110 protein-coding genes and 1 pseudogene (1 of these 111 only partly in view) are annotated in these 111,942 nt (G+C 69.7%); 55 read left to right on the forward strand and 56 right to left on the reverse strand.

What is annotated here, in order from left to right; translation table 11 throughout:
- Positions 1–98: pseudogene (locus DVK07_RS06930) on the forward strand (IS5/IS1182 family transposase); the annotation flags it as partial.
- Between the two features lie 18 nt (positions 99–116).
- On the opposite strand, the gene DVK07_RS06935 reads toward DVK07_RS06930, so the two are convergent.
- Positions 117–1,319 (reverse strand): restriction endonuclease subunit S, encoded by a 1,203-nt coding sequence (locus DVK07_RS06935; RefSeq protein WP_121596377.1) that lies wholly within the window; start codon positions 1,317–1,319, stop codon positions 117–119.
- The gene (locus DVK07_RS06940; RefSeq protein WP_121596378.1) at positions 1,319–3,313 is read right to left on the reverse strand and encodes a class I SAM-dependent DNA methyltransferase; all 1,995 of its coding nucleotides are present in this window, start codon (positions 3,311–3,313) and stop codon (positions 1,319–1,321) included. The genes DVK07_RS06935 and DVK07_RS06940 overlap by 1 nt, the downstream gene beginning before the upstream one ends.
- 204 nt (positions 3,314–3,517) lie before the next feature.
- Here DVK07_RS06940 and DVK07_RS06945 point away from each other — a divergent pair, with 204 nt between their 5' ends.
- Entirely contained in the window at positions 3,518–4,225 is a 708-nt protein-coding gene (locus tag DVK07_RS06945) for a universal stress protein (RefSeq protein ID WP_121596379.1), read from the forward strand.
- A 36-nt stretch (positions 4,226–4,261) separates the two neighbouring features.
- Here the strand turns inward: DVK07_RS06945 and DVK07_RS06950 are convergent, their stop codons facing one another.
- On the reverse strand, positions 4,262–5,644 hold the full coding sequence (locus DVK07_RS06950) for an APC family permease (RefSeq protein ID WP_121596380.1): 1,383 nt from the start codon (positions 5,642–5,644) through the stop codon (positions 4,262–4,264).
- Positions 5,645–5,773: 129 nt separating this feature from the next.
- The gene (locus DVK07_RS06955) at positions 5,774–6,676 is read right to left on the reverse strand and encodes a hypothetical protein (protein ID WP_121596381.1); all 903 of its coding nucleotides are present in this window, start codon (positions 6,674–6,676) and stop codon (positions 5,774–5,776) included.
- Positions 6,677–6,868: 192 nt separating this feature from the next.
- Between DVK07_RS06955 and DVK07_RS06960 the strand changes: the two genes are divergently transcribed.
- The 3 genes from DVK07_RS06960 (at position 6,869) to DVK07_RS06970 (ending at position 10,435) form a co-directional block, all read left to right on the forward strand.
- Complete coding sequence (locus tag DVK07_RS06960) at positions 6,869–7,999, forward strand: tRNA (guanine(26)-N(2))-dimethyltransferase (RefSeq protein WP_121596382.1); 1,131 nt, start codon at positions 6,869–6,871, stop codon at positions 7,997–7,999.
- Positions 8,000–8,092: 93 nt separating this feature from the next.
- Positions 8,093–9,406, forward strand: a complete 1,314-nt coding sequence (locus tag DVK07_RS06965; RefSeq protein ID WP_121596383.1) for a YihY/virulence factor BrkB family protein — start codon at positions 8,093–8,095, stop codon at positions 9,404–9,406.
- Between the two features lie 42 nt (positions 9,407–9,448).
- On the forward strand, positions 9,449–10,435 hold the full coding sequence (locus DVK07_RS06970; RefSeq protein WP_121596384.1) for a phosphatase PAP2 family protein: 987 nt from the start codon (positions 9,449–9,451) through the stop codon (positions 10,433–10,435).
- Between the two features lie 121 nt (positions 10,436–10,556).
- On the opposite strand, the gene DVK07_RS06975 is transcribed toward DVK07_RS06970, so the two are convergent.
- From DVK07_RS06975 to DVK07_RS06985, 3 genes are all read right to left on the reverse strand, one after another.
- Positions 10,557–11,003, reverse strand: coding sequence for a hypothetical protein (locus tag DVK07_RS06975; protein WP_121596385.1), 447 nt, complete (start codon positions 11,001–11,003; stop codon positions 10,557–10,559).
- Positions 11,004–11,141: 138 nt separating this feature from the next.
- Positions 11,142–12,119, reverse strand: coding sequence for an aldo/keto reductase (locus DVK07_RS06980; RefSeq protein WP_121596386.1), 978 nt, complete (start codon positions 12,117–12,119; stop codon positions 11,142–11,144).
- Between the two features lie 81 nt (positions 12,120–12,200).
- Positions 12,201–12,398: a hypothetical protein gene (locus DVK07_RS06985; protein ID WP_121596387.1), complete on the reverse strand. Its 198-nt coding sequence runs from the start codon at positions 12,396–12,398 to the stop codon at positions 12,201–12,203.
- Positions 12,399–12,518: 120 nt separating this feature from the next.
- On the opposite strand from DVK07_RS06985, the gene DVK07_RS06990 reads away from it, so the two are divergent.
- Complete coding sequence (locus DVK07_RS06990) at positions 12,519–14,306, forward strand: cryptochrome/photolyase family protein (protein ID WP_121596563.1); 1,788 nt, start codon at positions 12,519–12,521, stop codon at positions 14,304–14,306.
- A gap of 3 nt (positions 14,307–14,309) precedes the next feature.
- On the opposite strand, the gene DVK07_RS06995 is transcribed toward DVK07_RS06990, so the two are convergent.
- The gene (locus DVK07_RS06995) at positions 14,310–14,555 is read right to left on the reverse strand and encodes a hypothetical protein (RefSeq protein ID WP_121596388.1); all 246 of its coding nucleotides are present in this window, start codon (positions 14,553–14,555) and stop codon (positions 14,310–14,312) included.
- 96 nt (positions 14,556–14,651) lie between these two features.
- Entirely contained in the window at positions 14,652–14,831 is a 180-nt protein-coding gene (locus DVK07_RS07000; protein WP_017343838.1) for a hypothetical protein, read from the reverse strand.
- 94 nt (positions 14,832–14,925) lie between these two features.
- Between DVK07_RS07000 and eif1A the strand changes: the two genes are divergently transcribed.
- Both eif1A and DVK07_RS07015 read left to right on the forward strand, forming a co-directional pair.
- Entirely contained in the window at positions 14,926–15,216 is a 291-nt protein-coding gene (gene eif1A, locus DVK07_RS07005; protein WP_004597376.1) for a translation initiation factor eIF-1A, read from the forward strand.
- 471 nt (positions 15,217–15,687) lie between these two features.
- Complete coding sequence (locus DVK07_RS07015; protein ID WP_121596390.1) at positions 15,688–16,599, forward strand: RimK family alpha-L-glutamate ligase; 912 nt, start codon at positions 15,688–15,690, stop codon at positions 16,597–16,599.
- Positions 16,600–16,614: 15 nt separating this feature from the next.
- Here DVK07_RS07015 and DVK07_RS07020 read toward each other — a convergent pair whose 3' ends face one another.
- The gene (locus tag DVK07_RS07020) at positions 16,615–16,995 is read right to left on the reverse strand and encodes an Hsp20/alpha crystallin family protein (RefSeq protein WP_121596391.1); all 381 of its coding nucleotides are present in this window, start codon (positions 16,993–16,995) and stop codon (positions 16,615–16,617) included.
- 218 nt (positions 16,996–17,213) lie between these two features.
- Here DVK07_RS07020 and gap point away from each other — a divergent pair, with 218 nt between their 5' ends.
- A complete protein-coding gene (gene gap, locus DVK07_RS07025) occupies positions 17,214–18,266 on the forward strand; it encodes a type I glyceraldehyde-3-phosphate dehydrogenase (RefSeq protein ID WP_121596392.1) in 1,053 nt (350 codons plus the stop codon).
- A 93-nt stretch (positions 18,267–18,359) separates the two neighbouring features.
- The gene (locus DVK07_RS07030; RefSeq protein WP_121596393.1) at positions 18,360–19,583 is read left to right on the forward strand and encodes a phosphoglycerate kinase; all 1,224 of its coding nucleotides are present in this window, start codon (positions 18,360–18,362) and stop codon (positions 19,581–19,583) included.
- A gap of 58 nt (positions 19,584–19,641) precedes the next feature.
- On the opposite strand, the gene lrp is transcribed toward DVK07_RS07030, so the two are convergent.
- Positions 19,642–20,100, reverse strand: a complete 459-nt coding sequence (gene lrp / locus DVK07_RS07035) for an HTH-type transcriptional regulator Lrp (RefSeq protein WP_004597351.1) — start codon at positions 20,098–20,100, stop codon at positions 19,642–19,644.
- Between the two features lie 126 nt (positions 20,101–20,226).
- Here lrp and glnA point away from each other — a divergent pair, with 126 nt between their 5' ends.
- Complete coding sequence (glnA, locus tag DVK07_RS07040) at positions 20,227–21,597, forward strand: type I glutamate--ammonia ligase (RefSeq protein ID WP_121596394.1); 1,371 nt, start codon at positions 20,227–20,229, stop codon at positions 21,595–21,597.
- Between the two features lie 653 nt (positions 21,598–22,250).
- On the opposite strand, the gene DVK07_RS07045 is transcribed toward glnA, so the two are convergent.
- The gene (locus tag DVK07_RS07045; RefSeq protein WP_121596395.1) at positions 22,251–25,412 is read right to left on the reverse strand and encodes an adenosylcobalamin-dependent ribonucleoside-diphosphate reductase; all 3,162 of its coding nucleotides are present in this window, start codon (positions 25,410–25,412) and stop codon (positions 22,251–22,253) included.
- Positions 25,413–25,835: 423 nt separating this feature from the next.
- On the opposite strand from DVK07_RS07045, the gene DVK07_RS07050 reads away from it, so the two are divergent.
- On the forward strand, positions 25,836–26,078 hold the full coding sequence (locus tag DVK07_RS07050) for a hypothetical protein (RefSeq protein ID WP_121596396.1): 243 nt from the start codon (positions 25,836–25,838) through the stop codon (positions 26,076–26,078).
- A gap of 51 nt (positions 26,079–26,129) precedes the next feature.
- Here DVK07_RS07050 and DVK07_RS07055 read toward each other — a convergent pair whose 3' ends face one another.
- Both DVK07_RS07055 and DVK07_RS07060 read right to left on the reverse strand, forming a co-directional pair.
- Positions 26,130–28,397 carry a CDC48 family AAA ATPase gene (locus tag DVK07_RS07055; RefSeq protein ID WP_121596397.1) on the reverse strand — a complete coding sequence of 756 codons (2,268 nt, stop codon included), beginning with the start codon at positions 28,395–28,397 and terminating at the stop codon, positions 26,130–26,132.
- The gene (locus tag DVK07_RS07060) at positions 28,394–28,645 is read right to left on the reverse strand and encodes an Hsp20/alpha crystallin family protein (protein ID WP_121596398.1); all 252 of its coding nucleotides are present in this window, start codon (positions 28,643–28,645) and stop codon (positions 28,394–28,396) included. The genes DVK07_RS07055 and DVK07_RS07060 overlap by 4 nt, the downstream gene beginning before the upstream one ends.
- 251 nt (positions 28,646–28,896) lie before the next feature.
- Here DVK07_RS07060 and DVK07_RS07065 point away from each other — a divergent pair, with 251 nt between their 5' ends.
- The 4 genes from DVK07_RS07065 to DVK07_RS07080 all read left to right on the forward strand — a co-directional run bounded on the left by DVK07_RS07065 (position 28,897) and on the right by DVK07_RS07080 (position 32,584).
- Entirely contained in the window at positions 28,897–29,667 is a 771-nt protein-coding gene (locus DVK07_RS07065) for an alpha/beta fold hydrolase (protein WP_121596399.1), read from the forward strand.
- Between the two features lie 90 nt (positions 29,668–29,757).
- A complete protein-coding gene (locus DVK07_RS07070) occupies positions 29,758–30,450 on the forward strand; it encodes a DUF2391 domain-containing protein (RefSeq protein ID WP_121596400.1) in 693 nt (230 codons plus the stop codon).
- A gap of 82 nt (positions 30,451–30,532) precedes the next feature.
- Positions 30,533–30,907: an Hsp20/alpha crystallin family protein gene (locus tag DVK07_RS07075; RefSeq protein WP_121596401.1), complete on the forward strand. Its 375-nt coding sequence runs from the start codon at positions 30,533–30,535 to the stop codon at positions 30,905–30,907.
- 3 nt (positions 30,908–30,910) lie between these two features.
- Positions 30,911–32,584: an AarF/ABC1/UbiB kinase family protein gene (locus DVK07_RS07080; RefSeq protein WP_121596402.1), complete on the forward strand. Its 1,674-nt coding sequence runs from the start codon at positions 30,911–30,913 to the stop codon at positions 32,582–32,584.
- A 9-nt stretch (positions 32,585–32,593) separates the two neighbouring features.
- Here DVK07_RS07080 and DVK07_RS07085 read toward each other — a convergent pair whose 3' ends face one another.
- The 3 genes from DVK07_RS07085 to DVK07_RS07095 form a co-directional block, all read right to left on the reverse strand.
- Complete coding sequence (locus DVK07_RS07085; protein WP_121596403.1) at positions 32,594–33,742, reverse strand: site-2 protease family protein; 1,149 nt, start codon at positions 33,740–33,742, stop codon at positions 32,594–32,596.
- Between the two features lie 204 nt (positions 33,743–33,946).
- Entirely contained in the window at positions 33,947–34,207 is a 261-nt protein-coding gene (locus DVK07_RS07090) for a hypothetical protein (RefSeq protein ID WP_004597322.1), read from the reverse strand.
- A gap of 369 nt (positions 34,208–34,576) precedes the next feature.
- Positions 34,577–35,464: a molybdopterin synthase gene (locus tag DVK07_RS07095; RefSeq protein ID WP_121596404.1), complete on the reverse strand. Its 888-nt coding sequence runs from the start codon at positions 35,462–35,464 to the stop codon at positions 34,577–34,579.
- A gap of 132 nt (positions 35,465–35,596) precedes the next feature.
- On the opposite strand from DVK07_RS07095, the gene pyrH reads away from it, so the two are divergent.
- The 4 genes from pyrH to DVK07_RS07115 all read left to right on the forward strand — a co-directional run bounded on the left by pyrH (position 35,597) and on the right by DVK07_RS07115 (position 39,377).
- On the forward strand, positions 35,597–36,316 hold the full coding sequence (pyrH, locus tag DVK07_RS07100; protein WP_121596405.1) for a UMP kinase: 720 nt from the start codon (positions 35,597–35,599) through the stop codon (positions 36,314–36,316).
- Positions 36,313–38,025, forward strand: coding sequence for a lysine--tRNA ligase (lysS, locus tag DVK07_RS07105; RefSeq protein ID WP_121596406.1), 1,713 nt, complete (start codon positions 36,313–36,315; stop codon positions 38,023–38,025). The genes pyrH and lysS overlap by 4 nt, the downstream gene beginning before the upstream one ends.
- Positions 38,026–38,370: a hypothetical protein gene (locus tag DVK07_RS07110; protein WP_121596407.1), complete on the forward strand. Its 345-nt coding sequence runs from the start codon at positions 38,026–38,028 to the stop codon at positions 38,368–38,370. It begins immediately after the preceding gene.
- A 98-nt stretch (positions 38,371–38,468) separates the two neighbouring features.
- Positions 38,469–39,377, forward strand: a complete 909-nt coding sequence (locus tag DVK07_RS07115; RefSeq protein ID WP_121596408.1) for a sensor histidine kinase KdpD — start codon at positions 38,469–38,471, stop codon at positions 39,375–39,377.
- Here DVK07_RS07115 and DVK07_RS24185 read toward each other — a convergent pair.
- From DVK07_RS24185 to DVK07_RS07130, 4 genes are all read right to left on the reverse strand, one after another.
- Positions 39,361–39,495, reverse strand: a complete 135-nt coding sequence (locus tag DVK07_RS24185) for a hypothetical protein (protein ID WP_008847522.1) — start codon at positions 39,493–39,495, stop codon at positions 39,361–39,363. The two genes, DVK07_RS07115 and DVK07_RS24185, sit on opposite strands and share 17 nt — an antisense overlap.
- A 117-nt stretch (positions 39,496–39,612) precedes the next feature.
- On the reverse strand, positions 39,613–39,915 hold the full coding sequence (locus DVK07_RS07120) for a DUF5808 domain-containing protein (RefSeq protein ID WP_121596409.1): 303 nt from the start codon (positions 39,913–39,915) through the stop codon (positions 39,613–39,615).
- A 106-nt stretch (positions 39,916–40,021) separates the two neighbouring features.
- Positions 40,022–41,743, reverse strand: a complete 1,722-nt coding sequence (locus tag DVK07_RS07125; protein ID WP_121596410.1) for a bifunctional N(6)-L-threonylcarbamoyladenine synthase/serine/threonine protein kinase — start codon at positions 41,741–41,743, stop codon at positions 40,022–40,024.
- A 9-nt stretch (positions 41,744–41,752) separates the two neighbouring features.
- On the reverse strand, positions 41,753–42,058 hold the full coding sequence (locus tag DVK07_RS07130) for a 30S ribosomal protein S24e (protein ID WP_004597313.1): 306 nt from the start codon (positions 42,056–42,058) through the stop codon (positions 41,753–41,755).
- A 149-nt stretch (positions 42,059–42,207) separates the two neighbouring features.
- Between DVK07_RS07130 and DVK07_RS07135 the strand changes: the two genes are divergently transcribed.
- Entirely contained in the window at positions 42,208–42,789 is a 582-nt protein-coding gene (locus DVK07_RS07135; protein ID WP_121596411.1) for a hypothetical protein, read from the forward strand.
- 21 nt (positions 42,790–42,810) lie between these two features.
- Here DVK07_RS07135 and DVK07_RS07140 read toward each other — a convergent pair whose 3' ends face one another.
- From DVK07_RS07140 to DVK07_RS07160, 5 genes are read right to left on the reverse strand one after another with little or no spacing between them, the layout of a single operon-like run.
- Positions 42,811–43,446, reverse strand: coding sequence for a GTP-dependent dephospho-CoA kinase family protein (locus DVK07_RS07140; RefSeq protein WP_121596412.1), 636 nt, complete (start codon positions 43,444–43,446; stop codon positions 42,811–42,813).
- A 28-nt stretch (positions 43,447–43,474) separates the two neighbouring features.
- Positions 43,475–43,672 (reverse strand): transcription elongation factor subunit Spt4, encoded by a 198-nt coding sequence (gene spt4 / locus DVK07_RS07145; protein ID WP_017343864.1) that lies wholly within the window; start codon positions 43,670–43,672, stop codon positions 43,475–43,477.
- Positions 43,672–44,247 (reverse strand): DNA-directed RNA polymerase, encoded by a 576-nt coding sequence (locus DVK07_RS07150; protein WP_004597309.1) that lies wholly within the window; start codon positions 44,245–44,247, stop codon positions 43,672–43,674. Before DVK07_RS07150 ends, spt4 begins: the two co-directional genes overlap by 1 nt.
- A 21-nt stretch (positions 44,248–44,268) precedes the next feature.
- Positions 44,269–44,739 carry a PIN domain-containing protein gene (locus tag DVK07_RS07155; protein ID WP_121596413.1) on the reverse strand — a complete coding sequence of 157 codons (471 nt, stop codon included), beginning with the start codon at positions 44,737–44,739 and terminating at the stop codon, positions 44,269–44,271.
- Between the two features lies 1 nt (position 44,740).
- Positions 44,741–45,985, reverse strand: a complete 1,245-nt coding sequence (locus DVK07_RS07160) for a translation initiation factor IF-2 subunit gamma (RefSeq protein WP_121596414.1) — start codon at positions 45,983–45,985, stop codon at positions 44,741–44,743.
- Between the two features lie 515 nt (positions 45,986–46,500).
- On the opposite strand from DVK07_RS07160, the gene DVK07_RS07165 reads away from it, so the two are divergent.
- Both DVK07_RS07165 and DVK07_RS07170 read left to right on the forward strand, forming a co-directional pair.
- A complete protein-coding gene (locus DVK07_RS07165) occupies positions 46,501–46,965 on the forward strand; it encodes a DUF5810 domain-containing protein (protein ID WP_121596415.1) in 465 nt (154 codons plus the stop codon).
- A gap of 36 nt (positions 46,966–47,001) precedes the next feature.
- Positions 47,002–47,439: a DUF5809 family protein gene (locus DVK07_RS07170; RefSeq protein ID WP_121596416.1), complete on the forward strand. Its 438-nt coding sequence runs from the start codon at positions 47,002–47,004 to the stop codon at positions 47,437–47,439.
- Between the two features lie 125 nt (positions 47,440–47,564).
- On the opposite strand, the gene DVK07_RS07175 is transcribed toward DVK07_RS07170, so the two are convergent.
- From DVK07_RS07175 to DVK07_RS07220, 10 genes are all read right to left on the reverse strand, one after another.
- Positions 47,565–47,831, reverse strand: coding sequence for an elongation factor 1-beta (locus DVK07_RS07175; RefSeq protein WP_004597304.1), 267 nt, complete (start codon positions 47,829–47,831; stop codon positions 47,565–47,567).
- A 1-nt stretch (position 47,832) separates the two neighbouring features.
- A complete protein-coding gene (locus DVK07_RS07180) occupies positions 47,833–48,012 on the reverse strand; it encodes an HVO_2753 family zinc finger protein (protein WP_004597303.1) in 180 nt (59 codons plus the stop codon).
- Positions 48,013–48,157: 145 nt separating this feature from the next.
- Complete coding sequence (locus DVK07_RS07185; protein WP_121596417.1) at positions 48,158–49,393, reverse strand: tripartite tricarboxylate transporter permease; 1,236 nt, start codon at positions 49,391–49,393, stop codon at positions 48,158–48,160.
- Between the two features lie 84 nt (positions 49,394–49,477).
- Positions 49,478–49,672 (reverse strand): 30S ribosomal protein S17e, encoded by a 195-nt coding sequence (locus DVK07_RS07190; RefSeq protein ID WP_004597301.1) that lies wholly within the window; start codon positions 49,670–49,672, stop codon positions 49,478–49,480.
- 90 nt (positions 49,673–49,762) lie between these two features.
- Positions 49,763–50,422, reverse strand: coding sequence for a DUF447 domain-containing protein (locus tag DVK07_RS07195; RefSeq protein WP_121596564.1), 660 nt, complete (start codon positions 50,420–50,422; stop codon positions 49,763–49,765).
- Between the two features lie 26 nt (positions 50,423–50,448).
- On the reverse strand, positions 50,449–51,474 hold the full coding sequence (locus DVK07_RS07200; RefSeq protein ID WP_121596418.1) for a triphosphoribosyl-dephospho-CoA synthase: 1,026 nt from the start codon (positions 51,472–51,474) through the stop codon (positions 50,449–50,451).
- Complete coding sequence (locus tag DVK07_RS07205; RefSeq protein WP_121596419.1) at positions 51,471–52,298, reverse strand: tRNA-dihydrouridine synthase; 828 nt, start codon at positions 52,296–52,298, stop codon at positions 51,471–51,473. Before DVK07_RS07205 ends, DVK07_RS07200 begins: the two co-directional genes overlap by 4 nt.
- Positions 52,295–53,362 carry a 2-phospho-L-lactate transferase gene (gene cofD / locus DVK07_RS07210; protein ID WP_121596420.1) on the reverse strand — a complete coding sequence of 356 codons (1,068 nt, stop codon included), beginning with the start codon at positions 53,360–53,362 and terminating at the stop codon, positions 52,295–52,297. The genes DVK07_RS07205 and cofD overlap by 4 nt, the downstream gene beginning before the upstream one ends.
- A gap of 653 nt (positions 53,363–54,015) precedes the next feature.
- Entirely contained in the window at positions 54,016–55,278 is a 1,263-nt protein-coding gene (gene icd, locus DVK07_RS07215) for an isocitrate dehydrogenase (NADP(+)) (protein WP_121596421.1), read from the reverse strand.
- 97 nt (positions 55,279–55,375) lie between these two features.
- Positions 55,376–56,398, reverse strand: a complete 1,023-nt coding sequence (locus tag DVK07_RS07220; RefSeq protein WP_121596422.1) for a glycosyltransferase family 2 protein — start codon at positions 56,396–56,398, stop codon at positions 55,376–55,378.
- A gap of 149 nt (positions 56,399–56,547) precedes the next feature.
- On the opposite strand from DVK07_RS07220, the gene DVK07_RS07225 reads away from it, so the two are divergent.
- Positions 56,548–57,441 carry an isoaspartyl peptidase/L-asparaginase gene (locus DVK07_RS07225; protein ID WP_121596423.1) on the forward strand — a complete coding sequence of 298 codons (894 nt, stop codon included), beginning with the start codon at positions 56,548–56,550 and terminating at the stop codon, positions 57,439–57,441.
- A gap of 70 nt (positions 57,442–57,511) precedes the next feature.
- Here the strand turns inward: DVK07_RS07225 and DVK07_RS07230 are convergent, their stop codons facing one another.
- Entirely contained in the window at positions 57,512–58,027 is a 516-nt protein-coding gene (locus DVK07_RS07230; protein ID WP_121596424.1) for a hypothetical protein, read from the reverse strand.
- A 79-nt stretch (positions 58,028–58,106) separates the two neighbouring features.
- Positions 58,107–58,520, reverse strand: coding sequence for an Lrp/AsnC family transcriptional regulator (locus DVK07_RS07235; protein WP_121596425.1), 414 nt, complete (start codon positions 58,518–58,520; stop codon positions 58,107–58,109).
- A gap of 97 nt (positions 58,521–58,617) precedes the next feature.
- Here DVK07_RS07235 and carA point away from each other — a divergent pair, with 97 nt between their 5' ends.
- Both carA and surE read left to right on the forward strand, forming a co-directional pair.
- Positions 58,618–59,685: a glutamine-hydrolyzing carbamoyl-phosphate synthase small subunit gene (gene carA, locus DVK07_RS07240; RefSeq protein ID WP_121596426.1), complete on the forward strand. Its 1,068-nt coding sequence runs from the start codon at positions 58,618–58,620 to the stop codon at positions 59,683–59,685.
- Positions 59,686–59,863: 178 nt separating this feature from the next.
- Positions 59,864–60,769, forward strand: coding sequence for a 5'/3'-nucleotidase SurE (gene surE, locus DVK07_RS07245; protein ID WP_121596427.1), 906 nt, complete (start codon positions 59,864–59,866; stop codon positions 60,767–60,769).
- Between the two features lie 56 nt (positions 60,770–60,825).
- Here the strand turns inward: surE and DVK07_RS07250 are convergent, their stop codons facing one another.
- Positions 60,826–61,062, reverse strand: a complete 237-nt coding sequence (locus tag DVK07_RS07250) for a hypothetical protein (RefSeq protein ID WP_121596428.1) — start codon at positions 61,060–61,062, stop codon at positions 60,826–60,828.
- A gap of 395 nt (positions 61,063–61,457) precedes the next feature.
- Between DVK07_RS07250 and DVK07_RS07255 the strand changes: the two genes are divergently transcribed.
- Together DVK07_RS07255 and DVK07_RS07260 are read left to right on the forward strand one after the other, a co-directional pair.
- Entirely contained in the window at positions 61,458–63,230 is a 1,773-nt protein-coding gene (locus DVK07_RS07255; RefSeq protein WP_121596429.1) for a glutamate--tRNA ligase, read from the forward strand.
- Positions 63,231–63,308: 78 nt separating this feature from the next.
- Positions 63,309–63,638: a ferredoxin family protein gene (locus DVK07_RS07260; protein WP_121596430.1), complete on the forward strand. Its 330-nt coding sequence runs from the start codon at positions 63,309–63,311 to the stop codon at positions 63,636–63,638.
- Positions 63,639–64,070: 432 nt separating this feature from the next.
- Here the strand turns inward: DVK07_RS07260 and tmcA are convergent, their stop codons facing one another.
- Positions 64,071–66,374 (reverse strand): tRNA(Met) cytidine acetyltransferase TmcA, encoded by a 2,304-nt coding sequence (gene tmcA / locus DVK07_RS07265; protein WP_121596431.1) that lies wholly within the window; start codon positions 66,372–66,374, stop codon positions 64,071–64,073.
- Between the two features lie 131 nt (positions 66,375–66,505).
- On the opposite strand from tmcA, the gene DVK07_RS07270 reads away from it, so the two are divergent.
- Positions 66,506–66,952, forward strand: coding sequence for a UPF0179 family protein (locus DVK07_RS07270; protein ID WP_121596432.1), 447 nt, complete (start codon positions 66,506–66,508; stop codon positions 66,950–66,952).
- Positions 66,953–66,976: 24 nt separating this feature from the next.
- On the opposite strand, the gene DVK07_RS07275 is transcribed toward DVK07_RS07270, so the two are convergent.
- The gene (locus tag DVK07_RS07275; protein ID WP_121596433.1) at positions 66,977–67,702 is read right to left on the reverse strand and encodes a nucleoside phosphorylase; all 726 of its coding nucleotides are present in this window, start codon (positions 67,700–67,702) and stop codon (positions 66,977–66,979) included.
- Between the two features lie 187 nt (positions 67,703–67,889).
- Here DVK07_RS07275 and DVK07_RS07280 point away from each other — a divergent pair, with 187 nt between their 5' ends.
- From DVK07_RS07280 to DVK07_RS07300, 5 genes are all read left to right on the forward strand, one after another.
- On the forward strand, positions 67,890–68,084 hold the full coding sequence (locus DVK07_RS07280; protein ID WP_121596434.1) for a hypothetical protein: 195 nt from the start codon (positions 67,890–67,892) through the stop codon (positions 68,082–68,084).
- A 143-nt stretch (positions 68,085–68,227) separates the two neighbouring features.
- The gene (locus DVK07_RS07285) at positions 68,228–70,552 is read left to right on the forward strand and encodes an Ig-like domain-containing protein (RefSeq protein WP_233565388.1); all 2,325 of its coding nucleotides are present in this window, start codon (positions 68,228–68,230) and stop codon (positions 70,550–70,552) included.
- Positions 70,553–70,671: 119 nt separating this feature from the next.
- The gene (gene hmgB / locus DVK07_RS07290) at positions 70,672–72,015 is read left to right on the forward strand and encodes a hydroxymethylglutaryl-CoA synthase (protein ID WP_121596435.1); all 1,344 of its coding nucleotides are present in this window, start codon (positions 70,672–70,674) and stop codon (positions 72,013–72,015) included.
- A 134-nt stretch (positions 72,016–72,149) separates the two neighbouring features.
- Positions 72,150–72,605: a 30S ribosomal protein S19e gene (locus DVK07_RS07295; RefSeq protein WP_121596436.1), complete on the forward strand. Its 456-nt coding sequence runs from the start codon at positions 72,150–72,152 to the stop codon at positions 72,603–72,605.
- Positions 72,606–72,920: 315 nt separating this feature from the next.
- Positions 72,921–73,397, forward strand: a complete 477-nt coding sequence (locus DVK07_RS07300; protein ID WP_121596437.1) for an MOSC domain-containing protein — start codon at positions 72,921–72,923, stop codon at positions 73,395–73,397.
- Positions 73,398–73,448: 51 nt separating this feature from the next.
- Here DVK07_RS07300 and ppc read toward each other — a convergent pair whose 3' ends face one another.
- Positions 73,449–76,151, reverse strand: a complete 2,703-nt coding sequence (gene ppc / locus DVK07_RS07305; RefSeq protein ID WP_121596438.1) for a phosphoenolpyruvate carboxylase — start codon at positions 76,149–76,151, stop codon at positions 73,449–73,451.
- Between the two features lie 272 nt (positions 76,152–76,423).
- Here ppc and DVK07_RS07310 point away from each other — a divergent pair, with 272 nt between their 5' ends.
- Positions 76,424–77,263: a ubiquinol-cytochrome c reductase iron-sulfur subunit gene (locus DVK07_RS07310; protein WP_121596439.1), complete on the forward strand. Its 840-nt coding sequence runs from the start codon at positions 76,424–76,426 to the stop codon at positions 77,261–77,263.
- A gap of 97 nt (positions 77,264–77,360) precedes the next feature.
- A complete protein-coding gene (locus DVK07_RS07315) occupies positions 77,361–77,774 on the forward strand; it encodes a hypothetical protein (RefSeq protein WP_121596440.1) in 414 nt (137 codons plus the stop codon).
- 35 nt (positions 77,775–77,809) lie between these two features.
- Here DVK07_RS07315 and DVK07_RS07320 read toward each other — a convergent pair whose 3' ends face one another.
- The 4 genes from DVK07_RS07320 to DVK07_RS07335 all read right to left on the reverse strand — a co-directional run bounded on the left by DVK07_RS07320 (position 77,810) and on the right by DVK07_RS07335 (position 81,127).
- Positions 77,810–78,244 (reverse strand): hypothetical protein, encoded by a 435-nt coding sequence (locus DVK07_RS07320; protein WP_121596441.1) that lies wholly within the window; start codon positions 78,242–78,244, stop codon positions 77,810–77,812.
- Positions 78,241–79,257 carry a PGF-CTERM sorting domain-containing protein gene (locus DVK07_RS07325; protein WP_121596442.1) on the reverse strand — a complete coding sequence of 339 codons (1,017 nt, stop codon included), beginning with the start codon at positions 79,255–79,257 and terminating at the stop codon, positions 78,241–78,243. The genes DVK07_RS07320 and DVK07_RS07325 overlap by 4 nt, the downstream gene beginning before the upstream one ends.
- Positions 79,258–79,326: 69 nt before the next feature.
- Complete coding sequence (locus tag DVK07_RS07330) at positions 79,327–79,857, reverse strand: DUF5817 domain-containing protein (protein WP_121596443.1); 531 nt, start codon at positions 79,855–79,857, stop codon at positions 79,327–79,329.
- Between the two features lie 418 nt (positions 79,858–80,275).
- Positions 80,276–81,127, reverse strand: coding sequence for an inositol monophosphatase (locus tag DVK07_RS07335; protein ID WP_121596444.1), 852 nt, complete (start codon positions 81,125–81,127; stop codon positions 80,276–80,278).
- 117 nt (positions 81,128–81,244) lie between these two features.
- Here DVK07_RS07335 and DVK07_RS07340 point away from each other — a divergent pair, with 117 nt between their 5' ends.
- Positions 81,245–81,502, forward strand: a complete 258-nt coding sequence (locus tag DVK07_RS07340; RefSeq protein WP_121596445.1) for a hypothetical protein — start codon at positions 81,245–81,247, stop codon at positions 81,500–81,502.
- A gap of 102 nt (positions 81,503–81,604) precedes the next feature.
- Here DVK07_RS07340 and DVK07_RS07345 read toward each other — a convergent pair whose 3' ends face one another.
- From DVK07_RS07345 to priS, 4 genes are read right to left on the reverse strand one after another with little or no spacing between them, the layout of a single operon-like run.
- On the reverse strand, positions 81,605–82,855 hold the full coding sequence (locus tag DVK07_RS07345) for an MBL fold metallo-hydrolase (protein WP_121596446.1): 1,251 nt from the start codon (positions 82,853–82,855) through the stop codon (positions 81,605–81,607).
- A gap of 25 nt (positions 82,856–82,880) precedes the next feature.
- Positions 82,881–83,531, reverse strand: coding sequence for a DUF998 domain-containing protein (locus DVK07_RS07350; protein WP_121596447.1), 651 nt, complete (start codon positions 83,529–83,531; stop codon positions 82,881–82,883).
- A gap of 9 nt (positions 83,532–83,540) precedes the next feature.
- Complete coding sequence (locus DVK07_RS07355; RefSeq protein WP_121596448.1) at positions 83,541–84,641, reverse strand: DNA replication complex GINS family protein; 1,101 nt, start codon at positions 84,639–84,641, stop codon at positions 83,541–83,543.
- A 10-nt stretch (positions 84,642–84,651) separates the two neighbouring features.
- The gene (priS, locus tag DVK07_RS07360) at positions 84,652–85,815 is read right to left on the reverse strand and encodes a DNA primase small subunit PriS (RefSeq protein WP_121596449.1); all 1,164 of its coding nucleotides are present in this window, start codon (positions 85,813–85,815) and stop codon (positions 84,652–84,654) included.
- Positions 85,816–86,392: 577 nt separating this feature from the next.
- Here priS and DVK07_RS23240 point away from each other — a divergent pair.
- The 4 genes from DVK07_RS23240 (at position 86,393) to DVK07_RS07375 (ending at position 90,437) form a co-directional block, all read left to right on the forward strand.
- Entirely contained in the window at positions 86,393–86,539 is a 147-nt protein-coding gene (locus DVK07_RS23240; RefSeq protein WP_199719433.1) for a hypothetical protein, read from the forward strand.
- Positions 86,540–86,956: 417 nt separating this feature from the next.
- Positions 86,957–87,232, forward strand: coding sequence for a PadR family transcriptional regulator (locus tag DVK07_RS07365; protein WP_004597247.1), 276 nt, complete (start codon positions 86,957–86,959; stop codon positions 87,230–87,232).
- A 374-nt stretch (positions 87,233–87,606) separates the two neighbouring features.
- Positions 87,607–89,487 carry a DMT family transporter gene (locus tag DVK07_RS07370; protein ID WP_121596450.1) on the forward strand — a complete coding sequence of 627 codons (1,881 nt, stop codon included), beginning with the start codon at positions 87,607–87,609 and terminating at the stop codon, positions 89,485–89,487.
- A 215-nt stretch (positions 89,488–89,702) separates the two neighbouring features.
- Positions 89,703–90,437 carry a methyltransferase gene (locus tag DVK07_RS07375; protein WP_158603130.1) on the forward strand — a complete coding sequence of 245 codons (735 nt, stop codon included), beginning with the start codon at positions 89,703–89,705 and terminating at the stop codon, positions 90,435–90,437.
- Positions 90,438–90,594: 157 nt separating this feature from the next.
- Here DVK07_RS07375 and gatD read toward each other — a convergent pair whose 3' ends face one another.
- Positions 90,595–91,692, reverse strand: a complete 1,098-nt coding sequence (gatD, locus tag DVK07_RS07380; RefSeq protein WP_121596452.1) for a Glu-tRNA(Gln) amidotransferase subunit GatD — start codon at positions 91,690–91,692, stop codon at positions 90,595–90,597.
- Positions 91,685–91,927: a hypothetical protein gene (locus tag DVK07_RS07385; protein WP_121596453.1), complete on the reverse strand. Its 243-nt coding sequence runs from the start codon at positions 91,925–91,927 to the stop codon at positions 91,685–91,687. Before DVK07_RS07385 ends, gatD begins: the two co-directional genes overlap by 8 nt.
- A gap of 258 nt (positions 91,928–92,185) precedes the next feature.
- Here DVK07_RS07385 and DVK07_RS07390 point away from each other — a divergent pair, with 258 nt between their 5' ends.
- From DVK07_RS07390 to DVK07_RS07405, 4 genes are all read left to right on the forward strand, one after another.
- Positions 92,186–92,464, forward strand: a complete 279-nt coding sequence (locus tag DVK07_RS07390; protein WP_394338878.1) for a hypothetical protein — start codon at positions 92,186–92,188, stop codon at positions 92,462–92,464.
- Positions 92,461–93,528 (forward strand): N-acetyltransferase, encoded by a 1,068-nt coding sequence (locus tag DVK07_RS07395; protein ID WP_121596454.1) that lies wholly within the window; start codon positions 92,461–92,463, stop codon positions 93,526–93,528. The genes DVK07_RS07390 and DVK07_RS07395 overlap by 4 nt, the downstream gene beginning before the upstream one ends.
- On the forward strand, positions 93,525–93,737 hold the full coding sequence (locus tag DVK07_RS07400) for a hypothetical protein (protein ID WP_121596455.1): 213 nt from the start codon (positions 93,525–93,527) through the stop codon (positions 93,735–93,737). Before DVK07_RS07395 ends, DVK07_RS07400 begins: the two co-directional genes overlap by 4 nt.
- Positions 93,738–93,832: 95 nt before the next feature.
- Complete coding sequence (locus DVK07_RS07405) at positions 93,833–95,122, forward strand: DUF6498-containing protein (RefSeq protein WP_121596456.1); 1,290 nt, start codon at positions 93,833–93,835, stop codon at positions 95,120–95,122.
- 6 nt (positions 95,123–95,128) lie between these two features.
- Here DVK07_RS07405 and DVK07_RS07410 read toward each other — a convergent pair whose 3' ends face one another.
- Positions 95,129–95,674 (reverse strand): HPP family protein, encoded by a 546-nt coding sequence (locus DVK07_RS07410; RefSeq protein WP_121596457.1) that lies wholly within the window; start codon positions 95,672–95,674, stop codon positions 95,129–95,131.
- A gap of 151 nt (positions 95,675–95,825) precedes the next feature.
- Here DVK07_RS07410 and DVK07_RS07415 point away from each other — a divergent pair, with 151 nt between their 5' ends.
- Complete coding sequence (locus tag DVK07_RS07415; protein WP_121596458.1) at positions 95,826–96,863, forward strand: prepilin peptidase; 1,038 nt, start codon at positions 95,826–95,828, stop codon at positions 96,861–96,863.
- A gap of 593 nt (positions 96,864–97,456) precedes the next feature.
- Here the strand turns inward: DVK07_RS07415 and dnaG are convergent.
- Positions 97,457–98,992 carry a DNA primase DnaG gene (dnaG, locus tag DVK07_RS07420; protein WP_121596459.1) on the reverse strand — a complete coding sequence of 512 codons (1,536 nt, stop codon included), beginning with the start codon at positions 98,990–98,992 and terminating at the stop codon, positions 97,457–97,459.
- Positions 98,993–99,169: 177 nt separating this feature from the next.
- Here dnaG and DVK07_RS07425 point away from each other — a divergent pair, with 177 nt between their 5' ends.
- The 4 genes from DVK07_RS07425 (at position 99,170) to DVK07_RS07440 (ending at position 102,791) form a co-directional block, all read left to right on the forward strand.
- On the forward strand, positions 99,170–99,442 hold the full coding sequence (locus DVK07_RS07425; protein WP_121596460.1) for a DUF3311 domain-containing protein: 273 nt from the start codon (positions 99,170–99,172) through the stop codon (positions 99,440–99,442).
- The gene (locus tag DVK07_RS07430) at positions 99,439–100,923 is read left to right on the forward strand and encodes a sodium:solute symporter (RefSeq protein ID WP_121596461.1); all 1,485 of its coding nucleotides are present in this window, start codon (positions 99,439–99,441) and stop codon (positions 100,921–100,923) included. The genes DVK07_RS07425 and DVK07_RS07430 overlap by 4 nt, the downstream gene beginning before the upstream one ends.
- Before the next feature lie 445 nt (positions 100,924–101,368).
- Positions 101,369–102,229 carry a YqcI/YcgG family protein gene (locus tag DVK07_RS07435; protein ID WP_121596462.1) on the forward strand — a complete coding sequence of 287 codons (861 nt, stop codon included), beginning with the start codon at positions 101,369–101,371 and terminating at the stop codon, positions 102,227–102,229.
- Positions 102,222–102,791: a cysteine hydrolase family protein gene (locus DVK07_RS07440; protein ID WP_121596463.1), complete on the forward strand. Its 570-nt coding sequence runs from the start codon at positions 102,222–102,224 to the stop codon at positions 102,789–102,791. Before DVK07_RS07435 ends, DVK07_RS07440 begins: the two co-directional genes overlap by 8 nt.
- A gap of 24 nt (positions 102,792–102,815) precedes the next feature.
- Here the strand turns inward: DVK07_RS07440 and DVK07_RS07445 are convergent, their stop codons facing one another.
- Positions 102,816–104,291, reverse strand: coding sequence for an MATE family efflux transporter (locus DVK07_RS07445; RefSeq protein WP_121596464.1), 1,476 nt, complete (start codon positions 104,289–104,291; stop codon positions 102,816–102,818).
- A gap of 285 nt (positions 104,292–104,576) precedes the next feature.
- On the opposite strand from DVK07_RS07445, the gene DVK07_RS07450 reads away from it, so the two are divergent.
- Positions 104,577–106,019, forward strand: a complete 1,443-nt coding sequence (locus DVK07_RS07450) for a HEAT repeat domain-containing protein (protein WP_121596465.1) — start codon at positions 104,577–104,579, stop codon at positions 106,017–106,019.
- Positions 106,020–106,085: 66 nt separating this feature from the next.
- Positions 106,086–107,825 carry a phospholipase D-like domain-containing protein gene (locus DVK07_RS07455; protein WP_199719434.1) on the forward strand — a complete coding sequence of 580 codons (1,740 nt, stop codon included), beginning with the start codon at positions 106,086–106,088 and terminating at the stop codon, positions 107,823–107,825.
- A 63-nt stretch (positions 107,826–107,888) separates the two neighbouring features.
- Here DVK07_RS07455 and DVK07_RS07460 read toward each other — a convergent pair whose 3' ends face one another.
- Positions 107,889–109,835: a DHH family phosphoesterase gene (locus DVK07_RS07460; protein WP_121596466.1), complete on the reverse strand. Its 1,947-nt coding sequence runs from the start codon at positions 109,833–109,835 to the stop codon at positions 107,889–107,891.
- Positions 109,836–109,975: 140 nt separating this feature from the next.
- Between DVK07_RS07460 and DVK07_RS07465 the strand changes: the two genes are divergently transcribed.
- The 3 genes from DVK07_RS07465 to DVK07_RS07475 form a co-directional block, all read left to right on the forward strand.
- Positions 109,976–110,491: a Mov34/MPN/PAD-1 family protein gene (locus tag DVK07_RS07465; RefSeq protein ID WP_121596467.1), complete on the forward strand. Its 516-nt coding sequence runs from the start codon at positions 109,976–109,978 to the stop codon at positions 110,489–110,491.
- Entirely contained in the window at positions 110,488–110,940 is a 453-nt protein-coding gene (locus DVK07_RS07470) for an adenylyltransferase/cytidyltransferase family protein (protein WP_121596468.1), read from the forward strand. The genes DVK07_RS07465 and DVK07_RS07470 overlap by 4 nt, the downstream gene beginning before the upstream one ends.
- Positions 110,941–111,093: 153 nt before the next feature.
- A protein-coding gene (locus DVK07_RS07475) for a heme o synthase (RefSeq protein WP_121596469.1) crosses the window boundary here: on the forward strand, positions 111,094–111,942 show its 5' portion. It continues 573 nt past the right edge of the window; 849 of the gene's 1,422 nt are visible here — the first part of the coding sequence; the start codon lies at positions 111,094–111,096; its stop codon lies off the right edge, out of view.

Raw genomic sequence — 111,942 nt, forward strand, 5'->3', positions numbered from 1 at the left:
GCGATGCCGTGCGAGCGCTTGGCTGGTATCGGCAGTTCCGTGAAATCGTCTTGATGTTCGCCATTACCAACATAGAACCACTGTGTGAGCCGCTGTAAACGCGACTCAGCATCTATTCAACACAGCAGTCCAATCTGTTTCTGTTTCTGAATCGGCGGTACTGGGAGCTGACCCCTTCGTAGATCAAACAAATTAACCCCTTCAATAGTTGCTCCTCTCGCCTGTAAATCCATTTGCTGCCGGAAGGGCTCTGATTTTAGAGCATAGAGTAGCCAAGTGCTATCAATATTCTCTCCCGGTGAAATGCGAGCTGTGTCTTGCGTGAGGTTTGCTCCCGCAAGTTTTTCTGGCACCTTAACTACCCTGCCAATACTTCCGCGTATCTCATAAACCAAATCTTCTGGTTCAAGGGTCGCACGACTGTATTTTTCAGCGATCTCTTTCGCTGTCTTGGATAACTTTTCTGGATCAAGATATTCCGGTTCACACTGTCCTCCCTTGATATATGGGACTCCCTCATCCTGTTCCGGCCCTGGTTGAACGATACCATACACGATTGGCGTTCTGGCATCTCTAATTCGATTAAGTTGGAGTAACTCCCAACCTGCCGGAATTGTATCGTACCATCTCGATTCTTTCACATTTTTGAACTCCGTCTCATTGATTCCGTTTACTATGTGATCCGTAATTATTGACTTTCGTTCATCCTCTAAGATTGAAATTAGTCTTTTTAGCCTCTCTTTTATCTCTTGAAGATCGAGAAGTTGGGACTCCAACCTCGATGCAATTTTCTCCTGTTCCGGGACCGGAGGAAGTGGCATTTCCAAGGAACGTATCTCCGGCATATAGATTGTTTGATGAGTAGACCCTTTCATCAGCCTGTCAAATTCTTGGTCCATCGCTCGGAAAGTGTAAACTAAGTACTCCGGAATCACTCTATCTCCACACACCCAGTTTGCGAAATCTTGAGATGTCGCCATCTCTTGAGACATAATTCCAGAGAACCCTACCGATGCGGTTCTGGAGAGGAACACTGTCCCTTCAGGAAGAATTTTGGCCCCTGAATTTTCAAGTCCAAGCTGACTAATTTGTTTCTTTGTTGAATTGAGATATAGCTTTTCACTTCCCCTGAATTTCTTAATATCTGATGTCGTCACCCACGGGATATCACAATCCTCCCAATATTCCGATTTAGACCTACTTGGTGTATGTCCTGATTCTAATCGTGCGACGAATCTTATCTTGCTTGTTTCCCAGTGCTCTGGTATCTCTCCAGCCCAACCAATTCCCGATTGTTTAGTTTGTTGTTTTTGGGACATTATCTATCAATAACACTGTCTACGAGGGAATTGATTTGTTTGAGGTTCGACTCTAGTTCAGCATCAATTTCTTCTAAATCTCTGGGTGGCTTGTACTCATAGAAGTACCTGTCAAAGTTAATCTCGTATCCGACAACCCCCAACTCCCCATCCTTGTCGTCGTGGTACTTCTTGCTCTCGTTGATCCACGCGTTATCCAGGTACGGTGCTACCTCCTCCTCAAAGTACTCTCGTGGGTCCGTTCCCAGAGGCACGCGTTCACGCTCTCGCAGATCGCCGTCATGCTCGGGGTTCCCGTTCCCATCAGTCACTATCTCGGCGTCGTCATTCCGCTCGCCGAGGGCGCGCTCGATCGCGTTATACACGCTGTTCCGCACGTCGACGCCCTGCATGTTGAACGCCAACTCCACTTCATTTATAAACTCGTCACGGTCCATCCACTGCTTGTCGTCGTCGAGCGTCCGCAGCGCCTCCTTCACTGCCTCCTGCGTCTCTTCGTCGCGGTTCGTGAACGCGCGCTCGTCGTGAAGGCTCTCGATGCGGTCGTCCGTGGCCCTGAAACTCATCCGGAGCGGGCGGTCGATGACGATCCGGCGGTAGCCGAACTCCTCCGTGGGGACGACCTTCGAGCGCCCGTTCGCCTCCAAGTCGCCGAAGATGCGTGAGATCTCGTCGATGTGCTCCTGCGCGAGCTCGTGGCGCTTCTCCCCGAGGCTCTCGTCCATCTCGGCGTAGAGGTCCTGCGCGTCGATCAGCTGGACCTTGTCCTTGCGCGCTTCGGGCTTGTCGTTCGAGAGCACCCAGATGTAGGTTCGGATCCCCGTGTTGTAGAAGAGGTTCTCGGGGAGGCCGACGATCGCCTCCAGCCAGTCGTTTTCGAGAATCCACCGCCGGATCGCCGACTCGCCGCTGTTCGGGCCGCCGTTGAACAGCGGCGAGCCGTTGAACACGATCGCGATGCGAGAGCCGCCCTCTTCGGCCGGCTTCATCTTGCTGATCATGTGCTGGAGGAAGAGGAACGCCCCGTCGTTGGTGCGCGGCGTCCCGGCGCCGAACCGCCCGGCGAACCCCTGCTCCTCGTGTTCGCGCTCGATCTCCTCTTTCACCTTCTTCCACGAGACGCCGAACGGGGGATTCGAGAGCATATAGTCGAACCGCTGGTCCTTGAATCCGTCCTGCGTGAAGGAGTTCCCGTAGACGATGTTATCGGGCTCTTGGCCCTTGATGAGCATGTCCGAGTTACAGACCGCGTAGGATTCGGGGTTCAGCTCCTGCCCGAAGACGTGAAGCCGGGCGTCGTTGTTGAGCTGCCGGACGTACTCCTCGGCCACGCTGAGCATCCCGCCGGTCCCGCAGGCGGGGTCGAAGACGGTCCGGACCGCGCCCTGCTCCGAGAGCGCCTCGTCGTCCTCCTGAAAGATGAGGTTCACCATCAGCTCGATGACCTCGCGGGGCGTGAAGTGTTCCCCGGCGGTCTCGTTGCTGAGCTCGTTGAACTTCCGGATGAGCTCCTCGTAGATGTACCCCATCTCCTCGTTCGCGACCTCGTCGGGATGAAGGTCGATCTCCGCGAACTGGCGCACGACCTTATAAAGGAGGTCGGCGTCGTCGAGCCGCTGAATCTGGTGGCCGAAGTCGAACTTCTCGAAGATCTCCTTCGTCTCCTCGTCGTACTGATTGATGTAGTACTGGAGGTTCTCCGCGATGTTGTCGGGGTCGTTACACAGCGTCTCGAAGGTGTACTCGCTCGTGTTGTACACCTCTGCGTCGGCCGCCTTTTTAAGTGAGGGCGCGACGTTCTCGATACCCTGCTTTTGGAGCTGCTCGTAGCGCTCTAAGACCTCGTCCTTGTTCCGCGCCGTCACGCAGTCGAGCCGCCGCAGAACCGTCAACGGGAGAACGACCTTCTGATACTCCGACTGCTTGTAATCTCCTCTGAGGAGGTCGGCAATGGACCAAATAAAATCCGCCTTCTCGTTGAAGTTATCGACCATCTACTACGTGACCAGAAACCACGTCTGAATAATAGTTTGGACACGAGTGAGACTCTGGCACTGAGCCATCTTCTCACGAACAGACCGCACCGCGACCCACCGGCTCGCCGTCCCCCTCCCACTCCTCCCTCGTCCGATTCCACGAATCCCACCGATCGCCGCCGAATCTCCCCGTTTATTGGTCCGGCCGCCCAAGCGTGCGCCATGGCCGACACGATCCTCGTGCCGCTCGAACTCCCGGACCCCGAGCCGCTGTCGCCGCTGCTGATCGAGGACCTCTCGTCGCTCGACGTCGTGGTGCTCGGACACTACGACCTGCCGGAACAGACGCCGGCCAGCTCCGCCCGCGAGCAGTTCGGCGAGGCGGCGCAGGCGACGCTCGACGAGATCGCGGACTCGTTCGCGGACGCGGGGGCGTCCGTCCGGACGCGGCTGGTGTTCGGGAAGGACCGCGCCGCCGCGATCCGACAGGTCGCGGTCGAGGAGGACTGCGCCGCCGAGCTCGACCCCGCCCCCACGGAGGGGATCGAGCGCATCCTCGTCCCGATCCCGGACGTCGCCGGGTTCGACCGGCTCCCGACGTTCATCCGCGTCCTGAGCGAGGACTCGACGCAGCGCATCACCCTCTTCCACGTCGTCGAGGGCGAGGAGACCCGGGAGCGCGGCGAGGCGGTGGTCTCGGAGACGCGCGGGCGCCTGATCGAAGACGGGTTCGACGCCGACGCGGTCGACACGCTGGTCGTCGAGGGCGACGAACACGACGAGGAGATCCTCCGCGTCGCGGCCGACTACGACGCGGTCGTGATGTACGAGCCGGAGTCGAGCCTCGGCGACCGCCTCTTCGGCACGCTCCCGGACCGCATCGCGAACGAGACCGGCGACCCGGTCGTCGTCGTCGACCGCGACTACTGACCGCGCCTCGACGCGACGGTCGCGCCGCCGCGGCGGTCACTCCGCTTCCGTCGGCGCGGGCTCGTCGTCCTCCGTCCCGCGGCGGGCGCGGACGATCGCTCCGAGCGCTCCGGTTCGGTCCGTCCGCGGCCGACCGTACACGAGGTAGACGAGCGCGCTGCCCGCGATGATTCCGAGGGCCCCGAGGATCGGAACCGTCCCCATCTGGGTCAGCAGGGCCAGCCCGGCGACGAATCCGAACACCTGTACGAACGGGTATCCCGGCGCGGTGAACTCGGGATCGTAGGCGGGCGTGTCCGCGACGCGGAAGGCGACGAGCGCCATGTTCTCGAACGAGAAGACGAGGATCTGGAACGCGCTCGCCAGCTTCGCGAGCTCGATCACCGGCACGAACGCGATGAGCAGCAGCAACACGACGCCGGTGAGCAGGACGGCGTTCCGCGGCGTCTTGAACCGCTCGTCGATCGTCCGCAGGGTCGGCGGGAGGAGGTCGTCCCGGCTCATCGCGAGCGGGAACCGCGACGAGGAGAGGACGCCGGCGTTCGCCATGCTCGTTAACGCGACGACGGCGATCACGGAGATGAGCGCCACCCCGGCGCCGCCGAACAGCGCCCCCGCCCCGTCGGCCATCGGCGTGAGCGACGCCGTCCCGCCCGGACCGCCGGTTTTCAGCACCTCCGGATCGCTCAGTCCCACGATCGCGCCGACCACCCCGATGTACAGGACCGTCATGACGGCCATCGATCCCAACATCGCGCGAGGGAGGTTCGTCCCGGGGTCTTTCACTTCCTCCGCGACGCTCGCGATCTTGGTCACCCCCGCGTACGAGACGAAGACGAAGGCGGCGGCCGTGACGATCCCTCCGTTCCCGTTCGTCGCGAAGGGCGTGTAGCGGGCGGTGTCGACGACGACGCCCGCGTTGACGACGTAGGCGAGCAGGCCGGCGACGACGAGCGTGACGATCACCGCCTGGATCTGTCCGCTCATCTTCGTTCCGGAGATGTTCAGGGCCACGACCAAGGCGCCGAGCGCCAGCGCGACGTACACCACCGCGCCCTGCGAGAGCGGCGCGAAGAGCAGCAGGTACGCGCCGAGCCCGACGAGCGCGAACGAGCTTTTGAACACGAGCGAGAACCACGCCCCGACCCCGGCGATCGTTCCGAACAGCGGGCCGAGCGCCCGGTCGATGTAGAGGTACGTCCCCCCGGACTCGGGCATCGCCGTCGCCATCTCGGCCTTCGACAGCGCGGCCGGCAAGACGACGAGCGCGGCCAACACGTACGCGAGGACCACCGCCGGTCCGGCCTTCTTGTATCCCAACGCCGGCAGGACGAAGATCCCGCTCCCGATCATCGCACCCATACTGATCATCATCGTCGGGTACAGCCCGAGACTCCGATCGAGGTCGTGGTGCCCCATTCGACTGTCGGGTACTACCCACCCTCCCGGTTTATCACCATCGGAGATTCCAAAACCTCCCGATCACGGGCTACTGACGCCGCAGCGACCGTCGACCCAAAATACGGATCGCCGATCCCGCCGGGCCGGCTACGAGCCGTCGCGTCGCCCGGACGCCTCGTCGCCGTCGTCGTCGTCGGCCTCGCCCTCGTCGTCGGCCTCTCCCTCGTCGTCGCTCGTTTCCTCGACCGTTTCGCTGACGGTTTCCTCGACGGTCTTTTCGACCGTTTCCTCGACCGTTTCGCCGACCTTCTCTTCGACGGTCTTTTCGACCGTTTCCTCGACAGTTTCGCCGACCTTCTCCTCGACAGTTTCGCCGACCTTCTCTTCGACCGTTTCGCCGACGGTCTCCTCGACGGTCTTTTCCACCGTTTCCTCGACCGTTTCGCCGACCTTCTCTTCGACCGTTTCGCCGACGGTCTCCTCGACGGTCTTTTCCACCGTTTCCTCGACCGTTTCGCCGACCTTCTCCTCGACCGTCTTTTCGACGGTTTCGCCGACGGTGTCTTCGACTTTCCCCGTGACCTCCTCGCTGACGGTGTCGCTGACGTCGTCGGCGACTTCGCTGACCTCCTTGTTGACGGTCTCGCCGACGCTCTTTTCGACCTCCTTGCTCACCGTCTCCTCGACCTTCTCGCCGACGGTCTCCTCGACGGTCTTCTCCACTTCCTTGCTCACCGTTTCGCCGACGGTCTTCTCGACCTCCTTGTTGACGGTTTCGCCGACGGTCTTCTCGACCTCCTTGTCGACGGTCTCGCCGACGCTCTCCTCGACCTGCTTGCCGACCTGGTCCGCGACCTCGCGGGTCATCCAGTCCGGGTCGAACCGGGCCATCTTCCAGACGACGTGGACCACGTACGAGGCGAACACCCCGATCCCGAACGCGATGGCCACGTCGTTCTGCTGGGTGGTCGCGATGAGGACGATCGACAGGGCGATCAGCGCGCCGTACGCGATGTCGGTTATCGCGTCGACCCGGGCCGGACTCACCATCCTCGACCCCCCGTTTCGCCGCCGGCCGCGTCGTCCCGCCGTCGCGTCGCGTCTCCGTTCATACGTCCACGTTCCGAGCCGACGGCGTAAAAGCCTCCCATTGTCGCCGCCGCCGACCGCCGCGTTCGCCCCTCCGGAGGCTCGCCGGCCCCGGAGCGCGGTCCTTTTAGCCCGGATGACCGAACCGACGGTATGGACATCGAAGAGGGCGGACTCACCGTCTCCGTCCCGGAGGCCCGCGACGGCGCCAGCGAGGGCACCGGCGGCGGCGTCTTCTTCAACCCGACCCAGGAGCTGAACCGCGACGTGACGGTCGCGACGCTGCGCGCCTACCGCGACCGCGAGCCGCGAGCGGCCTCCTACCTCGACGCGATGGCCGCCTCGGGGATCCGGGGCGTCCGCGCCGCCGCCGAGGGGTACGAGGTCACCTGCGCCGACGTCGACGCCGACGCGGTCGACCTCGCCGCCGCGAACCTCGACGCCAACGGCCTCGACGGCGAGGCGGTCCACCGCGACGTCAACGCCCTCCTGTACGACGAGGGGCCGTTCGACGTCGTCGACCTCGACCCGTACGGCACGCCGATCCCCTTCGCGGACGCGGCGTTCGCGAACGGCCGCAACCTCGTCTGCGTTACCGCCACCGACACCGCGCCGCTCTGTGGCGCCCACCTCAACAGCGGAATCCGCAAGTACGGCGCGGTCCCGCGCAACACCGACTACCACCCGGAGATGGGGCTCCGGACGCTGATCTCCGCCTTGGTGCGGACCGCCGCGCGCTACGACAAGGCGGCGACCCCGATCCTCTCGCACGTCTCGCGCCACTACGCCCGGACCTACCTCGAACTGGAGTCGGGCGCCCGCGCGGCCGACGACTGCCTCGAGGCCCTCGGCCACGTCGATCACTGCGAGGACTGCCTCTGGCGGGCGGCGACGCGCGGGCGCATCGCCGACCCGGTCGACGCCTGTCCCGAGTGCGGGAGCGAGCGCGTCCTCACGGCGGGCCCGATCTGGCTCGGGCCGGTCGCCGACGCCGACTTCGCGCGGGCGGTCCGCCGCGAGGTGACCGACGACATGGGCGAGGCGAAGCGCGCCCGCAAGCTGCTCGGAACCGTCGCGCGCGAGCTCGACACCCCCACCCACTACGACCAGCACCGGCTGTACACGGAGTGGGGAGAGCCCGCGATCGGCATGGAGGAGTTCGTCGAGCGCCTCCGCGGTGCCGGCCACGAGGCGAGCCGCGCGCACTACCGCGGCACGGCGGTGAAGAGCACGGCCTCGGTCCCCGAGATGCGCGAGGCGGTCCTCGGCGACGACGCGGACTGACGGCCGACCGTCGCCCGCGGCGCTCGCCGACCGACGCCTCCTTCCGCGGTCGGCACCCTCTCGCTTTTGTCGCGGTCGGTCGAAGGGCGGGGCGTGTCCCGACACTCGCGCACCGCGTTCGGCACGGTTCGGCGCGTCGCCGACCTCGCGATCGACCGGCAGGCGACGTTCCTCGCGGCCGCCATCGCCTACTACGCGTTCGTCTCGCTCGTCCCCGCGCTCCTGCTGCTCGTCGTCGTCGCCACCGCCGTCTTCGGCGAGACCGTCGCCGCGGAGCTGGTCGCGTCGACGGGCGAGTTCCTCACGCCGGCCGGCGAGGAGGCGGTCGTCGCCGCCGTCTCCTCGGCCGGCGGCCGGACCGGCGCGGGCCTGCTCGGGCTCGGCGTGCTGCTCTGGTCGACGCTGAAGGTGTTCCGCGGGCTCGACACGGCGTTCGTCTCGCTGTACGGCGGCGACGAGACGCCGGGCTTCCTCAAGCAGGTCGCCGACGCCGCCTCGGTCGTCGTCGCCGTCGGCGTCGGCATCGGCGTGATGGTCGCGGTCGGCGCGTTCGTCGCGGCCGCGGACGCGGTCCCGCTGGTCGAGGCGGCGAGCGTCCTCGCTCTCCCCCTCTTCCTCGCCGTCGTCTTCCTCCCGATGTACTACATCCTCCCGCAGCCGACGATCGGCGTCCGCGAGGCGCTGCCGGGCGCGGCGTTCGCGGCGGTCTGCTGGACGCTGCTCCAGGCCGGCTTTCAGGTGTACGCCGCGGGCGCCGCGCAGTACCAGGTGTACGGCGTCATCGGCGGGGTCCTCCTCTTGGTCACCTGGCTGTACCTCGCGGCCGTCGTCGTCGTCCTCGGCGGCGCGGTCAACGTCGTGCTCGCGGGGCGGGGCGGCGACGGCGACGACTTCCGGGACGGCGGGTCGGGGGGCCCAGTCACCCCCTCGAACGACGCCGCGGACCGGCAGTTACAACAGGACCGCGACCGACCCACGGGTATGAACGGCGAGTCGGATCCCGACGGGGACGACGGCGAGCGGCCGCGCGGCGCGCCGGACGTCGCCGCCCTCGAAGCGGAAGTCCGGGAGCTGCGGTCGCAGCTCGACGAGTTCGAGGACGACGTGGAACGCCGCACGGTCGACAAGCCCGAGGTCGAGTCGGAGCTGAAGCGCTACGTGCGCTCGCGGATGCGGCGCGGCCACGCCCGCGGCTGGGGCCCGTACCTCGTGCTGCTGTACGGCACCGTGCTGACGCTCGCGGCGCTGACCTCGCTTCAGGGGATCTACGCGGTCGGCGCCATCGTCGTCCTCGGGCTGTCGACGCTCGGCCTCTACACGATATTCGTCGTCGTCGGCATCGGCCTCAACCTGATCGAGACGCCCGGCAAGGCGCTCGACTACGCCCGCCGCCGCGGCGATGACTGACGCGGCGACCGCCCCGCTGCCGACTCTCAGGGTGATCGACGCGTGACCGGACTCGTCGCCGCCGAGCGCGGGCTGGGCGAGACCGCGTTCGTCGACGCGCTCCCGGAGTTCGTCGTGGTCTCATTCGCGGCCGTCACCCACCTCGCGGACCCGTGGTTCCTCTTCGCGCTGCTCGCGGTCGGCTACTGGTTCGCGACCGAGGGGGTCGCGGGGTCGCCGCGCCGCGCCGGCGCGACGGCCATCGCGGCCGTCACCTGCGCGTACGCCGCGACGGCGCTCGGGAAGGCGTGGTTCGCGGTCCCCCGGCCGCCCGGGGCGATGCCCCCCGCCGACGTCCCGACGTGGCTCCCCGCGCTCCTGTCCGGCTGGTACGAGGCGCAGGTGCTCTCCGACGGGTTCGGGTTCCCGAGCGGCCACGCCACCGGCGGCGCGGCGGCGTACCTCGCCGTGGCCCTGCTGTACGACCGGTTCTGGACGGACCGAGGCCGCTACCTCGCGGCCGGGGCGGTCGCCGTCGCCGTCGCGGCCTCGCGGGTGATCATCGAGGTCCACTACCTCGTCGACGTGCTCGCGGGGCTCGTCGTCGGCGCGGGGACGGTCGCCGTCGCGCTGCGGCTCGCCGGCGACCCGCGGTTCCGGCGCTCGACGGACCCGGCAGCGGCGGCCGGCCCGACCGCCGCGCTGAACCCCGCCCCGGCGTTCCTGCTCGCGGCCGTCGTCTCGACGGGCGCGCTGGCGGTCGCCGTCGCCGGCGGCCACACCGGCGAGGTGGTCGAGGCGGGCATCGGAATCGCCACCGGCGCCGGCGGCGCGGTCGGCTGGCGGCTCGTCGAGGGCGACGAGCCCGCCGTCCCGGTCCGCGTCGCGGTCCCCGCGCTCGCGGTCACCGGCGGGCTCTGGGTCGGCGCGTACGCCCTCGCGGGGACGCTCCCGGTGACGCTCGTCGCCACGACCGCCGCCGTGGTCGCTGTGGTCGCGCTGCCCGCGCTGCCGGAGCGGATCGGGGCGATGAGCGGCGCCCGGAACTGAGTCGTTTTTTTTTTAAGCGGTCGTCGCGACGCCGTCGCGGTTCCCGCCCGACCGCAAATCCCCGTCGACCGACGAGCGCGGCGCTACCGGGCTTCGGAAAACGGGAGAGAACGCCGCCGAGTCAGTCGTCTTCGAGCGCCTGCGCGATGCGCTGGAGCTGTCGAGTCGCGTCGCGGACCTCGTCGCGGAGCTGGCGCACCTCGCGGACGAGCTCCTCGTTGCCGCCGTCGTCGCCGCGAGCGCCCTGCTCGCCCTGCGCGCCGGGGCCGCCGCCCATGCCGGGCGGGCCGCCCGCGCCGCCGGGGCCGCCGCCCCCGCCCATCATGCCGGACATCATCTGCGCGAAGGGGTTGCCGCCGCCCCCGCCGCCCATCCCGGGCGGGCCGCCGCCGCCCATCATCTCCTCGGGGTCGGGCCGGTCGCCCTCCTCGCGCTCCTGCTCGCGTCGCTCGCGGATCTCCTCGACGCGCTCGCGGAAGGACTTCTCCTCGCCGTCGTCGCCCTCGGCGGACGCGTCCTGTTCGCCGGCCTCGCCGTTCTCGGGGTCGGTGGCGTCGTCGTCTGCCATGCGCCACGGTTCGGCGGCGCCGCCGAAAAGGGTTGCCGTGGCGTCCGCGACGGTGCGTTTATAAGTCGGCGTCGGCGGCCGCGTCGCGGCCGTCCCGAACGCCCCCCTCGTGGCCGCGCCACGCTCGCGACCGACGCCTCACTCGTGGCCGGAGACGCGGACCGGCTCGTACGGCGCTTCGAGCCACTCCAGATCGGAGTCGGAGAGGTCGACGTCGAGCGCCTCGACGGCGTCTTCGAGGTGTTCGACGCTCGTCGTGCCGACGATGGGCGTGTCGACCGACTCCTTGTGGAACAGCCACGCCAAGGCGATCTGGGCCATCTTCACGCCCTTCTCGGCGGCGAGCTCCTCGACGCGCTCGTTGACGGTCGGGCCGCCGCCCTCGCGGTACGGGTGCGCGTAGAGGTGATCCTCGGTCCGTCCCCGCAGCGTCGCGTCGACGTCCTCGTGGGGGCGCGTCAGGTAGCCGCGCGCGAGCGGGCTCCACGGCATCACGCCGACGTTCTCCTTCTCACACAGCGGCAGCATCTCGCGCTCCTCCTCGCGGTACGCGAGGTTGTAGTGGTTCTGCATCGTGGCGAACCGCTCGTACCCCTCCCGGTCGCTCGCGTGGAGTGACTCCGCGAACTGGTGGGCCCACATCGAGGAGGCGCCGATGTAGCGGACGTCGCCGCGCCGCACCGCGTCGTCGAGCGCGGCGAGGGTCTCCTCGATCGGGGTGTCGTCGTCCCAGCGATGGATCTGGTACAGGTCGATCGTGTCCATCCCGAGGCGGTCGAGGGAGTTCGACAGCTCCTGTTCGATCGCCTTCCGCGAGAGCCCGCCGGAGTTGGGGTTCGACTCGTCCATCTGGAAGTACCCCTTCGTGGCCACGACGAACTCGTCGCGGTCGTACCCGTCGAGCGCCTCGCCGAGGACGCGCTCGCTCTCGCCGTTCGAGTACATGTTGGCGGTGTCGAAGAAGTTCACCCCGAGGTCGATCGCGCGCTCGATCAGCTCTTTCCCGTCCTCTTCGTCGAGGACCCACTCGCGCCAGTCGGGGTCGCCGAAGCTCATACAGCCGAGGCAGATCTTCGAGACGGTGGTGCCGGTGTTCCCGAGTGTCGTGTACTCCATACGCCGATCAGTTCGAGGCGAGACAAAAAGCTACGCGCGGCGGCGGGGACCGCGGGTACAGGACGGTTCGGACCGGGAGAGTCACAGATCCCGGAACGACGCGGTGTACACGAGGAACGCGCCGGTGAGGATGACGAACGCGAGGAAGGTGACGAGCGCGAGCACGTTCGCGACCGGCGCGAGCGAGGCGAGGAAGGGCTCGCCGGTCGAGTCGAGCACTAAGACCGCGAGGAGGGCGGCGATCAGGCCGAGCAGCCAGTTCGTGAGGATCTCGTCCATGGCCCGCCCGACACGCGCGGGCGATAAAAAGCCGCGGATGCGGCGACGACGGAGCGATCGGAGACGGCGGACGCCGCGCGCGCCGCCGGAGCTATGCCGCTCGCGCACCTGAGTCCCGTCGTGAGCGACCGGACGACCTGCTGGCTGCTCGGCGACCAGCTCAATCCCGACCTCGACGTCCTCGACGCGGCCGACGACGTGCTGCTGATCGAGGCGCACGGGTTCGCCGACCGGAAGCCGTACCACGCCCACAAGCTGACGCTCGTGTTCTCGGCGATGCGGCACTTCCGCGACGAGCTCCGCGAGCGCGGCCGCGACGTGACGTACGTGCGGGCCGAGTCGTTCGGCGAGGGGCTCGACGAGTTCTTCGCGGAGCGACGGGCGGAAACGGGCGGCCGGGACGGCGACGGCGAGGACGGCGACGGTGACGGCGACGACAGCCCGCATCTGCGACTCATGCGCCCGGCGAGCCACGGCGCCGGCGAGCGGCTCCGCGAACTGGTCGCCGAGCGCGGCGGGACCCTCGAACTCGTCGACAACGAGCTGTTCTGGACGACGCCGAGCGACTGGCGCGAGTGGACCGGGGGCGAGGAGGGCGACGGCGGCGACGAGGATGGCGACGGACCGCTCGTCGGCGCCGACGGGGCCGCCGAGCGAACGTACCGGCAGGAGCACTGGTACCGTCACGTCCGCCGCGAGACGGGCGTGCTGATGGACGACGGCGAGCCGGTCGGCGGCGAGTGGAACTACGACGACCTGAATCAGGAGACGCCGCCGGACGACTGGGAGCCGCCCGGGCGGCCGGCGTTCGGGCCGGACGAGCTGACCCGCGAGACCCACGCGTGGGTGTGCGACCGGTTCGACACGTGGGGGAACGACTCGCTCGACGGGTTCGCGTGGCCGGTCACGCGCGAGGCGGCCCTAAAGGCGCTCGACCGCTTCGTGCGCGAGGGGCTCCCCGCGTTCGGTCGGTATCAGGACGCGATGGTCGGCGGCGAGCCGTTCCTGTCGCACTCGCTGCTCTCGCCCGCGATCAACCTCGGGCTGCTCGACCCGCGCGAACCGGTGCGGGCGGTCGAGCGCGCCTACGCGGAGCGCGGCGTCGGGCCGGGCGGGTACGACCCCGCCGAGCACGGCGAGGTCGGCGCGGGTGCGGCGGCGACGTCGCTCGACGAGTTCGGTGACGACGCGGGCGAGGGCGCGGGCGACGGTGCCGAGGAGGAGACGGAAGCGGCGACGCGCGAGGAGCCTGCCCCCGTCCCACTCAACGCCGCGGAGGGGTTCGTCAGGCAGGTGATCGGCTGGCGGGAGTTCGTGCGCCACGTCTACCGCGAGGCGATGCCCGAGTTGGCCGACGCGAACCGATTAGAGCAGGAGCGGGACCTGCCGCCCGCGTACTGGGACGGCGACACCGACATGCGGTGTCTCTCGGAGGCGGTCGGTCACGTCCGCGAGTACGGCTACGCCCACCACATCGAGCGGCTGATGGTGCTGTCGAACTTCGCGCTCGTCTACGGCGCCGACCCCGCGGAACTGAACGAGTGGTTCCACCTCGGGTTCGTCGACGCGTACCACTGGGTGACGACGCCGAACGTCGTCGCGATGGGGTCGTTCGGCACGGACGTGCTCTCCTCGAAGCCGTACGCCTCCTCCGGAAGCTACGTCAACCGGATGAGCGACCACTGCGCGGACTGCCGGTACGCCGTCTCGCGGACCACGGGCGAGGGCGCCTGCCCGTTCAACGCGCTCTACTGGGATTTCTTAAAGGAGAACGAGGAGACGCTGCGCGGCACCGGGCGGATGGGGCTGATGTACTCGCACGTCGACGGCAAGGACGACGCGGAGTGGGAGTCGATCCGCGAGCGCGCGGACCGAGTGCGAGAGAAGGCGGCGGACGGGGAGTTGTAGGCGTTACTCGCCGCTCGCGAGCTGACGCAGCCGCGGGAGCGCCTGCTCGTAGCCGAGCGCGACGACGCCGACGTACAGCGCGAGCAGCCCCATGCCGACGGCCCAGGCGCCGAGAACGAGCTCACCGCCCGAGACCGCCGAGAGCCCGAAGCGTTCGAGGACGACGCCGACCGCGGCGGCCGCGCCGGCACCGAGGGTGACGGCGAGGAGTTCGACGAGTTCGACCGCGACGGCAGGTACTTCGACCATACCCGAGGGGAACGGCCGGTGATTATGAGTCTTTCGAGAGAACGGTGAACGCCGAGCGGGCGTCGACGACGGCCGAGGCGTCCGGGTCGCGTGCGGTCACTTCAGCCCGAACGAGCGCATGGCAGTGTCGACGAGCCCCTTCGCGATCAGGGCGAGGCCGGCGATGAGGAGCAGTACGGCGCCGGCGATGACGGGATCGCGGACGGCGATGATGCCGACCGCGACGAAGACGACGAGAACCCCGGCGATGCCTTCGAGACCCAGAGTGTCGCGCATGTCGTCGGGTGGTTCTCGGTCGTGCTTAAAAGGAGATGATTTCGCAGCGGAGAGCGGCCCTTTTATTTCCGCGAACGCGTATCACCGCGTACGCATGAGCAACGGAGACGGCGGCGGTCGGAACGACCTCCGGATGCCCGACGACGACGAGGTGTTCGCGGAGGTCGTCGAGATGCTCGGCGCGAACCGCGTCAAGGTGCGCTGCGCGGACGGGAAACAGCGAACCGCGCGCATCCCCGGCCGGATGCAAAAGCGCGTGTGGATCCGGGAAGACGACATCGTCCTCGTCGAGCCGTGGGACTGGCAGGACGAGAAGGCCGACATCTCGTGGCGCTACGAGAAGAGCGAGGCGGAACAGCTCCGCGAGGAAGGCCACTTACAGTAAGTCAGTGAGCGCGGATCGGCAGTTAACACCGCCGGACCCTCAGCCGCTCGTTTATAAATAGCTGACTCCAGAACGATCTCGACCACCTCCAAAGCCCCAACCGCTCGGCTATACGTGGCTGGCCACTGATCGACGGGAAAGACCTCCAAAGCCCCAGCCGCGAGGCGGGCGCACACTCGCTGTGCTCCTCGGTCGCTCGTTTCACTCGCTCCCTGCGGTGCTTACTTCGTCTGCGCCCGCCTCGCGGCTGCCCCTTTGAGTCCCGCCCCGCACCGCTCCGCACAGCACCTCACGCCTCCCCAGCCTCGTCAGTCGCCCTCGCTCCGCTTCGGGCGACTGACTCCCTCGCGCGGCGCTGCTCGGCCGCGGGGCGGCCTCGCAGGCGCGCGCCACCGCATTTCGTAACGCGTTCGTGTCGCCGCCACGCACCGCTCGCGCGGTTTTTAAGTCCGAACAGCCCCCAACGACGCTATGCTCCGGCTCGCGATGACCACCGACGCGGAGACGTTCGAGCGCGTGCGCGAGCCGCTCGCGGACCGCGGCATCGAGGTCGGCCACGTCCGGGCGAAAGAGCGGGCGCTCCGGGTGTCGGGCGGGGAGCCGGGCGCGGGCGACGCGGGCGACGCCGCGGCCGACCCCGAGGAGTTCGCGGGGTTCGACGTCGGCCTCGTCTACCCCACCCGCCTGATGGAGGGGGCGGTCGTCGACGAGCGCCTCGGCGTCCCGTGGGTGAACGGCCGCGACGCGGTCGTCGCCTCGCGCAACAAGGCGGGCGTGCTGGCGCGACTGTCGGCCGCCGGGCTCCCGACGCCGAAGACGACGCTCGTGTCGAACCCCGTCGACGAGTCGGTCGTCGTCGACGCCGCCGAGGAGTTCTCCTACCCGGTCGTCGTGAAGCCGAACTCCGCGACCCGCGGGGTGGGCGTCGCGACCGCGACCGACCTCGACTCGCTTCTGGGCGTCGTCGACTACCTGAACCTGATCCACGACTACCGCGCCACCGGGGACAAGTCGTTCCTGATCCAGGAGTACCTCCCCGACGCGCGCGACTACCGCGCGATGGTCGTCGACGGCGCGTACGCGGGGGCGGTCGAACGCGTGCTCGACGACGACGCGCTCGCGGCGGGGCGGTGGAAACACAACGTCCACCGCGGCGCGACGGCCGAGGGGGTCGAGTTGGACCCCGAGGCGCGCGACCTCGCGGAGCGCGCGGCCGAGACGCTCGGAATCGACTACTTCGGCGTCGACCTGCTCGCGACCGACGACCGGCTCGTCGTCAACGAGACGAACGCGCGCCCGACCGTCGACGCCGCGACGAAGTACGCGGACGACTTCTACGACCGGTTCGCGGCGCTGATCCGGCGGACGGCAGAAACAGCGTAAAAACGGGCGACCGCTTCAGACCAAGTCGATCGACGCGCTGTCGTCGTCGCGGTCGAACGCGACCTCCAAGACGCCGTTGTTGAACGTCGCGTCCGCGGAGTGCTCGTCGACGGGCGCGGGGAGCTCAACCGTCTCGTCGTACTCGCGCCGGTCGGAGACGGCCGAGATGGTGAGCGCGTCGCCGTCGCAGCGCAGCGAGAGGTCCTCCTTCTCGACGGCGGGGAGGTCGGCGACGAGGCGCACCGACTCCTCGGTGGTGTACGCGTCGACGTGGGTGTCGGAGCCGAACCCCGCGTCGTCGGCCGACGGGGCGTCGCCGCTGGCCATCTCGTTCATCATCCGCTCGATCTCCTCGAAGAAGTCTCCGAACGGATCGTCGCGGTCGTCTCTGTCCATATCTCCCGTGAGGTCGGTGACCCCGATAAGCCTTCTGTCGGTCGCCGTATCGGCCGGTATCCGCCCGGAACCGGGGAGTCGTCGACCGAGCGTAGATCGCGGCGACCGCTCGCCCTCGACCTCGGGCGAGCGAACCGATCGTAACAAATTCCAACGATTATGACGGTCTCGACGTGACTGGGCCGGATTTAAGTAGTTGCGGCTCGCTTTTTTCGAACATGAGTAAATCGTATCTGGCTGCCGGTGACAACGTGAGCGACGACGAGGTCGTGCGGGTGGGGCTCAACGGCTTCGGTCGCATCGGGCGCAACGTGTTCCGCGCGGTGGTAGAGCACCCGCGGATCGAGCTCGTCGGGATCAACGACGTGATGGACTTCGACGACATGGGGTACCTCGCGAAGTACGACACCGTCATGGGGCGGCTCGACGGCGTCGAGCGCGACGGCGACGAACTGACGGTCGGCGGCACCTCGGTCCCGCTGTTCAACGTTCAGGACCCCGCCGACCTCCCGTGGGACGACCTCGACGTCGACGTCGCCTTGGAGTGTACGGGGATCTTCCGCACCCGCGACGACGCGAGCGCGCACCTCGACGGCGGCGCGGACACCGTGATCATCTCGGCGCCCCCGAAGGGCGAGAAGCCGGTCAAACAGCTCGTCTACGGCGTCAACCACGACGAGTACGAGGGCGACGACGTGGTCTCGAACGCCTCCTGTACCACGAACTCCATCACGCCGGTCGCGAAGGTGCTCGACGCGGAGTTCGGCATCGACGCCGGCACCCTCACCACCGTCCACGCCTACACCGGCTCGCAGGCCCTCATCGACGGCCCCATGAGCAAGCGCCGCCGCGGCCGCGCGGCCGCCGAGAACATCGTCCCCACCTCGACCGGCGCCGCGGGCGCCGCCCAGGAGGTCCTCCCGCAGCTCGAGGGGAAGATCGACGGGATGGCGATGCGCGTCCCGGTCCCGACGGGCTCGATCACCGAGTTCGTCGTCAGCCTCGACGAGGACGTCACCGCGGAGGAGGTCAACGCCGCCTTCCGCGACGCCGCCGACTCCGGCCCGCTCGCGGGCGTCCTCGGCTACACCGACGACGAGGTCGTCTCCTCGGACATCGTCGGCCTCCCCTTCTCCAGCTACGTCGATCTCCAGTCGACGAACGTCATCGCGGGCGGGAAGCTGCTGAAGATCCTCACCTGGTACGACAACGAGTACGGCTTCTCGAACCGGATGCTCGACATGGCCGCGTACGTTCAGGACGAGGCGTAAGCGCCGCCTCCCGGACCCGTTCGGACCGTTTTTCGACGGAAACGTTCCTTCGGAGGACAACCGCTTAAATACCTCATCGACGACCACTCACCCATGCCCACCTTCGACACCATCGACGACCTCCCGGCAGACAAACGCGTCCTCGTTCGGCTCGACCTCAACTCCCCGATCGAGGACGGCGAACCGCAGGACAACCGCCGGTTCGAGCGCCACGCGGAGACGGTCCGCGAACTGGCCGACACCGGCCACCGCGTCGTGCTCATGGCCCACCAGGGTCGGCCCGGCCGCGACGACTTCACGTCGCTCGCCGGTCACGCGGAGATCCTCGCCGACCACGTCGGCCGCGACGTGGGGTTCGTTGCCGACACGTACGGCGACGAGGCGCTGGCGGCGATCGACGCGCTCGGCGCGGGCGAGATTCTCCTCTTAGAGAACACCCGCATGTGCGACGACGAGCTCCCGGAGGCGTCGCCCGAGGAGAAGGCGGAGACGGCGTTCGTCGAGGCGCTCGCGCCGCGCTTCGACGCGTACGTCAACGACGCGTACTCGGCGGCGCATCGGAAACACGCCTCGCTGGTCGGCTTCCCGCTCGTCCTCCCCGCCTACGCGGGCCGCGTGATGGAGACGGAGTACGAGGCGAACACCGCCATCGCCACCCGCGAGTTCGACGGCCCCGTCACGATGGTCGTCGGCGGGACGAAGGCGACCGACGTGGTCGGCGTGATGGACGCCTTAGACGAGAAGGTCGACCGATTCCTCCTCGGCGGCGTCGCGGGCGAGCTCTTCTTACGCGCCGCGGGCCACCCGGTCGGTCACGACGTGGGCGACATGGACCTGTTCGACGAGCAGTGGGCGGAGAACCGCGAGCTGATCGAGTCGGTCCTCGACGAGCGTGGCGACGCGATTCGGCTCGCGAGCGACCTCGCGTACGAGGGGGAGGACGGCGAGCGCGCCGAGGTCGCGGTCGACGAGATCGACGAGAAGGAGACGGGCTACCTCGACGTCGGCTCGGCGACGGTCGCGGACTACGAGCCGGCGATCCGCGAGTCCGACGCCGTCTTCGTGAAGGGCGCGCTCGGCGTCTTCGAGGACGAGCGGTTCGCCGACGGCACCGTCGGCGTCCTCGAAGCCATCGCGGAGACGGACTGCTTCTCGGTCGTCGGCGGCGGCGACACCTCGCGGGCCATCGAGATGTACGGCATGGACGAGGGCGACTTCTCGCACGTCTCCATCGCGGGCGGCGCGTACATCCGCGCGCTGACCGGCGAGCCGCTCCCGGCGGTGGAGGTCCTGGAGGCGGCGGCGGAACGGCAGTAGAAGGGCGGATCGGGCTCGACGGAGCGGGGCGGGCGTTCGAGCCGGGCGACCGGTCGAATTACTCCTCGACGTCGAGGTCGAACTGCTCGTTCTCCGTGACCGCGTTGAGGACGACGCTCGTGTTCGACTCCCGGATGTCCGCGTCCGTGAGGATCGACTTGATCTGGTCGTTCATCCCGTCCGTGTCGGTGAACTTCCCGATGGCGATCACGTCGTAGTCGCCCGTGACCTCGTAGACGCTCACCATCTGTTTCTCCTGGCGCAGCTTCTCGGTGACGTCCGGCAGCGCGCTCCCCTCGACCTTGAGCTGGAGCACGGCCGTCACGTCGTAGCCGAGCTTGTCGTAGTCGACGACGGGGGTGTACCCCCGGATCACGCCCTCCTCTTCGAGGTCGCGGAGGTGGTTCGAAACGGTCGTCACCGAGACGTCGAGCTCGTCGCCCAGGCTCCGGAGGCTCGCGCGGCCGTTGCTGAGCAGCGAGTTGATAAGCTTCGCGTCGAGGTTTTCGTACGTCATCACACCCAACCACGCTTTCGGGGGTTTAGAATTTTACGAACGTCCAGCAGTTTTGCCTGTCCGGCGGTTCATGCGCCAAGCGATAAGGCCTTTATACTGGCAGATAAGGAATGAAGCGTCCAGAACATGACGGACGAACACGCGAAACCGGACGGCGGCCTCACGGCCGAGGAACAGGCGGTGCTCGACGAGATCGAGGAGAGAAACGTCGACTTCCTGCGGCTCCAGTTCACCGACATCCTCGGCGTCGTGAAGAACGTCTCCGTCCCCGCCCATCAGGCGGAGAAGGCGTTCACCGAGGGTATCTACTTCGACGGCTCCTCCATCGAGGGGTTCGTGCGCATCCAGGAGTCGGACATGCGGCTCGTCCCCGACCCCGACACGTTCGCGGTGCTCCCGTGGCGCAGCGACGGCGAAGGCGACAGCGGCGCCGCGCGGCTCATCTGTGACATCGTGACCACCGAGGGCGAGCCCTTCGTCGGCGGCCCGCGGCAGGTCCTCAAGAGCGTTCTCGAGGAGGCCGAGGAGATGGGCTACTCCGTCTCGATCGGCCCGGAGCCGGAGTTCTTCCTGTTCGAGAAGGACGACGACGGCAACGCGACCACGATCCCCCACGACAACGGCGGCTACTTCGATCTCGCCCCGAAGGACCTCGCGTCCGACGTGCGCAAGGAGATCATCTTCACCTTAGAGGAGATGGGCTTCGAGATCGAGGCCTCCCACCACGAGGTCGCCGAGGGCCAACACGAGATCAACTTCAAGTACGACGACGCGCTCACGACCGCGGACAACATCGCGACGTTCCGCGCCGTCGTCCGCGCGGTCGCCGAGCAGCACGACCTCCACGCGACGTTCATGCCCAAGCCCATCGCCGACATCAACGGCTCGGGCATGCACAGCCACATCTCGCTGTTCGACGAGGACGGCAACGCGTTCGCCGACGACGCCGACGAGTTCAACCTGAGCGAGACCGCCTACCAGTTCATGGGCGGCATCCTGAACCACGCGCCCGCGTTCACGGCCGTGACGAACCCGACCGTGAACTCCTACAAGCGCCTGGTGCCCGGCTACGAGGCGCCCATCTACGTCGCCTGGTCCGACACGAACCGCTCGGCGCTCGTCCGCGTCCCCGACGCCGCGGGCGTCTCCGCGCGCTTCGAGGTCCGCAGCCCCGACCCGTCCTGTAACCCATACCTCGGGATGGCGTCGCTCATCGCCGCCGGCCTCGACGGGATCAAGACCGGCGCCGACCCGGGCGACCCGGTCCGCGAGGACATCTACGAGTTCGACGACGAGAAGCGCCAGGAGTACGGCATCGAGACGCTGCCGCCGAACCTCGGCGCCGCCGTCGAGGAGTTAGAGGAAGACGAGGTGCTGCAGGACGCGCTCGGCCCGCACACCTCCGAGAAGTTCGCCGAGGCGAAGTCCCAGGAGTTCAGCGAGTACCTCACCCAGGTGTCGGAGTGGGAGGAGGACCGCTACCTGGAGACGTTCTAAGGCGACGGCGCGGCCTAAATTTTCGATTTCTTTCGCTCTCTCCGGCTTTCTCGCACCGTCCGGTCTCGCTTCGTCGTGCGTTTTTCGAGCGGTAGCGGTTCGTCCCCCGGCGAGCGCGTGAACCCGACGGCCGATCGATTGCGAGAGTGAGTATCGCAGATCGTAGCAGCGATTCGACGTTTAAATAGTCGCCAGCGGTGCCGACGATCGCTTATAAAAGAGAGTGGGGTCGGCGCGTGCCTGCGAGCGGCCGCCCCCGGCGGCCGCGAGGAGCACGCGCGAGGGAGTCAGCCGGCCGGAGCGAAGCGGAGGCCGGCTGACGAGGCTGGGGAGGCGTGGGGTGCGGTCGCTGTGCGGGGTGGGACTCAAAGGGGCAGCCGTCGAGGGCGAGGTAGGCGACGTAAGCACCGGAATGAGGGAGCGAAGCGACCGAATGAGGAGCGCAGCGAGCGTACCCCGCCCTCGACGGCTGGGGCTTTGGAGGCACTCGCCGCAGCAGCGTCAGCCATTTATAAGCAGCCGATAGCAACATCTCAATTCTCTTTATAAACGATCTCACTCACGACGTACTACACGTACTCCCGGTATCGATCGCGTTCGTGCGAACCGCAAAAAACCGCTCCGAAAGCGCTGCTACCGCCAGTTCGGGCCGTCTAACACTCCGACCAGCCGCACGACTCGCACGTCTTGCAGCCCTCGGAGTAGTAGAGGTTCATGCCGCCGCACTCGGGGCACTCGGGCGACTCGCCCGCCGCGATGAGCTCCTGGGTCGAGTCGTCGGCGCCGGCGGCGTCGTCTTCCGCCGCCGGACCGGGGGCGTCCGCGCTCGGGGCGTCGGTCGCCGTGCCAGCGTCGACCGCGCCGCCGTCGGTCTGGCTCGGGGGGCTCGCGCCCGCCGCGCTCTCCTCGACGTCGTCGAGGCTCTGCTGTTGGGGGATCCCCTTGTCGACGTCGTCGTCGAGGTAGCGCCGCAGCGCGGTGCCGATGGCGTCCGGGATCGACTGGATCTGCTCGCCCTTATCCCAGGCGACCTTCGGGCTCCGGGTGCCCTGGAGCTCGTCCACGATCTCCTCGGGGTCGACGCCCGAGCGGAGCGCCGTCGAGATGACCTTCGCGAGCGCCTCCGTGAAGGAGTTGGTGTAGCCGCCGGAGTGGCCGATGTTCGCGAACAGCTCGAACGGCAGCCCGTTCTCGTCCTCGTTGATGGTGACGTACAGCTTGCCGTAGCCCGTCTCGACGCGCTGGGTGACGCCGTTCAGGGAGTCGGGGCGCGGGCTCCGCTCGCTGTAGTCGATCCGCGGCTGCTCCGTCGTTTCGAGCAGGTCCGAGATCTCCGCGTCGATCGCGGCCTGGACGTCCTCGTTGTCGAGGAACGCCTCGATCCCGCCGAACACCTCGCCGATCTGCTCGACGATCGTCTCGGCGGCCTCGCTCTCGTCGGCGAACTCCGCGTTCTGCGCCCGCGTCGTGAGCACCTGCTTCGAGCGGGTGCCGTCGCGGTAGTAGGTGACGCCCTTGCCGCCGTTCTCGTAGATGTACTCGAAGACCTCCTTGGCGTCGCCCAGCGTGGAGTCGTTGGGCGCGTTCACCGTCTTCGAGATGGCGGAGTCGACGCCCTTCTGACAGGCGACCTGAACGCCCGCGTGGTCCTTCGCGGAGAGGTCGCCGGTGACGACGAACAGCTCGCCGATCGCGTCCGGCACGGTGTCGAGCCCCTCGACGCCGTCGAACGCGTTCTCGGCCATCTGCTCCTGCGCCTCCCGCTTGACGGCGTCGACGTCGACGTCGTTGGCCTCCAAGGTGCGCAGGAAGTAGTCGTCGAACTCGACGAGCATCTCGTCGCCCTGGACGTCGTCGGAGACGTTCTTGTAGTAGGCGACGTTGTAGATGGGCTCGCAGCCCCCGGTCGTGTTGCCGATCATCGACGTCGTGCCCGTGGGGGCGATCGTCGTCGTGTTGTGGTTGCGGATCGGGAAGCCGTCTTCCCACTCGTCGGCGTCGAGCCCGGTGTAGTGCTCGAACCAGTCGCGGTGCTCGGTCGGGTTCGCGTACTTCGAGTCCGCCCAGTCGTTGAACGTCCCGCGCTCCTCGGCGAGCTCGTGGGAGGCGAGCTTCGACTCGTGGTTGATGTGGGTCATCAGCTGCCGGGCGATCTCGTTGCCCGACTCGGAGCCGTAGCGGACGCCGAGCTGGACGTACAGCTGCGCGAGCCCCATGATGCCCAGCCCGATCTTCCGCATGTCCCGGACCTTCTCTTCGATCTCTTCGACCGGGAAGTCGGACATCGTGACGACGTTCTCGAGGAAGCGGGTGCCGTACGCGATCCGCTCTTCGAACTCCTCGAAGTCGATCGCCTCTTCGAGGAACGCCTCGACGGCGGCCGCCTCGGAGTCGTACTCGTCGGCGTGCTCGTCGGACCAGACGCGCCAGTCGGGCGCGTCGAGGTCGGCGACCGTCGAGAGGTTGATGTGCCCGAGGTTACAGGCCTCGTACTCCTCCAGCGGCTGCTCGCCGCAGGGGTTCGTCGCGAGGATCCGGTGGTCCGGGTGCTCCTCGACGTCGAAGGAGTGCTCCTTGTTGATCCGCTCGAGGTAGACCACGCCCGGCTCGCCGTTCTCGTGGGCGCCCTCGATCATGTGGTCCCAGATCTCGGCCGCGGGGACGGAGAGCTCCTCGCCCACCTCGACGTGCTCGCCGAGGCCGAACATGTCGTAGAGCTCTTTCGTCTCGGGGGTGGCGACGTGGGGCTCCTCCGTGCGCGGGTTGGTGAAGGTGAACTCCTCGCCGTTCTCCAGCGCCGCCATGAAGTCGTCGGTGACGCCGACGCTGATGTTGAAGTTCGAGAGGTGTCCCTCGACCGCGTTCCGGAGGTGCTCGGGCACCTTGCCGTCCTCGTCGATGAGCTCGCGGGCCTCCTCTAAGGCGTCCGCGAAGGAGTTGTGCGTGAAGTCGTCGGGGTCGTTCAGGCGCAGCGAGTGCGCGAGGGAGACGTCCTTGTTCTTCGCGTGGATGAACTGGATGACGTCGGGGTGCGAGATGCGCATGACGCCCATCTGGGCGCCGCGGCGCGCGCCGCCCTGCGCGATCGTCTCGCACATCTGGTCGAACGTCCGCATGAACGTGATGGGGCCGGAGGCGATGCCGCCCGTGGAGCCGACGGAGTCGCCGTAGGGGCGGAGCTTCCAGAACGCGTACCCCATGCCGCCGCCGGACTGGAACACCTCGGCCGCCTCCTTGGCGGTCTGGTGGATGTCGGTGATGTCGTCGCCCGGCGAGTCGACGAAGCAGGCGGAGAGCTGCTGGAGCTCGTCGCCCGCGTTCATCAGGGTGGGGGAGTTCGGCATGAAGGAGAGCGACTCCATCCCCTGACGGAACGTCTCGGCGGTCGCCTCGACGTGGTCGCGAACGCCCTCGGGCAGTTCGGGGACGACCGTCTCGTACGCGAACTTGTTGACGTTGTGGGCGGTGAGCGTCGTCTCCGCCTCGTCCGCGGCGGTCGTGCCAGCGCCGAAGACCTCCTCGGCGAGCTCGTCGCGCCGGGGGTGATCGGGCTTCAGCTGGTCGGGCGTGACCGTGACCTCGACGCCCTGCTTCTCGGCCTCGAAGACGGCCTCCGCGAGCGCGACGTTGCGCGCGACGCGGTCGAACAGCTCCTCCTGGTCCTCGTCCGGCTCGCCGTCAGCGTTCTTCCGGAGGTAGCGCGCGGGCAGGATGTTCTCGTAGGCGTTGCCCGTGAGCCGCTCCTCCATGGTGTCGCCCGTGGTTCGTTTGATCGGCAGTTCGACTCCGTCGGCGGAGACGCCGTCGCTGCTCATTCGGCGGCCACCCCGCTGGCTTGGCGTGGGATATGGATCATCTGTAGTGTTGGTGTACTGGCGAGGCGGGCCCTTGTAGGTTCGGATGTTCGGACCCGCCCGGCATCTACGTGTCCGATTCGGTATGTAACGTCGGTCAGGTGCGTCTGACGCTGAATCCGGTACGTCGGTAAGAAACGGACTCCGGACACATAAGCGTAGGCAGACCGGAGTGAAACTGATCTCCAACCGACTAAACCGCGGTACGAGAGCGGTCTCCCACCGGAACAGAAGGGGGGTTGCCGGGCGGTGATAGCCCGTCGATACCCGGCGCTTGCCCTCCCTCGCTCGTCGCCCCGCCGAGCGCGCGTCCGGACTCGACGCGGTTCTTGCCGCGGATATGTCAAAATTCGACAACTGGATCCGCCCTCGTCCCACAAGCTTATGCCCGGCGTCGCCGTGGAGCCGGACATGACCGCACCGTCGCTCGCGCTCGCGGGACTCGCCGCGCCGGCACAGGCCGCGCTGCTCGGCAGTCAGGTCGGCCAGCTGCTGGTCGCCCTCGTCGCCGTCGCGCTGATAATCGTCGTCGGCAAGTTCGTGCTGAAGCTCGCGTGGCGGCTCGTCACGATCGGGATCGTCGTCGTCGCCGCGTTCTACGTCCTCTCGACGCTCGGGCTGGTATAAAAAGGACGGCCGCGGGCGAGAATCGCCCGTCGACCGAGGCGACCGCGCGGCTTACTGGAACGCGGCGCCCGGCTCGGCCTCGTCGCGCTCCACCTCGGACCGCTTGAACCGCTTTTCTATCTCCTCGTAGCGTTGGCGCGTCTCGGCGGTGACGCTCGGGTTCACCTCGCTTAACGCGTCGTCGAAGTGCGCCATCGTCACGCGGACGTTGCCGACGGACTCGCCGACCTCCTCGCGCGTGACGCTGCCGATGAACTCCCGGGAGGCGTTCATCGACGCCTCGCGGGCGACCGCCTCGATGTCGGCGCCCACGTACCCCTCGGTCTTGCGGGCGAGGGCGTCGAGGTCGACGTCGTCCGCCAGCGGCTTGTGCCGCGTGTGGACCTCGAAGATCCGGCGGCGCGCCTCCTCGTCGGGGACGGGCACGTGGACGTGCCGGTCGAGCCGACCGGGGCGCAACAGCGCCGAGTCGATGAGGTCCGGGCGGTTCGTCGTCGCGACGACGACCACGTCCTCCAGCGACTCGAGCCCGTCGAGCTCCGTCAGCAGCTGGGAGACGACGCGTTCACCCACGCCGGAGTCGCCGGAGTTCTTCCCGCGCTCGGTCGCGATCGAGTCGATCTCGTCGAAGAACACGATCGTCGGCGCGTTCTCGCGGGCCTTGCTGAACACCTCGCGGACGCCCTTCTCGGACTCGCCCACGTACTTGTTCAGCAGCTCCGGCCCCTTGATCGAGATGAAGTTCGACTCGCTCTCGTTGGCGACGGCCTTCGCGAGCAGGGTCTTCCCCGTGCCCGGCGGGCCGTACATCAGGACGCCCTTCGCGGCCTGCATGTCGAGCTCCTCGAACACCTCGGGGTACTCTAAGGGCCACTGGATCGTCTCGCGGAGCCGCTCTTTGGTACCCTCGAGGCCGCCCACGTCGTCCCAGGTGACGTCGGGGACCTCCACGAACACCTCCCGCAGCGCGGAGGGCTCGATCCCCTTGATCGCCTCCTTGAAGTCCGCCTCGGTCACCTGGATGCTGTTCAGCACGTCGGCGTCGATCTCGTCGCTCTCGAGGTCGATCTCCGGGCGGATCCGCCGCAGCGCGTGCATCGCGGACTCCTTCGCGAGCGACTCGAGGTCGGCCCCGACGAAGCCGTGGGTGTTCTCGGCGTACTCGTCGAGGTCGATCCCGTCGGTCAGCGGCATGCTCCGCGTGTGGACCTGGAGGATCTCCTTGCGGCCGTCGCGGTCGGGGACGCCGACCTCGATCTCGCGGTCGAAGCGGCCGCCCCGTCGGAGCGCCTGGTCGATGGCGTCGACGCGGTTCGTCGCCCCGATGACGACGACCTCGCCGCGCTCCTCGAGCCCGTCCATCAGCGAGAGGAGCTGGGCCACGACGCGCCGTTCGACGTCGCCGCCGGCCTCCTCGCGCTTCGGCGCGATGGAGTCCAGCTCGTCCATGAAGATGATCGCGGGCGACTCCTCGGACGCCTCCTCGAACACCTCGCGCAGCTGCTCTTCGCTCTCGCCGTAGTACTTCGACATGATCTCCGGGCCGGAGATCGTGTGGAAGTTCGCGTCGATCTCGTTGGCGACCGCCTTCGCGATCAGCGTCTTCCCCGTGCCCGGCGGGCCGTGGAGCAGGACGCCCTTCGGCGGGTCGATGCCGAGTCGCTTGAACAGCTCCGGGTGCCGCATCGGCAGCTCGATCATCTCCCGGACCTGTTCGAGCTCGTCGTCGAGCCCGCCGATGTCCTCGTAGGTGACGTCCGGGCCCTCGCCCGTCCCGCCGGGGGCGTCGCCGCGGTCGGCGAGCTCCTCGGCGGAGATCTCGGAGATCGAGATGTCGGTCTCGTCGGTGATGACGACCGTGCCGCCGGGGCTCGTCTCGGCGATCTTCATCGGCACCGCCTGCGACTGCCCGCCCATCAGCCCGAAGCCGAGCGAGGTCCGGATCGTCTGCCCCTCCGTGACGGGCTGGCCGGAGAGCTTGTCGCGGATGAACGGGGCGATCTGGCCCCGCACCCGCAGCTGGCTCGGGAAGGCGATCGTCACCGCGTCCGCGCGAGAGACGTCCACGTCCTCGACGGTCACCCGGTCGTCGATCCCCACGTCGGCCTCCTGCCGGAGGCGGCCGTCGATGCGGATCACGCCGGTGCCGTCGTCCTCGGGGTAGCCGGGCCAGACGCGGGCGATCGCGGCCCCGTCGGCGCCCTCGACGCGGACGATGTCCCCGCCGGAGAGCCCGAGCTCGTCGGCCGCGACGCGGTCGATCGCCGCGAGGCGGCGGCCGGCGTCCTTCTGTTTCAGCGGCTTGACGGTGAGCTTCATCGCTCGCCCTCCACGGTGAGCACGCCGTTGTTCACGGCCGCGTCCGCGGCCGTTCCGGGCAGCTCGAACTCCGATTCGACCGGCCCGTCCGGTCCCTCCACGACGACGATCGCCGTCCCGCCGACGGTGTCGACGGTGACGGTCTCGTCGTCGACGCCGAGATCGGCGGCGACGACCCACTCGTCGTCGTACTCGTACCGACGCAGCAGCGCGCCGTCGCCGGTCGATCGGGTCTGTATGTGATTCATCCTAACTACGAGTTAGTCGCGTGGCTATTTAAACTTGACGCTCAAAATCGCATGACGTGAGTGTTTCTCTGTTCTATCGGTAGTGTAGCGGTTCGGGTTTCATTGCCCCCGATCGGTCGCCGTCCGGCGGTCGGCGCCGCGTCGTGTCTCCCGGTTCGGATCGCGGGCCCGTCTCCCGGTTCGGATCGCGGAGCGCCGACCGCGGTCCGACCCCTCGGGCGTTTATACCGCTCGGCGCCGAACCGCCGGCCATGGAACGGGTCACCCACGACGGCCGGGAGACGGCGTACCGCCGCTTCGACCGCGGCGGCGACGGACCGACGGTCTGTTTCGTCCACGGCAGCGGCGGCACGAAGGACGTCTGGAAGTCGCAGGCGCGCATCGCCGACCGGTTCCCCGGCGTCGCCGTCGACCTCTCGGGGCACGGCGACAGCGACGACGTCGGGACCCCCGCGGGACGCGAGGCGCTCGACGCGTACGCCGACGACGTCGTCGCGGTCGCGGAGGCGACCGACGCGACCGTCCTCTGCGGGAACTCGCTCGGCGGCGCGGTCGCGCTGTGGGTCGCCGTGGAGCGCGACCTCGCGCTCGACGGCCTCGTCCTCGCGGGCACGGGCGCGAAGCTCGCGGTGGCCGAGCCCCTCCGCGACGCGCTCGCGAGCGACTTCGAACGCGCGGTCTCGCTGCTCCACGAGCCGGACCGGCTCTTTCACGACGCGCCCGTCGAGTACGTCGATCTCTCGGAGGCGGCCATGCGCGCGTGCGGCCGGGAAGTCACCGAACGCGACTTCCTGACGTGCCACCGCTTCGACGTCCGGGACCGCCTCGACGCGGTCGACGTCCCGGCGCTCGCGCTCGTCGGCGCGCACGACGGGCTCACGCCGCCCGCGTACCACGAGTACCTCGCCGAGGAGATCCCGGACGCGGAGTGGACCGAGATCCCGGACGCCGCCCACCTCGCGATGCTCGAACGGCCGGCCGCGTTCAACGAGGCGCTCGCGGCGTTCCTCGACCGCCTGTAGGTCTCCGACCGCGGCGACCGGCCCGAAGCCGGTCGAGCCGCGGCGGCCGCGCAGGCACCCTTTTAGGTCGCTCGCGCGTCGCGGGGTCACATGGTCGACAGCGACGAACGAGACGCGGACGCGGGTCGGGCCGGCGACTCGGAGGAGCGGGCCGCCGCGGCGAACGCGCCCGGCGACCCCGACATCGAGGACCTGCTCGCGAAACTCGACGCGCTGCGCGACGCCGTCGACGAGGAACACGAGCGCGAGAAGGTCAGACAGACCATCTCGCTCGTCGAGCGGATGCCCGGGACCGGCGCGCTCGCCGAGCGGATCACCAAGTACACCTCCCGTGACTTGGCCGAGTCGTTCGTGGGGGCGGTGCTGTTCGCGCTCCCGCTGCTCGTCGAGGGGGGCGTCTTCGAGATCGCGGCCTGGTTCGCGGCGACGACCGTCGCCGGCGTCCCGGTCCTGTTGATCGGCCACGTCGGGTTCATCTTCCTCGCGACCGCCGGGCTCCTCTACTTCGCCGACTTCCGGCAGATCGCGATCCGACACCCGATCTTCGGCCTCATCCCCCGGCGGTACGCCGGCGTCCTCCTCGTCTCGCTGACCACGTCGGCGACCATGCTGCTGTTCTGGGGCCGGCTTCACGAGGGCGACCCCACCGCGGTCGAACGGGTCGGTCGGATCGCGGTCGTCTGGGCCGCGGCGGCGTTCGGCGCCGGGCTGGGCGACATCCTCCCGGGCGAGTCGCAGGGCGAGGACCTCGGCAAGTTCGACCTCGACATCGGCGACGACTGAGCGGGCGATCGACCGACTCGAAGCCGGAGACCCGATCCGCCCTTTCCACAGCTTTTTCGCCGCGGCGACCCTACCTGTGTCCATGTCAGCGCTACGCGACGCGCTCCGGGACCTCCCGGACGCGGTGTTTGCGGACTTACTCGAGTCGGACGAGGGGTACGTCCTCGTCGTCGACCTCCCGGGCGCGACCGCCGAGACCACCGAGGTGCTCGTCGAAGACGGGCGCATCGACATCGAGGGGCGCCGCGAGAAGGCGGTTCCCGACGGGTTCGAGTACGTCCGCGAGGACCGCCCGCTGTTCCTCGACGCGGAGCTCCCCCTCCCGAGCGACGCCGACGGCGCGGGCGCGGACGCCGAGATCGACCGCGGCGTCCTCGAGATCTCGCTGCCGAAGCGGGAGCGGGAGGTCTCCAGGACCATCCCCGTCGACGACGCGGACGACGAGGGCGACGCCTGACGGGTGGTCACGCTGGTCAACCTTCGCGCCTACTGGCGGTTCGTCGTCGTCCTGCGGCAGTTCTCGCCGCTCATCATCGCCTACTGGCGTGACAGCCGGCGGTACTTCCTGTTCGGCGGGAGCCGCGAGGTCGACACCGAGACGCAGCGCGAGCGCGCCGCGGTGCTGCTCGACATCCTGCTCACGCTCGGCCCGACGTTCATCAAGCTCGGGCAGATCCTCTCGACGCGGCCGGACATCCTCCCGCCCGCGTACATCGAGGTGCTGGAGGGGCTCCAGGACGACGTGCCCCCCGCGCCGTGGGAGGAGTCGAAGGTCGTCCTCGAAGACGAGTTCGGCCCGGTCGACGAGACGTTCGACGACTTCGACCGCGACCCGATAAGCGGTGCGAGCCTCGGGCAGGTGTACACCGCCACCTACGAGGGCGACGACGTGGCCGTGAAGGTGCGCCGCCCCGGCATCGAGTCGCTCGTCGAGGCCGACCTCCGGACGATCCGCTGGTCGATCCCGCTCGTCAAGCGGTTCACCGGCGCCGGCCGGGCGTTCTCCTTGGAGAACCTCGCCGACGAGTTCGCCAAGACGATCCGCGAGGAGATGGACTACGAGCGCGAGCGGACGATGCTCGAGGAGATCCGCGGGAACTTCGCGGACAACGATCAGATCCGGATCCCGGAGACGTACGAGGCGGTCTCCGGCCCCCGCGTGCTCACGATGGAGTACGTTCCGGGGACGAAGATCAGCGACATCGACGCGCTCGACGAGGGGGGACACGACCGGACGCAGATCGCGGAGACGCTCCAGGAGGTGTACCTCCAGATGATAATCGAGGACGGCGTGTTCCACGCCGACCCCCACCCGGGGAACCTCGCGGTCGCGGACGACGGCGCCGTGATCTTCTACGACTTCGGGATGGCGGGCCGGGTCGACCCGTTCGTCCAGGAGAAGATCGTCGAGTTCTACGTCGCGGTCGCGCGCCAGGACATCGACGCAATCCTCGACACGCTGATCTCGATGGGGACGCTCTCGCCGGAGGCCGACCGCGAGGTGATGGGCAACGTGATGGAGTTGGCCATCGCCGACGCCAGCGGCGAGGACATCGAGCAGTACCAGGTGAACCAGATCATCGAGCAGGTGGAGTCGACCATCTACGAGTTCCCCCTCCGACTGCCGCCGAACCTCGCCTTGGTCCTCCGCGTCGCCACCGTCGTCGAGGGCGTCTGCGTCACCTTGGACCCCGAGTTCGACTTCATCTCGACGGCGACCGACTACCTCCGCGAGGAGGGGTACTACGAGCAGACCGCCCGAGACCTCGCCGAGGACGCCGGCCGGCAGGTGCAAAAGACCACCGAGGCGCTGTTCACGGTGCCGCCGAAGGCCGACGAGTTCCTCGACCGCGCCAACCGCGACGACCTGACGGTCAACGTCGTGCTGGAGGACGACACGAACGTCTTAGAGAAGCTGGCGATGCGGATCGCCTACTCGGTGCTGCTCGCCGTCGGCGTCCTCTCGGCGACGATCCTCTACTCGTTCGCGGAGAACTGGCGGCTCGCGCTCGTCGTCCTCGCCTTGGCCGCGCCGCTCGCGATCGCCCTGTACCGGTCGTTCCGGAAGAAGCGCGGGCTCCGGACCACGCCCCAGTTCACCAGGCAGGGGATGAAGAACCGGCGCGACGACTGACTCGCGGCGTCACGCGCCGACGACCTGAATCGGCACGAGGAGGAAGCAGAGCGCGCCGACGGCGAACGTGGCGAGGCCGACCGCGAGCCGCGGGAGCCCCACGCCGTCCTCGTCCGTCGGGTCGGCCGGGCCGTTGAACGCGATCACCGTCGCGAACACGCCCCAGAACGCCCACAGGCCGACCGACTCGTTCAGTCCGAGCCCCCGCCAGAAGTGGAGGTACGCGGCGATCCCGAACAGCGCGCCGGGGACGAGCGCCGCCACCGTCTCCTGTCGCGGCCCGAGCATCGCCCGGACCATGTGGCCGCCGTCGAGCTGGCCCACCGGGAGGAGGTTCAGGAGGGTGAAGAACATCCCGACCCAGCCGCCGATCACGACCGGGTGGGCGGTGAGCCGCGGGTCGCCGTAGCTCGTCGGCTGGCCGAGGACACCGGCGATGAGGTCCAACAGCGGCGGGTTGTTGAACCGGATCACCGAGCCGGACGAGCTCGCGAGCTCCGCCGGCACCTGAATCGGGTCCAAGGAGAGGCCGACGGCGGTCACGACGACCGTCGCGACCAGCCCCGCGATCGGTCCGGCGGCGCCGATGTCGAAGAGGACCTTCCGCGAGGGCATCCGTCCGCGAATGCGGATCACCGCCCCGAGCGTGCCGAACGGGAAGATGAAGGGGATGACGTACGGGAGCGAGACGGGGACGCCGTGGTAGCGCCCGGCGGCGTAGTGACCGAGCTCGTGGGTCATCAGGACGCCGAGAACGGCCGCGGTGAACGGCCACGCCTGAAGCAGCGAGAGGGGGTTCGACTGGATCTCCGCGAGCGGCACGTAGTACCAGCCGTACGCGCCGACGAACAGCGTCGACAGTATCGTGGCGGCGAACATGGCGACGTTCACCCAGGGGATCCCGTCGCGGCCGCGGTCGAACGGGGTCGCGACGACGACGTGGCCGCCCTCGACGACCTCGACGTCGACCTCGTAGCCCGCCTCCCGGAAGTGCGGGGTCAGCTTCCGCAGTAGCGTCCGCTCCGGGACGTACGACTCGCCGCGGTACCGCACGCGGCCGTCCTCGCGGCGGACCTCGTCGATCCGGAAGAACGTCCGGAGGGGCTCCGGACGCGGCGCGCCGTCGCCGGCCGCCGCCGCGTCCTCGTGTTCTGACATCGCCTCGTCGTAACTGGTCGGCGAGTATAAACCCCGCGTCGGCGGGCGAGCGAACCGGAAACGGGGGGACCGGTCGTCCGCTCGGTTCGTGAAGCGGACGCGTGCGCGGTCAGAAAGCGCGAGTCGGGGACCGAACCGCGGGATCCGGTGCGGCGGTGCGTGTCGGGGGCGGTGCTGCGAGCGTCGGTCGACGGAACGAGGCCCTCAGGCGGGCTCGACGCGCCAGGTCGTCGCGCCCGTGTACGACCACTTCTCGACGGTGAGCTCCGTCGCGGAGTCGCGGAGCTTCACCATCAGGGCGCCGATCTCCTTCGGCGAGAGGTCGACGTCCTCGGAGATGAACTTTCCTTTGAAGTACATCTCGCCGTCCTGCGCGCGGTCGAGCAGGTACTGCTTCAGCCGCTCTTCCTTGCTGCGGTCGTCGTTCGCGCTCGCGTTCGTGGAGGGGTTCGCTGTCGCGCTCATGGTACACCCCACGCTTGCCGCCGGAGGGTGTTATAAAGGCGACACCGTTGGGCGACGTTCAGGGGGTTTCAGGGCGTTTCACCGACCCTACCGAGCTAAAACGTGTCTGACGGACTCTTTATAACGGTTCTAAAACGCTGTAGACATTTTATAATCGAATCTGAGTGTGTTTCTGCTGCTGACCACTCGGTAAACGAGTCACCCGTCCCCGCCGCGTTTGCCGGCCAATTAGCGGCAAAGTAATCCGGATAACACCGTCTCGGAGCGCCGGCGCGCGCCTCGCGCGCCTCCTCTCTCGGGCCGTCCGCGGTCGCGATCCGGGGTCCGAATCCCCTCGGCGCGCCGACTCGAACTCCCTTCGCGGGCCGGTCAGTCCCGCCGGTGGACCCAGAACGTCTCCGACTCCGTCGCCTCCTTCTTGAATATCGGCACCTCGTCTTTCAGCCGGTCGATCCCGTCCTCGACCGTCCGGAACGCCTCCCGGCGGTGCCCGGCGAGGACGACGACGAACACGATGTCCTCGCCCGCCTCGATCACGCCCGTGCGGTGGTGCATCCGCACGTCGAAGACGCCGTCGCGCTCCGCGAGTTCGTCGGCGATGGCGTCCATCCGTTCCGCCGCGACCCCCTCGTACTTCTCGAACGCGAGGTGCGTCGTCCGGTCGTCGTCCGGGGCGTCGCGGGCGCGGACCCGTCCGGTGAACGTCGCGATCGCGCCCGACCGGTCGGCGTCCGCAGACGCCTCGACGCGGTCCACCAGCGTCTCGCGGGTGATCCACGGCTCGGCCGCGTCGAGGTCGGCGACGAACCCGTCGAGGTCGACCTCGTCGGGCCCGTCCGCGGTCGCGAGGACCGTTCCCGGCACGCTCTCGGGATCCGGGTCGGCGCCGAGGAGGACCGCGGGCACGCGCAGCCGCGACTCGCCGACCGCCACCAGGTAGTCGTGGTCGGGGGCGAGCCCGTCGAGCAGGTCGTCGAACCCCTCGACGTGCCCCCGCCCGCGCCAGTTCCCGTCCGCGTCGAACGCGATCGCTGTGTCGGCGTCGGGTCGTCGTTCGAGGGCGGTACCCTCGCCGTCGACGATCCCGCCGTCGGCGGCCGGGTCGCCCCGGTCCGGTTCGGCCGGATCCGGTTCGCTCGGGCCCTCTCCGTGCCGGTCGTCGTCGCGTTCCACGACGGCGACCCGCCCGTCGAGCCGCGCCGCGAGCCGCCGGGCCAGCGCCGGGGCCCCGTCGCCGACGATCGATATCGGTCGCATACCCGAGAGCGGGCCGCGACCGGCTTAGGCGTTTCCCGGTCGACCCGCCGACGCGGATCCGCGACCCCGTACCGAGGCCGCCGCGTCCGGGCTTGACAATCCTTAAGACCGCGACAGGGGTACTCGTCGCCAATGAGAGTCGTCGTTTCTGTCGGCGGGAGCGTGCTCGCGCCGGACCTCGACCCCGAGCGCGTGGCCGCCTACGCCGAGGCGATCGAACGGCTGGCGGCCGACGGCTGCGAGGTCGGGGTCGTCGTCGGCGGCGGCGGCGTCGCCCGCGAGTACATCGAGACGGCCCGCGAGATCGGGGCCAACGAGGTCGAGCTCGACCGACTCGGCATCGGGACGACCCGGCTCAACGCCCGGCTGCTGATCGCCGCGCTCGGCGACCGCGCGAACCTCGCGCCCGCGACCGACTACGACGAGGCGGGCGCCGCGCTCCGCCGCGGCGAGGTCGCGGTGATGGGCGGGGTCACGCCCGGACAGACCACCGACGCGGTCGCGGCCGCGTTCGCCGAGTCGGTCGACGCCGACCTGCTCGTGTACGCCACGAGCGCCGACGGGGTGTACGACGCCGACCCCAACACCGACCCCGACGCGGCCCAGTTCGCGGAGCTGTCGCCCGCGGAGCTGGTGGATATCGTCCTCCCGATGAGCCGCGACGCCGGCGCCTCGGCGCCCGTCGACCTGCTCGCCGCGAAGCTGATCGACCGGGCCGGCATCCGGTCGATCGTCCTCGACGGAACAGACCCGACCGCCGTCGTCGACGCCGTGTTGCGCGGCGACCACACCGGGACCGACATCGTTCCCGACGACGGCGGCGAACCGAGCTACTGGACGGGGGAGCGATGAGCGCGGACGACGACTCCCCGCACATCCTCTCCGAACAGTCGGCCTCCGGCGAGGAGGGGGGAGAAGCCGGGGCCGTCCCCGCCGACCGCGAGGGCGACGGCTTCCACGCCTTCTGGGCCGACGTCGTCGCCGACGAGGTCGAGGCGCGCGACCCCGACGAGCCGATCGTGATCAAGGGCGGCGTCTCTCCCTCGGGCGTCGCGCACCTCGGCAACTTCAACGAGATCATGCGCGGCTACTTCGTCGCCGAGGTGCTGCGCGACCGCGGCCACGAGGTGCGGCAGGTGTTCACCTCCGACGACAAGGACCCGCTGCGGAAGGTGCCGCGCAAGTTAGCGAACGCGGACGGCGAGATCGTCGGCCTCGGCGAGGTCGACGCGGGCGCGCTCGGCCGCAACCTCGGGAAGCCGTACACGTCGATCCCGGACCCGTTCGGCGAGGCCGAGTCGTACGCGGCCCACTTCGCGGGCCTGCTGAAGGCCGACGCCGACCGCCTGAACGTCCCCGTCGAGATGCTCTCGAACACCGAGCTGTACGCCGACGGGACGTTCGACGACGCGGTCCGGACGGTCCTCGGCGACGTCGAGCGCGTCCGCGAGGTGCTCTCGCCGTATCAGGACAAGGTCGACGACGAGTACGTTCCGTTCAACCCCGTCTGCGAGGCGTGCGGGAAGGTCACGGAGACGGTGACGGGAATCGACCTCGACGCGGAGACCGTCGACTACGTCTGTACCGACATGGACGCCGGCGGCAACACCATCGAGGGGTGCGGCCACGAGGGCACCGCGACGTTCCGCGAGGGGAAGCTCCCGTGGCGGTTAGAGTGGCCCGCTCAGTGGGGCGTCCTCGGCGTCGACTTCGAGCCGTTCGGGAAGGACCACGCGGAGGGGTCGTGGCCCTCCGGGGTCGACGTCGCGCGGAACGTCTTCGGCGAGGAGCCGCCCGTGCCGATGGTGTACGAGTGGTTCACGCTCAACGGCGAGGCGTTCTCCTCCTCGGAGGGGAACGTCGTCACGGTCCAGGAGCTGCTTGAGCTCATCGAGCCCGAGGTGCTGCGCTACTTCTTCGCGCTCCACCCGAAGAAGGCCCGCGACCTCGACGTCGAGCGCCTCGACCAGCTCGTCGACCGCTTCGACCGGTTCGAGCGCGCCTACTTCGGCGAGGTCGACGACCCGGACCTCACCGCCTTCGCCGAGCGCGCCTACCCGTTCGTCGTCGGGCGACCGGACGACCCGCCGACTGAGAAGCCGATCCGGCTCCCGTACACGTTCGCGGCGGTACTCGGGATGGTCGACGACCCCGACTTCCGCGAGCGGCTCGCCCGCGACGAGGGGCACATCCCGGACGACGCCGCCGACGACGCGGTCGACGCCGCGCTCGCCCGCGTGGAGCAGGCCCGGAACTGGGCCGAGCGGACCGAAAACGAGTACGACTACCGCCTCCAGACCGACCTCCCCGCGGTCGAGTTCGACGAGGACGTCGCGGCCGCGCTCGACGACCTCGCCGACTTCGTCGCGGCCGGCCACGACGGCGAGGCGATCCAGGGGGCGATGTACGAAACCGCCCGCGACCACGGCGTCGAGGTGAGCGACTTCTTCGCGGCGGGCTACCGCCTCTTCTTCGACGACACGCAGGGGCCGCGGCTCGGGGAGTTCCTGGGCGAACTGGAGCGCGACTACGTCGTCGACCGGCTCCGCCGGGAGGCGTAGATGCCCGAGGACCGCTCGCTCGACGAGTTCGCCCCCGGTGACGGGGACGCCGATTCCGACGCCGTGGACGCTGCGGAGGCCGTGGACGCCGATTCCGACGCCGCGGAGGGCCCCAACGCCGCGGACGACGCCGCGGACGCCGCCGACGATTCCGCCTCGGACGACGTGAACTCGGACCCACCGAGCGGTCCGAGCGATGTCGCCGACCCGGCCGCCGTCGACCCCGCGGCCGCCACCTCGACGTGGCACGCGGACGGCGCGGCGTGCGACCGCTGCGGCGAGCCGGTCGAGCGCCGCTGGCGCGACGAGGACGACTTCGTCTGCGCCGACTGCGCGTCGTGGTGACCCGCTTTCTGCGATCGGACGCGACGGTCAAAATTTAAGCCGACGGCCGTCGAGGAGTTGCTCGCGAAGAAAATTCGGCGAGTACAAGTTAAATATAAATGAAGTTTAATCCGGAACTGATATACGGGCGGTCTGCGGCCGCTCTCACGGCGGCGTACCTCTGTCTCGGAGCGCTGTTCGCGGTCGCGGTTCACCTCGCGGTCGCGTCGGCGAACGGGACCGCGGGAGGGTGGGCGCCGACGCGACTCGTCGGGGACTTCCTGCTCGTCGCCGGGTCCGGCGGACTCCTCTACGGCGCGGTCACGCACCACCGGCGGCGGGCGGAGACCGCCAGACGGGACCTCGAAACGTCCAACCAGCAGCTACAGGTGCTGAGCCGGGTGTTCCGACACAACGTCCGCAACGACCTCAACGTGATTCAGGGGTACACCGACCTGCTGGCCGACCGGGTCGACGACGAGCGGGGCCAGGAGTGCCTGGAGACGATCCGGCAGACGACCGACGACGTCATCGCGATCAGCGAGAAGCTCCGGGTGATCGAGGACGCGTCGCCCGAGCGGCCGGACGGCCGCGTTAACCTCGTCGACGCGGTTCACGAGGCGATCGGGGTCCTCGACGACGACGGCACCGCGGTCACGGTCGAAACCCCGTCCGAGGCGTGGATCCGCGCGGACGATTCCGTCGAGTTCCCGATCCGCGAGGTGTTCGAGAACGCGGTCACCCACAACGACGGCGCGACGCGGCGCGTGGCGGCGACGATCCGCGAGAACGGGACCACCACCTGCTTGGAGGTCACCGACAACGGGCCGGGGATCCCGCCAGACGAGCGCGCGGTGTTACAGGCCGAAGAGGAGACGCCGCTCTCGCACGCGAGCAGCATCGGGCTGTGGCTCGTCAAGTGGATGTGCGAGACGCAGGGGGGGACCGTCCGGTTCGAAGCGACCGACGACGGCACGACGGTCCGGCTCCGCTTCGAGTCCGCGGCGCCGCCTAATCCAGCTCGGTGATCGTCACGGCGTACACCGCGCCGCAGTTCCCGCATTCGACGTGGACCCCGCGGCTCGCCTCGCCGCGGGTGAACTCGGAGATCTCCTCCGAACAGGAGCACTCGAACTGGACTTTCATTATCCGTTCTGCGCGCTGCTGGTATTTAAAAGAAACCGATGCGGAATCAACGGTGAAAACCGGCGATCGCGGTACCGCGCCGCACGCCGTTCCCTCGGTCAGGGGCCGCGCTCGGCGTCAGTCGTCGTCGACGATCACTTCGACGGGGCCGTCCCCGTCGTCCGCGGCGTCCTCGTCGGCACCGCCGGACGGATCGGCCCCGACCGACTGCTGCTGCTGGTAGTAGAGCCCGCCGGCGACGGCGAGGACGAGCCACGACCGCCAGTTGGCGAGGTTCAGCGTGTAGCCGATGCCGAACGGCTTCTCGACGAGCATCCCCTTGCCGGGCTGCCAGTACGACGAAAGCAGGCGCCCGAGGCTCGGGCGCTCGAAGTTGTACGGGATTCCGAGAATCTCTCCCGACGACGGTTTGTCTCCCATGCCCGGTACTCTATCCGCTGGCACCATAAATCGTGGCGCCATCGGACGCCGATCGCGGCGGGGAGCGCAGCCGCGCCGACGCCGCAGCCGGCGGCGCCGGAGACCCTCAGCGATACCGGCCGCGGTCCGCCACGTCGCGAAGCCGTTCGAGGACCTCGCCGTCTCCGACCGCCTCGTACCCCGATTCGAACGCCGCGATCAGCGGGTCCGGGTCCGTCGCGGTCACCCGGATCGACCCCTCGAACACGTGGAGGTCCATCGCGTGGTCCTCGACGTGACCCGTGTGGTAGCCGAGCCCGAAGTCGATGAGGTACGTCTCCGGCGCGGGGGCGGAGTCGCCGCTCTCTACCCGCCCCTCGACGCCGTCGGGGGACACGCGCACGTTCCGCGTCGTCGGGTCGCCGTGGACGATCCCCGCGCCGTGGAGCCGCGCGAGGTGCCGCCCGACCGCTTCCGTCGCGCGCTCGTCGAGGGCGGTCGCGAGGTCGCGGTCGCCGACGTACTGGAGCGTCAGCGTCGCGCTGGCGAGGTCGACGTCGGACACGAGCGGCGTCGGCACGCCCGCGCGCCGCGCCTCGCTCGTCAGCCGCGCCTCCGCGACGGTCCGGTCGCGCCTGAGCGTCCGGTCGAGTTCGGGGTGGCGATACGACTTCTCGACCCGCCGCTTGATCACGCGGCGGTCGCCGCCCGTCCCCTCGAACGTCACGGTCGCCTCCGCGCCGCGGCGGTCCGCGTCCGGGTCGCGCGCCGCACTGCCGGACGCGTCGCCCCCGCCTCCCCGCGCGACCGACTCTCCCTCTCGCCACGTCACCGGCACCTGATCCGGCCGGAAGTTCGGGTCGACCGCGGACTCCGCGATCGGAACCGTGTCCCCGGCGGCGGCCATCCTCGCACCCAACACGGCGATCATCCCCGCGTTGTCGCGGAGGAAGCGCGGCTCCGGGGCGAAGAAGTCGGCCCCCCGGGCCTCGCACATCGCCGCCAACATCTCGCGGAGGCGGTCGTTCTGCGCGACGCCGCCGCCCAGCACGAGCTCGTCGGCGCCCGTCAGCGACAGCGCGCGCTCGGACACCTCCGTCAGCATCGCGAAGGCGTGCTCCTGGAGCGAAAAGCAGATCTCCTCGACGGGGACCCCGTCGTCCGCGGCGTCGTTGGCGGCCGAGCTGATCCCGGAAAACGAGAAGTCCATCCCCTTGACGACGTACGGCAGATCGAGGAGGTCGGCGTCGGCGGTCTTCCCGTCACCTTCACCGCCCCCCGCGGCCGCCGCGAACTCCGCGGCCGCCGCCTCCACCTTCGGGCCGCCGGGGTGGCTCCACCCGACGTGGCGCGTGAACTTGTCGATCGCGTTGCCCACGCCGGCGTCCATCGTCTCGCCGAGGACGCGGTAGCGCCCGTCGTGGTAGCCGAGCAGGTGCGCGTTCGCACCCGAGGCGTTCAGGCAGACGGGATTGTCGAAGCCGGACTGATGGCGACCGATCTCGAGGTGCGCCACCATGTGGTTGACGCCGACGAGGGGGACGTCGAGCGTCCCGGCGAGCGATCGCGCCGCGGTCCCGACGATCCGGAGGCAGGGGCCGAGCCCGGGCCCGCGGGAGAAGGCGACGGCGTCGACCGCGTCCGGGCCGTGTTCCGCCTCGGCCGCGCTCAGGACGCGGTCGACGACCTCCGGGATCGCCTCCGACATGTGTTCGGCGGCCTCGCGCGGGTGAATGCCGCCGCTGTCCGGCTCGTAGGGGTCGGATTCGATGAGAACGGAGTCGGTCTCGGCGTCGTACAGCGCGGCGCTCGCGCACCACGCGGTACCCTCGATGCCGAGAACTCGCATCCGGCGGGGTTACGCTTCCTCGGCGTCCGCCTCGTCGCCGCCGATCTTGTTGCGTTCGAGCATGTGGTCCTGTTCGACCTCCAGCGCGTCGGCCGCGGAGTCGTACACCTTCGCGTAGCCGATCGTCTTGCGCATGCCGAACTTCGTGTCGAGCTCGTGGACGACGACCTCCTCGGAGTCCTTGTCGAGCTTGGCCGCCAGCGAGTCGCGGACGGAGAGCCGCGAGGGGGTGGCCTCCTCGTGGGTCGTCTCGAAACGGATGTCCGTGCGGTGCAGCATCGGGTTCTCCTCCTCGGAGATGATATCGACGTCCATGGTTCAGTTGGGCGTATATCCCCTCGAAAGCTGTAAAAGGATTTCGAAGCGGGGGTGTCGCCGCCGAACTCCCCGCCGACCGTCGACCGAGCGCCCCGTTCGGCGTCAGTGTTTCAGTCCTGCGGGCCGTGGGTTTCGTTACCACCCGAATGCCCGACGACGACGGATTCGACCCGACCGAGCGCTCCGAGTACGAACTCACCAGATCGGCCAACATCATCGTCCCGATGCCGCTCCTTCGAAAGGCCCGGGTCTGCGGCGCGCTGGCGCTCCTCGGCTCGCTCGCCGCCCCCCTCGTCGCGACCCTCCCCGCGGCCGTCCGAGAGGCGAACTTCGCGGGTCCGCCGGCGACGACTTCCCTCGGCGTCGCGGCCGTCGCGCTGGCCGGGACCGTCGCCGCCGGCGGGGCCGGCCTCGGGCTCGCCGCGCTCCAGCGACGCCTCGCGCGCGGTCCCGAGCCCGCGGACGACGCGGTCTGGACGCTCCTCGCGGTCGAGGACGCGCTCACCGGGGTCGGGTTCGTCACCGGCGGGCTCGGGGTCGGCGTCGGCCTCTCGCTGCTGGCGAGCGGTCACTGGGGCGTCGAGGCGCTCGACGCGCTCCGACGAAACGGCGTCGAGCCGTACCTCTCGCTCTCGACGGTCCCGGTAACGCCGCGGTTAGTGACCGCCGTCGCGCTGGCGGTCGGCCTCGCCGTCCTCGCGGCCACCGTCGTCGTCGACCGCGAGTGACGCCGATCGACCGGCGAAAACTCACTCCGCGTCGGCGCCGCCGGCCCCGTTCGGGTCGACGCCGAGGATCTCGTACGCGGCCGCGACGTCGCCCGCCAGGCCCTCGAACAGCTCCCGGGCCCGCCGCCGCGTCTCGGGCGTGACCGCGACGCGGACCATCCCCTCGCCGGGCTGGCCGTAGACGACGGTCGACCCGAGCGGCGCCGCGAGCATCGCCGGCAGCGCCGCCAAGTCCTCCTCGCCGGTCACCTCGATCGTCACCGGCTCGTCGGCCGCGAGCGCCTCGGCGAGCGCGTCGAGCAGCGCCGCCGACAGCGCCGCGGCCGGGTTCTCGACGGGAACGCGCCGCTCGTCCGTGGCCGACAGCGTGGTCGCGATCTCCTCGCGGACGGCCTCGCGCTCCGTCTTCCCGTCGACCAGCGCGGCGTCCGGGACGCGGCCCGCCTCGCGGAGGTGATAGGTGACAACGTCGCCGACCGCGATCAGCCGCGGGGGACCCTCCGCGGGCGACGCGTGTCGCTCGCGGGTCTCGTCGGCGGCCGCCAGCAGCGCCTCGGCGTCGGTCGTCACCGGCCCCAGCGGCTCCTTGAACGCGTCGCGCAGCGATTCGGGCAGCGTGAGAAGCGGGTCGGACGGACCGTCGGATGAGTCGCTCATCGGTTTCGTTCGGCCTCAGTGCGGACGGTTACCGGACCTTGAGCGCGTACGCGCCCGCCTCGGAGACGTTCATCTCCTCGGCGATCTGGCTGTCCTCGGGATCGGTGATGATGACGTAGCCCGCCCAGTCCTCCGTCAGCGACGACGACCCGCAGAGCGCGCAGGTCTGGGCGTCCGGGTCGTTAACGTGGTGGCACTCCCGACACGCCAGGCGGTCCTCGGCCATCAGTCGGCCTCCTCACCGGTCTGTTCGCGGTGTTTCCGCTGGCCCTCCAGCCACTCGTGTTTGCCGAGGCCGGGCTGTTTCGCCGTGAGCCCGATCTTCGAGTCGCGGGGGTTGCGCTCGTCGATGCTCTTCGTCACGACGCGGACGCGCACGGCGTCGTCGACGCCGAGCGTCTTGTCCGAGTCCGACGAGGCGAGCTGCTGGTTCGCCCCGTCGAACGTGAGGTATTCGTCGGTGATCTGCGAGACGTGGAGCAGCCCGTCCACCGGGCCGATCCCGACGAAGGCGCCGAACTCGACCGTCTCGACGACGGTGCCGTCGGCGACCTCCTGCATGTCGGGGTCGTAGGTGAGCGCGTCGAACTCCGCCTCGTAGTAGACGCCGGGACGGTTGTGTAACACCGCCCCCTCGCCGATGTCGTGAACCTCGATGACGCTCACGACGCTGCCGACGTCCTCGTCCATCCGTCCTTCCAGCTTGTCTTGGAGCAGGGCCTTCACCCGCTCGTCGGTGACGTCCGCCAGGTGCTTCGGCGGGACCTCGACCGTGTCCTTGAGTCGAACTCGTTTGTACATGTTGTTGGTTGTCCGCGGCCGCTAGGGTTCCGTTATCGCCAGTGTGTTCCGACCCCTTAAACCGATTACTGGTGCGCCCGCCTCCAGCACCCGGTTCGCGAGGGGCCCGTCGACCGTGACGACGGCGTCGACCCGGTCGGCCGCGGCCAGGGCGACGAGCGCGTCGTCGGCGTACGATTCGTCCGTCTCCACCGCCTCCGCCCGCTCCGCGAGGTCCGCCCCGACGCTCGCGGCGGTCGCCTCGGCGCCGTTGCCGCCCTGGAGCCCGTCGAGCTCCGCGAGCACCGCCGTCGGCACGACGGCCTCGTAGCCGCCGAGGAGCCGGTCTAACTCCTCGAACAGCCGCAGGTCGGCCTCGACCGGCGCCATCAGCGCGCTCGCGTCGAGCGCGACGACGGGGGCGCCGCCGGAGCTGTTCCCCGCGAGCTCCTCGGTGCGGGCGTCGCCCGCGGGCGGCGACTCCGAGCCGTCCGCGCGGGCGTCGTCGGCCACGTTACGTCAGGGTCCCGACGCCGATGAGCCGCCAGCGCGCGCCGACGCGCCGGTTGATCGCTATCTGGGCGCCCTCCTCGGCGCAGACGGGCCGCTTGAGGCTCACCTCGCACTCGCCGTCGCGCGCGCTCGTCACGGCGCCGACCGTCGTCGCCGTGCCGACCGTGAGCATCAGCGGCTCGCCGGTGCTGATCTCCTCGATGTCGCTCTCGCCGCTCTCGTCGTCCTCCTTCCCGACGACGCGGTCGAGGAGGTCGACTTTCATCTCGAACTCCTCGCGGGTCGGCGGGAGCGTGCCGGGCTCGCCGGCGACCTGGCCGGCGAGCGCGTCGCCCTTCGTCAGGCTCGGGTCGAGCCCGGTGCCGACGCCGAGCAGGCCGCCGGGGTGGGCGGTCTCGACGTCGCGGTTGCCCGCCTGAAGCGACCGGACGGTCGTCTCCAGGGGGCGCCACTCCGTCTGTCCCTCCTCGTCGACCTCGCGGCCCGGTCGGATCTCCAGGCCGTCGCCGACCGACAGCTCGCCGCTGACGAGCGAGCCGCCGACGACGCCGCCCTTGAGGTCCTCCGCGCTCGCGCCCGGCCGGTTGATGTCGAACGAGCGGGCCGCGTACATCCGGGCGCTCTCGCCCGGGTCGCGGTCCGGCGTCGGGATCTCCGTCTCGATGGCGTCGATGAGGAGATCGAGGTTAACCTCCTGCTGGGCCGAGACGGGGACGATCGGCGCGTCCTCCGCGACGGTGCCCTCGACGAACTCCTGGATCTGCTCGTAGTTGTCGACGGCGCGGTCGCGGCTCACGAGGTCGACCTTGTTCTGGGCGATGACGATGTTCTCGATCCCGATGAGGTCGAGCGCCATCAGGTGCTCTTCCGTCTGGGCCTGCGGGACGTCCTCGGTCGCGCTCACGACGAGGACCGCCCCGTCCATGATCGAGGCGCCCGAGAGCATCGTCGCCATCAGCGTCTCGTGGCCGGGCGCGTCGACGAACGACACGGTCCGGATCGGCTCGCTCTCGGAGCCGTCCTCGCACTCCTCGTCGACGGTGTAACACTCGGGCGCGTCGACGCCGGGGCAGCGTCGGAACGTCGCGTCCGCGTACCCCAGCCGGATCGAGATACCGCGTTTCATCTCCTCGCTGTGCTGGTCGGTCCACGAGCCGGACAACGCCTGTACCAGCGTGGTCTTCCCGTGGTCGACGTGACCGACGAGACCGATGTTCACCTCCGGTTGTGTGTTGGCTTCAGTCACTGTTGGACCTCCTAACGGAGTAGTCTTACCCGAATTTCGCCCCGTGCGAGTGATAAAGTTGCTGTTATAGTGGCGTCAGCACGGCCGACGACCTCCGAGGGCCGGCCGAGCGTGACGGCGAAACGGTATATAAATGAACGAACCGGCTGCCACGAATACTTATAAATAGCACCGCGGTGCGGCGGCGCGTGCCTGTGAGCGGCCGGAGCGAAGCGGAGGCCGCGAGACAGCACGCGCGAGGGAGTCAGTCGCCGGAGCGAAGCGGAGGCGACTGACGAGGTTGGGGAGGCGTGAGGCTGCGGTGCTGGGCGGGACTCAAAGGGGCAGCCGCGTGGCCGCAGTAGGTGACGTAAGCACCGCAGCGAGCGGAGCGAGCGAGGAGCGCAACGAGCGTACTGCGGCCACGCGGCTGGGGCTTTGGAGGTGTCGTCCGCGTCGCCGAAGCGATCGCGTCTCAGCGAACGTCGGTCTCGTTCGACGCCGATTTACGCCTCACGCGTCAACGCGGACGTGTAATGGGATACGCGTGCCCGGTCTGTGACACCCCGCAGCGCGACGGCGAACACCTCGCGCACCACCTCGCGTTCACGGCGATGCTCCACGGCGGCGACCACGCCGACTGGCTCGACGAGCGCGTCGACGACTGGAGCGACCGCGAGCCCGACGGGCTCGCGGCCGAGGTGACCCCGCACGCCGATGACGCCGAGTACGAGGAGGTGTTCGAGGACACCGTCCCCCGCGGGCGTCCCGACGTCGGGATGGGTTCCGGCGGGGCCGCGGACGCCGCCGACCACGCCGGCCACGATCACGCGGGTCACGCACACGACTCTCCAGCGGACGCCGGCGCGCCGACGCCCGAGCAGGTCGACGACCCCGAGGTCGCCGAGGCGCTGCGCGAGGCGCGCGAGATGACCCGGAAAGCCGCGGCTGACGAGCCCGACAATGACCCCGATTCCGCTGACGACGACGCGGACGCGTAACGGAACGCCCTTTTCGGACCCCGTTCAAGTCGGCGTATGGAGACAAGAGGCACGTTCGCCCCCGAGACGCGCGCCGAGGCGCTCGAACGGTACGAGGAGGTCGGCCCCGTCGCGCAGGTGGTCGTCCGCGAGGCGACGAAGGCGATGTCGTTCGACGCCGACGAGTACGACGAGCGCGTCACGCCCGAGGTGATCCGGACCGCCCGCGACGCGACGTTCGCCGAGCTGCTCGCGGTCCACGTCGGCGAGGGCGACGAGTTCGACGCGTGGCTCGCCGACAGCGAGTTCGACGACGAGGACGTGGTCCGGATCGGCTCCGACAACGTCGACAACGTCGTCTGGCACCCGGTCCCCTTCGCGGACACGGTGATCGCGGCGACGTATCAGGAGGAGCCGGACGCGGCGGCCAGCACCCTCCGGCGCAACGCCTTCGGGCGCGTGTACCGCGAGGAGTTCTACGAGTCGGGCCGATAGGTCGGCCGCGGCGGCGGTCTCCGGCACGACGGCCGCGAACCACGGAGCGGCTGCTCTCCGAGACGAGCGAAACCGCAAAATCGGACCGCGAGCGCCGTCGACGGCGACGCGACCGGTTCGGCGCCTTACAGGCGACCGACGTTCTCGACCGCGACGGACTCGACCTCTTCGACCTGCGAGAACGCCTCCTCGACGGCCTCCGTGCCGCCCGCGCCGTCGGGGACGATGACGGTCGGCAGGAGCGCGACGAGCCCGAACGCGACGTCGTCGCGCTCGAAGCCGCGGATCTTCGCGCCCTCGGGGAGGACCTCTTCCAGGCGGTCCTGAAGGTCGTCGAGGTCGACGTCGGGGCTGTTCGGCATGACCTTGATCTTGGCGGCGACGTCGCCCATCTCAGGGCCCCCGGAAGCCGCAGTCGTGGCACTCGTAGAGGTTGCTCTGCTTCCGGCACTTCGAGCACCGGTAGATGGTGGCGCCGCAGTCCGGACAGGAGAACCGCGCGGCGTTCATGCCGGACACCTGAATCCCACAGGAGACGCACTGCGGGGTGGCTTGAGAGTCGCTCTGGCTCATACACGTACCTACCGGCGGCGACTTTTAACCGTTGTTCTTTTCGTCGGAACGCACCGTGCGCCTCGGTACCGTGCCGCTCGACGGACGCGATCCCGGTGTCTCGTGAGGGCTACGGCGGCGCCGCTACCGCCGCCGCTGCCGCCGGTCACCCGACGATCAGCGGGCCGATGAGGACCCCCATCAGGTGAACGCGCCGCGCGCCGAGCCGCGGCGGGACGAGCCCCAGCGCGCCCGCGACGAGGAGGAGACCGACGCCGAACGCCCCGGCGAACGCGTATGACACGACCGCGAGCAGCCCCAGCACGCCGACCGAGAGCCGGGTGTAGTCGGCGTTCCCGACGATCCGGAGGTACGGGTCGCCGACGAGCACGACGAGGGCGAACCCGAAGCACGCGGCGGTCGCGGCCGCGACGAGGAGCATCGGCAGCGCGAACGGCACGCCGGCTCGGTCGATCGCGACGGTCACGCCCGTCCGCGGCGTTCCGAGCGCCACCAGCGCGAACAGCGCGAATATCGTGTTCGCCGTGCTGGCGCCGCTCGTCGCCACGACGAACCCGCGCTCGGCCGACGCGCGCGGCACCGCGGGCATCGCGGCCACGGCGGCGATGGCGGCCGACACGCCCGGCACGTAGCCGACCACCGCGCCGGCGAGCGAGCCGGCGCCCGCGCTCGTCCCGAGGTCGCGCGCCCGCATCGCGATCCGGGCGTCCGCCTGCGGCGGCACGCCGTCGCCGCCGAGCGCGTCGACGAGGACCGGGACGCCGAACAGCCCGGCGAACAGCGGCGCGAGGACGCCGCCGGTCGACAGCGGCGCCGCGGGGTCGGCGTTGAGCGTCGCGAACCCGAGCGCGGCGCTCGCGAGGAACGCGAGCAGTCCGCCGACCGCGGCCCGCCGCGACGACTCGGTGAGAACGAGCAGCGCGACGACGCCCCCGAGCAGCAGCGGCAGGTGCGCGCGCAGCGCCGGGTACCACCGCGTCATCAGCCACGTTATCGGGACCGCGAGCGGTACGGCGAGCGCGACCGCCAGCCCGGAGCCGACCGCGGAGAGGCGGAGTGCCTCACGACCGCGACCGGCGATCACTAAGCGGTGGCCGGGGAGCGCGGCGACCGCGGTCGCGGCGTCGGGCACGCCCAGCGCGAGCGCGGGGACGATGTCGAGAAAGGAGTGGACGACGCCGGCGCCGAGCATCGCGACGCCGACGAACAGCGGGTCGGCCGGCACCGACGGGGCGAAGCCGGCCAAGAGCAGCGCGAAGTTGTTGGCGTGGAGCCCGGGGACCAGCCCGCTCGCGGTCCCGAGCGCGACGCCGCCGAGCAGGAACGCCAGCGCGCCCGCCGCGAACGTCGGGTCGACCACCGGCCGCACGAGCGCGTCCATCGAGGCGGGATGGCCGCGGCTCCGGACTTAACGTGTCGGGCGGTCGCGACGGGCCGCAGAATCAGTGCGATTCGAACCGAGCGGTTAGGCGTGCTTCGCCGCCTGCGCCTTCTTCTGGGTGACGTAGCCGGCGATCCGGTTGCGGACGCCCTTCGACTCGACGGTCGTCAGCGCCGTGACGCTCTCCTTGTTCGTCTCGAAGTCCGTGTTGAACGAGTCGGGGTACCGCTCCAGCAGGGCGTTCCCGAGCTGTTTGATGTACTTGGGTTTGATGGCCATACCGAGCGATACCGGAGGGCCGAACTAAAAGGGTTCGTTCCGCCGCGAGCGGCCGCGAGCCGGAGTCGCGACGGGGTTCGTCCCGACGCGTCACGCCTCGTCGGCGCGCTCCCGCCACCCGGTCGCCTCGTCGATCCGCGCGAACGCCTCGCGCTCGGCCGGCCCGCCGCAGCGCTCGACCACGTCCGCGAAGTAGCGGAGCCGGTCGAGCAGTTCGGCGGTGTCGAACGCCGGCACGTCGAGCCGCGAGGCGGCCACGGTGGCGTCGACGACCGCGCCGAACCCTCGGTTGACGGTCGGCACGCGCTCGCTGACCACCGCCGACTCCGCGGGCGACAGCTCCCACGTCCGGACCGTCGTGTCCCCCTCCGTCTCGGCGGCGACCGCCTCGACGTCGACCTCGACCCAGGCGTCGGCGCTCGGGAGGACCGGATCGTCGACCTCGGTGACCGTCAGCGCCGCGTCGACGAACGTCCGCGGGTCGGCGGTGAACTGGACAACGCCGCCCCCGCGCTCGTCGAAGTTCCGCCACGTGCGGGTGCGCCCGTAGGTGCGCGCGGTGACGGGACCGTCGGGTTCGCCGTCCGCGTTCGTCTCGGGCGCGTGGAGCCCCAGCGCCGCGACGTTCCACCGGTCGTTCGGCCCGAGCGTCGTCACGACGGACTCGGTGACGCCCCGGAGCGGGACCGGCCAGCCGTCGGGAGCGACACCCTCGAACCCTCTCGGCCCCTCGTCCTCGGACTCCCTCACCTCGTCGCTCTCGTCGCCCTCGCCGCTCACGGCGCCACCTCCGCGCCGCGGCGGAGCGCGACGAACAGCGCTGCGCAGGTGAGGTCGGCGGTCGTGCCGGGGTTGATCCCCTCGGCGACGAACGCCGCCGCCAGCGACTCCGCGGCGTCGAGGTCGGCGCCGTGAACGGCGTCGGCGCTGACCCCGGAAACATTCCCTACCGGGCCGCTCGGATCCCCCGCGTCAGGCTCCAGAATCGCTCTCGCCCGCCCGCTCGCCTCGCGGGCGGTCTCCGCGTCCAGCGTCGACGCGACGAGGGTGTCCGGCTCCGCGGCGAGCAGCCCGAGGAACGCCCGCGCCGCCCGGTCGGCGAGCGGCCCCTCGTCGGTCAGGATCCACTCGGCCGCGCGGAACGTCCGCGGGAACCCCTCGGTCCACTCGGCCGCGTTGCGGTCGGGAACGCGGTCCGGGTCCTCCGTGGTCTCCGGGTCGCCGGGGTCACCGGCGTCGGCCGATAGCGCCAGCACGTCGCGCAGGGTCGCCCCGCGCTCGCGGAGCGCGGGCTCGGCGTCGCTCCCGCGGCGCACGTCGAGGTCGGTCGCGTCCGACGGCGGGTCGTCGACCGCGACGTCGACGGCCTCGAACGCGCGGTAGAAGGCGACCGCGTCGTCGACGGTCGTCGTCCGACAGACCGCGTCGAGGCCGTCGGGCGAGAGCCCGCGGTCGGGATCCGCGGCCGCGCGCACCAGCGGGACCAAGAGCAGCAGACAGCCGAACTGGGTGTTCGTCCCGGCGCGCGCGGCCATCCCCGACACGGCGCGCTCGAACGCGGCGCCGACCGCCGGGACGTCGTCCGCCGGCCCCGCGTCCGCGGCCGTCTCCCCCGCCAGTTCGAGCCCCGCCCGCGCGCCGACGGCGCCGCCGAGGAACGCCTCGAACCGCAGGTCGTCGAGGTCGCGGCGCCGGTCGACGTTCCCGGGCTTCGGCGTCCCCGAGACCTCCAGCAGGAGCGCGAGCGTCGCGTCGTCGACCGGGTCACCGGTCGCTTCCCCCCGTCGCCCGTCGCGGGTCACGGCCTGACCTCCGGTTCGGGGTCCGCGCCGCCACTCCCCTGCCGGAGCGTGCCGTCCCGCCACTCCCCGACCGCGTCCGCGACGCGCGAGAGGACCGGCGGGTCCTCCGTCGGGCGCCCCACGCTCACCGCGTCGGCGCCGTGTCCCGCGTACTCGGCGACCGTTTCGCGGCCGCGGACGCCGTTGTTCGCGACGAGCGTCAGGTCGGCGAGCGCGGTCTCCTCCCCGCTTGCGGGCGCCGCGTCGACCGCCGCCGCGAGGTCGGCGATCACGGCCTCCGAGTCCATCGCGTCGACGTGGAGCCAGTCCGCGCCGGCCGCGGAGACGCGCTCCGCGACGGCGACGAGGTCGACCCCCGGCACCTCGGCGCGGACCTTCACGCTCGTCGTCGTGCCCGTCTCGGCCGCCGCGGCGACGTACCGCGCGAGGCGGTCGGGCTCGCGCAGCAGCGACTCGCCGCAGCCGACCGCGCGCAGCTCCGGCTGCCGGCAGTGAGCGTTGACCTCGCAGACGGCGCCGCGGTCGGCGCAGACGCGCGCGACCTCACGGACCGGCCCGGGCGTCGCGCTCCGGACGTTGACTCCGGGGCGGACCGGCGCGTCGGCGAGCGCGTCGAGCTGGTCGGCGACGAAGGAGAGCGGGTCGGCCGGGAGGAACTCGGACCGGCCGCGCGCGACGAGGTCCCGGGCGGCCGCCCGGCTGGCCGAATCGAGCGCGACGCCGCCGAGGAGGGCGACGTCGACGTGCTCGGCTACGTCTCGCGCCCACGCGGCGTCGGCGGCGCCGCTGAGGCTCGCGGCGACGAGGAAGGGCGCTCGCGTCACTCCGCGCCCTCCCGCGGCGGCGCGTCCGCCGCGTCGTCACCGGTCGCGTCGTCACCGGCTGCGTCGTCCGCGATCGCCGCCAGCGCGCGTTCGCAGGCGCGGGCGACGCGCTCGGCGTCGTCCGCGTCGTCGATCCGCGTGTCGGTACGTTCGACGTGCCGGTCGGGGAGTTCGGTCGGATCGTCGTCGTCGAGCACGAACGCGTCCGCGAAGGGATAGGAGTCGGCCACGCCAGCCGTCGAGGGCTCGCGGCCGACGCCCGCCATCAGCTCCGCGGCCGGCCCGGAGAACACCTCGTCGCCGACGAACGGCGAGACGGCGACGACGGGCGTCTCGCGGAGCGCGCGCTCGAAGCCCGGCAGCGCCAGCATCGGCCCGAGGCTCGTCACGGGGTTCGAGGGGCCGATCACGACGGGGTCGGCGAGCGCGTTCAGCACGGCGTCGGTGGGCTCGGCGTCCGCCGCGCCCCGGAACTCCACGTCGGCGACCGGCGGTTCGCCGCGGCGCGCGACCCAGTACTCCTGGAAGTGGAGCGTCTCGCCGCCCTCGGTGTGGACCAGCGTCGCGACCGGATCGTCGGACATCGGCAGCAGGTCGACGTCGAGGTCGAACGCGTCCGCGAGCGTCCGAATCGCCTCGGTGAGCGACCTCCCCTCGTCGAGCAGGCTCGTCCGCGTGAGGTGGACCGCCCGGTCGCGGTCGCCGATCTCCATGAACTCGCCGACCGCCGAGAACCGCCGCCACCGGGCGATCTCCCGGCCCGCCGTCTGCGCTTGGTCGTCGAGGTAGCGGGGCGCCGCTCCGAGCCCGACCTCGTCGGCGAGCCGCCGCAGCTCCTCGTGGGTCGCGGTCGTGTCGCCGTCGATCCCCCACCACGTCTCGCGGTCGAGGACGCCGCCGCCCGCGAACAGCACGGTGTCGACGTCGGGGCAGACGAGGTGGCCGCCGAGCTCGACGTCGTCGCCCGTGTTGGCGACGACCGCGGTCTCGGTCGACTCGAACACCCGGGCCGCGCCGTCGAGGAGCTTCGGCGTGCCCGTCCCCCCGGCGAGGAAGGTTACCATACCGGCGCAAGGCGACCCCCGGATTTGTATCCTCGCCTCCGCGGGCGACGAGTCGGATCGAGGCGAGGTCGACGGCGTCATTTATAAGCGACCGACGACGCGCTACCGATCTTCGCGGTCGGCGCGTGCCGGCGAGCGCCCGCAGGGCGCGAGTCGCACGCGCGAGGGACGCCGCGAGCGACCGGAGGGAGCGAGCGGCGAGGCTGGGGAGGCGTGAGGTGCGGTCGCTGTGCGGTGCGGGGCGGGACTCGAAGGGGCAGTCGCGAGGCGGGCGCAGGCGACGTAAGCACTGGAAGGAGCGAGCGCAGCGAGCGACTGAAGCGCGCAACGAGCGTGCGCCCGCCTCGCGGCTGGGGCTTCGGGGGTGTTCGTCGTCGATCCGCTGTCGGTTATTTATAAGCGAGCGGCTGGGTCTTCGGCGGTGTTGGCCGTCGGTCCGTAGTCGGCTATTTATAAGCAAACGGCTGAGGCTTTGGAGGAGTCAGCCGTCGATCTCCGGTCGATCATTTATAAACGAACGGCCGGGGATCTGGACGCGGTCGCAGCGATCTCTTAAAAACGCGGTTCGACCGAATATACCAGAGAGTCGACGCCGAGACGAGATCGAAAAAACATCGAGACCGATCGGCCCGCGATCCGCTCTTATACGTGCCTTACGCCAGCTCGTCGATTTTCTCGACGACGGCGTCCGCGAACTCGCTGGTCGCGAGCTTCTCGCCGCCCTCGATCTGTCGGTGGAGGTCGTAGGTGACCTTCCCGGAGGCGATGGTCTCCTCGACGGCGTCGCGGACGAGGTCCGCGGCGTCGTCCCAGCCGAGGTAATCGAGCATCTCGCGGCCCGAGAGGATCATCGCGGTGGGGTTCACCTTGTCCTCGCCGGCGTACTTGGGCGCGGAGCCGTGGACCGGCTCGGCGAGACAGCGACCGTGACCGAAGTTGGCGCCGGGCGCGATGCCGAGGCCGCCGATCTGCGCGCCGGCGGCGTCGGACATGTAGTCGCCGTTGAGGTTCATCGTCGCGATGACGGAGTACTCGTCGGTGCGGGTCAGCAGCTGCTGGAGCATGTTGTCCGCGATGCGGTCCTTGACGACGACGGTGCCCTCGGGCTGCTCGCCGTCGTGGTCCTCCCAGAGCTGGTCCTCGGTGATCACGTCCTCGCCGTACTCCTCCTCGGCGACCTCGTAGCCCCAGTCGCGGAAGGCGCCCTCGGTGAACTTCATGATGTTCCCCTTGTGGACGAGGGTGACCGAGTCGCGGCCGTTGGCGACCGCGTAGTCGATCGCCTCGCGGACGAGGCGCTTCGAGCCGAACTCGGAGATGGGCTTGACGCCGATGCCGACCGGGCCGTCGTGGATGACGTCCGCGATGCCCATGTCGTCCTCGAGGAAGTCGCGCACCTGCTCGACCTCGTCGGTGCCGGCCTCCCACTCGACGCCCGCGTAGACGTCCTCCGTGTTCTCACGGAAGGTGACCATGTCCATCTCCTCGGGGCTCTTGACGGGCGACGGGACGCCCTCGAGGTGGTAGGTGGGGCGGACGTTCGCGAACAGGTCGAGCGTCTGCCGGAGCGCGACGTTCAGCGAGCGGAACCCGGCGCCGACGGGGGTCGTCAGCGGGCCCTTGATCGCGACGCGGTGGTTCCGGATGGCCGAGACGGTGTCCTCGGGGAGGTTCTCGTCGTACTTCTCGCGGGCGCTCTCGCCCGCGTAGACGCGCATCCACGCGATGGAGCGGCCCGTCGCCTCGGCGGCGGCGTCGAGTACCTGCTGCGCGGCCGGCCCGACGTCGGTGCCGATCCCGTCGCCGTGGATGATCGGGACGATCGGATTCGAAGGAACGTTCAGCTCGCCGGTCTCCTCGTCGGCGAGCGTGATGGCTTCGCCGTCGTCGGGTACGTCGACCTTATCGTAGCTCATGAACGTTCGTGGATTCAGTTGGGCCCCTAAAGTGCCTGCCGTTTTCGGCGTGAGCGTCGCGCTCGCAGCGTTTGCCGGTTCTACCTCCCGGTCCGCCTCAGACCGGTTCGACCTCGACGTCGAACATCGACCGCCAGCGGTAGCGCCGCCCGCCCCAGACGAACGTCCGCCGCGCGAGCGCGTACGCCATCAGCGGCGGGGCGATCAGCACCCCGGGCGCCGCGAGCAGGAACGTCGCGCGGTCGATTCCGAATCGAGCGTACGCGGCACCCGCCAGCGCCGTGACGAGCGCCACGCCCACGACCGGCGCGAACAGACAGAGCGCGGCCGTGACGACGCCGAAGACGGCGTTGAACGCGGTCGCGGCCGGGGCGTGGTACCGGGTGATCGTGAAGAACCGGACGAACCGCTCCAGCGACCCCCGGAGCGACCCGCCGGCCTCGACGTAGCGCGTCCGGTCGACCGCCGACACGTCGACGTGGTCGGTGAGCGTCCCGTCGTCGCTGACGGTCCGGCGGAGGTCCCGACGGAACGCCGCCTCCCCGTCGCGGAGGTCGTCGCGCTCGAATATCACCGCGCCGCCCCACGCGACGCCGGCGGCGAACACCGCGAGCGTCCCGCCGATCACGTACGCCGGCTCGAACAGCCGAGCGAGGGGGTCGAGCCCGACGAACACCGGTACCTCGGTGGTCGGCCCCCGCCGGTCGTAGTCGGCGTCGAGCGTCGCCAGCCAGTCGGCGGGATGGCGAAAGTCGTCGTCGGTCCACGCGATCCGGTCGTTTTCGGCCGCCTCCATCCCGGCCGCGATGGCGTTCGCCTTCCCGGAGCAGCCCTCCGGCTCGCCGGCGATCACGACCCGGACCCGCTCCGGGAGGTCGCCGCGCCGGTCCGCGACGGGGTCGTCCGCGGAGTCGCAGATCACGAGGAGTTCGTCGGCGGCGGGGTCGGCGCCGTCGGCGTCGCCGTCGCCCTCACCGCCCTCCCAGTCGCCGCGGAACGCCTCGGGACCGCGGAGCTGCGCCGCCACCTCGTCGCAGGCGTCGGTCCAGCGGACGGTCGGGAGCAGGACCGACACCGGCGTCGGGCCCGTCGACGCCGAGCTCGGTTCCGAGTCGGTCACGCCGGGCGGTTCGGGCGGCCGATTTATAAACGCAGGCGGTCGAACCGTGGGCCCGCTCGTCGCCTCCCCGGCGCCGCCGGTCGTCACGATGCCCCCGACTCGCCCGCCGGCTTCCGGACGTTTATGTGGCCGCCGCGGGACCCTCCGGTATGCGAGTCATCGTCCACGGCGGCGCCGGCGGCGCGCCGGACGACCCGGAGCCCAGACAGGCGGTCCTCGACGAGGCGGCCGCGCGCGGCGCCGACGCCGCGACGCCGCTCGACGCGGTCGAGTCGGCGGTCGGCGTCCTCGAGTCGGACCCCCGGTTCAACGCGGGCGTCGGCGGAGCGGTCCAGTCGGACGGCGTCGTCCGCACCGACGCCGGCGTGATGACCTCCGACCGCGAGATCGGCGCGGCCTGCTCGATGCCGGGCGTCGAGCACGCGGCGAGCGTCGCCCGCGTGGTCCACGCCGAGACGCCGCACATCTTCGTCTCGGGCGAGCACGCCGTCGACCTCGCCGACGATTTCGGCGTCGAGACCGGCGTCGACCTGCTCACCGACGAGAAACGCGAGCGCTACGAGACCGAGGACCCGCCGCGGGGCGGTTCCCGCGAACACCTCGACTGGCTCGCCTCGCGGTTCGGATCGGGCGACGACCAGGCGGGGGAGCGCTCGGAGAGCGATGCGCCCGACCACGACACGGTCGGCGCGGTCGCGACCGACGGCGACTCGTTCGCGGCGGTCACCTCCACGGGCGGCCGATCGTTCGCGCTCGCGGGGCGCGTCGGCGACGTGCCGCAGGTCGGCTCGGGCTTCTTCTGTACCGAGGCCGGCGGCGCGAGCGCGACGGGCGCCGGCGAGGACATCGCGCGCGTGACGCTCTCGCGGCGCGCCGTCGACTTCCTCGACGACGGCCTCGACGCGCAGGCCGCGGCGGACCGGGCGATCGAGGAGTTCGAGGAGCTAACGGGGTCGGGCGCGGGCGTGATCGTCCTCGGCGACGAGGGCGCCGGGAGCGCGTTCAACACGGAAGAGATGCAGACGAGCGCGGCCGAGAAGTAGTCGGCGGCGCGGAGCGGCGGTATCGAAGCCGAAGCGGCCTCCGCCGCGGGTGACAAGCGGGGCCCCATCGCTATTCGAGTTCGGCTTCGAGTTTCGGATTGCGGTTCGTCGTGGGGACGTCGGAGCCGATGAGCTCCCCGCACGCGTCGACGAACTCGGCGTCGGCAAGCTCTCCGCAGAGGACGTGCGTCCGCTCCTCGGTGGTGATGTACACGTCGATCACCTCGCGGTTCGGTCGCGAGAGGAGGCCGTAGGTGACGTTCCAGCCGCCGACCGCGAAGAGGCCGAGGAACCCCGCGAACGCGACCTCGGTCCGCGTCTCGACCCGTCCGAGGTAGACGGCAGCGACGATCCCGACGGTGAGGACCAGAGAGACGAGGAGGAAGAACAGTCCGAGGAACGTGTGTCGGAGGAACGCGGTGTTCCGTTCGAACTCGACGGCGGTCACGTCGCCGACCGGGACCGACACGGGGGTGTCCTCCGAGGGCGGGGCGTACGAGACCTCCCCGTCGGCCGCGGTGAACGAAACGGTCCGTTCGCTGTTAACGACGTATTCGCCGACGTGAGCTTCCGTCGCGAAATCCATTTGAGAGGACCAGACGTGTCCGGCGTATTCCATTCCTCTTGATATGTACGTTGCGGTACCTGTCTGCGGTCGCTCCCGCCTACCCGAGCCGCTCGTCGAGGATGAGCCGCGTCTTCGTCGACTTGACCTCGTCCATCTCGCGGGCCTTCGTGATCAGTTCGTTGACCGCGCGCGTGTCGACCGCGTCGACGACGAGGACGACGTCCTCCTCGCCGGAGACCTGCCAGACGAAGTCCACCTCCTCCCACTCCACCATCCGCTGACCGACCGCGTCGGTGTTGACGTTCATCTCCACCGAGATCTCGATCATCGCCTTCACGTTGCCGGTGCGGGTCGTGACGGTGAACCGCTCGATCACGCCCTCGTCTGTCATCCGGTCGACGCGGTTGCGCACGGTGCCCTCGGAGGTCCCCACCCGGTCCGCGATCTCCGTGTACGGGGTCCGCGCGTCCCGCCGCAGGATCGAGAGGATCCGTCGGTCGAGGTCGTCCATACCCGATCCTCTCTCCCCCGCCGCCTTACCCGTTACGAATATCGTAACTAACCTTCGAACGACGCATTTATTATCCTTTGCGCGTACGTTTCTCGTAATGTCGGACGCCTACATCGCGCTGGCCGACGGACGCGTGCTCGAAGCGCGCGCCCGTGCGCCGGGGCGCACCCGCGGCGAACTGGTGTTCACGACCGCGTACACCGGCTACGAGGAGTCGCTCACCGACCCCTCCTACGCCGAGCAGGTGCTCACCTTCTCGTACCCCCTCATCGGGAACTACGGCGTCCGAAGCGAGCGGTTCGAGTCCGAGTCGGTCCAGCCCCGCGCGGCGGTCGCCCGCGAGCTGACCGACGACGTCGCCGACTGGCTCGCCGAGGAGGGCGTGCCGGCCGTCGACCACGTCGACACCCGCGAGATCGTCACCACCGTCCGCGAGGAGGGCGCGATGGCCTGCGGGATCGCCGCCGGCCCGGACGCGACCCCCGAGGACGCGGTCGAGGAGATGGAGGCGTGTAAGCCGATGAGCGACCACGTCGACATCGGCGCGCAGGTCTCGGTCGCCGAGCCCACCGTCCACGAGAGCGCCGACGGCGGCGACGTCGACGTCGCGATGCTCGACTGCGGCGCGAAGGGCTCGATCGTCTCCTCGCTCACCGAGCGCGGCGCGGACGTCCACGTCCTCCCGTACGACGCGACCCCCGAGGACGTGGCGGCCGTCGACCCCGACGTGCTGTTCGTCTCGAACGGCCCGGGCGACCCGGAGAACTTCGTCGCCGCGCAGGACGTGGTCGACGAGTTCGCGGGCGAGCTCCCCCTCGCGGGGATCTGCCTCGGCCAGCAGGTGATCACGAGCGCGCTCGGCGGCTCGACGGAGAAGATGGCGTTCGGCCACCGCGGCGTCAACCAGCCGGTCAAGGACCTCCGCACGGACAAGGTCGTGATGACCACCCAGAACCACGGCTACACGGTCGCCGACACCGGCCCGCTCGAAGTGACGCAGGTGAACGTCAACGACGACACCGTCGAGGGCCTCGACAGCGAGGAGCTGGACGTCATCACCCGCCAGTACCACCCCGAGGCGAACCCCGGTCCGCACGACTCGCTCGGCTTCTTCGACGAGGTGCTCGACCTGGCGACCTCGTCGCGTCGAGTCGCGGCCGACTGACCGCTCGCTCACCGAGTTCCCGCTTTTCCGGTTCCGGCACCCTCCGCTGACCACACGGAGTACCACTCGGTCGACGCCCGCGACGTCCGTCCCCGATTCATCTCGGCTCGCTCTTCGCACCTTCCCCTCCTCGCCGCGGACCGGCGACGTTTTCTCCCGCCGCCTCGCAGGGTGACGCATGCCAACCGAGATCCTGCTCACCAACGACGACGGGATCGACGCCGTCGGGATCCGGGCGCTCGCGGACGCGCTCTCGCGCGACTACGACGTGACGGTCGTCGCGCCCGCGACGAACCAGTCCGGCGTCGGCGGCGCGCGCTCGTGGTGGGAGACGACGGTCGACTACACCGAGACGGACCGCGGCTACGCGGTCGAGGGCACCCCCGCGGACTGCGTCGCGGTCGCGGACGTGGCGCTCGGGCTCGACCCCGACGTCGTCGTCTCCGGCTGTAACCACGGGCCGAACATCGGCGCGCACATCCTCGGGCAGTCCGGCACCGTCGGCGCCGCGATGGAGGCCTCCTTCCTCGGCACGCCCGCGGTCGCGGTCTCGCTGTACGACCGCGGCAACCTCCCCGTGCCGCCGACGCTCGACAACGGCGACTTCGCGGTTGCGGGCGAGGTCGTCGCCGACCTGATCGACCGCGCCGAGGCCGGGAGTCACGCCGGCGACGGGGCGCGCGACGGCGGCCTCGAACTCCCGTTCGGCGCCGACGTGCTGAACGTCAACGTCCCGGCCGCGGACGACGAGGCGGCGGCGGATCCGACCTACCGCCTGACCGAGCCCGCGCGCGGCTTCGACGTGATCGAGTTCCGCCCGGGCGAGGAGGGGCCGGACGACGAGAACGTCCCCGAGGGCTGGGAGTTCGGCGAGCGACGCGGCGAGATGGGGATGGAGCTGCGCGACCGCTTCTGGCGGGAGTTCCTGCGCGGAAACGTCCAAGACGACCCCGGCTCGGACCGCCGCGCGGCCGTCGAGGGCGAGGTGAGCATCTCGCCGCTGTCGAGCTCCCGGTCGGTCGCGGGCGAGAAGGCGGGCGACCTCGTCGAGCCGGCCCGGGGCGCGGAGACTGGCGCCGACTGACGGGCCCGCGCCGTTCGGCGGAAGCGGAGGCGGCAGAAGCGGGTGACCGGTCGAGTTCAGCGACGCGGGCGTCGGCGCCCGCTGCCGGCGAACTCCGCCGCGAGCCGCCCGAGGTACCACACGACGACGAGGCCGAGGCCGAACCCGGCCCCGGCCGCGGCCAGGAGCTGTATCGGCGACGGGTCCAACTGGAGGGCGATAAGCGGCGGCGTGGCCGTGACGACCGCGAGCAGCACGAGCTTGATCTTCCGGTTCCCGGCGTCTCGCTCCGCCTCCGAGATGGGTCCTACCACCGCGACCCCCCCGACATCGTTTCGCGGACCGCCGACGTGACGCTCATGCGCTACCCACGCCCCCGGCGACCATCAAGGCGACGAACCGGTTCGGGTCTCCGGCGCTCTTCGCCCCGGCACGCGGTGACGGCCGGCGCGAGACGAGGTCGGCGCGCGACGACCAGTCGACCCTCTGGGTTCCGCTCGTTCAAAAGCGTCTCGACAGTTCACGCCGGTAGCGGACCGTTACCGCCGTGAACGGTCTGGGTCGTTTAAGCCCGTCCGACCGCTGGTGTCGGACGCCCCTACCCGCTCCCGGACCCGCCGGCGCGCGTCGCCGATCCGGCGACTCCCCGGGACCCGCCCCTCCCCGCCGTTTCGCGGCGTTTTTGACCCGACACCGAGAAGCGAGGGACATGGACGACGAACTCCGCGAGCGCGTCGCGGCGGCCGGCGAGGCCGCGGCGCTTTACAACGCGCTCAAGCACGGCAGCGACCCGGACGTGGGCGCGATCATGGGCCCGATCATGGGCGAGAACCCCGAGTTCCGCCCCCACGGCGACGAGATTCCGGGCGTCCTCGCGCCGGTCGTGAACGAGGTCGGCGAGATGGACGAGGCGGCGCGCCGGGAGCGGCTCGGCGAGCTCGCGCCCGAGCGGCTCGCGGAGTTAGAGGCGGACGAGGAGGAAGACGAGCACGTCCTCCCCGACCTCCCGAACGCCGAGGACGGCGCGGTCGTGATGCGCGCCGCGCCGAACCCGAACGGCCCGTGGCACGTCGGCCACGCGCGCATGCCCGCCGTCATCGGGACCTACAAGGAGCGCTACGACGGCGAGTTCATCTGCCGGTTCGACGACACCGACCCGGAGACGAAGCGGCCCGACCTCGACGCGTACGACGCCATCCTCGAGGACATCGAGTACCTCGGCTTCGAGCCGGACCGCGTGCTCCGGGCCTCGGACCGCTTAGAGACGTACTACGACCACGCCCGCGAGCTGATCGACCTCGGGGGCGCCTACACCTGCTCGTGTTCCGGCGACGACTTCTCCGAGCTGAAGAACGCCGGCGAGGCGTGCCCGCACCGCGAGAAGGACGCCGAGACGGTTCACGAGGAGTTCGAGGCGATGGTCGACGGCGAGTACGGCTCCGGCGAGATGGTCTTGCGGGTGAAGACCGACATCGAGCACAAGAACCCCGCCTTACGCGACTGGGTCGCGTTCCGGATGATCGACACGCCGCATCCCCGAGAGGAGGCCGCCGACTACCGCTGTTGGCCCATGCTCGACTTCCAGTCCGGCGTCGACGACCACCTCACGGGCGTCACCCACATCATCCGCGGCATCGACCTCCAGGACTCCGCGAAGCGCCAGCGGTTCGTCTACGACTACTTCGGCTGGGAGTACCCCGAGGTGCTCCACTGGGGCCACGTCCAGGTCGACGAGTACGACGTGAAGCTGTCCACGTCGACGATCAAGCAGTTGATCGCGGACGGCGAGCTGACCGGCTGGGACGACCCGCGCGCGCCGACCATCCGGTCGATGCGCCGCCGCGGGATTCAGGGGCAGGCCCTGGTCGACTCGATGACCGAACTCGGGATGTCCACCTCCGACGTGGACCTCGCGATGTCGTCCGTCTACGCGAACAACCGCGACTTAGTCGACGACGGGGCGAACCGCTACTTCTTCGTCCGCGACCGCGAGGACGACCCCGCCGTCGAACTCCCGGTCGTCGACGGCGACGCGCCCGCGCCCGAGGCGGGCCACCCGCGACTCCACCCCGAACACCCGGACCGCGGCGAGCGCGAGGTGCCCGCCGGGCGGGTCGCGGTCGAGTCGTCGGACCTCCCGAGCGAGGGCGAGCGCGTCTGGCTCAAGGGATACGGCCCCGTCCGCTACGAGGGCGACGAACTCGTCTTCCTCGACGCCGACATCGAGATCGTCCGCGAGGGCGACGTGGACGTGATCCACTGGGCGCCGGCCGACGAGGGGCTCGAGACGCTCCTGCGGACCGTCTCCGGCGACGTGCGCGGGATCGCGGAACCGGCGCTCGCGGAGGTCGACCCCGACACGGTCGTCCAGTTCGTGCGCGTCGGCTTCGCCCGGATCGACGCGTTCGACCCCGAGGCGACCGACGAGGCCGACGGCCCGAACGGCTCCGAGGACCTCGTGGCGTACTACGCGCACCCGTAGGTCCGCGCGTTTCGAACTGCCCGACCGAATTCGTTCGTCGGGGAGTTTAAACCCGCGACCGGCGAAGCGAGGGCAACGATGGCCATCGACTCGAACTTCGAAGCGAACCGCGAGCGGGTCGGCGAGGAGGACGGCGTCGCCGTCTGGGGCCCCGTCGAACCGCCGGAGAAGCAGGGGATCCGCGGCACGCACGTCGCGGTCGACTTCGACATCTGTCTCGCGGACGGCGCGTGTCTGGAGGACTGCCCGGTCGACGTGTTCGAGTGGGTCGAGACGCCGGGGCACCCGGAGTCCGATCGGAAGGCGAACCCCGCGGACGAGGACCAGTGTATCGACTGTATGCTTTGCGTGGACGTGTGTCCGGTCGATGCTATCGACGTCGACCCCGGACGCGAGAACCGTTTATAAATAGTCGCTGTTGTCGTTAATCGTGTGGTGACGGATTGCGTCGTCGGAGTTGTTCTTTTATAAATAGTTGACAGTGGATCGGCGGTGGACATCTTCAAAACCCCAGCCGCTCGTTTATAAACCGCTGGCTGTGGATGGGCGGTGAACACCTCCAAAGCCCCAGCCGGGAGGCCGCCGTACGCTCGCTGCGCGCTTCACTCGTCGCTCACTCCGTTCGCTCCCTCGCTCCAGTGCTTGCGTCGCCTACGGCGGCCTCCCGGCTGCCCCTTTGAGTCCCGCCCCGCACCGCAGCCTCACGCCTCCCCAGCCTCGCGGCTCCCTTCGGTCGCCGCGTCCCTCGCGCGTGCGGCTCGCGGCCTCCGCTTCGCTCCGGCCGCTCACCGGCACGCGCCAACCGCATCGTTCATTTATAAATAGTCGCCGTCTGCCCGCTCACTCGCTTATAAATCGCTCCCGCTCCTTGCGCGCGAACTCGGTCCCGTATCGCTCCACGAGCGGGACGTAGGCGTCGCCGAGCGCGCGCATACACGCGCTCGTCGAGACGAAGTCCAGTTCGTCGGCGACTTCCTCCCACGGCCGACCTTGGAGGACCTTCCGCACGAGCAGGCGCTCTTCGCGGTCGTCGAGTCCAACGTTCCCCTCGATCAGCGCCGCGAGCGCGAGGTCTCGGAACGCGCCGGGCGCGGTGTCGTACATCCCCGGGCCGACCGAGGCGCCGACGACCGAGCGCCACTCGGTCTCGGTGAGGTCGACCGGGACCGGGGCGGAGCAGGCGCGGAGCGCGCCGCGGACCACGTCCGGGTCGACGTCGCGGTGCGCGTCCGAGAGCCCGTCGCGCTCGCGGTCACGGAAGGCGACCGCGTGGCGGTCCAGGAGTTTCCGACCGGCCTCGGTCTCCGGGCGGAGCATGACCGCGGAGTACTCGCCCGAGGCGTCGTTGCGGCTCGTCGAGAGGTGGACGGTCCGGTAGCCCGCCCGCCGCCAGAAGCGGAGCAGCCGCGGCGTCGCGCCGTAGCCGACCGAGAAGTAGTCGAGGTCGCCGCCGGCCCCCCGCTCGCCGCCGAACTCCGCGTGGACCTCGTCGAGCAGCCGCGAGCCGAACCCCGCGTCCCGGAGCGCGTGGTGGGTCGCGATCCGGACCGTCCGCAGGCCGCGCGGCTCCGCGGCCGTCTCGTCGCGCAGCTGGCTCGTGAGCACGTCCGGGACCATGTTGCCGCGGACGCGCTCGCCCTCGTACATCCCGCGGCGCGTCTCGGCGTCGAGCCCGCCCTCCAGCGCGAGGAGCGCGACCGCGACCACGCGGCCGTCCGCGACGAGCGCCCGCGCGACGAGGTTCGGCGCGTCGAGCAGCCGTGCGAGGTCGTTCGGCTCAGTCCGGTAGTGGGCGGCGACGAGCAGCCCGAACGCCTCGCCGAGCAGCGTCTCGTCGGCGAGCAGGTCGTCCGGGTCGAGCGTGCGGTAGGTCGCCTCGTCGACCGTCACGCCGGATACGGCGGCGTCGACCGCGGGCCGGGCGTCGAGCAGGAGCGCGCGCGACGCCCACGCCTCGACCGGGTCGTTCCGCGCGTAGCGGATCGGCTCGTCGAGGCGCACGTCGCGGACCGAAAAGCGCGAGTCGAGCAGCCGCTCGCGGAACCGGACCGCGAACCCGCGGCCCGCCCCCTCGTAGCCGTGGACCGTCGTACAGAACGCGACCGCGGGCGCGTCGAGGAACCCCTCCAGCAGTCGCACCGGGAGCGCCGCCGCCTCGTCGACGATGACCGCGTCCGCCTCGGCCGCGACTTCCGCCGCGGCCGCGGGCGGAAGGAAGCGGACGCGCCCGCCGGCCGGCGTTCGGAGGTCGCGCTCGTCGTTCCCGTCCGAGTCGTCGCCGGCTTCGGCCGTGTTCCCGTCCGTCTCGCTCTCGATCAGCTCTCGCGCTCGGGCGAACACCTCCGCGGCGTTCCGGAACGCGGGCGCGGTGACGAGCACGTCGCGGCCCGCGAGCGCGAGCGCGCCCGCCGCCAGCCCGGCCGCGCTCGACTTCCCGCGCCCTCGGTCCGACTCGACCACGACCGCGGATCCGGGCTCGGCGAGCGCCTCGAACGCCCGCAGCGCCCGGGCCTGGTCGGCCGTGAGACACGCGCCGTACGCGGCCGCGGGGAACGTCGCGCCCGGCGGTGCGCTCGGAGCGTCGCGGTCGCCGGCCTCGTTGCCCTCGTCCGTCTGCCCCCCGGTGAGCCCGTCGCGCTCTACTACGTCGCCCGCCGCCACGTCGCCGAGCCCGACGACCGCGATTCCGGGATGCGTTCGGAGCGTCGAAACGAGGCGCTCCCGGAACCGCCCCGTCACGTCCTCGATTCCGTACGGCGGCACCGCCAGCGAGTCGTCGAAGCGGTCGCGAATCGCCGGCCAGTCGTCGAGCGCGGGCGTCAGGAGGATCAGGAGGCCGCCGCCGTCGACCGCGCCGACCGCCCGGCCGAGCGCGTTCGGGACGAACCGCTCGTGGCAGTCGAGGACGACCGCCTCGCGGGTACGCCCCAGCAGCTCGTCGGCGTTCCGCGGGCGCGTCTCCTCGAACCGGAACCCCTCGCGCGTCGAGACCATTGTGACCGTCTCGTCGTCGACCTCGAGCGACTCGACCGCGTCGTAGGCGGCGTCGAGCGCGCGGTCGCGGTCGCCGGCGAGCACGAGGACGCGCCGCTCGTTCGCCCGCTCGGCCTCGGCGCGCAGGTCGCGCGCGACTCCCGCGATCATCTTCGCCCGTCGTTGCCGAGGCGCGGACATGTGTCTTGCCCTCCGGGCCGGCGTCGTCCGCGTTGCCGGGTCGCCTCGGCGGCGCCCGCGAAGGCGGGAGGCTTACGGACGCTCGGCGCGTCGCTCCGGACATGACTACGGTCACGCTCATCGGGACGCGGCTCGCGGACGTGGGCCGCGAGTTCGTCTACGAGGGGGAATCGGCCGACTGCGAGGGGTGCCCCTACCGCGGCCAGTGTCTCAACCTCTCCGAGGGCACCCGCTACCGGGTGACCGGGATCCGCGAGAACGCGCAGACGCTCGACTGCGCCGTCCACGACGCGGGCGTCCGCGCGGTCGAGATCGAGCCCGCTTCTGTCCCCGCGAACGTGCCCTCGAAGCGCGCGTACGCCGGGAGCAAGGCGTCGCTCGCAGGGCCCTGCCCGCACACCGAGTGCCCGAGCCACGGCTACTGCGTCCCCGACGGCGCCGACTTCGACGAGGAGCGCGTCATCGACCAGGTGCTCGGCGAGCCGCCCCACGAGACGTGCGCGCTCGACCGCGACCTGACGCTCGTGGAGTTCCGCGCGGAGGAGTGAAAACTCGGCAGATCGGCCGTCCGCTTACAGTGACGTGACCGCGTTCAGCGTGATCCGGATCGCGCGCTCGACGTTGTCCTTCGCCTTCTCCGGCAGCTCGTCGTCCGAGTCGGCGCCCTTCTGCGAGCCAGCGACGAGGTTGCCGTCGACGGTGCAGATGGCGCCCGCCGCGAGCCCCTTGCGCCGCGCGAGCGAGAAGACCGTCGCGGCCTCCATCTCGATCGCGAGCAGGTTCGCGTCGTTCCAGTCGTCGACGTACTCGTCGCTCTCGTTGTAGAACGCGTCGTCGGAGACGATCGGCCCGACGTGGATCTCCTCGTCGTTGTCCTCGGCCGTCCCGACGAGCCCCGTGAGCACGTCGTAGTCCGGGACTGCGGGGTAGTTCGCCGACTCGTAGCGCTTGCTCGTCCCCTCCTCCTTGGCCGCGCCCGTCGCGACGACCATGTCGCCGACCTCCATGTCGGGCTGGAGCGCCCCGCAGGTGCCACAGCGGACGAACGTCTCGACGCCGACCCGAGAGAGCTCCTCGACCGCGATGGCGGCCGACGGGCAGCCGATTCCCGTCGAGCAGATCGTGAGGTCGACGCCCTCGTAGCTCGCGTTCACGACCTTGTACTCGCGGTTCTGCGCGACGACCTCGCTGTCGTCACAGAGGTCGGCGATCCGGTCGACTCGGCCCGGGTCGCCCGGGATGACCGCGATCTCGTGGACGTCGCCCTCCTCGACCAGCAGGTGCGGCTGTTTCGCCATACGCGCGGCAACAGCCGCCGCGCGCAAAAACCGACCGGTCGGCGGGCGGGGAAGCGCCGCGACCGCAATTTCATATCGCGATATAAAATTTATCAACGGCTTGTGGCCCCGGCGGCCGCGTCCCAATTCGTCCGCAGGCCTCTGCCGATCGGCCGGTTTTATCGCCCGGACGCGCGAGGTTCAGGGTATGTCCGACGCGAACGCCTTGGCCGACCTCGGCTCCACCATCGGCGCCCTCACGGTCGCGTTCCTCGTCGTCACGCTCGTCGCGGGGACGCTGCTGGATTTCAACTGGACGCAGGCGGTGCTGCTCGGCGGGTTCGCCGGCGTCGTGGCCGTCGCGTCGGCGTGGCTGACGGACCGGCGAGCGAGCGGCGACTGACCCCCTCGGGCGGGCGCTCGACCGCACTCGCCCGAGTATCGCGACTGAGAGCCCGGACGGAGGATTTTATACCCGCTCGGCGTCGACACCGCACAATGCGATTCAGTCGCGACCGTCGGGGCCAGTCGGTCGTGGTCGGAACGGTGATCCTGTTCGGGTTCCTGATCTTGGCGCTCTCGCTGTATCAGGTACAGATCGTTCCACAGGAGAATACGCAAGTGGAGTTCGACCACAGCCAGCAAGTCGAGGGAGAGTTCCTCGAGGTACGGAACGCGGTTCTGAGCGCGAGCCGCACCGGTGACGGTCGATCGACCTCGGTGAAGCTCGGAACGCGGTATCCACAGCGTACGTTCGCGTTGAACCCACCACCGGCCTTCGGCCGACTGTCCACCAGCCCTCCGCGCGAACTACGCGTAGAGAACGCCACCGTCGAAGGAGGGCCAAACGTCGTCGATTACTGGCAGAACCGAACTAACGTGGACGGAGCCATCGCGTTCGACACGCGCTCGCTGCGGTACTCACCCGAATACAACGAACTTCGGGACAGTCCCGACCTCGTGTACGAGCACTCCCTCGTCGTTGCCGAGTTCGAGAACACCGCTCTCGGCCGGAGCGGACAGACCGTGGTAGATAGCGATAATCGGCTCCGATTGATCGCCCTGAACGGAAACGTCGACGAGTCGGGTACTCGGCGGACGAGCGTGGACCCTGACGCGCTCTCCCAGAGTCGGCGCTCGGTGCGCCTGACGTCGGTCGGGGGAGATCCGGTCGTCATCGAACTCCCGACAGACATATCGCCGGACCGATCCGAAGACCTCGAGCAGGTGTGGAGCGATCGCCTCGGTACGGACGTACAGGGAGTCACCGTTTCGGGCGGAACGGTACGGATCGAACTCGACGGCTCCGAAGCCTATCGTCTGAGCTTGGGTGCGGTCGGAGTCGGTGACGGAACGACTGTTCCGAACGAGTCGGACGGATACATCACGAAGGTCTCCTCGAACAACGGTGTCGCGGTCGCTGAGGTCCGTGATCGATACAACAACCCCGTCGAGGGCGCGCGGGTCAACGTCTCGGTCGACGGGGCTTTCGAGGAGACGATACGGACCGACAGCGAGGGTCGCGTCAGCTACGAGGTCACCGACGTTTCCGACGTCGAAATGGAGATCAATGCCGGGACGGAAACGTGGGAGTCTGTTCTGTTCGAAAACGTCGGCGTTGGTACCGGTGGTGGCGGTGGAACGGAATCGCTTCTCGTCGCACCGGAAGAAGCGGTCGCGTTCAACGGTCCTGGATCCGCTGAACAAGGCGGATTCCAACTTGATGTCGAGAACCAACACGACGGAGCAATTCGCATCACCGACGTGACCGTGCTTCCGGAGAATCCCGACCTCAACGGGCTATCGGACGAAGCTGCCGGCTCTGGACCGGGGCGATCCGAACTGTACGTTGAGTCTGCTGGCGGTGCTGTCGGCGAAAAGAACGTACTCTTAGGGCTCGATCAGGAGTACACCTTCGTCCCGAACAGTGGGCTCCAGTTGAACCTCCAACGCGGCCCCGAAAAACGGGCGTACGATATTGGTGCGGAGGAGTACGTCGATGCTGAGACCGAATTCGCCGGCGCAGAGGTCCCGCTCGGATCCAACGACCGTGCGACGATCACGCTGGCCGAGTTCTACGAAGTCGGCCAGTCCACCGCGACCGTCGTCGATGTCGTCGGTGAAACGTTTAGCGTGACGGTGGGGTACAAAATTGACGGCGAACGGCGGACCGAGCAGTTCGTCACGACGGTTACCCAGGGACCGGTCGGGCAGGTGGACCTCCAAGACGACATCGAGGACACTGACGGGAGCTTCGAAGTGACGACCGACCAGTACCAGAACCTCGCAGAGGGGTGGGTCGTCGTTGAGAACGCCGCGACCGGCCAGACCGAATCGTTCGAATCGACTGACGGACAGACCACGACGGTCGACTCGGCTGATGTCGGCGGTGTGGCCGCCGGCGACGAAGTCGTCGCCACGCTCTACGAGAGCGATGCGGAACAAAACGAACTCGACGCGGACTCGACAGTTGTCGGGGGTGAACCGTTCGGGATATTCGCACAGGCTGACGCCGAGTTCCAAGGTGGACAGGGTAATGACGAGATGACCGCATCGTTTGATGCGGTGAGCGACAGCACGACGTACGAATTCACCATTGAAGCGTCTGTACAAGGACAGGGAAGTGAGTCAGTGACTGTGACCGTTGACGGAGAAGAGCTTGAATTTACTGGTACAGCAGCTGAGGCGTTCACCCGAAATAACGAAGAAGTGAATATACTTGATCCTAATTCCTACAACGATTTAACCGGAGGTCAAGAAACGCTGCTGGAGCAGATCCGGAACGACTTGAACAATACCTCTTCGATCGAAGGTCTCACGCAAGTCTCTGGCGACCGTGACTTAGAGAATCCGGACATTCGTCCTCAGTAATTCTAATCTGATACGGAACTGTAGTCCCACCTCAATTCGGGACTCCAGATTCTAACTGTTCCACGATCGACGTATTCCCCATCGACAAAGCCATATGCCGGCCGCATGAACGACCGTGTATGACCGCAGTCGGGATCGACGGAATCGAGATCTGGACCGGGAAGCTCAAACTCGACCTGCCGGGCACGTTCGCGCCGGAGAAGGGCGACGACCCCGAGAAGTACACGAAGGGGCTCGGGCTCAACAACTCCTCGTTCCCCGACGTGTACGAGGACATCGTCACGATGGGCGCGAACGCCGCCAAGGGGCTGATGGACCGGAAGGGGCTCGAACCCGAGGACGTCGGCCGGATCGACGTCGCCACCGAATCGGCGTTCGACCACTCGAAGCCCGTCTCGACGTACATCGCGGGCTGCCTCGAACAGGTGTACGACGGCGACTTCACCCACGCCAACAAGGGGGAGCGCAAGTTCGCCTGCCTCGCCGGCACGCAGGCGATAGACGACGCGTACAACTGGATCCGAGCGGGCCGCAACCGCGACCGTCCCGCGATCGTCATCACCACCGACACGGCGCTGTACGCCCGCGGCGACCCCGGTGAGGCGACACAGGGCGCCGGCGCCGTCGCGATGCTGATCGACGAGGACCCCGACATCGTCGAGCTGTCGACGGATCAGGGGTACGGCTCGAAAGACGAGACGGACTTCCTCAAGCCGAACCAGCAGTTCCCCAGCGTCGACGGGAAGCGGTCTGTTCAGGTGTACCTCTCCCGGATGCGCGAGGCCTTGGAGGACTACGAGTCCGTCACGGACGACATCGAGCTGGAGGACTTCGCGTACGCCCCGTTCCACACCCCGTTCCCGGGGATGGTCCGGAAGGCGGCCCTCCTCGCGTACCGGCACGTCATCCGCGACACGCCCCACGAGGACGCGCTCGCCGACGAGATCGGCCGCCAGCCCCGCGAGGACGAGTACGACGACCGCGAGGCGTACGAGGAGGCGATCCGCGGCTACATGGACGATCTGAAGACGACCGAGCAGTACCAGACGTGGTACGACACGGCCGTCGAGCCGACGCTCGGGCTCTCCCGCGAGGTCGGTAACTGGTACACCAGTTCCGTCCACATCGCCCGCGTGAGCGCCCTGCGCGACGCCCTGAAGCGCGACCGCGAGTTCGTCGGCGAGACGCTGCTCGTCGCCTCCTACGGCTCCGGCGCGCAGGCCGAGATCCACGCCGAGACGATCCGCGAGGGGTGGCGCGCGGAGATCGAGGGGCTCGACATCGACGCCCAGCTCGACGCCCGCTACGACCTCACGTGGGACGAGTACGAGGACGTCCACGACGTCCACGAGTACGACATGGACGTCGAACGCGAGATCGAGGAGTTCACCCAGCCCGACGGGGAGTTCGTCTTCACCGGCTGGGGCCGGATGAACGAGCGGAAGTACGAGTACGTCGAGTAGCGGCGCGGCCCCCGCGCTCGGCCTCGCTCCGATCCGCGAGTCGCCCGCAGCGGCCCGCAACCCCGTGAAAACGGCTCACACGGGCCGTGCGCGATACGATGGTTTTAAACGACGCTGGCGTGAATCGACACCCAATGGTAACCATCTACGACGTGCCGGCCGACGACCTCATCGAGGCCGTCGCGGCGCGGCTCGAGGACCGCATCGACGAGCCCGACTGGGTCGAGTTCGCCAAGACCGGCGCCGGGAAGGAGCTCCCGCCGGAGCAGGACGACTTCTGGTACGTCCGCTCCGCGAGTCTCCTGCGGAAGGTCGCCCAGAACGAGCCCATCGGCATCGAGCGGCTCGCGACCGAGTACGGCTCGAAGAAGCGCGGCTCGAACCGCTACGTCGTTCGCCCCGGCGAACACGAGGGCGGCTCCCGCAAGCTCATCCGCTCGGCGCTCCAGGCGCTCGAAGACGACGGGCTCGTCACGACCGCCTCCGGCGAGGGCCGCCGCCTCTCCGACGAGGGCGAGGCGTTCCTCTCGGAGGTCGCGACCGAGGTCTTTGAGGACCTCGACCGCCCGGAACTCGAACGCTACGCGTAGATCGCTGTTTTCTCGTTTTCGACCGTACGAATCCGTTAGCGGCGGCCCTGCCGGGCCGGTGCCGGGCCGGCCTCTGACTCCGTTCGCGACCACTGTCCCGCGTTAGACGGCCGCTCTCCGGAGGGTGTCGTATCTCGGACGTCTCGACCGCACTCGGACGATAAATCTTATATCGCTATATAAAATTGCGGTATCGCCGACTTTCGCCTCCGTCCCGGTCGTCGCCCCCTTGCCGACGTCGTCCCGACGCCCTCGCCGCCAGCCTCTTGCTCCCTCGGCGCCGAGTCCGGCCGTGACTCCGAGCGTGATTCACGCATGACCGATTCGCAGGCCGGTGCGGTCGAACGGATCCACGTCGCCTCGGGGACGGGCGGCGAGCCGGAGCCCCGAGAGGCCGTCGAAGCGGTCGCCGACCGGGGGCTTCGGGGCGACCGCTACTTCGACGGCGACGGGATCTACAACGAGCAGGCGGACTTGGAGCCGAGCGACGTGACGCTGATCGAGGCGGAGGCGCTCGCGGCCGCGGCCGAGGAGTTCGGCGTCGACTTGGAGGCCGGCGCCCACCGCCGCAACGTCACGACGCGCGGCGTCGCCCTCAACGATCTCGTCGGCGAGCGGTTCCAGGTTGGCGAGGCGGTGTTCGAGGGGCTCGGTCACTGCGAGCCCTGTGGCTACATGGCCGACCTCGCGGAGCAGGCGGACGCGGCGACCGCGCTCGACGGCCGCGGCGGGCTCGACGCCCGGATCGTCGAGTCGGGAACGATCGCGGTCGGGGACGACGTCGTCCGGTAGCGGCTTGACGGCGGCAGGAAAAACGGAGGCGGTGCGGCGTCGCGAACCGAGCTATCCGGTGTTCTTCATCCCGGCGGCGATACCGTTGACGGTGAGCCGCAGGGTGCGCTCCTCCTCGTCGGTGCGGTGGGTCCGACCGAGCAGGTTCGCTTGGAGCAGGTTCAGCGGGTCGACGTAGGGGTTCCGACGGTCGAGGCTCTCCTCGAGCCACTCGCGCCGGAGCAGCTGGTCGCGGCCGCTGATCTCCAACACCAGTTCGCGCCCGCGCTCGTACTCGCCGACCAGCTCGGGGAAGAAACGCTCGCGGAGGTCGTCGTCGGCTAAGTCGGCGTACTCGGCGGCGATCTCGGGTTCGGTCCGCGCGAGCGCCAGCGAGGCGTTGTCGAGCGTGGTCCGGAAGAACGGCCACTCGTCGAACATCTCGCGGAGGGTCTCTAACCCCTCCTCCTCGCCGACCTCGTCGAGGTAGGCGTCGATGCCGGAGGCGATCGCGTACCAGCCGGGGAGGATGAGCCGGGTCTGGGTCCACGAGAACACCCACGGGATCGCCCGCAGGTCCTCGACGCTGCGCTCGCCCGAGCGCGACGCGGGCCGCGAGCCGAGGTTGAGGTCCTCGACGACGCTTATCGGCGTCGCCTGCTCGAAGTAGGAGACGAACCCGTCCGTGTTCAGCAGGTCGCGGTACGTCTCGCGCGCCGCGGGCGCCATGACCTCCATCGCCTCGACCCAGCGGTCGGGCACGTCCTCGACCGGCTCCTCGTTCGCCTCCTTCCGGGCGCGGATCTGCGCGTCGAGCATCTGCTCGAGCTCGCGCTCGGCGATCCGGGGGTTGGCGTACTTCTCGGCGATCGCCTCGCCCTGCTCGGTGAACTTCACCTGCCCGGTGACGGTCTCGTTCGGCAGCGCGAGCAGCGCCTCGTTCATCGGACCGCCGCCGCGCGAGATGGAGCCGCCGCGGCCGTGGAACAGCCGGAGGGTGACGTCCTCCTCGCGGCAGAACCGCGCGATGCGGCGCTGGTTCTCGTAGAGGTCCCAGTTGGCCGCGAGGAACCCGTTTTCCTTGTTGGAGTCGGAGTAGCCGAGCATGACCTCCTGGACCTCGCCGCGCGCTTCGAGCGCGGTCGCGTACGCCTCGTTCTCGAAGAGGGTGCCGAGGATGCGCTCGGCGCCGTTGAGCGCGGACTCGGTTTCGAGGAGGGGGACCACGTCGACCGCGCAGTGGTCCGGCAGGGAGACGACGCCGACCTGATCGGACAGGAAGAGCACCTCCAGCACGTGGCTGGGCTCCTCCGTCATCGAGATACAGTAGGTGTCGATCGCCTGCTGGCCGTACTCCTCCTGCCACTCCGCGAACGACTCGAACCGTTCGAGGACGCGCTCGGTGGTCTCCGAGACGTCGCCGGGCTCGTCGATGTCGACGACCGGCTCCTCTTGAAGGATCGCCTCGGTGAGGAAGTCGACGCGCTCGTCCTCGTCCATCCCCTCGTAGTCGACGCCCTCGACCGCGACCGCCTCGGCGACGGCCTCGGTGTGGTTCTCGCGGTGGTCGCGTAAGTCGAGCGACGCCAGCGTGAGCCCGAACGTGTCGACCTGTCGGCGGAACGGCTCGACGAAGGACTCCAGCACCGACTCCTGGTCGTCCTCGCGCAGCGACTCGGCGATGACGTCGAGGTCGTCGAGGAACGCGTCGCCGTCGGGGTACTCGCCCGGCCGGACGTCGTTGACGCGGTCGAGGCGCTCGCGCATCAGCCGGAGCTTCTGGCGGTACGGCTCGTCGGGGTAGCGCTCGCGGGCCTCCTCGACGACCGTCGGGAACCGCTCGGCGTCGGCCGCGAGCGACCGCGCGAGCGCGTCGCCCGTCGCGTAGCGCTCGCCGTCCTGGCTCAACACCGCGGAGAGCCGCTTACAGCGGTCGCGGTACTTCTCGACGGCGACCTCGCGCTGGCGTTCGAGCGTCTCGTCGGTCACCTCGGGGGTGACGAACGGGTTGCCGTCGCGGTCGGAGCCGGCCCACGAGCGGAACTCGAAGAGCTTGGGGCAGTCGACGTCGTCGTACTCCTTCGAGATGGTCTCCTCGAACTCCTCGTAGGCGTCGCCGACGACGTCGAAGAGGGTGTTCTCGAGGTACCACTGGACGTTTCGCGCCTCGTCTTCCGGCTCGGGCGCCCGCTGGCGGACCTGTCGGGTGCCCCAGAGGCTGGTCACCTCGGCGCTGACGTCGCGCCAGACGGCCCGGCGCTCGCGGTCGGTGAGGTTGCGCTCGTCGAGCTCGCCCAGGTGGTTCGCGATGGAGCGGAGCTTGGACTTCACCGTCGAGCGCCGGGCCTCCGTGGGGTGGGCGGTGAACGTCGGCTCGATGAGCACGTCGGCGAGGAGCTCCTCCAACTCGTCGGCGTCGACGCCGGCCTCGGCGAACTCGGCGATCGTCGCGTCGAAGGAGTCGTGGAGGGCGGTCCCGTCGTCGGCGTTCCGGACCGCGCGGACGCGCTCGCGCTCCTCGGCGAGGTTGATCAGCTCGAAGTAGGTCGTGAACGCGCGGGCGACGACCTCCTCGCGGGTCGTCGAGAGGTCGTCGACCGCCTCGTGGAGGGCGTCGCGGTTCGCCGCGTCTCCCCGTCGGTAGTCGATCGCCGCGTTCCGCAGCGTCTCGACGGTCTCGTACGCTTCGGTCGAGGCCTGCGCGGCCAGAACGTCTCCCACCAGCGCGCCGAGTTCCCGAACGTCCGTCCGCACGTCCCGATTGTGCAACTTCATACCACACACACTGCGGTCGCGGTCGGTTAAAACCGCGGTCTGAACGAATGTTTGCCTCGGTTCCGAGTTAATTCATTCACGAACGTTCCTGTTCGTTCGCCGCCGTAGCGGCGTCTGCGGCGCCGGCGATCCTGGGAACGTCGTCGCTGACGCTCCTCGGAACGTCGGCGGCGACCCCGTTCGGATCGGCGGCGACGAACGGCGACGGCGTCGATTCTCGCCTCGGTGGAGGGTTCGTCACCCTTTTTACCGATCCAACCCCAGATGCGTGTATGAGTGCGTCCGACAAGTATCCGTCTGAGTCCGGACGGCGACGCTTCGTGAAGGGCGTCGTCGGCGGCGCGGCCCTCGCTGGGGTCGGCGCGATGGGGTCGGCGACCGTAAACACCCTGACGACCGCCGGCGGGGTCGGCGGCGGGTCGACGATCGCGAAGACGATCGCGCACACCGGCGGCCCGGCGCCCCGCGGGCTCCCGCAGATCCCGGTTCAGGTCACCGACGAGGGGTACATCGAGGGAATCTGGCCCGAGACGACCACCGTCACTCAGGAGGGACAGGAGATCGAGGTCGCCCAGCAGGATCTCGGTGGGGAGACCTACACCGGCGCGTGGTTCCAGTACTGCGGCGTCGAGTCTCAGGAGAACGTCCAGCCGAACTTCGAGTCGGACAACCTGTTCCGCGCCGCGAGCGGCCCGCCGTACGACTGGCAGTCGAACACCTACTCGGGCGGCGACCGGATCCACATCGACGACTTCGACGACTACACCGAGTGGGGCAACGGGATCGGCAGCGACGGCGTCGGCAAGCCGGCGTCGGTCACGTGGCGCTCCGAGGACGCCGAGACGAACCTCAACGCGGTCGTGATCCGCTCGCCCCAGATCGAGGAGGCGGCTCAGAACAACGAGTGGCTCCAGGCGTCGACCGATCAGGGGTTCATGGCGTACCTCAACGTCTGTACGCACTTCTGTTGTATCCCGGGCTACAAGGAGTTAGGGGAGTCCGCCCGCTACGACGCCGCCGACGGGACCTACTGCGTCTGCCACCAGTCGACGTACGACCCGTTCACCATCGAAGAGGCGCTGTTCATCGCCCGACCCCGCCCGGAAGCGTAACGTCGCGTCCGTCGCGGTTCCCCTTCTTCTCCTCTCTCCCGCTCCGCAGTCGACGGTCCCCGCCGCGCTTTTCACGCCGCTCGCCCGAGGGACTGACATGAGCGACGACGACCCCGCTTCCGACGCGCCCGCCGGTAAGGGCCGCTCCGAGACCGCTGACGGTTCGACTGATACCGACGACGACTCGACGGACGCCGCCGAGAGCGCGTCCGCCGGCGACGAGTTCGAGACGGAGCTCGCCCGCGCCCGCGACCTCCTCGACGCCGACGACATCGACGCGGTCCACGTCGGCGTCGTCCGCGACGGCGAGGTCGACACCACGTTCGCCCAGCGCACCGACGACGACGCCGACGGCGCCGGGCTCCGGGCGCTCGCGCTGCTCGCCGCGCACGTCAGGTTAGTCGCGGGTGAGGCCGGCGTCGAGCCCTCCACCGTCGCCGGCGACGCCGCGACGCTCGCGGGACAGGTGGAACAGATCCCGGCCAGCACCGACCAGATCCCCGACGAGTAGCGGCGCCGTCTCGTGCGGCCCGTTCCCGCGCGCGATTACCGCTCGGCGCCGTCGGACTGCGTCGCGCGGATCCGGCGGAGTTGGTGGGTCACGCCCGCGAGCGCGACGAGGAGAATCACGAGGTTGAAGGCGGCCAGCGCGACGGACTGGTAGGCCGGGTCGAACCACGTGCGGATCGCGTTGCCGGACTGGCTGTAGAAGCCCCAGCCGGCGACGACCGCGAGCAGCGACAGCGCGGCCAGTCCCACGCGGTCGAGCAGGCCGCGGAGGTCGTCGGTCGAGAGGCGGTCGAGGCCGGAGGGGTCACTCTTCCCGGTCTCCTCGTCTGCGTCGGTACGGTCGGCGTCCGTCTCCGTGTGGTAGGTCGCGTCGGTGTCGTCTGTCATTGGCTGTGGTGGGTCGCGGGCGTGATCGCTGTCGCGGGTCGATTCGTCATCCTGCGGGCCGTCGCGCGGCCGGTCGTCCGTCATCGTCGCCTCCGCGCGGTCAGGGCCGCGACGACGAGCGCGACGAGCGCGACGAGCGGGCCGAAGCCGGGCGTCGAGCCGTCGGTGGCGCCGTCGCCCCGCGGTGCGCCGTCGGCGCCGTCGCCGCCCTCGCCGCCGACGTCGTCGCGCTCGAAGTCCTCGACGGAGAACTCCACGTCGCGGACGGTCTCGTTGGCGGAGATCGTCTCCCGCGGGTTCAGGTTCGCGACGCCCTGCGTCTCGTCGACGAGCACGTCGTCGTCGAACAGCGCGGCGTCGACGTAGTAGTTGTAGCCGGCCGGCACCTCGACGGTCGCCGTCACGGTGTCGGTACGGCCGGGGCGGACGGTGCCGACCGTCTCCGTCGCGTCCGCGGCGATCACGTTCGACTCCGCCTGGCGGAGGTAGAGGCGGAGGTCGACGTCGTCGCTCGGCTCGTCGCCGCGGTTCGTCACCGAGACCGACGCCGACAGCGTCGCGGTCTCGTTGTCGGCCTCGACGACGCTCACGGCGACGGTCGGCCAGACGGACCCGTCGGTGAAGCCGACCTGCGTGTCCGCGTAGTCCGGCGTGAGCGCCGCGACGCCGGCGACGCGCGTGGTCTGTTGCTCGCGGCGCTGGCCGTCCGCGAAGACGACCGTCTCGATGCGGTAGCCGCCCTCGCGCTCGACGGTCACAGTGCCGTTGACGGTGCGCTCGCCGTCGAAGTCGACGTCGCCGACGTCGACGGTGGTCTCGTCGACGAGGAGGCCGGACTCGGCGCCGATCGCGCGGTGGCGGACGGTGACGTTCTCGACCGGCGAACCCCGGTGGCGGAGGTCGGTGCCGAGCCGGAGCTCGGCGGTCTCGCCGCGCACGTCGCCGGGCGCGACGGTCGCGCCGGCGACGCGGATGTCCCCGGGCGGTTCGTCCGTCGCTCGCGGGTCGCTGATGGCGCCGGGCGCGACGACGGCGCCGACCGCGCTCGCGACGAGGAGGGCGGCGGCCGCCGCCAGGAGGGCCGTACGGGTGTCCATACGCGACCCCTCACGACCGCGATATAAGTGCTTTGTCCGGGATTCGCTCCGAGGCGTCCGGAACCGGCCTCAGAGGACGCGATACCGGCTGTTCGACTCGGTGACCTCGCCGCGGCGCGCGAGGCGGGTCAGGATCTCGCGGGCCGCGTCGGCGGGAACCCCCTCCGCCGCGGCGCGCTCCACGACCGCCGCCTCGGTGGGGTCGTCGACGGCCTCCACGGCGTCCCGAACGACCTCGGTGCGACTCCGGGAACTCCCCCCACCGCTCTCCGCGCGCTGGCCGGCCTCGTCGACGGCGTCGGCGTCGAGCCCGGACGCTTCGAGGTACTCGCGGTCGTCGATGCCGGCGTCCTCGACGACGGCTTCGAGCTCCGAGACGTGGTCGACCTCCGCGAACGCGGCGCTGTCGCCGCGCTTCTTCGCGAGCAGCGCCGACCGCGCCTCCCGCGCCGCCGCGCGGTCCTCGGACTCGAAGAAGCGCTTGAGCTTCGCGGTGCGGTGGGTCTTGCCGCACCGCGAGCACTTCGCCGTCTCGCTCGTCTCCGGGTCCGTGACAAGCCACATGTTGGCGCACTCGTTGCAGCCGACGACCGCGTACATGTCCCCGGATTCGACGGCCCCGAATTTGAACCCTCGGCTGTACGTTGTACTCGCTGTGACGGTGGCCAACATCGAAGCCCCAGCCGCTCGGCCGTACGACGATACTGCTTATAAGTAGCTAAGCGACCCGAACACCATCGAAGCCCCAGCCGCGAGGCGGTCAGACGCTCGCTGTGCGCTTCAGTCGCTCACTGCGTTCGCTCCTTCCAGTGCTTGCGTCGCCTCTGACCGCCTCGCGACTGCCCCTTCGAGTCCCGCCCGCCCGCACAGCCCCGCACCTCTCACCTCCCCAGCCTCGGCGGACGGCCCGGCGCAGGCGGAGCCGCGCCGGGCCGCCGCCTCCCTCGCGGGCACCTCGCGGCCGCCGAGGGCGGCCGCTCGGCGGCGCGCCGCCAATATCTCATATAAATAGCCGCGCTCAATCGGGGTCCTCGATCGCTCGGGCGGCTGCCAGCACCTCGTCGTGGAGGGTGCCGTTCGAGGCGACCAAGCCCTTCGAGTCGTGGCGCCAGCGGTCTCCTTCTAAGTCCGTCACGCGCCCCCCGGCCTGTCGGATCACGAAGACCCCCGCAACCGTGTCCCAGGGGTTCGCCGCGACGTTCGTGATCGTTCCCTCCAGCCCGCCGGCCGCGACCGTCGGGAGCACCACCTGCGCGGCGCCGAACCGACGCATGTCGCCGAAGCGCGTCACGATCGCCTCGCAGGCGCGGGCGTACTCGTCCCGGGCGTCGTACGCCCACCAGATCGTCGGGTCGACGGCGGCGGCGCGGGGCTCGGCCACGTCGCTCACTGCGATCGGCTCGCCGTTGCGGTACGCGCCCGTGGCGTCGGCGGTGTAGGTATCTCCGAGGGCGGGCGCGACGATCGCCGCCGCGACGGGCTCGCCGTCGACGACGGCCGCGACCGCGGTCGCCCACACGCGCACGTCGCGGACGTAGTTGTTCGTCCCGTCGATGGGGTCGATCACCCACGCGGGGCCCGCGTCCGGCACGGTCTTGCGCTCGTCCTCCTCCTCGCCGACGACCGCGTCGTCGGGGTACGACTCGCGGATCGACTCGATGACGGTGCGCTGGGCGGCGCGGTCGGCCTCGGTCACCACGTCGTCTTCGCCCTTCGTTTCCACCGCGATGTCGCTCCGGAAGTGCTCGTGCGCGACCGCAGCGCCCGCCTCCGCGGCGCGCTTCGCGACCGCGGCGCGCTCGGCGACGTCGTCGGCGCGGTCCGCGACGGGGGGCACGGCCTCGTCGCCGCGCTCGTCTGCGTCGGTCATGGCGCCAGTCGCCGCTCCGGCGGCGTATAAACGTCGGTTCGGCGCGAACGACACTGCGGAATTAACTCAGTTCCGAATCCGAGTACCTTTAAGTGGATCGGCCTCGGTGGATCGCGTATGGAACCAGAGGAAGCGGTCCGTCAGCTGGAGTACACCATCGACGCCTCGCTCGACGAGATCGGTCAGCGCGCCGCCGCCGGCTACCGGCCCACCTTCGAGCGCGTGGCCGAGCGCGCGGACGGGAGCGCGGTGTACGACCTCGCGGGCGAGCTCTCTCAGGAGGTCGTCGCCGGCTCCTGCCCGTCGCCGGCGGAGGCGAACGCGGTCGCCGAGCGCGTGCTCGACGACTGGGCGTACACAGACGGCGGAGAGTAGACCGCCGCCGAGCCCGCACCGCTTCTACTTCACACGCTCCGCGAGCCGCGGCTCGAACCGACCGTCGCTGACCCTTCACGGATCGATTCGCTCGCAGACCGCTCACAGCTCGATCCGCTCTCCGATTTTGGGCGCGCTCGCCGCGAACCCGTCCGCGCGCAGGTCCTCGGCGAACGCCTCGCAGCGGTCGCCGTGGTTCACCAGCACGCGCGCGTCTCGATACGACGCCAGGAACGACTCCAACCCCTCTCGGTCGGCGTGCGCGGAGAAGTCGTACGACTCCACCCGCGCGCTCACGGGCTGAACCCGGCCGTTGAGTTCCAGCTGCCCGCGCTCTTGGAGCTCGCGCCCCGGCGTCCCCTCCACCTGATACCCCGTGAGCGTCACGAGGTTCGTCGGGTTCGTCCGGATCTCGGGGAGGTAGGTGTGGACCGGCCCACCGGCGAGCATCCCCGAGGTGGTGACGACGAGCGCGTTATCGGCCGCGATCCGCTCCCGCTGTCCGTCGCGGCCCGTGACGACGCGGGCCCGACCAACCGCCTCGCCGAACGCGTCCGCGTCGCGGAGGAACGACGGGTACCGCCGGAGCATCTCGGTCACCTCGACGCCCATCCCGTCGACGTACGGCGTGAGGCCGTGTGCGGCCGCGACCATCAGAAGCTCCTGCGTCCGCCCGATGGCGAACGCGGGCGCGACGACGGTGCCGCCCTCCCATATCGTCCGCTCGACGCCCTCGGCCCACGCTGACTCCACCGCGGCGCGGTCCTCGTGGGTCACGTCCGCGTAGGTGGACTCGCAGACCACGACGTCGGCGTCGGGGCGCGCGGTCGTCCCGGCGACCAGCCGCTGGTCGTCCGTGTGGAAGTCGCCGGTGTACAGCAGCCGGGTCTCCCCGTCGTCGACGAGGACGTGCGCGGAGCCCGGGATGTGGCCCGCCGGGAACAGCGTCACCTCGTACCCGCCCTCATCGATTCCCCCCGCGACCGGAAACGGCTCCTCGTAGCCGTGCCGCCGCTCGGCCTCGCCCAAGCGCGCGACGTGTTCGGCGCCGAACGGACACAGCGGGCTGTTGCCGTGGAGCTTCAGGGTGTCCTCGGCGAGCGTGCGCGCGAGTTCGCCCGTCGGCGGCGTCCAGTGGACCGGCGGCCGCCGGTCGCCCTTCAGCAGCGCGGGGACCGCGCCGACGTGGTCGAGGTGGCCGTGCGAGACGACGACCGCCTCCGGCTCGGGGTCGCGCACGGGATACCGCGGCGGGTCCGCGGTCATGAGCCCGTAGTCCAGCAGCAGCGCGTCGTCGACGAGGAGGGCGCTCCGGCCGACCTCGCGGGCGCCGCCGAGGAACTCCAACTCCATCGGCGAACCGTAGCCGCCCGCGGCGTTAGTGTCCGTCGGTCGTGTCGCCGGCAGCAGCCCGGATCGCCTCGACCACGGGCGCCGGCCCGACGACCCAGACCCACGCGGCGAGCATGAGCGCCCCCGGGAGTTCGGGCAGCGCGAGCCCGGTCACGGGCCACCACCCGGCGACGAACGTCGCCCAGACGGCGACGTGGACCGGGGCGAACGCGAGCGCGACGCGCCCGGTCGCCGCTCCGCGCCTGACCCAACCGTCGACGGCGAACACCAGCGTGACCAGTCCGTAGAACCCGATCGCGGCCGGCCCGTGGAGCGGCTCGGTGAGGTCGAAGAGGCCGACGCCGGCCATCGCGACCATCGCCAGCGCGAGGAGGAGCGCCCGGAGCGGGCGCCCGGCCCGTCCGAGGCCCGCCGCGTAGCAGACCCCGGCCGCCCCGCCGGCGATCAGCCCCCAGTTGAACGCGGGGGCGCTCCCGTCGCGGACGCCTAAGTCGGAGAGCGCGTCGGTCGCCCACGAGAAGGTCGGATCGAGCAGAATGGCGAGCGCGATGCCGCCGAGCGCCGAGAGGGTCGCGACGGCGCCGAAAGCGGCCACGAAACGCTCGAATTCGGGAGAATCAGCGTCCGCGTCGGTGTCGCCCTGATCGCCGGCAGAGGAGGGCTCGGGAGCCGCCATCGGCCGCGGTCAGTCGATGCGCTCGGCGGCGTCGCGCTGGACCAGCGGGTCGGCGTTCTCGACCGGGAGGGAGACCACGTCCTCGCTGGCGAGCTCGTACTCCCGCTCGTCGACGCCGAAGATGGCCCCGACGTCGCGGGTGATCCGGACCGTGGCCCGCTCGGTTCCCTGATCCGATTCCGGACCGGCGCCCGGCTCGTCGCCCGCCGTCGCTTCGGGGACCGGTCCGCCGTCAGTCGTCGCTCCGGGGTCGACCGCGTCGTCCGATTCGCCCGCGGAGTGGTCGGTGGCAACGCCGTCGGGCTCGTCGCTCGCGCCGTCGCCCGCGTCGACGCCGACCGCTCCCGGCGGCGCCGGCTCGGGCGGCACCGGCGTCGGCTCGTCGTCGCCGTCGGTCGCGGCGCCGTCGGCCGGCTCCGTATCGGGGGAAGCGACCTCGCCGTCGGCCGCGGCGCCCTCGGTCGGTTCGGGTGGCGCGTTCGGCGGCGATTCCGCCTCGCCGCCGCCCATCGCCCCGGCGAGCGCGTCCGAGGCGGCGGGGCCGTCGCCTGCGTCCGCCTCCTCGGAACTCGGACCCGTCGGATCCGTCTCCGCCGGCTCAGCGCCCGTCTGGGACGCATCGGTTTCGGACGTCGGACCGCTCGGCGCGGGGTCGCGCGACTCCGCGGCGTCGGGTGCGGCCGCGGTCTCGTCGGCGGTCTGGGACTCGTCCGGAATCGGCGACTCGCCCGCGAGCACGTCGAGGACCTCCGACTTGTTCGCGGTGATGCGCTCGACGAGGTCGTCGAACAGCCGGCGCTCCTCGGTCGTCATCCCCTCCTCGTCGACCGACATGTCGGCCGCGGCGAAGGAGGCGAGCTTGACGACCTTCCCGACCCGGCGCTCGTAGAGCGCCTCGGCGACCTCCTCGGCGGTCTCGACCTCGTCGGAGAGCCGGCGCACGTCGTCGTCCGCGAACGGGTTCTCGACCTGCTCGGCGCGGCGGTCGCGCGCGGCGCGGAGGTCCGCGACGTACGCGCCCACGTCGTCGTAAAACGAGTCCCGCAGGTGCTGGAGGCTGTCCTTGCGGCGCTCCTTCGCCTGCGCGGACCGGAGTTCGTCGAGGTTCATCTGTGGTCGGTCATCGTTCGGGGGCTTTCCGCGCCTCGCCGCGGGCCATCAGGAAGGCTCCCGCGAACTCGGGCACGGTGTTTCTACCGGATTCAACTCTGACGCGCTCGCCGTTTAATTCTACCGTCCGATCCGCGTCCGTCTCGATCCGGATCTCGCGGCCGACGAACCGCTCCGGGACGGCGTCCCGGAGGGGGTCGAAGTCGGCGAGCTCATCACGGTCGAGCGGCGTGACGACCAGGGCGGAGCCGCCGTGGAGCGTCCCCGGCAGCCGGATGAGCCGCCGCGTGTCGGTGGTCACCGGCTCGTCGATCGGGGCGGCGTCCTCCGCGGCGACGCGCGACGCGAGCGCCTCCACGAGCCGTCGCACGCCCGGCCCGCCGGCCTCCACGTTGCCCTCGCGGACCGCGGTCGGGTTCCGGTCGAACGCGCCGAGGATCGTCTCCGCGCGTCCCTCGCCGATGCCGTCGAGCTCCGTCAGGCGCTCGCGGGCGGCCTCGTCGTCCATCTCGCGGAGGTCGTCGGCGTAGTCGATCAGGGCCTCGTGGACGCGCGCGCCCCACCCGCCCTCGGTGCGGAGGACGCGCTTCGTCGTCCCGCGGTCGGAGACGGTCCGGATCAGGCCGTCGGTGTCGAGGTCGATGGCGCGCACGTAGTCGACGATCTCGCGGCGCGCCTCGCTGTCGAGCTCCCGGACGCTCTCGTCGCGGACGTGGACGTGGTAGCCGCGGCCGCCCGAGAAGACGACCGTCACGTCCTCGAACGCGAAGTCGTCGTCGACGAAGTCTAACAGCCGCAGGAGGGCCTCCTTACACGCCGCCAGCATCTCCGGGTACGAGGTGGTCTCCGGGTCGACGCCGGGGAGGTGGTCGGCGTCGAGGTCGAAGACGAGGTCGGCGTTCCGCCACCCCTTCTGGCCCATCGTCGCCGCGCCGGGGTTGTCGTAGCGCGCGGCCGAGAAGTAGGCGTGGCGGGGGGCGTTGTCCGCGAAGAACGTGTCGACGTCGCCGAGGTCGAACAGCGACTGGTGGCGGACCATCGTCGTCCCCGACCCGGGCGTCCACGGGATGTGGCCCCACTCGCGGAGGTTCGCGTCGGGCGGGAGCGACAGCGACACCGACCGGTAGTAGTCGCCGAACCGCCCCCGGAGGTACTCGCGGGTCCGCTCGTCCATGTCTCCTCTCGTACCCGCGGTCGACGTATCAACGTTACCGTTCGCCCGCGACCGCGACGGCAACTATTTATAAACAGATCAGGCGGTCGGCGCGTGCCTGCGAGCGGCCGGAGCGAAGCGGAGGCCGCGAGGAGCACGCGCGAGGGAGTCGGTCGGCGGAGCGAAGCGACGCCGACCGACGAGGCTGGGGAGGCGTGAGGTGCGGAGCGGTGTGGGGTGGGACTCAAAGGGGCAGCCGCGAGGCGGGCGCAGGCGACGTAAGCACCGCAACGAGGGAGCGGTAGCGACCGAGTGAGGAGCGCAGCGAGCGTGCGCCCGCCTCGCGGCTGGGGCTTTGGCGGTGTTCGCCGTAGATCTACCGTCAGTCATTTATAAATAAACGGCTGGGGCTTTGGCGGCGTTCGCCGCCGATCTGCGATCAGCTACTTATAATAGAGCGGCTGGGTCTTTGGCCGCGTTCGCCGCCGATCCGCGTTTTCCACTCGCAACCGAACGGGCGAGGCCTCGGACGTACCCAAGCAGTCGTCGTCACGTCTCGGCCACAACACTATCCGGGGCCGCGCCGTATCCGTCTCGTATGCGCTCCGAAGAGGAGGTCAGAGAGCAGTACGAGTTCCTCAGAGAGCAGTTAGACGACGAGGAGATGAAACACCGCGGCGTCGAAGAGTTGTTCACGCACTACAAGCGCGCGCTCGGGTGGGTGTTAGAAGAGGAACACATGTAAGCGACGTACGACACGTTTATCACTCTCTACGATGTACGATGAAGTGACGCTTCGTCTGGAGGGCCGAAGCGTCAGCGGGGACCAATCGGCAGGCCCGACGCGGCTTTTTTCCGCGTCGGGCGTGCCTTCTTCCGACACTCGACCGCGTAGCCCCGGCTCAGATTCTCTCGCGGCAGAGCGAACAGACGCCCGTGCCACTCCGTCGAGCGACCGGACACGGTCTCCGTATTCGGCCACGTATCAGACGCGCATAACGAGTTGCGGCCGCGAACACTCGGTTTGGTGTCGTATGACAATTATCGCACTGATAGAACTGACTCGTCTGTTATGCGGGGCCTAAGGCCCGACGACCGGTCCTGCGAGGGATAAAATAACGGTATGTTTATTTATTCTCGACAGGTATGTACAGGCAGTTGTATGTACGACCTCACAGGTTTTCAACGGGACCTGCTCTACGTGATCGCGGGCCTCGACGAGCCGCACGGGCTGGCCATCAAAGAGGAGCTCGAAGAGTACTACGAGAAGGAGATCCACCACGGCCGCCTCTACCCGAACCTCGACACGCTCGTCGAGAAGGGGCTCGTCGAGAAGGGCCAGCGCGACCGCCGCACCAACTACTACACGCTGACCCGCCGCGGGCGCCGCGAGATCGAGGCTCGGACCGACTGGGAAGCCGAGTACATCGAACACTGACTCGGGCGCCCGTCGTGCCCGCGATCGGTCCGTAGCCGTCGGCCCGTCTCTGTCGTTGCCCGCAACCGTTCTCTTTCCCCCTCGGGATCGCCGCTCTCTCCCCGCGCACCGGACGACCGGATTCGACGCCGCTCCGGCGCCGGCGGAACGTCCGGACGAGACACTGAGCTGGTCTGTACCCCCGCAGTCGCAACGATCACCCGCGGCGATGACCTGAACTCGGCTCCGAGCCAGGGTATCTTTTTCACTGCGCAGTCTCACGATAGTGTACGCTCGAACGCGATAAACCGACCCTCCAAACAAAATGTATAAGCCTGACAGTTATTTATCGGCAGACGACAGGTCTATACGGTAATATCCGGAGAATTTCTCTGATGCCTAACGACACGAACACCTACTACTGGTCGGTTTTACTGGCATTGACTACCGTCTTCTTTTGGAGCCTCTCGGCACCGGGCGCGGATTACGTCCATCAGGAGGCCAACTACCTCGGTTTAGCGTTTGTTCGGATGGCATGTGGTGCACTCGTGTTCGGTGTGTGGCTGTGGTACGATTGGGACGATACCAAAGACAGTGTAACTTCGTTGCTCGAAAACGACCACAAGTCACCGTACTGGTTTATCGCGATACTGGTCCTGTTCGGGATCTTCCTTCTCGTCTACGATCTTACGTTCTTTTTCTCGATTCAGGAAGGACCGAGCGTTCCGGCGAACATAATCAATTATCTCTGGCCGCTGTTCCTGCCGGCGTTCGGCTCGTTCGTCTTTAGACGGTCTGACGCCTCTTTCGGCCTGTTCGAGATGGGTGCCCTCTCGCTCGCCTTTTCTGGAGCAGCACTCATCGCGGGCGGGTCCGCAGACTCGCTCCTCGCGGGGGGGATCCGATTCACGTACATCGTCGCGTTCGTCGCGGCGGTTTCGGCGGGCGTGTACATGAACCTCCTTCCGATCGCCGAGGAGTACGTGAACTCGACGCCACTGATCTACTTCGTCGCCGTTCTCGTGGCCTTGCTCGCCGAGGCGGGGATCGTTCTCGCGACCGGTCTACACGTAGAGATATCCACCCAATCACTGCCGATACTCCTGCTGTTCGGCCTCTCGACGTTCGGTCTCGCACAGCTCGCATGGGGCAAAGCGCTCGTTCTCGGCGAACACGTCCTGATCTCGTCGCTATCCTATCTAACCCCCATTCTGAGTACGATCTTCCTCAGCGTGTTCGTCGGCGCGCCGTTAACGGAGAGCGTGGCGTTCGGGGCGGTCCTCATCATCGCAGCACAGGTCATGCTCAACGATACGTTCCGCCACATGACGTCGTTGGCCGGGGCGCTCATCGCTATCTTCCTCAGCTCGCTGTATCTGTACATCGATCCGGCGATCCTCGGGAGTTCCTCTTCGGTGAGCCAGATCAGTAGCCTGGTTGGGACGATCTTTGCGATCCTCACCGGGTTCATGCTGGAGAGGGTATGGGCGACCAATCGAATGCAGGACAAGAAAATGAACCGTATTAACGAAACGCTGAGCCAGCTGATTACTGATATAGAGAGATCCGACCGTAGTGCCGAAGACGTCGAACGGGTGTACGAGGAAACGTACGAACTGATCAAATCGATTAGCGATCTGAATTACGGGCGTAGCTCCGATAAACGCGGTAAACTGATCAAGAAAGTACGGGATCAGAGTGAGAACCTGAAAAGAGAAATACGAACGATACGGAGCCCCGACGACGAGTCCACCGAGACGGTCGAAGCCGAGCTCCAGAATCTCGATACCGCTATCTCCAACTGGCTCCTGATGAGTCAGAAGCGAGTCAGCCGGGGCGAACTAGCCATTTTAGCTCTGCTCGGCGCGGCAACGATGTTGACGTTGGTCATCTCCGTCGGTGACGAATTCCTCTCGAATCTCATCGTCATCGGTGTAAACGGGGTCATCGTCTTTTCGGTGCTCAAAATTCGCGACTACGACTACGATCGGTCCGTCGGATCGACGAAAATTCTCTTAGAACAGCGGATTGCAACGCAGATTGACAAACCCCTGTATTTCCCTCACGAGGAATTCACGCATACGTCCGAAATTTACGAGATCATGGAGAGAGACGATCCCGTCCAGGTAGGTAGCGGGGGGCGGGACGGGTCGGATTCGAGGCCGCAAACCGTCTCCGATCTCGATGTCCGCACCACCGTGCGGACGGGTGTGCTCTCTCTCGCCCTGGCGGCGATCGTCCTGATCCTTGTCCTCCTCTACATGCAACTCGTCTAAGCCGAGTTCGCAGGGTGACGGCTCCCGTCGTCCCGAGAGGGTTGCCGGCCCGATCGACTTCGCTGGCGATACTGCGCGTGATCCGGAGTTCCCTCGGCCGACTTCACCGGCATGCCCGTCGAAGCCACGGGCTGAAGCCGGGCGTCTTCGTTCCGCGGCGGGTTCCGGTAACTTCGACCCTTTTTATGCTGCGTTCGCAACTTATTTTGCATTCCGTGCGAACCCTGAAGCAGATGTTAAAAATCGAAGCTGAGGGACGGTCAATTACTATCGATCCGCTTCCCGGCGCCATGGACCCCTCTCCGTACACGGAGTTCCTCATCGAGCGTATCGTCGCTCGGGACTCCGTGCCGCGCGAAGTAGTGGACGTCGGGTGTGGCAGCGGTGCGTTATCGATATTTCTCGCGAAATTGGGGGTAAAGCAGGTCTACGCGTTCGACATCAACGACGCAGCGCTGGAGGCGACAAGAAAGAACACACGCATCAATGACGTCTCTGACCGGGTGGACGTTCGAAAGGTCGATTTCACCGAGTCTCTCGACTCCGAACTCGACGTCGATATGGTTGTCTCCAATCCGCCTTCCCTGCCGATGCGTTCGAAGCCCGATTCGGAGTACGACATGTACAACTACTACGGTGGCGAGGACGGCCGGAAGTTCATCGAGAAACTGATCGACAACAGTCCCACCGTACTGAAGCGGGGTGGACGGCTGTTGTTCATCCATACGTCTCTCGCCAACGTCGGCGATACAGTCGAACAGCTGCCGAGTTCCGGATTCGACTCCTTCGACTGTTCGGTCAGCGAGTTACCGTTTAGAAATTCGTACTACGAGCACATCGATTGGTTCAGAGAGCTCAAGGAACGGGGTGTCGCCCACTACGAAGAGCCGGACGACGGCGGTAGAGAGACGGAGTACTTGTACGCGCTATCGTGTGAGTTCTCCGGTTGACATCCTCCCCGCCTCGAAGAGGATTCCCGACCGCAGTTGGGATATAACCAACGGGGTGAATCGACGCCGTTCGTAGCTATCGCGGAAAGAGACGTCCGCCTGTACTTCGCGGGGGGAGACGACACGTCGGCCTACCGGAGTTCGTGGATGTACGAGCCTACTTGCCGAACGGCGTACCTTCGTACTGCGGCTTCAGGTACGTGTCATGCTGTGAAGTAGCGTTGATCTCTCCGGCCAGATCTTCTTGCATCATCTCTTTCACCCTCTCCGGGTCCTTCGTCTTGTCCAGAACCCACATGAGTTTGATATACGCCGTCTCCGGGAGCATATCCCCAACCGGGAACACGCCCAAATCCAGCAAGTTTCGCCCTCTGGAATAGACCCTCATGTTCGTCCTCCCCCACAGACACTGAGAAGTCATTACGACGGGGATCTCGTTCGTAATGGCTCGCTCGATACCTTCATCGAGCTGCTCCGGAGAGTGCCCCAGCCCGGTCCCCTCGAGCACGATCCCTTCGTACCCCTCGTCGACCAAATGGTGAATCCGGTCCGGGGACATGTTCGGAGAAAGCTTTACCAGAGCGACATCGTCCTCGAAGCCGTCGTTACACTCCACGTCCTCATCGGTCCGATCGGCCTTCCCGTCCGGGTCCAGAAACTCGACCGAGTTGCCCTTGATCTCTCCGATCGGGCGGGAGTTGACCGTCTGGAAGGCATCCCTCCGACTCGTGTGGCACTTTCTCACTTTGGGACCCGGATGTAGCCAACACGATTCGTCGCTCGTCGACCGATGCATTACGACGCCGACCTCTGCGAGATTCGACGTGGCTGCCGCGACGGCACTAGCCAGATTGAGGTAAATATCACTGCTCGGACGGTCGCGTGACCGCTGTGCGCCGACAAGAATTATCGGCTTAGACAGGTCTTGGAACATGAAACTCAGCGCTGCACCCGTATGTCCCATCACGTCGGTACCGTGCGGAATGATGGCGCCTGCGGCCCCGTCGTTCAATTCCGCTTCGATGGTGTTTCCGATCTGATTCCAGTGGCGAGGTCGGATGTTCTCACTCTGGATGTTACAGACCGTCGTTCCGCTCAGATCGGCCATATCCTCGACTTCCGGAACCGTTCGATAGATCTGTTCTGCGGACGACTGCGGCGTGGCCGCTCCCGTCTCGTAGTCGACGCTGGCGGATATCGTGCCACCCACGTTGATGATGGCGACCTCCGGTCGCTCCGTATCGCTTTCAGTCATCTTCGTTCTGAATACTTTTGACAGAGGTGTGTTCGGTGACTTCTATTCCGACGTTGTACCCGCTGTCCAGTTTGACCACGATATGATCGGTTTGACCCCCTTCGTCTCCCGGCATGAGGGTCCCCTCTTGCGACGGACGGTTGTCTCGGTCGATCCGGACCCTATCCCCGACACCGGCTGAAATAGATTCCAAGACCCTCTCGACTTTTCCATCGTAGTTGCCGATGCTGGTCATTCGACTAGCTTCCGGCCTCGAACGGCAATAATGATTTCGAAGCGTTAGCTCCCGGTTGTTATGGTCGGCCGAGTCGAGTCACCGAACCGGACGGACGCGTTCAGCGATCCGAACGGATCCGAGCCGGTCGAGCGAAGCGTCTGAGTACCGTCACCCGTCAGGAGTTGCGAGCGCGACGGCGTCGCGTCGTTCGACGGACTAGAGGGTCCTTTCGGCCGCGACACGGAGAATTATACCTCGGGTCGCCGAAAGGCGGGTATGCCACCTGCGGCACCCGACTTCTCGGGCTCGACGACCTCCACCACCGATACGACTCGTGATATCGGCGAGCAGCTAGCGCTCGCCGACCGCGGCTGCGACGTCGTCTCGACGGGAAAGACGACCGACGACTCCGAGTTGCCGGGGTCGATCGAGCGGACGGTCCACGAAGTGCGGAGACGCGGTGTCAAGGCGCTCGCAAACCCCTTCGAGCCGACCGACGCGATGGGCCGAGACCTCGCGGACGAGGTGACCGAGGAGTCGCGGCCACGGCAATGAGCGAAGACACCGACGCGCCCGACGCCGGTACGACCGTCGTCGTCCGCGAGGCGCGCCCCGCCGACGCCGACGCGGTCGCGGCGTTCGCGCGCGACACGTGGGGCGAACGCCACGAGGACTACATCCCGCGGGTGTTCCCGGAGTGGGCCGAATCAGACGATCCCGACCGCGGCACCTTCGTCGCCACGCTGCCCCCGGATGCGGTAGAGGCCGGCGGCCTCGACGGCCGGGAGGCGGGCGACACGCACGTCGCGGGCGACGGCGACGGCGCCGCCGACGCGGGCGACCCGGAGGCCGTCGTCGGCTGTATCCAAGGTGTTCTGCTCACCGAGTGGGAGGCGTGGGGACAGGGGATCCGGGTCGACCCCGCGGCGCGGGGCCACGGCGTCGGCACCGCGCTCTCGGAGGCCGCGCTCGACTGGGCGCGCGAGCGCGGTGCGACCGTCTGCCGCAACATGGTGTTCTCGTGGAACGTCATGGGGCTCGGCCAGTCGCGCGCGGTCGGCTTCGAGCCCCAGACCGAGTTCCGGTTCGCGGAGCCGGAGCCCGACCCGGACGCGCTCGACGGCGACGGGGGCGGTTCCGCCGCGGTCGACATCGCCGCCCTCGACGCCCCCGACCCCGACGCGGCGTGGGCGTTCTGGAGCGACAGCGACGCCCGCGACCGCCTGCGCGGGCTCGCGCTCGACCCCGGCGAGTCGTGGGCCTGCTCGCAGCTCACCCGGGAGCGGCTCGCGACCGCCGCGGCTGAGGACCGCCTGCTCGCGGTCGGCGACGCGGGCGGGCTCGCCGGCTTCGCGGTCCGGACCCGCGTGACGGAGCGCGAGGTCGACGGCGAGACCACCAGAACCGCGACGTACGGCGTCGCCGCCTGGCGCGACGTCGGCGCCGCGGGCGCGCTGTTCGACGCGGTCGCCGCCGACGCCGCCGCGGCCGCCGCGGACGGCGCCCGCGCGCTGATCCCGGAGACGGTCGAACACGTCAGCGACGCCGCCGCGAACCGCGTGTCGGTCGCGGCCGAACCTGACTTCGTGATGTGCGCGGACCTCACCGGTGGGCCATGACCCTGTTCGGCGTCGCCCTCCCGTGGTCGCTCCCGCTCACGCTCGTCATCTACGGCGTGGTCGTCGCCGCCGCGGTCTGGATCTACCGCGACGCGAGGGCCCGCGGGAGCCGCTACGCGCTCCTCTGGGCGCTCTCGACGCTCGTGTTCACGATCGTTCCGGTGCTCGCGTACCTGTATCTCCACCGCGAGGCCGGGCCGGCGCGCTGAACCGGCCGCGTCTCGGCCGACTCGGTCGGCCGTCGCGCCGGGGGCTCTCGTCCGCTCCCGTCCGCTTATGTGCGACGACGCGGAACGACCGACGGATGCCCTCCTCCCTCACCGATCGGTTGCGCGCGCTCGGTCGCGGTCGCCGGCCCCGCGCGCTCTCGGTGGCGGCCGCCAACCTGCTCCCGCTCGTCGGCGTCGTCGCGCTCGGCTGGAACGCGGCCGCGCTGATGACGCTGTACTGGTTCGAGCTCGGGATCGCCTCCGGCTGGGCGCTCGTCCGCGGGCTGTTCGCCGGGCGGCCGTCGGAGGTCGAACGCGAGGTGCTGATCTCCGGGCCGCTCGCGCAGCGCCGGGTCGGACTGTCGCTCCCGCTGACCGACGTCCAGGTCCGGCTCTCGTCGCTGCTCGTGCTCCCGATCGCGGCGCCGATCCTCGTCGTCGTCTGGGCGGTCGTCGGCACGCTCACGGTCGGCGTCGTCGGCGGCGGGCTGGGCGCGGAGGCGATCGACACCGTGACGCTCGCGGTCCTCGCCGTCTTCGTCGGCGAGGGCGCGACGACGCTCGTCGAGTACTTCGGCCGCGGCGAGTACCGCGACCACAGCGCCCAGACGGCGTTCACGGGCGTGTTCGCCCGCGGCGCGGCGATCTTCTTCGGTGCGCTGTTCACCGTTACGGTCGTCGCCGCGGGGACCTTAGAGGACGACACGCCGATCTCCGCGCTCGACGCCGACGCGGTCGGACTCCCGCTCCTGCTCGGGATCGTGGCGGTGAAGGCCGCGTTCGACCTCGGCGGACTGTACGGCGACCGGCTGGCGGCGTTCGACGAGTCGTCGTCGCTCGATCTGGGGTTCTCCTACGACCCTCCCGAGCCGGAACCGGCGGACGGGTCGCTCGCGGAACCGGTCGAGACGGTCCGCCAGCCCCGACGCGCCCGGGTCGCGGGGGCGCTGACGACTCCCCTCGGCCATCCGGGACTGTGGTACATCGCCGGGGCCTTCGGGTTCGTCGGTCTGCTGTTCGCGATCGGCGGGAACTGGCCGACCGCCGGAACCCTCGGCGCGCTTGCCGTGGCGGTCCCGCTGGCGCTCGCCGCGCTCGACCACGAGCTCCGGCACGGGCTCGTCGAGTACCGCGCCGGCGACGACGCGCTCGTCGCCCGCGACCGCCTGTTCGGCGTGGCGTTGTGGCGCGTCGAGCCGTGGGACGAGACCGACCTGCGCGTGGAGCGGAGCGGACTCGACCGCCGGCTCGGGACCGAGACCGTCGCGATCGAACTCCGCGACGACGAGTACCGGATCCCCGGACTCGACGACCCCGAGCCGATCCTCGACGTGTTCGACCGGCGGGCGGACCGGCCGGACGGACCGGAGCGGTCCGGCGACTGACTCGCGTCAGCCGTCCGCGTCGGTCGCCTCGTCCGCGTCGTCGCGCCCGTACAAGGGGTGTGCGTCCCCGACGAGGCGCTTGAACGCGAGGATGACGGCCGCGTGGAAGGCGACGAGGACGGTCACGCTCGCGACGATGATCGCCACCTCGGCGGGCGTCGAGAGCAGGCCGAGCGAGACGATGAGCGTCGTCGCGCACGCCGGCGGATGGACCCAGTCGGTCGCGATCATCGCCCAGCTGGTCGCCACGAGCGAGGCGACCGCGCTCGCGGTCAGCCGGAACCCCTCGGGGGAGAAGGCGGGCGGCGTCGCCGTGAGCGCGGCGCCGTCGGCGATCACCGTCCACGCCGCCAGCCCGGCGCCGCCGCCGATCAGGTGGCTCCCGACCACGCGGACGGCGCGCTCCCGCTCGCTCCGGCGGTCGAACGCGAGGACGAACGCGGACGGGCCGAGGCTCGGGAAGACGAACGGCTGGCCGGTGGCCCACGCGACGAGGCCCAGGACCGTGAACAGCAGGCCGGCGTACAGGCTGGTTCCCAGACGGCGACGCATTGCGACCCGGTCGGCGAGCGGCTCACAAAGGCCCGGCGGATCGCCGGCACCGAGGCGCAGAGCCCCCTCGGCGACGCGGACTCGGGGCGGCGCTATCGATCGCGATAGCCGAACCCGAACGCCTAATTGGTCCCGTCTCGCCCGTGGGGACATGTTCGCGACGCTGCCGGACCTCCTCCGACTGCTCGTCGTCCCCGTCTTCGCGTGGGCGGCGATCCGGGACGTCCGGACCCGGCGCCTCCCGAACCGGCTGTGGCCGCCGCTGTACCTGTTCGGCGCGCTGCTGTTGGTCTGGGAGGCGGTCTCGCTGTGGCCGTTCGCGGGGTTCGACGGACGGATCTTCCTCGTTCGGGCCGCGATCAGCCTGCTGTTCGTCGCGCCGCTGGGCTACGCCTTCTGGTACCTCGGGGCGTTCGGCGGCGCCGACGCGAAGGCGATGATCGCGCTCGCGGTGATCTTCCCGACGTTCCCGGCCTACGAGGTCGGGTCCCTCGTCTTCCCGCTCGTCGACACCCAGCTCGGCGTGTTCTCGCTGACGATCCTCACGAACACCGTCCTCCTCGGCCTCGCGTACCCGATCGGCCTCGCCGCGCTCAACCTCGTCCGCGGCGAGGCCTCGTCGAGCATGTTCTTCGCGCGCCCGGTGGCGACCGACTCGCTGCCGGACCGGCACGGCCGGCTGTTCGAGGACCTGGACGGCCCCACCCGGGGCGGGCTCGACCTGGACGCGCTCCGGATGTACCTCCGGTGGCGCGGGCTCACGCTCGCGGATCTGCGGAGCGACTCCGAAACACTCCGGGATCCCGACTCGGTCGGCGAGACGTTCGACCCGACCGACGGCGGCACTCACGTCGGTCCGCGGACAGATGGGGGGCGCGCAGTAGACGACGCGCCCACCGACGGGGGGCGCGCGGTCGACGCCGAGGCCGATACCGATCCCGAGTCCGACCCCGAACGCGACTTCGACGACCCCTGGGCGGCCGAGCGCTTCCTCGACGAGATCGACCACGGCGCCTACGGCACGGACGCCGCGACGCTCCGCGACGGGCTCACCGTCGTCGCCCGCGAGGACCGCGTGCTGGTCTCGCCCGGAATGCCGTTCGTCGTCCCGATGGCTATCGGGCTCGTCGTCTCCCTGACATTCGGCGACGCGCTGTTCGCGGTGCTCGGCGCGGTCGGGCTGGTGTGAGATCCAACACCGACGCCGCCATTTATAAATGGCCGGTGAGGTGCGGTGGCGCGTGCCTCCGAGTGGCCGCCGAAGGCGGCCGCGAGGAGCACGCGCGAGGTCGCCGGCGCTACGCGCCGGCTGCCAGAGGGACCTTCGGTCCCTCGCTGGAGTCAGTCGGCGGAGCGAAGCGACGGCGACTGACGAGGTTGGGGAGGTGTGAGGTGCGGTTGCTGTGCGTTCCCGCGAGCGAAGCGAGTGGGAGCACGGAAGTCGCAGCCCGCGCAGCGAAGCGAGCAGGAACGTCTTCCGGAGGGGCGGGACTCAAAGGGGCAGCCGTGCGGTGGCCGCAGGCGACGCAAGCACCGCAGGAGCGAGTGAAACGAGCGACGAGGAGCACAGCGAGCGTGCGGCCACCGCACGGCTGGGGCTTCGGCGGTGTTCGCCGCCGCTCCGCGAGCAGCTATTTATCAATAAACGACTGAGGCTTTGGCGGTGTTCGCCGCCGCTCCACGGTCAGCTATTTATAAACGAGAGGCTGGTGATTTAGCGATATTCACCGCCGCTCCGCGATCAACTATTTATAAATAACCGACGACGACCGCGCCGTATCGTCAGCTTCCGGCCCAGACGTCGTCCGCGGCGAGGACGCGCGTTCCGACCGGCCGCTTCACGAACTCGCCGAGGTCGCGGCCGACCAGATCGCCGACGCCGCGCTGGGCCGCGACGTCGAGCAGCCGCTGGTCGACGGTCCCGTCGACGACCACCGCGTGCGGCGCGGTCTCGGCGTCCTCGACCGCGTCGAACGCCCCTCCGGCGTCGACCTCGTCGAGCACGTCGAACCCCTCGTCGAGGAGCCGCGCGCGTCCGGTCTCCCCGCCGACGACCTCGCCGACGTGCGCCGCCATCGATCGCGGTTCGTCGGGTTCGCCGTCCGCGGCCTCGGTGGTTCGGCCCGTCTCGGCCTCCGCCGAGTCGGCTTCGCCGTCCTCGTCGGCTCCGATATCGGCAGCATCGACGGGCGTCCGCCCCGGCTCCGACGATTCGCTCGTCCCGCCGGAGGGGGGCGGATCGCCCGCGTCGGTGCCGGTCTCGGCGTCGGCGTCCGTCGATTCGGGCGATTCGGGTTCCGACGCGCCGGCCGGCGAGTCGGTCGATTCGGTCGAGGGGCCGGCCGACCCGCTTCCGGAGGAGCCGCTCGGCACCGCGCCGCCGTCACCGACGCGGGCGATCGACTCGGGGCGGTCGTCGTCGGCTACGTCCCCGCCGTTGACGACTTCCCCGCCGTTGGCCGCTCCTTCGCCGTCGGCCTCCTCGTCGCTGGCGGCCGCTCGGAGGTCGGCCGCGTCCGCGAGGCTGGCGTACGGGACCTTCCCGCGGAGCGCCTCGAAGACGGCGTCGCGGTCGAGGTCCTCGACGGACTCGCCGGGCGGCGCGAACGCGACGTAGTCGACCTCGCCCACCTGCGCGAGCTCGCGGAGGATGAGCTCCCCGCCGCGGTCGCCGTCGAGGAACGCGGTGACCGTCCGGTCGGCGGTCAGGTCGGCGACCGCCTGGGGGACGTTCGTCCCCTCGACCGCGACGGCGTTCTTGATCCCGCAGTCGAGCAGCGTGAGCACGTCCGCGCGCCCCTCGACGACGATGACGGCGTCGGAGTCGCCGACGCGCGGCCCGGCCGGCAGCCCCTCGTAGTCGACGATGCCCTCGACGCGCGCGGCGTCGCGGACCTCGTCTAACACGTCGCTGCTGGCGAGGCTCGTCTCCTCGAAGCCGCCGGCGATCAGCTCCTTGGCGCGCTCGACGACCTCGCGGCGCTTGGCGGCCCGCACGTCCTCGATGCTCGTCACCTCGACCGAGGCGTGACAGGGGCCGATGCGGTCGATCGTCTCCAGCGCGGCCGCTAAGATCGCGGTCTCGACCTTGTCTAAGCTCGACGCGACGGTGACCTCGCCGAACGACTGGCCGTTCTCGGACTCGACGGAGACGTCGATCCGACCGACGCGCGACGACTCCTGGAGGTCCCGGAGGTCCAGCTCGTCGCCGAGCAGGCCCTCGGTCTGGCCGAACACCGCGCCGACGACGTCGCTCCGCTCGACGACGCCGTCGGCCGCGATGGTGGCGTGTATCAGGTATTTTTCTGTGTCTTTCATGAGTGGTGAATGGTGATGTCGGGCGGTAGCGCCCGTCCGTGTATGGTTGCGCTTCTCGCGGAAAATAGCTATCGCCACGCCCCTCCGGCGACGGTGGTTGAAGAGAATTTTTCTCCAACACGCAGCTTCGAACCTATTCGATAGTTCTTAGTGTTTATAGACGTAGTATTATCCCACATGACGCGCTCACGGAGCGATCTCGTGTGGATACCGACGTTCGCGATACTCGTGGCGTTCGCGGTGCCGTGGCCGCTGTGGGGCGTCGACCGCGTCGTCGCGGGGCTCCCGGTGTGGATCTGGTGGCACGTGGGCTGGCTCGGGCTGTGCGCGGCCCTGTTCGCGCTGTTCGTGCGCAGCGGCGCGTGGGAGCGCGGGATGGGACGGCGGGCCGCCGACCCCGTCGACGGAACCGGAAACGGGGCCGTCGACCGCGGGGGTGACCGCCGGTGACGCTCGGCCTCTCGCTCGGGATCGTCGTCGGTTACCTCGTCGTCGCGCTCGCGCTCGGCCTCGTCGCGTACCGGGTCTCGGAGACGACCGCCGAGGACTACTACCTCGCGAGCCGGTCGATCGGGACGCTCGTCCTGCTTTTCACGACGTTCGCCACCCTGCTCTCCGCGTTCACCTTCTTCGGCGGCCCGAACCTCGCGTACGCGGCCGGTCCCGAGTGGCTGGTCGTGATGGGCACCCTCGACGGCGTCCTCTTCGCCGTGCTGTGGTACGTGATCGGCTACAAGCAGTGGCTGATCGGCGCCCGCAACGGCTACGTGACGCTCGGCGAGATGCTCGGCGACCGGTTCGGCTCGACCGGGCTGCGCGCGCTGGTCGCGGGCGTGAGCCTCCTGTGGCTGTTCCCGTACGTGATGCTCCAGCAGATGGGCGCCGGCGAGGCGCTCGTCGGGCTCACGAACGGCGCGGTCCCCTACTGGGGCGGCGCGGCGCTGATCACCGGGTTCATGATCCTCTACGTCGCCGTCGCGGGGCTCCGCGGCGTGGCGTGGACGGACACGCTCCAAGGGCTGTTCATGCTCTCCGTCGTCTGGATCGCGGCCGCGTGGGTCGTCTCGTCGCTCGGCGGCGTCGGCGCCGCGACTGAGGGGATGCTGGCGGCCCGCCCCGAGTTCGGGAGCTTCGGCGGCGGGACCTACTCGGTCGGGTTCATCGTCTCGACGGCGATCACCATCGCGTTCGGCGTGACGATGTTCCCGCAGATCAACCAGCGGTTCTTCGTCGCGAAGTCGGCGGCGACGCTGAAGCGGTCGTTCGCGCTGTGGCCCGTGCTGGTGCTGCTCCTCTTCGTCCCCGCGTTCATGCTCGGCGCGTGGGCCGCCGGCACTCCGGTGACCGTCCCGGAGAACGCGAACGTGCTCCCGGTCGTGTTGAACGAGTACGCGCCGACGTGGCTCGCGGCGGTCGTCGTCGCCGGCGCGATGGCCGCGATGATGTCCTCGTCGGACTCGATGCTGCTCTCCGGGTCGTCGTACTTCACCCGGGACCTCTACCGCCCGCTGATCGACGCGGACGCCTCCGAGCGCCGCGAGGCGTGGATCGCGCGGATCGGCGTGGCGGCGTTCGCGACGCTCGCGTTCGTCGCGAGCCTCTTCCGCCCCGGGACGCTGATCGAGGTCGGGGATACAGCATTCTCCGGGTTCGCGTTACTCGCCCTCCCCGTGATCTGCGCGCTCTACTGGCCGCGGACGACGCGCACCGGGATGATAGCCGGCGTCGCGGTCCCGCAGGCGATCTACCTCGCGGTGGTGCTGTCGGCGGTCGTCGACGCCGTGCCGACGCTGCCCCGTACCGTCGCCGGCGGCTGGGACGTGGCGCTCGGGCTGATGCTCCTGTCCGGCGCGCTCACCGTGGGCGTCTCGCTCGTGACCGCGCCGACCGAGGAGGGCGACGCCTCGCGGTTCGCGGTGGTAAGTGATTGACAATTTGTAAAACGGTTCGTTCTGGGCCGGCGTTTTGCGTTCCTCTGCCACCGAACCGGAGATGAAAGCCGCTAAAGCCCCAGTCGCTCGCTTATAAATGGTTGATCACGGATCGACGACGAAGGCCTCCAAAGCCCCAGTCGCGAGGGCGGCGCACGCTCGCTGTGCTCCTCGCTCGCGCTGCTCGCTGCGGTGCTTACGTCGCCTGCGCCGCCCTCACGACTGCCCCTTTGAGTCCCACCCCACCGCGACCGCACAGCACCTCACGCCTCCCCAGCCTCGTCGCTCGCTTCGCTCGCGACTCCCTCGCGCGTGCTCCTCGCGCCCGGTGGGCGCTCGGAGGCACGCGCCACCGCGCTGGTCGGATTGAAACAGCGCCGCCGAACCGTTCCCACCGCGCCGAAGCCGGCGAAAGCCAAAAGACCGCTTCGCCCCGACAACGCGTATGAACGAGCCCGGTACCGAGGGCGTGCTGTTGAACCAGGAGACGCTCCGCGGTCGGCTCGACGACGCGCCGGCGTGGCTCCGCGAGCACTACCGCACCTTCCGCGAGTCGATGCTCGGCGAGCGCGATGGGTCGCCGTTCCCCTGCTACTTCGGCATCGAGGTCGAGCGCGAGGGAGACCTCCTGTACGCCGCCTGCGAGTCGACGACGGACCCGGCCGCGCTGTTGCGGTTCCGTGACGTTCTCTTGGAGTACCTCGAAACGTATCCGGACCACGCCGACCGCGCGCCGCTCGCGGTGTTCTTCAGGCCGCCGGAGGGCGAGCGCGGCGAGGCGCACTACCACGAGCGGCTCTGGAACGTGCTGGAGTTCCTCCACGTCCACGACCCCGAGCCGTGGCCCGACGACATCCCGACCGACCCGGACACCCCGCGCTGGGAGTTCTGCTTCGGCGGCGAGCCGCTGTTCCCCACGTCGCGGGCCCCCTTCTACGACGACCGGAAGAGCCGGTACTCGCCGGTCGGCTTGGAGATCACCTTCCAGCCTCGCGCCGTCTTCGAGGGGATCACGGCCGACACCGAGGCGGGCGAGCGCGCCCGCGAGACCATCCGCGACCGGATGGGCGACTACGACGGGGTCTGTCCCCACGCCGACCTCGGCGACTGGGGCGTCGAGGGCGACCGCGAGTGGACGCAGTACCTCTTCCGCGAGGACGACGACGCGAGCCCGGACGCCTGTCCCCTGTCGCCGACCCGCGAGCACCCGAAGGCGCCCGAATCCCTGCTCGAACGCGGCGCGTGGCAGCGGTTCGCGGACGGAGACCGGAGCGACCCGCCGGTCGCGGGGAGTGCGGATGACTGAGCCGATCGCGCTCTCCGACGACGCCGTCCTCCTCCTCGTCGACTTCCAGACCGGCTTCGACGAGCCGGGCTGGGGCGAGCGCAACAACCCGGACGCCGAGGCGGTCGCGGCCGCGCTCCTCGACCGCTGGCGCGCGACCGGGCGGCCCGTCGCGCACGTCCGCCACGCCTCGGCGGAGCCGGACTCGCCGCTGCGCCCGGACGCCCCCGGCTTCGCGTGGAAGCCGGAGACGGCGCCCGTCGACGGGGAGCCGACGTTCGAGAAGTCGGTCAACGGCGCGTTCCTCGACTCCGGGCTCGACGAGTGGCTCCGCGAGGCGGGTCACGAGTCGCTCGTCGTCTGCGGGCTCACCACCGACCACTGCGTCTCGACGACGACGCGCGAGGCCGAGAACCGCGGGTACGACGTGCGCGTGGTCGCCGACGCGACCGCGACGCACGCCCGCGAGGCGCCCGACGGCGAGCGGATCGACCCGGAGACCTCCCACCGCGTCGCGCTCGCGCACCTGCGCGGCGAGTTCGCGACCGTCGTCGAGAGCGCGGCGCTGCTCGCGGACCGCTGACCGTCCGCCCCGTACCCGCGGCGCTCAGTCGTCGTCAGCCGCCTCCGCGACGGCCTCGCCGGCCTCGCCCCCGCTCGCGCGGTCGGCCGCGTTCGCGAACATCCCGCGCCGGGTCGCGTACAGGAAGTACGCGGCGAGGCCGAGGAAGCCGACGACGTTCGAGGCCGCCACCGCCCAGAAGACGGCCTCGACGCCCCAGCCTAACCCCGGCGTCACGGTGACGCCGAACGCGCCGAACGTCGTCGCGGCCGGGACGGCCGCGACCGCGATCGGGAACCGGACCGCCCAGTACTTCACCAGGTCGGCGACGAGGGAGGTGCGGGTGCGGGAGGCGCCGTTGAATCCCGCCAGAAGGGTGTACGTGCCGCCGAGCGCCCAGTAGGAGGCGCCGAGGATCCGGAGGTAGAGGACCGACAGGGACCGGCCGGTCGCTGTGAGGTCGGGGGCGAGCAGGTTCGCGATCCCGCCGGCGAAGAGGAACTGGACCGCGCCGAGCGCGAGGAACCCGGCGACGACCATCCCCGTGCCGGCGGTCGTCGTCCGGCGGGCGCGCTCGGGGGCGTCCGCGCCGAGGTTCTGGCCGATCATCGACTGCGCGGCCTGCTGTATCCCGAGGGCCGGCACGACCGCGAGCGTCGCGACCCGGGCGCCGACCGTGTACGCCGCGACGCCCGCCGCGCCGCCGGCGATCGCGACGAGCCCGACGACGAGGACCCTGACGAGCTCGCTCACGCCGCGCTGGCCGCCGAGCGGGAGGCCGACGGAGACGACCTCGCGGACGGTCGCGGGGTCGAACGCGAACGCCTCCCGGGTGAGCCGGAACGTGTCGCGGCCGATCCCCGCGGCGTACCCGAGGATCCACAGGAGGCCGGCGACGCCCGCGAGCGCGGTTCCGAGCGCGGCGCCGGCGACGCCGAGCTCCGGCACTGGGCCGACCCCGAAGATGAGCACCGGCGCGGCGATCAGGTTGACGAGGACGCCCACGAGGCTCACGTGGAACACCGCCCGCGTGTCCCCGTACGCCGTGAAGCAGTTCTCGACGGTGTCGCCGACCGCGCCGACCGGGAGGACGGCGATCACGATCGCGAGGTACGTGGCGGTCGTCCCGGCGAGCGCGGGGTCGGCGCCGAGCAGCGCCACCACTTCCTCGGCGTAGACGACCACCGGGAGCGCGACCGCCGCGGTGACCGCGAGCGCGACGAGCGCGCCGTTGACCGCGACGCGGCGCGCGCCGGCCTCGTCGCCGTCGCCGGCGCGCTGCGAGACGAGGATCTGGGTGCCGACCGCGCCGACCACGACCGTCGCGCCGAGCAGCGACTGGATCGGGAGGCTGAGGCCGACCGCCGCGACCGCGTCCTCGCCCACCCGCCCGAGCCAGAACGTGTCGACGAGGGCGTTGGCGACGTACACGACGTTCTGCGCCACGAGCGGCGCGGCGAGGACGAGCAGCACGCGCCCGACCGGCCCGTCGGTGATCGCCTCGCGGTCGACGTCCAGCATCTAATCGTTCCGGTATTAGTCAGTGATAATAAAAGTGTGCTGGTGGTGAACACGACTCCCGCGTCCGGGCGTCCGCCGTCGATTCGGTCCGAAGTACCGGGGACCGCCCGCCGAGCGGCGGCGGTCGGCCTCCCGGTCGCGGGCGGTCCGTCCGCCCGGCACGCTCGTCCGTCCGCCCGGCACGCTCGTCCGTCCGCCCAGCACGCTTGTCCGTCCCCCGCGTGCGGTCGGCCGACGCCCGCGAAGGGAAACCTCTTAATGGACTACGCGCGGAGTTCGTGGTATATGAGCAACGGCGACGACGACCCGGCCGACGCCTCCGAGGAGGCCGACGCCGCGGACGACGGCGGGGACGCCGGCGAGTCGGCGGAGACGGCCGCCCCGACGCTCCCCGATGACGCGACCGAGGAGTCCCTGAACGAGTACCTCGACGAGATCGCCGACCGGCTCGAGGCCGCCGAGACGGAGGCCGACCTCGACGACGTCGAGGCGCTCTTGGACGACGCCGAGACCGGCATCGAGGAGGCGGACCTCCCCGAGCCCGACGAGGACGACGAGGACGCCGACGACCCCCGCGGCGACCTCGAGGACCGCGTCGCGGAGCTCCGCGACGGCGTCGAGGAGGCCCGCGGCCCCTACGGCGAGGACGTCGTCGACGCCGTCGAGGCCGCGTCCGGGACGGTCGCGGACACCGAGTGGACCGAGGACGGCCACGACGACGTCGCGGCCGCCGTCGCGTCGTTCGTCGACGAGGCCGCCGACGCGATCGACGACGCGGCCCCCGGCGCGATCGACGAGGCCGACGAGGACCCCGAGGCGCTCCTAAACGAGGCCGCGGACGACGAGGCGACCGACGCCGCGGAGCCGGTCCCCCTCGACCAGCTCGTCGCGGCGCTCGACGCCGTCGCCGCGGCGGTCGGCGAGGCCGACCTCGACGCGGACGAGGACGCCGACGAGATCGCCGCCCTGTTGGCGGCGACGGACGACTTAGAGGCCGGCCTCGACGACGCCGAGGAGTGGGACGACTTGGAGACCCACGAGCAGCTCCGCGCGCAGGGGTACTACGACGTGCTCGGCCACTACAAGGACTTCCCGGTCGAGTGGGCCGCGCTGAAGGAGCACGAGGCGCGGGGGAACGTCGACATGATCCTGCTCGCGCTCGACTCGCTCGGGTCCGAGTTCATGGAGCGCCACTGCCTGGAGGCGTTCGAGCGCATGGGCAAGCGCGGCAAGACCGAGGCGTCCGTCGAGGAGGTCCTCGGCCGCGCCGAGAAGCGCGACCAGCCCGCGATCCGGATCCTCGGGAAGATGGCGGCCGAGGAGGCGACCGACACCCTCGTCGAGTACGTCGACGAGGACTCGAACCCGCAGCTCCAGAAGGCCGTGTTCAAGGCGCTCGGCGAGATCGGCGCCGAGGAAGCCGTCCAGCCGCTGGCGAACCAGCTCGACCCCGACGGCGACACCGACGAGCTGGTCCGCCCCCACGCCGCCCGCGCGCTCGGCCTTATCGGCGACACGCGCGCCGTCGACCCCCTCGCCGACGCGCTCGAAGCGCACCCGTCCGACGACGTGCGCGCGGCCGCCGGCTGGGCGCTCCGACAGATCGGCACCCGCGAGGCCCTTGAGGCAGTCGCCGAGTACGCCGACGAGCGCTCCTTCGTCGTCTCGACGGAGGGCGAGAAGGCCGAGCGCGCGCTCGACGAGGCCGAGCCCGCGCCGACGGCCTGAGGGGCGCACTCCTCTCTCCCGCAGCGGTCGCGAACCCTTTTAGCCGATACAGGCGCCACGCTCGCCGTGTCACCCCGTCGTCCGAGCCGCCGGTCCCGCGTCGCCGCGCTCCTCTTGCTCGTCGCCGCGGCGACCGTCGCCTGCTCGCTTCCGGCCGCGGCCGCCCCCGTTGGCGCCGCCGCTCCGCTCGACGAGGTCGAGCCCACCTCGGCGAACGCCTCCGCCGCCGCCGGCGAGCCACGGATCGTCGAACTGTACCCGAACCCGACGACCGCGGAGAACCGCGGCGAGTACCTCGTCGTCTCGCTGCCCGAGCGCGGGAACTGGTCGCTCTCCGACGGCTACTACGACGCCGGGATTCCGGCGAACGCCAGCGGGACCGTGACGTTGTCGACCGCGCCGAACCGGACCGCGTCGATCCTCGCCGGCGATTCGGGGACGGCCGCCGCGGTCGCGGACCGCCGCGAGATCCGCCGCCTGACCGACTACTTTCCGCTGTCGGCGTCGGGCGACCGGATTGAGCTCCGGCGAAGCGGGACCGCGGTCGACGTCGTCGCCTACGACCGCGCCCGCGAGGGGTACCGCTGGCGCGCCTCGTGGGGCGAGTGGCGACCCCGCGGGTACGACCCCCGCTCGCCGGAGTCGACCGCGGACGCGGCCGTGACGCCCTTCGTCCTCCCGGACAGCCCCGGGATGCCGGTCGATCCCCTCCGGAGCGCGGACGAGCGGCTGTTCGTCGCCGGCTACACGCTGACCTCGGAGCGGGTCGCCGACGCGCTCGTCGCGGCCGCCGATCGCGGCGTGCGCGTTCGCGTGCTGCTCGAGGGGTCGCCGGTCGGCGGGTTTCCGGCGCGGAGCGCGGCGCTTCTCGACCGGCTGACGGCCGCCGGCGTCGAGGTCCGGATCCTCGACGGCGAGGTCGAGCGGTTCCGGTTCCACCACCCCAAGTACGCGGTCGCGGACGACCGCGCCGTCGTCCTCACGGAGAACTGGAAGCCGTCCGGCACGGGCGGGCACAGCAACCGCGGGTGGGGCGTCGTCGTCGGGGGCGGCGCCGGTGTCGAGGGAGGGGCTGACGCCGGGGACGGGGCCGGAACCGACCGCGACGCCGCCGTCGCGGACGACCTCGCGGCGCTGTTCCGCGCCGACTTCGAGGCGCGCGACGCGCGGCCGTGGCGCGCCTTCCGCGCCGACACGGAGTTCCACGACGGCGGCCGCGCGAACGGCTCGTACCCGACGCGGTTCGACGCGCCAGCGGAGCCGGCGGCGGCGGACGTGACCGTCCTGACCGCCCCCGGCAATGCCGCCGACCGGATCGTCTCGCGGATCGACGCCGCCGACGAGCGGGTGCTCGCGGTCGTCCCCCGCGTGGGCGGGCCGAACGACCGGATCGTCCGCGCGCTCCGGCGCGCCGCGGACCGCGGGGTCGACGTCCACCTGCTGCTCTCGGACGCGTGGTACGACCGCGAGGCGAACCGGAACCTCTCCGAGCGCTTCGCCGACGAACCGATCGCCGTCGACCTCGCCGAGCCGCGCGGCCGGTTCGGGAAGGTCCACGCGAAGGGGCTCGTCGTCGACGACGCGGCCGTCGTCGGCAGCCTCAACTGGAACCCGAGCGCCCGGACGAACAACCGAGAGGTGCTGCTCGCGGTCGAGAACGAGTCGGTCGCCGACTTCTACGCCCGCGCCTACGCCGCCGACTGGCGCGGCGGCGGGATTCAGCTCCCGATCGCCTTCGTCGGCGGGTTCGGCGTCGCGCTCGCGGCGGCCGGCGCCGTCGCTCGGAGAGGGATCGCGTTCGGCTGAGAAGCGAACCCGCGGCGAGCGGGTTCCCGACCGCGGCGCCGGACAGCGGTCGCAACCGACGGCTCAGTCGTCGAGCGCGATGGTCGACGAGAGCGCCTCGTCGATCTCCGCGCCCGCCATCTTCTCGACGAGCGCCTCGATCACCTCGCTCCGGCGCCCCTTCACGAACTTGATCGAGCCGACGACGAGGTGCCCGCCGCCGGAGACGCCGGCCTCGGGCAGCTCGTCGTTCAGCTCGGTCACCATGTTCGGGATGTCGAGCCGGACCCCGTCCGAGCGGAGGACGCAGAAGTCGGGGCCGTAGCCGATGGTGATGACGGGGTCGCCCGTCTCCTTCACCTTCGCGTCGTGGAGCTCGCCGGTGGTCTTGCCCGGCGCGGGGTAGGTGAACCGGTGGGCGTACTCGTCGAGGTCGATCCGGTAGAGGTGCGCGCCGGAGGCGAGCCGCTCGTGTTCGACGTGGTCGTCGACGGCGTCGAGCTGGCGCTCCACGTCGCGCTCGGCGCGCTCGGAGAGGAACTCGACGAGCTCCTCGTGCCGCTCCTCGTCGTCGCAGCCGACGTTCAAGGCGTCGTTGACCAGCGTCTTCCCCTCGGAGTAGCGGAGCCAGTGGGCCGCGTAGTCGAGCGCCTCCCCGATGTCGAGGAGGTCGGACTCGTCGTACCCCGCCTCCTCGGCGAGCGCGACGTAGTCGTCCATCGCCTCCGCCTTCGAGCGGTCGGAGAGGCCGGCGACCGCCGGCACGTGTTCGAGCTCCTCGGTGAGCGACGGATCGATCAGGCGGGCGAGCTCGACGGACATCATCCCCGTCGTGACCCGGTAGTCCTCGCCGTGGAGGTAGGGGTTGACGTGGGCGTCGAGCAGCGGCTCGACCGCCTCGGGGTCGGGGTGGTGGTGGTCGACGGCCGCGATCGGGATGTCGTAGTGCGCGAGGTTCTCGTAGGCGGGCACGTCCTCCTCGGTGGAGCCGTTGTCGAGCATTAGGAGGAAGGGGAGCTTCTGGCCGTGGCGGGCGCGGCCCTCCAGGGCGAAGTTGAGGTCGCGGGTGACGTCCTCCATCTCGTAGTAGGGCGCCTTGCTCGGGAGCCGCTTGAAGAGGTGGCGCGGCGAGTCGGGGTCACCGTGGACCTCCTCGATCAGGTTCTCCAAGGCGAGCTGGACCGGGATCGCGGCGCACATCCCGTCGCCGTCCGCGTGGTGGCGGACGCGGATCGGGCGGCCGGCGAGCACGGTCCGGCGGAGGAGCCGGGCGAGCTCGCGGAGGTCCTCGTGGATCGGCTCGAACGCCTCCCAGTCGACGAGGGGGTCGACGTCCGCGGGCTCGGCGCGCTCGTCGAGGGCCGCCTCGAAGCGCTCGCGGGGCTCGGCGGCGCGCTCGTCGGGGAGTCGCGTCAGCGAGTCGACCTCCAGCTGGAGCGCGTCCTCGCGGCTCTCGACCGTCCCCGAGACGTGGACCATGTCGCCGACCTCGACTTCGGGGTACGCCCGGACGCCGGCGGACTCGAAGGCCGCACAGGAGAGGACGCCGGAGGCGTCCGCGACGGCGAATATGGTGGGGCCGCCCGTCTGTTTCGCCTGGACGACCTCGCCCTCGACGGTCGCCTCGTCGCCCGGGGTGAGGCCGCGGACGCGCGAGACGGTCGGCTCGTGGGCGACGGTCTCGGTGCGGTAGTCGTCGGGGTCGACGTCGTCGAACGCCACGTCGCCGTTCTCCTTCACCTCGGTGAGTCGGACGATCAGTCGGTCGCCCACCGCGTAGTCGCCGTCGAGGTTCGACTCGTGGACGAGTCCGCTCACGGCGTCCGAGAGGTCGACGAACACGCCGTAGTCGACGACGCCGTTGACCTCCGCGTGATACAGGGCGTCGACAGCGGCGTCCTCGAGGGTGCAGTCCGGTGCCAGGTCGTAGACGGTCGGCCGGTCGTCGGCCGCCCCCTCCGCCGCGTCGGTGTCGGGTTCGGGGCTCGAATCGCCCCGCGTGCCGGAATCCCCGGCGGTGTTTTCGCTCATGGACGTTTCTCGGGAACGGCCGGTGTTAAGCCTGTTCTCTCGGGGCTCGGGGCCCCGACACCGCTCGCCGGCGGCCGAGGGGCGCCCCCCGCGTCCCGCGGTCCGGAACCCCTATGAGGCGACGGGGACTTGTCTCGCTCATGCGACTGTTCCGCTCGGACGAGCTCCTCGGGATCGCCCGAGAGACCCTGGAGTTCGTGCTCGAGGCGAGCGAGGAGACCCACCCCAACGAGTACATGGGGTTCCTCCGCGCGGACGACGCCCGGAAGCTGGACCTCGACCGGGAGGGTCAGGTGATCACCGACGTGCTCGTCATCCCGGGGACGGAGTCGAGCCCGACGAGCGCCACCGTCCGCACCAACATGAAGCCGAACGACATGCGGTCGGTCGGTTCGGTCCACTCCCACCCGAACGGCGCGCTGCGGCCGAGCGACGCCGACCTCGCGACGTTCGGACAGGGGAAGGTACACATCATCGCCGGCGCCCCCTACGGCTGGGGCGACTGGAAGGCGTTCGACAACGAGGGGAACCAGACGACCCTCGAGGTGCTCGACGTCGAGGTGCCCGACGAGCACTTCTTCGATTTCACACAGGCGGACATCGACCGCGAGCTGGACGACCGGGACTCCGGCGGCTTCCTCTCGTGGTTCAGATGACGCGGGTCGTCGCGCAGGGGACGTTCGACCTCCTCCATCCCGGCCACGTTCACTACTTAGAGGACGCGGCGACGTACGGCGACGAGCTCCACGCCATCGTCGCCCGCCGCACCAACGTTACGCACAAGCCGGAACCGATCCTCTGTGCCCGTCAGCGGCGCGACATGGTCGAGGCGCTCGACGCGGTCGACGAGGCGCACCTCGGTGACCCCGAAGACGTGTTCGTCCCCATCGAGCGGCTCGACCCCGACGTGATCGTGTTGGGGTTCGACCAGCACCACGACGAGGCCGACATCGCCGACGCGCTCGACGCCCGCGGGATCGACTGCCGCGTCGAGCGCGCGTCGGGCCGGGAGCCGAAGTACGAGGACGAACTGCTCTCCAGCGGCGACATCGTGGACCGGATCCTGCGCGAGCGCGGCGACGGATCGGACGCGGCGCCGTCGTAGCTCGGACGCGGCGACGGATCGGACGCGGCGACGGATCGGACGCGGCGCCGTCGTAGGTCACGGCCGCGGAGCCCCCCGACAGCGGGAAACGCGCGGACCCCGACGGGTGCGGAAGCGCGGGGTCTAAATGGACTGACTCCCAAACCGAGGTGAGTGAACATCCCCGACAAGTTCCCCGCCGTGTTGGCCGCGGCCGCGATGGGCGTGTACCTGCTCGTCGTCGTCGGCGCGACCACCTCCCTCACGGAGGCGGCGACCGCCTGCGGCGGCTGGCCCGCCTGCGGGAGCGGCGCCGCCCTGCCGACGGCGACCGCGGGGTGGATCGCCCTCGGCCATCGAGCCCTCGCCGTCGTCGTCGGGCTCCTCGTCGCGCTCTCGGCCGCGCTCGCGTGGCGGAACGGCGCCGACCGCCGGGTCCGGGTCGCGCTCGCGGTCGCGCTCGTCGTCTACCCCGCACAGGCGGGGGTCGGCGCGCTCGTCGCGCTCGGCGACCTGCCCGCCGCGCTCGGCTCCGCACACCTCCTCCTCGGCGTCGGCATCTTCGGCGCGGTCCTCGCGGCGCTCGCGTGGTGGCTGGAGGCCGAGACGGGGAGCCCCGACGACGCCCCCGACGACTTCGAGCCCGGCACCGACCACCTCCCGCCGGTCGAGGAGGCGCCGGAGCCGTCGATCCCGTCCGCGACGCTGCCGCGGCTGAAGGCGACCGCGGCGGCGTACTTCCGGCTGATGAAGCCGCGGCTGATGTGGCTGCTCTGTCTCGTCGCCGCAGCCGCGATGGCGCTCGCCCAGCCGGTGGCGACCGCCGGCGCGCCCGGGTTCACGCCCCCGGTCGTGGCCGCCACGCTGGCCGGCGGCGCGCTCTCCATCGGGGCCTCCGGCACGTTCAATCACGTCCTCGAACGCGACGTGGACAAGCGGATGCAGCGGACCAACGACCGCCCGCTCGCGACCGACCTCGTCCCCGTCCCGCACGCGCTCGCGTTCGGCGGCCTGCTGACCGTC

It is taken from the genome of Halorubrum sp. Atlit-26R, assembly GCF_003666015.1.
In the GTDB taxonomy this organism is placed as follows: Archaea; Halobacteriota; Halobacteria; order Halobacteriales; family Haloferacaceae; genus Halorubrum.

Coding starts and splice junctions, on each gene's coding strand:
- DVK07_RS06935 (WP_121596377.1), bottom strand. CDS start 1,319: ATGTCCCAAAAACAACAAACTAAACAATCGGGAATTGGTTGGGCTGGA.
- DVK07_RS06940 (WP_121596378.1), bottom strand. CDS start 3,313: ATGGTCGATAACTTCAACGAGAAGGCGGATTTTATTTGGTCCATTGCC.
- DVK07_RS06945 (WP_121596379.1), top strand. CDS start 3,518: ATGGCCGACACGATCCTCGTGCCGCTCGAACTCCCGGACCCCGAGCCG.
- DVK07_RS06950 (WP_121596380.1), bottom strand. CDS start 5,644: ATGGGGCACCACGACCTCGATCGGAGTCTCGGGCTGTACCCGACGATG.
- DVK07_RS06955 (WP_121596381.1), bottom strand. CDS start 6,676: ATGGTGAGTCCGGCCCGGGTCGACGCGATAACCGACATCGCGTACGGC.
- DVK07_RS06960 (WP_121596382.1), top strand. CDS start 6,869: ATGGACATCGAAGAGGGCGGACTCACCGTCTCCGTCCCGGAGGCCCGC.
- DVK07_RS06975 (WP_121596385.1), bottom strand. CDS start 11,003: ATGGCAGACGACGACGCCACCGACCCCGAGAACGGCGAGGCCGGCGAA.
- DVK07_RS06980 (WP_121596386.1), bottom strand. CDS start 12,119: ATGGAGTACACGACACTCGGGAACACCGGCACCACCGTCTCGAAGATC.
- DVK07_RS06985 (WP_121596387.1), bottom strand. CDS start 12,398: ATGGACGAGATCCTCACGAACTGGCTGCTCGGCCTGATCGCCGCCCTC.
- DVK07_RS06995 (WP_121596388.1), bottom strand. CDS start 14,555: ATGGTCGAAGTACCTGCCGTCGCGGTCGAACTCGTCGAACTCCTCGCC.
- DVK07_RS07000 (WP_017343838.1), bottom strand. CDS start 14,831: ATGCGCGACACTCTGGGTCTCGAAGGCATCGCCGGGGTTCTCGTCGTC.
- eif1A (WP_004597376.1), top strand. CDS start 14,926: ATGAGCAACGGAGACGGCGGCGGTCGGAACGACCTCCGGATGCCCGAC.
- DVK07_RS07015 (WP_121596390.1), top strand. CDS start 15,688: ATGCTCCGGCTCGCGATGACCACCGACGCGGAGACGTTCGAGCGCGTG.
- DVK07_RS07020 (WP_121596391.1), bottom strand. CDS start 16,995: ATGGACAGAGACGACCGCGACGATCCGTTCGGAGACTTCTTCGAGGAG.
- gap (WP_121596392.1), top strand. CDS start 17,214: ATGAGTAAATCGTATCTGGCTGCCGGTGACAACGTGAGCGACGACGAG.
- DVK07_RS07030 (WP_121596393.1), top strand. CDS start 18,360: ATGCCCACCTTCGACACCATCGACGACCTCCCGGCAGACAAACGCGTC.
- lrp (WP_004597351.1), bottom strand. CDS start 20,100: ATGACGTACGAAAACCTCGACGCGAAGCTTATCAACTCGCTGCTCAGC.
- glnA (WP_121596394.1), top strand. CDS start 20,227: ATGACGGACGAACACGCGAAACCGGACGGCGGCCTCACGGCCGAGGAA.
- DVK07_RS07045 (WP_121596395.1), bottom strand. CDS start 25,412: ATGAGCAGCGACGGCGTCTCCGCCGACGGAGTCGAACTGCCGATCAAA.
- DVK07_RS07050 (WP_121596396.1), top strand. CDS start 25,836: ATGCCCGGCGTCGCCGTGGAGCCGGACATGACCGCACCGTCGCTCGCG.
- DVK07_RS07055 (WP_121596397.1), bottom strand. CDS start 28,397: ATGAAGCTCACCGTCAAGCCGCTGAAACAGAAGGACGCCGGCCGCCGC.
- DVK07_RS07060 (WP_121596398.1), bottom strand. CDS start 28,645: ATGAATCACATACAGACCCGATCGACCGGCGACGGCGCGCTGCTGCGT.
- DVK07_RS07065 (WP_121596399.1), top strand. CDS start 28,897: ATGGAACGGGTCACCCACGACGGCCGGGAGACGGCGTACCGCCGCTTC.
- DVK07_RS07070 (WP_121596400.1), top strand. CDS start 29,758: ATGGTCGACAGCGACGAACGAGACGCGGACGCGGGTCGGGCCGGCGAC.
- DVK07_RS07075 (WP_121596401.1), top strand. CDS start 30,533: ATGTCAGCGCTACGCGACGCGCTCCGGGACCTCCCGGACGCGGTGTTT.
- DVK07_RS07085 (WP_121596403.1), bottom strand. CDS start 33,742: ATGTCAGAACACGAGGACGCGGCGGCGGCCGGCGACGGCGCGCCGCGT.
- DVK07_RS07090 (WP_004597322.1), bottom strand. CDS start 34,207: ATGAGCGCGACAGCGAACCCCTCCACGAACGCGAGCGCGAACGACGAC.
- DVK07_RS07095 (WP_121596404.1), bottom strand. CDS start 35,464: ATGCGACCGATATCGATCGTCGGCGACGGGGCCCCGGCGCTGGCCCGG.
- pyrH (WP_121596405.1), top strand. CDS start 35,597: ATGAGAGTCGTCGTTTCTGTCGGCGGGAGCGTGCTCGCGCCGGACCTC.
- lysS (WP_121596406.1), top strand. CDS start 36,313: ATGAGCGCGGACGACGACTCCCCGCACATCCTCTCCGAACAGTCGGCC.
- DVK07_RS07110 (WP_121596407.1), top strand. CDS start 38,026: ATGCCCGAGGACCGCTCGCTCGACGAGTTCGCCCCCGGTGACGGGGAC.
- DVK07_RS07115 (WP_121596408.1), top strand. CDS start 38,469: ATGAAGTTTAATCCGGAACTGATATACGGGCGGTCTGCGGCCGCTCTC.
- DVK07_RS24185 (WP_008847522.1), bottom strand. CDS start 39,495: ATGAAAGTCCAGTTCGAGTGCTCCTGTTCGGAGGAGATCTCCGAGTTC.
- DVK07_RS07120 (WP_121596409.1), bottom strand. CDS start 39,915: ATGGGAGACAAACCGTCGTCGGGAGAGATTCTCGGAATCCCGTACAAC.
- DVK07_RS07125 (WP_121596410.1), bottom strand. CDS start 41,743: ATGCGAGTTCTCGGCATCGAGGGTACCGCGTGGTGCGCGAGCGCCGCG.
- DVK07_RS07130 (WP_004597313.1), bottom strand. CDS start 42,058: ATGGACGTCGATATCATCTCCGAGGAGGAGAACCCGATGCTGCACCGC.
- DVK07_RS07135 (WP_121596411.1), top strand. CDS start 42,208: ATGCCCGACGACGACGGATTCGACCCGACCGAGCGCTCCGAGTACGAA.
- DVK07_RS07140 (WP_121596412.1), bottom strand. CDS start 43,446: ATGAGCGACTCATCCGACGGTCCGTCCGACCCGCTTCTCACGCTGCCC.
- spt4 (WP_017343864.1), bottom strand. CDS start 43,672: ATGGCCGAGGACCGCCTGGCGTGTCGGGAGTGCCACCACGTTAACGAC.
- DVK07_RS07150 (WP_004597309.1), bottom strand. CDS start 44,247: ATGTACAAACGAGTTCGACTCAAGGACACGGTCGAGGTCCCGCCGAAG.
- DVK07_RS07165 (WP_121596415.1), top strand. CDS start 46,501: ATGGGATACGCGTGCCCGGTCTGTGACACCCCGCAGCGCGACGGCGAA.
- DVK07_RS07170 (WP_121596416.1), top strand. CDS start 47,002: ATGGAGACAAGAGGCACGTTCGCCCCCGAGACGCGCGCCGAGGCGCTC.
- DVK07_RS07175 (WP_004597304.1), bottom strand. CDS start 47,831: ATGGGCGACGTCGCCGCCAAGATCAAGGTCATGCCGAACAGCCCCGAC.
- DVK07_RS07180 (WP_004597303.1), bottom strand. CDS start 48,012: ATGAGCCAGAGCGACTCTCAAGCCACCCCGCAGTGCGTCTCCTGTGGG.
- DVK07_RS07185 (WP_121596417.1), bottom strand. CDS start 49,393: ATGGACGCGCTCGTGCGGCCGGTGGTCGACCCGACGTTCGCGGCGGGC.
- DVK07_RS07190 (WP_004597301.1), bottom strand. CDS start 49,672: ATGGCCATCAAACCCAAGTACATCAAACAGCTCGGGAACGCCCTGCTG.
- cofD (WP_121596420.1), bottom strand. CDS start 53,362: ATGGTAACCTTCCTCGCCGGGGGGACGGGCACGCCGAAGCTCCTCGAC.
- icd (WP_121596421.1), bottom strand. CDS start 55,278: ATGAGCTACGATAAGGTCGACGTACCCGACGACGGCGAAGCCATCACG.
- DVK07_RS07225 (WP_121596423.1), top strand. CDS start 56,548: ATGCGAGTCATCGTCCACGGCGGCGCCGGCGGCGCGCCGGACGACCCG.
- DVK07_RS07230 (WP_121596424.1), bottom strand. CDS start 58,027: ATGGATTTCGCGACGGAAGCTCACGTCGGCGAATACGTCGTTAACAGC.
- DVK07_RS07235 (WP_121596425.1), bottom strand. CDS start 58,520: ATGGACGACCTCGACCGACGGATCCTCTCGATCCTGCGGCGGGACGCG.
- carA (WP_121596426.1), top strand. CDS start 58,618: ATGTCGGACGCCTACATCGCGCTGGCCGACGGACGCGTGCTCGAAGCG.
- surE (WP_121596427.1), top strand. CDS start 59,864: ATGCCAACCGAGATCCTGCTCACCAACGACGACGGGATCGACGCCGTC.
- DVK07_RS07255 (WP_121596429.1), top strand. CDS start 61,458: ATGGACGACGAACTCCGCGAGCGCGTCGCGGCGGCCGGCGAGGCCGCG.
- DVK07_RS07260 (WP_121596430.1), top strand. CDS start 63,309: ATGGCCATCGACTCGAACTTCGAAGCGAACCGCGAGCGGGTCGGCGAG.
- tmcA (WP_121596431.1), bottom strand. CDS start 66,374: ATGATCGCGGGAGTCGCGCGCGACCTGCGCGCCGAGGCCGAGCGGGCG.
- DVK07_RS07270 (WP_121596432.1), top strand. CDS start 66,506: ATGACTACGGTCACGCTCATCGGGACGCGGCTCGCGGACGTGGGCCGC.
- DVK07_RS07275 (WP_121596433.1), bottom strand. CDS start 67,702: ATGGCGAAACAGCCGCACCTGCTGGTCGAGGAGGGCGACGTCCACGAG.
- DVK07_RS07280 (WP_121596434.1), top strand. CDS start 67,890: ATGTCCGACGCGAACGCCTTGGCCGACCTCGGCTCCACCATCGGCGCC.
- hmgB (WP_121596435.1), top strand. CDS start 70,672: ATGACCGCAGTCGGGATCGACGGAATCGAGATCTGGACCGGGAAGCTC.
- DVK07_RS07295 (WP_121596436.1), top strand. CDS start 72,150: ATGGTAACCATCTACGACGTGCCGGCCGACGACCTCATCGAGGCCGTC.
- DVK07_RS07300 (WP_121596437.1), top strand. CDS start 72,921: ATGACCGATTCGCAGGCCGGTGCGGTCGAACGGATCCACGTCGCCTCG.
- ppc (WP_121596438.1), bottom strand. CDS start 76,151: ATGAAGTTGCACAATCGGGACGTGCGGACGGACGTTCGGGAACTCGGC.
- DVK07_RS07310 (WP_121596439.1), top strand. CDS start 76,424: ATGAGTGCGTCCGACAAGTATCCGTCTGAGTCCGGACGGCGACGCTTC.
- DVK07_RS07315 (WP_121596440.1), top strand. CDS start 77,361: ATGAGCGACGACGACCCCGCTTCCGACGCGCCCGCCGGTAAGGGCCGC.
- DVK07_RS07320 (WP_121596441.1), bottom strand. CDS start 78,244: ATGACGGACGACCGGCCGCGCGACGGCCCGCAGGATGACGAATCGACC.
- DVK07_RS07325 (WP_121596442.1), bottom strand. CDS start 79,257: ATGGACACCCGTACGGCCCTCCTGGCGGCGGCCGCCGCCCTCCTCGTC.
- DVK07_RS07330 (WP_121596443.1), bottom strand. CDS start 79,857: ATGTACGCGGTCGTCGGCTGCAACGAGTGCGCCAACATGTGGCTTGTC.
- DVK07_RS07335 (WP_121596444.1), bottom strand. CDS start 81,127: ATGACCGACGCAGACGAGCGCGGCGACGAGGCCGTGCCCCCCGTCGCG.
- DVK07_RS07340 (WP_121596445.1), top strand. CDS start 81,245: ATGGAACCAGAGGAAGCGGTCCGTCAGCTGGAGTACACCATCGACGCC.
- DVK07_RS07345 (WP_121596446.1), bottom strand. CDS start 82,855: ATGGAGTTGGAGTTCCTCGGCGGCGCCCGCGAGGTCGGCCGGAGCGCC.
- DVK07_RS07350 (WP_121596447.1), bottom strand. CDS start 83,531: ATGGCGGCTCCCGAGCCCTCCTCTGCCGGCGATCAGGGCGACACCGAC.
- DVK07_RS07355 (WP_121596448.1), bottom strand. CDS start 84,641: ATGAACCTCGACGAACTCCGGTCCGCGCAGGCGAAGGAGCGCCGCAAG.
- priS (WP_121596449.1), bottom strand. CDS start 85,815: ATGGACGAGCGGACCCGCGAGTACCTCCGGGGGCGGTTCGGCGACTAC.
- DVK07_RS23240 (WP_199719433.1), top strand. CDS start 86,393: ATGCGCTCCGAAGAGGAGGTCAGAGAGCAGTACGAGTTCCTCAGAGAG.
- DVK07_RS07365 (WP_004597247.1), top strand. CDS start 86,957: ATGTACGACCTCACAGGTTTTCAACGGGACCTGCTCTACGTGATCGCG.
- DVK07_RS07370 (WP_121596450.1), top strand. CDS start 87,607: ATGCCTAACGACACGAACACCTACTACTGGTCGGTTTTACTGGCATTG.
- gatD (WP_121596452.1), bottom strand. CDS start 91,692: ATGACTGAAAGCGATACGGAGCGACCGGAGGTCGCCATCATCAACGTG.
- DVK07_RS07385 (WP_121596453.1), bottom strand. CDS start 91,927: ATGACCAGCATCGGCAACTACGATGGAAAAGTCGAGAGGGTCTTGGAA.
- DVK07_RS07390 (WP_394338878.1), top strand. CDS start 92,186: ATGCCACCTGCGGCACCCGACTTCTCGGGCTCGACGACCTCCACCACC.
- DVK07_RS07395 (WP_121596454.1), top strand. CDS start 92,461: ATGAGCGAAGACACCGACGCGCCCGACGCCGGTACGACCGTCGTCGTC.
- DVK07_RS07400 (WP_121596455.1), top strand. CDS start 93,525: ATGACCCTGTTCGGCGTCGCCCTCCCGTGGTCGCTCCCGCTCACGCTC.
- DVK07_RS07405 (WP_121596456.1), top strand. CDS start 93,833: ATGCCCTCCTCCCTCACCGATCGGTTGCGCGCGCTCGGTCGCGGTCGC.
- DVK07_RS07410 (WP_121596457.1), bottom strand. CDS start 95,674: ATGCGTCGCCGTCTGGGAACCAGCCTGTACGCCGGCCTGCTGTTCACG.
- DVK07_RS07415 (WP_121596458.1), top strand. CDS start 95,826: ATGTTCGCGACGCTGCCGGACCTCCTCCGACTGCTCGTCGTCCCCGTC.
- dnaG (WP_121596459.1), bottom strand. CDS start 98,992: ATGAAAGACACAGAAAAATACCTGATACACGCCACCATCGCGGCCGAC.
- DVK07_RS07425 (WP_121596460.1), top strand. CDS start 99,170: ATGACGCGCTCACGGAGCGATCTCGTGTGGATACCGACGTTCGCGATA.
- DVK07_RS07435 (WP_121596462.1), top strand. CDS start 101,369: ATGAACGAGCCCGGTACCGAGGGCGTGCTGTTGAACCAGGAGACGCTC.
- DVK07_RS07440 (WP_121596463.1), top strand. CDS start 102,222: ATGACTGAGCCGATCGCGCTCTCCGACGACGCCGTCCTCCTCCTCGTC.
- DVK07_RS07445 (WP_121596464.1), bottom strand. CDS start 104,291: ATGCTGGACGTCGACCGCGAGGCGATCACCGACGGGCCGGTCGGGCGC.
- DVK07_RS07450 (WP_121596465.1), top strand. CDS start 104,577: ATGAGCAACGGCGACGACGACCCGGCCGACGCCTCCGAGGAGGCCGAC.
- DVK07_RS07460 (WP_121596466.1), bottom strand. CDS start 109,835: ATGAGCGAAAACACCGCCGGGGATTCCGGCACGCGGGGCGATTCGAGC.
- DVK07_RS07465 (WP_121596467.1), top strand. CDS start 109,976: ATGCGACTGTTCCGCTCGGACGAGCTCCTCGGGATCGCCCGAGAGACC.
- DVK07_RS07470 (WP_121596468.1), top strand. CDS start 110,488: ATGACGCGGGTCGTCGCGCAGGGGACGTTCGACCTCCTCCATCCCGGC.